Raw genomic sequence first — 107,723 nt, 5'->3', positions numbered from 1 at the left:
AGTTCGGTCCCTATCTGCCGTGGGCGTTTGAGATTTGAGAAGAGTTGCTCCTAGTACGAGAGGACCGGAGTGAACGAACCTCTGGTGTTCCGGTTGTCACGCCAGTGGCATTGCCGGGTAGCTACGTTCGGACGGGATAACCGCTGAAAGCATCTAAGCGGGAAGCCCCCTTCAAGATGAGATCTCGCTGGGAACTTGATTCCCCTAAAGAGCCGTTTAAGACTAAGACGTTGATAGGCTGGGTGTGGAAGCGCTGCGAGGCGTTGAGCTAACCAGTACTAATTGCTCGTGAGGCTTGACCATATAACGCCAAAGGCGTGTGGGAAGCATGTTGTGATGCTGAATGAAGTAGGCATCACCGTAAGAGATAAAGTTACAGACTAGCGCTTGTTAACACAGACAAAGACAAAAGATACCAACAGAAAACATTCATCAAATCCTCGTTGTGACAGTTTACGCTTGGCGACCATAGCGAAATGGAACCACCTGATCCCATCCCGAACTCAGCAGTGAAACGTTTTAGCGCCGATGGTAGTGTGGGGTTTCCCCATGTGAGAGTAGGTCATTGCCAAGTACCTATTAGAGAAACCCCGATCACGCTGTGATCGGGGTTTTTTTATGCCTGTAAAACGCCCGCGAGAAATGAAATTCTTTGTATTCATATTTGATGTATCCGTTAGGATTTCATTTTAGGGTTTCTGATTATTTTTCCTGTATTATTTACCCGCAACTCATTATTAATAGATAGGTCATGAAATGTCGGAGTCAACGGTTTTTGTTCTCATCGGTTTAGGCGTGTTGATTATTTTTTTTCTCTCGTTCTTTATTTATAAGAAATACATATCGTTAGTAAATATTAAGAGGCAAAAAGAAGAGCAGGCTGAGCGTTTACGTGCTGCACAAGAAGAAAAGTATAAGCATATTATTGATAGCCTTAAGATTTTATCTCAGGCTTTAATGACAGAGCAGGTGGGTGTGGTTGAAGGAGCGATTCGAATAAAAGTACTGATTGATCATCATGACCCTGATCTACATAAAAATCAGTCTTATGCGGTATTCTCCGATATTTTTGCTGAAACGGAGCATATCCCATTTTTAAAGGCCTGGAAGGAGCTTGATAAACGCTCTAAGCGTAAATATGAACTCTTTATGTCTGATATTGAGATGAAGAGAGGCGAAGAGGTAAAAGCTGCGGCTGTGAAGCTAAATGCCGAATTGAGCCGGACCCTTCACTAACGTGGATTTTATTGTTGTTTTTCTTGTCACATTATTTCTTTTGCTCTTACTCGTAGTGTCAATGCTATTTGGGCGAGCCCCTACATATCGCCCGGATAAGAAGAGTGCTTGTTTATTGATTTCAGCATTATGTGATGGGAAATCTGAGGATGACAGGTGGCTTCTGTTCATTAGCATTCCTATCGTGCATGACCCTGACTTAGAGAAAATCAGGCTGCAATGCTATGAACTTGAGCTGCAAGCTGAAGATAACCAGGATGTGTGCTTTGGTTCGGGAATATTTCGCTACAACCCTGCAGGCATGAAACAATTAGAACAGATTAGGCAAAAGTTAAAGATATTGATAGATAATGAGCCGACTTACCGCTCTTTTTGATTTTCGGTTTGGTTTTGCATTTTTAATAAACGAGTAAGGCGCCATACGTACTTCCAGATGGTGCGCCAAGCTGGTATTTGACTTTCAAGCAATACTTGGATTTCTGCAACGCAACATTCGATCTCGGGTAATTCATATAATCCTGAGATTCCCGCCAGTTGATGATTGATCTCTTTTAAAGCAGTAATGTTCTGTAATTCGTAAGCTTGCTTGAGTTTGTGTATTAGAGATTGTAGTTCTTTGTGTACTTTGTCATGCCCTACACCATATTCGAGAATATCAGTTGTATGAGGAGGATATGGGGGGCATTGTGCTGTCGCATTCACGTCTTCCGGAATGAGTCGCTTGATGGTGTCTAAGAGTTCTTTATCATTGATTGGCTTAAGCAGAACCTTAGAAATACCTGCATCATACAGGGCGGTGTGTTCTCTCGGGATAATGTTGGCGGTTAATGCAATAACGGGTAGGTCTGGCCACTGCGTCTTAATCTGCCGAGTCGCCTCAAAGCCATCCATCACGGGCATGTGTGCATCCATTAAAACAATGTCAGGCTTGTGCTCTTGAACAAGTTTAATGGCTTCCAGCCCGGTGCTGGCTGAGTAGGTCTGGATATTATAAGTATCAAGAATTTTCTTAATCAGTATGCTATTAAATTCATTATCTTCAGCCACCACAACTCTTATTTGTTGTTCAGATTTTCTTTCTTCGCGGATGATTTTTTCGAGTTTCGCTGCTTTGTTTAACACCTGATAAATACGATGCGGTCTGACTGGTTTGTTTAATATAGATATATTGGACGACATTATGGGGAGATTCAAACAATTGGGCGATAGTACGATAACCTCTGTGCCGTTAGATTCTATTAGTGGTAATGCTGCCAGAACGGATTCCTGAAGCTCATGGTTAGCAGGTATACCAAAGATGATAGTGTCGTAAGTCCGCGTTAACTGTAGGAGTTTTGTTAAGTCGTTTGTCGTTACGAGCGTAGCAATCTGTTTTTCTAATTCGATTTTCAGAGCGTTGCTCAGGCTCGTATTGGCTTCATAATAAAGTACTGATTTTTGTAATTTTTCTACCTTTGTATTGATCTGTTCTTCTTGTGGTATCACTTTCAGTGCGAGAACAAGTGTAAGCGTCGTCCCTTTGCCTTGTTCGCTGCTCATGGATAATGTTCCCCCCATAAGCTCTGTCAGTCTTTTGGCAATCACTAAGCCAAGACCGGACCCGCCAAAGCGTCGTGTGATCGATGTATCTGCTTGAATAAAGGCCTTAAATAGTTGATTGAGCTGTGCCTGCGGAATACCAATGCCGCTATCGATAATTCGGATTGTGAATACACTTTGCTGTGTATTCATTGGTTTTGTTTCAAGATGAACTTCAACGTAGCCACTGTCTGTGAATTTGACCGCATTGGATACGATATTGGAAATAATTTGTCGCAGCCTTGTTGGGTCTCCTTCTACTTCAAGGAAGGTTGTGTCAGGAATATTAGCTATCAGTTCTAGCCCTTTTTCATGCGCTTGAGGTGCTTGCATTTCCAGGACGTCGTAGATGACCTCTACTAAGTTAAACGGAATATTTTCTATAGAAATAGCATCTTGCTGGAGTTTAGAAAAGTCCAGAATGTCATCAATAATAGATAGTAGCATCTGTGATGTTCGGTTGATGATTCGGATGTTTTCTAATTGTTCATCTGAGCAGGGGCTTTGTTGGAGTAGTTTGGCGAAACCGACAACAGATGTTAAGGGAGTACGTAGCTCATGGCTCATGCGGGCCAAAAAGTCATCTTTAGCTTTGTTTGCCTCATCTGCGCGTCTCCGTGCTTTTCCTAAGGCACTATTTTGTTGCTCTAAATGGTCTAAAGTTGATTGTAAACGCCGCGTCGCTAGTTCAACTCTTGATTCTTGATTTTTGATTGACGTGTGGATCGTATCCGCGAGGTTGTTAAGCCCAAAAGCGAGCGAGTTGAACTCTCCGGTATAGGTCTTGGTTATTCGTGCCTCATAATCACCTGCCTGAATCTTTTCCATTACTTGTGTGAGTTCGAGTATGGGTAAGCTGATACGTTTGCCAAAACGTCGAGCAAGAAAAAAGGTAAAAATGAAACCTACTAATAGCAGCATGGAGTTTGCAAAAAAGATTTGCTCCTCCTTTTTTATTTTTCTTGATTCCGATAGTATGACAACTACCCAACCTACCGTGTCAACTATCTGTTCTGATTCCTGAAATTCGGCATTGTCTAAAAAAGGAATACCCGTGGTCACTATAGGTTGTGTGAAATACCAATATTCACCCTCTTGATATGTTTGTGCAGCAGATACTTTTAAATCTACATTAAATTGATCAGAGCGTAAGATTAATTCATATTTGCCGTTAAGAAATAAAATATCAGCAACATCCTGCTCTAAGAGAGGGCCTTTACTGAGCGATTTAAGTAATTCGTTATTGTTAGTAATAAAGCCAAATTCTGACGATGATGCAATTAACCGAGCCAGTAACTGCCCTCTTTCTATAAGTGACTGCTCGGCATCATGCAAGCGCGTATAGGTGAAATATCCACCTAACAGTAATGAGATAAAGAGAAGCGGTAAGAGGGTCAGTAGTAAAATACGTTGTCTGATTCCGAGTTTATCTAACAAGCCTGTACTCATGTTAATTGATCCCTTCCAAATGATGTTGCAAGGTGTCAGTGTTTGGAAGCTGGATCTGTATGGTGTGTGCAGATTGATAATTTAATTTTACGCTAAAGTATTTCGGGTGCTCAGGCTTTGGCCAGGAACCTGTTGTTATAAAAGCATCTAGTGCTTCAGCCGTATGTGTGCCAATTTGTTCCGGTGATGAAAATACTGCAGCGAGCGCACCGGCATCTACGTATTTTTCAGAAAAGCCGATAAGTGGTTTTCTCCCTCGCAGTGTCATAAATAAAGACCACTTGGCGCTGGCGCGATTGAAGGCTGATTTATCGGGAATCGCTAAAAAGATATCCGTTTCCTGAATAACGGGTCGCAAGGTGTTAACAGGATTATCATCAGGGTTAAGCTGCACTGATTTTATCCTGAATCCGGTTTCTTCCGCTGCTTTATGGAGGCGCTGACTTTCCTTTATCGATGAGGCTCCAAAAACAGTGCCGATGCTTGTTCCATTTGGAGCAATTAAGCGCGCTAAGGTTAATTGTCGAAGCATTGATTGGTCAATAAAGATAGCAGTTGTGTTTTGCAGACTTCTTGGCGAGTTGCTTAGTAATTGCTCAAAGACTCTACGAGGCAAAAAGCTGGCAATAACCGGCGCTTCCGGAAATTTCTCTAAGGCTAGTTTAAATGCGGCAGATCCTACTGTTAAGAGCAGTTGTGGAGGCGCAGGAATAGTGTCAATGGTTGCTGGTGTGTATTCCTCAATTTGAATATCTGACTGGAGTGTCCTATGAATAGTTCGAACCACGACCTTGTAAGCTGGACTTTCAGAGCTAACTAGTATCGTTAGCTTACTGGCAGCAAAAGCCTGACAAAAAATGGATGTAAATAAGAGGATGGCAACTATTGTTACCAGTCTTATTTTTGTTATATCCCACTTTCTGTTGTTCATATTTTAGGGCAGTCCTTGCCAGAGGTGTTAAAAATCTAACGTCATTGTTAAGTATAGACGTCGGTCATACAGGTTTTTAATCTGAAATTCTGAGTACTGCTGATCAAACATGTTTTTGACTAAGAGGCTGGTCGTTAATTGCCTGTTGTGGCTTAAGTGAAAAGATTTAGACACTTTGAGGTCAGTTGTCTTATAGCTTTCTTTTACATTTGAACCTAACCACGTCACATCTGACATATAATTAAAAATAAGACTGGTATCCAGCGAGGGTGTAAAGCGGTGATTGAGTAATAGCGTTGCTGTATGGCGAGGTGATGCATCATCATACCGTTGGTCGGACTTCCCAGGATAAGAGCCACGTCTGTAAATGCCGCTGAGCTTGTTTAAGCTGTAAGCGAAGTGGATCAGGTCTTTATCGGTAGGCTTTAGGCTGGCTTGAATTTCAACGCCGCGCGACTTTCGATTAGATGCATTACGTAATTCTCTGACCTCGTCATTAAGCGTGGCACCGGCAAATTTTTGCTGAGCCGATTTGATGTCAATCGGCCCTTCGTAAAACCAGTTATCCAGTCCCTGTGAAATACGTTCGTTAAAAAACTTCAGATCGAGAAAACCGCTTTGTTGTGGAAATAGCCAGAAGATACCTAGTTCTGCAGCGTTTAGCTTTTCAGCTTCAATATTGTCATTAGCAAAAGAAACATAGTCGTAAGGTACGCCTTCAGGGAATATGTAAGCGGTTTGCCCGTTTTCTTCCAGTAAAGAGGGTGTGCGGAACGCTTGGGTTATGGCTCCGCGTAACGTTAAAGAATTGGTGAGTTTGTAGTTTGATGCAAATCTTATTGAGTTAGAAGGTTTAGTGATTGAGGATAATTCCGACATGAACCCTGCATTCCAGCTGAGTTTTTCTGTTTGTTTCCATTCAGCATTGCTGAAAATAAAATAAACCTCTTCATCGACTGTTTTATCATGGCCTAAAAGTACAATGCTGGATGCTTTTTCATAACGTAATCCTAATCCAGACGCTAGTGTGAAAGTGTTGCTTGGAGAAAAGGTATGCTGGATTTCAGCACCGTAGGTTTCTGTTTTGCCATTTTCTGCGCTGGTGTTAACGTTAAAGTCACTCACGTGAGTACTTGCGAATGGGTAAGTGTTTCCCATGACTGATGCAAGGAATGCTAATTGGCCATTGAGCTGGATTAACCCAGGATCATTTAAAAGTTCGGACGTAGGAAATGATTGGGTTTTTAATTCCAAATAGTTATGGTAAAGCTGAGTATTCAGCTCATTTTTTTCATCAATGATGCGGCTCCAGTGTAAATGCTGGAAGTGGGAAAAGTGCTCCCTGTCTTGAAACTCCCTTAATTCACCTTGATTACCCCCATCACCTATGACAATCGCGCCATTATTAAACCCGGCAGTAAAATCAATGCTGTCATAAAGTGAAGGGGTAAAAACAAGATGGATATTGCCTAAATTGAGATTTTCTCCATCCTGTTGAAAGTCAAAACCGTTATTTTGTTCATGCCCCAGACTGACTCGATAATACAGATCATTTACTTTTCCATTAAACGCTGTCGTTATGTCTCTCTTACCTTGAGCACCGACAGTTGTCGTGATCTGAGATGATGGCTGATCTATCGGAGTTTTTGTGATGATATTGATTGCACCCATCAGCGCATTTGACCCATAAGAGGGTACATTGGAGCCTCGCACCACTTCTATACGTTGAATATCATGGATAGATACTCCTAGTGTGTTCCAGGCAACAGTCGAGAGTAAGGGTATATAGACGGGGCGTCCGTTAATACGGACATCCAGATTTCTTGGGAACTCACCAGACGCTCCATGATAGGTAACGGCGTATTTATTCGCATTGGGTGTATATACCTGAAAGCCAGGAACCAGCTTAAATAAGTCCGCAATATCAAGGGCCCCGGATGCTTGTATTAGTTCCTGGGTAATGACAGTGGTTGATACCGGCACTTCCGAAATATCCTGAGAGATACGTGTAGCGGAGACTATTTCGGGTATATCACTGAACAAGTCGGTTTCACTATAAGCGTGGCAGGCGATACTCGGGATGGATAAAGCGATAGATAATAGAAGTTGCTGAACACGATCCAAGCGCGGATAAATCATATGACACCTGATATTTAAGTATTACTAGATGCGTGTGCCAACATAAATAATGATGGCCAGCATAATCACTGCTTCAATAATAAATCCATTGTTTGTCAGAGCCCAATCTAGCATGCTGAATAATCACTAAAGAATTCCTAGAAGAATAACGAATTTAGACTAGAGGTAGTAGGTTTAAATCTAATAGATGACAGAAAATCTGTATGAAGTCACCCATTTGGCCGTCAAATAAGTGCGGATGAAAGCGCGTTTATCAAGAGCCCTTTTTTGCGGTTTGCTTTGCAGCCGTTGTGTTGCGCAGGACGCTTGGGTAAATACCTGATCAAGCAAAAATTTTTTGTGCGCTAGCGGCTAATTTATTGGTTATGTTGCGCAAATCATGGCAGTCTTATCAGCTCATATTACTCACAGGTTTTTGACATATGTCAGACGATATAGGCCCTCTGGTAGACCTCATTGTTAACTCAGAAGAGTCTGGCACAGACTTTGATAAAGAAGCACTACAGGATCAGCTAGAAGATCTTGAGTATGATCAATGGGCATTGTTATTAGAAGCCTTGCCGACTGAAGAGCGGTTGTCGCAGTGGCAGTTGGTTCCTGTTGAGATGCAGGCCGAAGTGCTTGTTGATATGCGTTCGGATGCACGTCTGTCGATTATCAATACATTGCCTTCCGATATGCTTGAACAGCTTTTCGGGCGGTTGTCGCCGGAAGACCTGATAGAGCTGTCTGATTCTCTACCAGAGCATCTGATCGATCTTGCTTTGCAGCAGATGAATCAAAAGCAGCGGCAGTTTTTCGAGCACAGTAGCCAATATAACGACAATCAAATAGGTCGTTATGCCGATCATAATCTATTGATTCTGCCTCAAAATGCGAAGGTTTATGACGCCTTACGTTTGTTGCGTCGTGATATTCCGGAATGTACGGATGCATTATTTCTGACGGATCGGGCTGGGCGTTATGCAGGAACAGTCCCTTTGCACAGTACGTTTGGCTCGCCGGGGCATATTCCACTCGTAGAGTTGTTGGATGAGGATGCAGAGCCATTAGCCGCAGAAACCAGTTTAGAAGAAAGTGCCGAAATTCAGGAAAAATCAGATTATGTGCTTCTTCCTATTGTTGATGCAAAAGGTATGCTTATTGGTCGTATGACCATCAAGGATGGTTTTCAGATCCTGCGGGAAACTCATGATGCTGAGCAAATGGCCAGAGCTGGTTTGTCCGAAGATGAAGACCTGTTTTCACCTGTCTGGAAAAGTTCGATGCGCCGGGCAACATGGCTCGGGATCAATCTATTGACGGCATTTCTTGCTTCATGGGCTATTGGTTTATTTGAAGCTACGCTGCAGCAAGTGGTCGCACTGGCTGTATTAATGCCGATAGTTGCTTCAATGGGCGGGATCGCTGGTAGCCAAACGCTGACACTGATTATTCGTGGTATTGCTTTGGGGCAGATATCCAGAGGTAACCTCTCACCTTTGCTTATTAAAGAGTTAAGTGTAGGTGGTTTTAACGGCATTTTATGGGCGTTTGCCATCGGTGGGATTGTCGCGTATTGGTTCTCGGATATGATGATCGGCATCGTGATTGCTGCGGCGATTGCTATCAATATCGTTGCGGCGGCTTTCTCTGGCGTCCTGATTCCTGTGTTACTGGATAAAATGAAGATTGATCCGGCTTTGTCGGGTTCAGTGATACTGACAACCGTTACCGATGTGGTGGGATTCGTTACGTTTCTTGGCTTAGGTACACTATTTTTGCTTTAAAATTCAGGGATTAAATATAAGTAAAGGTGCTCTGCCCCTCATTAAGAGGGATTTGTGCACTGCAGTAATTATGTTAATCTTGTGTATTGCAAAGCTGTGTTAATGTTGTGCTTTGCATCAAGTTGGCTGGCAGTTTTGCTGTTGGACTCAGGCTTTGAATAATGACTTTTATAAGGAATGGATAATGCTGACAGGTAAAAATGCGGTTGTGACGGGTTCTACTTCTGGAATTGGTTTGGCAATAGCACGCGGGCTGGCTCAGCAGGGTGCTAATGTCATGATTAATGGCTTAGGAAACCCGCAAGAGAACGAAGCGATCAGAGCATCTATCCAGGCTGATTTTGATGTTCAGGTTCTATTCTCTGCAGCAAACATGCTGAAGTCAGATGAAATAGCCGGCATGATCGCTAAAGCAGAGCAGGCTTTCGGTTCTGTCGATATTCTGGTTAACAATGCGGGTATCCAGTTCGTCTCGCCTGTTGAAGATTTTCCCGAAGATAAGTGGGATGCCATTATCGCGATTAACCTGACGGCTGCCTTCCATTCGACAAAGGCTGTTATTCCTGGCATGAAGCAGCGTGGCTGGGGACGTATTATTAATACCGCCTCTGCGCATGCCTTGGTTGCTTCTCCCTTTAAATCGGCTTATGTAGCGGCTAAGCACGGCATCGCTGGCCTGACTAAAACGGTTGCATTGGAATTGGCTGAGTTTGGCACTACGGTTAATGCGATTGCGCCGGGTTATGTCTGGACGCCATTGGTAGAAAAGCAAGTGGCCGATACAGCTAAAGCACGTGGGATTACAGAAGAGCAGGTTAAACAGGATGTGATGCTTAAAGCACAACCGACGAAAAAGTTTGTCACAGTTGATGAGGTTGCAGCGGTTGCCGTGTTCCTTTGCAGCGACGGAGCGGCATCTATCACCGGAACGACGCTTCCTGTTGAAGGCGGCTGGACTGCACAGTAGGAAATTGAATTTGAAATTCTCTACTATCAGCGAATAAAGCACTTAAGCTCAACAACCTTTACAAGGAAGACTACACGGATGCGTAAAAAATCGGTCAATCTGGCACTGCAGGGTGGTGGCTCACATGGGGCGTTTACCTGGGGAGTGCTGGATTATTTTATGGAAGATGGGCGTGTCAGTGTAGAGGGCATTTCGGGTACTAGCGCGGGTGCAATGAATGCTGTTGTGTTGGCTCAAGGGTATATGGACGGTGGCGCGGATGGTGCTCGCGCCGCACTTGAGCAATTCTGGCAGCAGGTGTCGCATATGGGAAGGTTTAGCCCCATTAAGCGAAGTCCTTTGGGTATTCTGACAGGTAGCTGGAGCATGGATGACTCTCCCGCTTATATGATGCTTGATCTGTTCAGCCGGGTTGCTTCTCCCTATGATACTAATCCGCTGAATATTAATCCGTTACGTGAATTGGTTGAGTCCAGTATCGACTTCGAAAAGGTTAGAGCATGTAGCGTGTTAAAACTGTTTATTGCGGCGACCAACGTCCATTCGGGCAAGATAAAAGTTTTTGAGCGTAAAGACCTGACGGCGGATATGATCTTAGCTTCTGCGTGTTTACCCTTCCTCTACCAAGCCGTTGAAATTGATGGCGTCCCTTATTGGGACGGTGGTTATGTTGGAAATCCACCTCTGTATCCTTTGTTTCATACGACTAAGTCCAGAGATGTATTAATCGTGCAGGTGAATCCGATTGAGCGTAACGAAACGCCGAAAACCGCGCGGGATATACTTAATCGGGTTAATGAAATATCGTTCAACTCATCGTTGTTAAGAGAGTTGCGTAGCGTTGAGTTTGTGCATCGATTGTTACAAGAGAACAAACTGGATAAAGAACATTACGCTGACATATTAGTGCATAGGATCGAAGCTACCGAGCAGCTAAACCCATTGTCAGCTTCCAGTAAAATGAATTCTGAGTGGGAATTTTTGACACATCTGCGTGATATTGGCCGTGAATCAGCCAAGGCTTTTCTTGATGAACATTATGAGAGTTTGGGTGTGCGATCCACGCTTGATTTGAAGCATGAGTTTTCATAAAACTATTTTATAAAGTGAAGTTAATATAAGCGCACTACATATCAGTAAGACGTCGGAGTAAAACTCATACCCAAGTTCGAAACAAGGAGCCCGGCGGGCTCCTTTTGCATATCGGCTTTTATGTAAGACTATTTCAATTGTGCAAGTAAAGCTTCAGCCACTGCTGCAGATGATGCTGGATTCTGGCCGGTTATCAGCAAGCCATCCTGAACGATATAAGGGCCCCAGTCCGGTCCTTTACTATACTGGCCACCGCGACTGTCTAATTCGTCTTCCAGTAAGAAAGGTACTATTTCAGTCAGTCCAACCGCGGCTTCTTCCGTGTTGCTGAAACCTGTGACTTTTTTGCCTTTGAATAAGGCTTCGCCCTGAGCATTTTTAGTATTCAGCAATACACTCGGCGCATGGCAAACGGCAGAAACAGGCTTGCCTTGCTGGTAAAACGTCTCAATCAGTTTAATAGAAGCAGTATTGTTGGTCAGATCCCACATCGGGCCATGCCCGCCCGGATAGAATATCGCATCGAAATTATCTGCTGATAGCTCGGCTAGCTTGCTTGTGTTGGCTAATTTTTGCTGTAACTCGCTATCCTTATCAAAGCGATGCGTAGCTTCTGTCTGGAAATCTTCCAGTTCGCTTTTAGGGTCGATAGGAGGCTGCCCACCGGCAGGAGAAGCGAGAGTTATGTTAACGCCGGCATCGGCCAAGGTGTAATAAGGTGCAGCAAACTCTTCAATCCAAAAGCCGGTTTTCTCGCCACTATCGCCCAAGGTATCATGTGATGTGAGTACAAAAAGAACGTTCATGTTGATAATTCCTGTAACTAAGCCCTGTCATAGGGCTTTTAATTAATATCGATCATCCGTTAGATCAGGCAAGCTTTACCAGCATTTTACCGGTATTTTTTCCCGTAAACAGGCCGATAAAGGCTTCAGGCGCTTGCTCTATGCCTTGGTAGACGGTTTCTTTAGCACTGATTTTTCCTTGTTGAATCCACTGCGTCATCTGTTCAACAAAGGCGGGATAGCCATCCCAGTGATCAAACACAATAAAGCCCTGCATTGTCAGTTTTTTAATAATCAGTTGTGACAGGTTTGATGGGCCAGCACTGGGTGATGTCGCGTTGTATTGGTCAATCATGCCGCATACGGCAATCCTGCCATAGTCGTTCATCAGGTTCAGAACGGCTTCAAGGTGTGCGCCTCCGACATTCTCAAAATAGACATCAATACCCTCAGGGCAGGCTTTCGCTATACTCTCTTGCAGGTTATCTGTGGTTTTGTAATTAACCACTGCATCGACTCCGAGCTCTTCAAGCAGGTAGCGGGCCTTTTCATCGGAACCGACACTACCGGCAACATAGCAGCCTTTTAGTTTAGCAATCTGACAGACAATGGCGCCTACAGCACCGGAAGCTGCTGAAACAAATACGCTGTCACCCTCTTTGAGCTGGGCTATTTTGCTGAGCCCGGTGTAAGCCGTCATTCCTGGCATGCCGAGTACACCGAGAAAAGCCTGATCGGGGATGTCTGTTTTCGGTAAAAGTTGCAGATCTGCACCAGAGGTACTGAAGTACTCGCGCCAGCCACTCATGTTGGCGACCTTGCTACCAACAGGAAAAGCAGGATTATTTGTTTCAACAACCTCACCGATCGCGCCACCGCTCAATACTTCACCAAGTTCGAAGGGTGCAATATAACTTTTGCGTTCAAGCATGCGACCGCGCATGTAGGGATCAACAGACATCCATAGATTTTTAACCAGCACTTCGCCCTCTTTGAGCACACCCACTGGGACTGAAACCAGGCTGAAGTCTTCGCTGCCTGGGATACCTGAAGGGCGATGTTTAAGATGAATTTCCCGACTTGATTCGATATACATATTTCGGCCTGACAATTATTTGTAAATGATAGGTTCTAATGTAAACTTGCTTGCAATATGCATCCAATGCATTATTAAAATATCCGTAATAACTTTCAGTAATGATGAATGAGTATTGATGAATGAGTATTGCTCGCTTGTCGGCAGCTGATCTGAACCTTCTTCCTGTATTTCAAGTATTGCTGGAGGAGCGCAATGTTACCCGGGCGGCCGGACGTTTGAATTTAACGCAGCCCGCTATTAGCCGAAATCTGGCGCGTCTGCGACAGCTATTTAACGATCCGTTGTTTACTCGCACGCCGAAAGGGTTGTCTCCTACACCTCGGGCAGAAGCTTTGGCGTCAAAGTTGTACCATTCGTTACAAGAACTCAGTTTATTGATTGAGCCTCCTCTGTTTATTCCGTCACAAGCACAAAATACATTTAGATTAGCTACCACGGATTATGGCACGCAGGTGTTATTACCGGCAGTGATAAGTCGCCTCAGAAGAGAGGCTCCCCAGGTGGATCTGGAAATTATTCCCTGGCAAGAAAATTTGCTGCATCAACTTGATCAGGAAAGTATTGATTTAGCTATCTGCACGGTAACCGATGCACCGGCAGCCGTGCATGGCCGGGGAGTGGGGGATGATAAATTTGTCTGCGTTGTTAGCGCCGCCAATCCGCTTTCTGAGAGCGGTATTGATTTGCAAGCGTATGCCCGCCAACCACATGCGTTAATCACTATGGGAGGTGCGCGTAAAGGCGCGATTGATTATTTACTGGAGGAGCAAGGGTTGGCAAGACGTATTGCTCTGCGAGTTCCTCATTTTGTTGCAGCACTATCGCTGGTGGCACAAAGTGATCTGATATTAACCATCCCTTTTGGCTTAGCCCAAAGTTGCGCTCAGCATTACCAGTTGAAAATTTTACCTTTTCCTATGGAGCAGAGCGGCTTTACTTACTCGATTGTTTGGCATGAGCGCTATATGAAAGACGCCGCTCATATCTGGCTTCGTCAGTTAGTATTTGAGGAGTTAACACAGACACTGCATAAGTTGAAGACAGATTTCACAGCGTAAATTCATACCGCCTTTAGAGTTGCGCAGCATGCGTATCGTCACGTTCTTCAGGCTCAGGCTGCTCGGTGATAAAGCGTTGCATTAACGTATTAAGACCGCTGGCCTGATCATGCATTGCTTCAGCGGCGGCGGATATCTCTTCGACTAACGCTGCATTTTGCTGAGTGATGTCATCGATAGATTCGATGGCAAGTGTGATTGGATAAATACCATTGGCTTGTTCCTGGCTGGAGTCGCTGATCTCTTGAGACAACCGGTTTACTTCCTCGATACTGATGGTGATCTGTTGCAGAGCATCGGCAGACAACTGCACTTTTTCAGTACCCTCGGTGATACGCTCGTTGGTATCCTGGATAAGTGATTTTATCTCCTTAGCGGCTTGCGCAGATTTTTGTGATAATGCGCGTACTTCACTGGCTACAACGGCAAATCCGCGTCCTTGTTCACCGGCTCTGGCGGCTTCTACGGCGGCATTGAGTGCGAGTAAATTTGTCTGGAAGGCAATGCTGTCAATTAAACCTGTAATTTCACTAATATGTTTACTGGAAGTTTGGATAGCTGCCATGGCATGGATCGCACCCGCCATGACAGTAGCACTTTGCGCGGTAATATCTTTAGTTTGGTTGACGACGATATGTGTCTGATTGGCATTTTCTGCGGTTGCCTGGATCGCTTCACTTATCTGCTTAATGCTGACACTGGTTCTTTCGATGGAGAGTGCTTGCTCTTGCGTCCGGCTGGAGAGGTCATTATTCCCCAGGTATATCTCTTTAGTTGAATTGGCGACATCAGAGGCGGAGGCTCGTACTTCATTGACTAACATAGCAATAGCCTGCTGGCCGTGATTGATCGCGAGTTTTAACTCGTCAAATTGTCCCTGATATTGGCCGTTGATTCGTGATACTAAATTCCCCTGGGATTGAAGACCCGCTACCAGTACGGCTTCTGATGTGGCTTCACTGACGGCATCCAGCGAGTCATTCAGGTTCTCTTTCAAAAAATGTAATTGGCCAGGGAGTGGGCTTTCAATCCGCAGATTAAATTCACCCTTTTTCATGGCTCCCGTAATGCTGTTGACTTCCCGTATGGCGACTCCAATATTCAGCATAGCCGTTTGTGCTGACTCAATCATGCTCTGGTAGTCGCCGGTTAGTGTCGTGTCTATTTCAACATTAAATTCACCTTCGGATAAAGACTGCATCAAATGTTTTAGGGTAAGAATACTGGTTTGGGTGTGTTCGGCATGGTGATTAATGGCTTGCTTCAGATCGTTCAGATCACCGCGTAATTCACGCGATACTCTACCACTGAAGTCGCCCATTGCCATCTTGCTCATCACTAATTTTGTATCAGAGAGGGCATCTTGAGTGGCTTGTAACAATTGATTGACGGCTGTGCTGGCTTGTCCGATTTCATCCTCGCTGGATATAATCAACCGGGATGAAAAGTCACCACTTTCTTCAACCTGGTGTATGGTGTGTGCCAGTTGAGTAATGGGCGTGGTTATTCTTTGCGAAATTCGCCATGCAGCAAAAATAATGATTAAGGTACCGGATAAACCAATAAAAAGTATCCACAACTTCAGCGTAGTGACGGCGGCGAACGCTTCAGCTTCATCAATCTCGACCAATAACCCCCAACGATTACCTCCTACCTCTACAGGTGAGTAAGAAGAGAGCACCTGCCTGCCATTATAATCCATAATTAATTGGCTACCTGTTTCGCCTGAGATGGCTGCTTTTGCAGCTACGGTTGTTACTTTCCCTGTAGAAGGGTTGGCAAAAGAGTTCGCAACTGAGTGATTTTCCGGATCAAGAAACGAATCAGAACGCATCAGAAAATCAGAACCAATCAGGTAGGACTCACCGCTTTCTCCCATGCCTTCACGAATTCCCATAATGTCATTAATAGGATCGATAGGGATTTCTAATACGACGACTAAAGCGAGCGTTCCGTTTGCATTATAGACAGGGGCTCCTATAAAGCGTTCGGGGGCTCCGGAGCTTGCCTCGTAAGGTGCGAAATCCACTTCCGCGTACTGCCCTGTTTGCATGATATTGCGGAAAAGATCCCCCAAATGAGATTCTCGATACGGCCCTGTCATCACGTTGGTCTGATAGTCGGCTTCTTTAGCAACGGTATAAGAGATCAGTCCATCAGGTTCAATTAAAAGTAGGTCAACATAGTCATGATTATCCAGATAGGTTGCAAATAGATTTTTGCCCGCTGTGGTCTGCTCGTTTATGACTTGTTGAAGTGTATCGGTATTTAGGAGCGTACTGAGTATAGACGCGAGGCTGATCGTATCTCGGCGGCTGACCGCCATGAAGTGCTCAATCTGTCGGGTTTTAATGCTGCGAACGGCGTCAAGCTGCTGGTAGCTTTGTTTTGATAGAGAGTCGCTGGCTTTATAGATGGATATCATTGCTAGAATCGTAAAGGGTACTATACCTATCAACAGAAAACTGATGAGTAGTTTTACGTTTATGTTTAGATTATTAAAAGATTTCAATCTTGCCTCCATGCGACGGTCACGAACGGCCCTATCATTTGATCATCTATGCAGTATAGATGATATGTAAGCAAATGTGCGGCAGCAGATAGTCTTTTGGAGGAGCCCTTTATACAAATGTTCTAAACAAGCATTCTAAACAAGTGTTCTAAACGGATTGGTTGCATGCTTATATATCTGTAAGTGCTGTATCCTAAATGGCTGCTTAGGTAATATCTATGCTCTAGCGATGTTGTTTGTCAGTAGCCGTCACTCAAATGATAGGGAAATTACTTGATCTACTCTCCGGGGATAATGGCATTCTTTGCCCTGACGATTACCGGTGTTGCTGTCGCTGATAGCGGTATAGCTTCCGGTTGGCGTGAAAATACGCGTTGGGCAGTGGATCTTTCGACTCGCTTTTCGCGTGATTTACGACAAAATCATCAATCCAGTCAGCAGGTTGTAGGTTTTGACTTACATAAAGTGTTCACAGGAGAACAAGGTGATTTCGCTACCTTGGTCTTTCAGCCTTATTGGGTGCGTTTGCATGATGTAAAAAATCCAGGGTTTTACTTTGATGGCGGCGATGATGCAGAGCTCACATGGCGCATAGCGAATATTAACTATACCGGCTTATCACATGGCAGCTTTAACCTACGTGTGGGTCATTTCGAAGTGCCCTTCGGGCTTGAGCAAAATATCGATACAAACGGAACATTAAGACAATACTCATTTCGTGATAGAGGTATTAAAGCCGATTGGGGCGTTTCCGTTAACGGCGTGCTGTCTGAATTTGATTATGAGATCGCATTGACGCGAGGGTCGGGTAACAATATTTCTGAACGTGATGATCCTTATGTATTTGCCGGACGACTAGGCACACCCTCTACAGGGAATATGATTGTTGGTTTTTCCTGGTTTGATGGTAAGGTGCTGGCGGCGAATGGGGCTGTTGAGCGCCAACGCTTGGCTATTGATATGGCTTATTATTACCGCCAATGGGAAACGTTGTTAGAAGTTTCCGCAGGTAACAATGCCGGTGCTAACAGATCGAATGTTCTGGCTGAGCTATCGTGGCGTAACCCTATGGAAACATTTCATAGCTATTCACAGTTTCGATATGTCAGAGAAGAAGGTAATAATCATTGGTTGGATAAGAGCAGTGTTACCTTGGGGCTTGAGTGGAAAGTTAATCGGTTTGTTGATGTCAGTACCCAGTGGTTCAAAGAGCTGGACGTTCTGCAGGAGCAGAAAACAGCCTCCATTGTCGCGGTGCAGCTACGCGTGAGGATTTAGCCGTGAGAGTAGTTAGTCAGTATTTTTTAAATGCTAGCCAGACAATGATATTAACCGTCATTGTTTTTCTTTTCATGAGTATAGCTGACCCTGTTTCTGCAGCCTTCTGTTCGTTACGTGATCCGGTGCTTGCTATTCAGCGTCTTTATCCGGGCGTGACCCGGCACCGTTCTATTGTTCGCCCGATTGATCAGGAGATACGTAATCAGGTGGCGGCGCGCTTACCCTTTACGCTTCATCATAATGAAATCGGTAAACATACACTGTATCAGGTGATGGACGATGATCACTTAATAGGTTTTGTGCAGGCTCGTTCCGAATTATCGGATTGGGGCATGGTGGAAATAGCCTGGGCGATTAGCCCTGATATGAGAATAGTCGGGCTGATTTTTCAGCGTTGTCGTAGCTCCGATTGTAATGAAACATTAAAAAATAAAGTGCTGGTTGCTTTTAGAGGTAGGTCTTTTACCCGGTTACTTGGGTTGATGAGTGCTGATGGTGAGTCATTAAGCGAGGAGGGCAAAGCTTTTTTTTCTCCGGATTCGGCTATGCCTCTGTTAATGCTAAGCTCGGCTTTGAAAACCTTGGCCGTCACAGAGCTCGCTTGGGGGGATGTTATTTCTGCGCAGCAAAAGTGACAGTTTATTCAGGTCACCCGGATTAGGGTGCAATAACGATGAGAATTAAAAGTTATCTGGCGACAGTGATACTGGCGTGTCTTGCTGGCGGGTATCTGATTGAGTTGGTGTTATCGCATCAATTTCGTTTGGCAAACCGCGCATCTGAAACCTACACACAAAGTGTCTTGTGGGAGAAAGATCTTAATTCGTTGCGGTTAGACGTCTCCCAGTATTTGATTACGGTAGATTTAGTGCTCGGTTCGGGGCAAACCTATCTGGTAAGAGGTGCCTTGAATAAAGGCCGGTTTATTTTACAAAGTATTGATCTCCTGAAGAAGCAACAATCACCATTGCCGTCAGTGACTGAATTATCGGATATTGCGTTAAGTGTGACTCGTATCAGCCTCTATTTAGATGAAGCGGCTATTTTGCCGGATAATAACCGAGACCAGCATCTATCAAATCTGTTGGCTCACTCGGATAATCTCAGTGAGGTTCTTGTTGAGCGCTTAGACGCTTTGCAAAAGCGGATCAGTGGCGTCGTTGATAACAACTTACAGCAACAGGTAGAAGCGCGAAGTTATATTACTCTAGTGCAGTATTTATGCTGGGGCGGATTTTCTTTAATGGTGTTATTGCTGTGGTACTGGGCGAATCGGCAGATATCAATTCCGTTAAGACAGCTGACTCAGATGGCAAAAAATGCAGAAGAGGGCGGGCTTTTTACCGGAGTGACCCGCGGGCCGAAAGAGATTGTTGAACTGAGTGATCATACCCAGCGCCTGACTAACTCTCTGAAGTATCAGGCTGCCCATGATGCATTGACGAACTTGAGTAATCGTCGAGAATTCAGTCGTACACTGTCACGCTACGCGCATGTGACGGACGAATCGGTATCGCATGTCTTATGCTTTGTTGATTTGGATCATTTTAAAGCAGTGAATGATACCTGTGGTCATGCTGCGGGCGATGAATTATTAGCACAAGTTGCGCAAGTCCTGCAGTCGGGGGTGCGCTTAACAGATGCCGTTGCCCGTTTGGGGGGCGATGAGTTCGCCATTTTACTGACATCCTGCAATTTGCAACAGGGGCGCGAAATTTGTGATGATATTCGCAAGGCTATTTTAGATGTGCGTTATCAATGGGGTGAAGATATTTATCGCATCAGCGCCAGCATTGGTTTGACCCTTATCGACGTTAATACTCCCTCGGTTGAAGATATTCTGAATGCGGCTGATACCGCTTGTAAAGTAGCGAAGGATTCCGGACGGAATCGCCTACATATATTTGAAGTCGGCGATCAGACTCTGGCGGATAAACGCCATGATATGTTATTGATAAACCAGATTAATAATGCGCTTGATACAAAGCATATTGTGTTGCATCGCCAGCCTATAATTCCTCTGCATCAAAAACACAGTGTGAAGAAACATTATGAAATCTTACTGCGTCTGAAGTCATCAGATGGGACGCTAATTTACCCTAACCAGTTTTTGCCCTTAGTGGAGCGCTTTCATTTGGGGCCTCGTCTTGACCGTGAGGTGGTTGGTGCGGCACTGGATTGGCTTTCGGAGCACCCAGCAGAGTTGGAGGCGCTGGAAACCTGTGCGATCAATTTATCCGGACAGTCTATCGCCAGTCATGACTCGTTAAACTTTATTGTCGACAAGCTGCAGCAAACGGGATTACCTGCTGAGAAATTTTGTTTCGAAATTACCGAGACTGCCGCCATCACCGATCTTGCAAATGCGCGACAATTTATTGCCGGGTTAAAGGCGTTGGGTTGTCGGTTTGCGCTGGATGATTTTGGCAGTGGTTTGTCATCATTTGCATACTTGAAAACGCTGGATGTGGATATTATTAAAATTGACGGAATGTTCGTCAAAGATATGATGGCTGATGCCGTTAATCTGGCAACGGTGAAGTCCATCAACGAAGTGGCAAATGCGTTGGGCAAGCAAACGGTCGCAGAGTTTGTTGAAAGTGAAGTGATCGCAAAAGAGTTAAGGTCTATCGGCGTTAATTACGCACAGGGATATTATTACAATAAACCTTCGTTGCTGGTGGACTTGTCTCCCTGAGTTGGTGATGTTTTTCGTTAGCAGGGCCGGTTGTGAAGTATGGCCCTTAACGTAATCATTGAGATATTGAGACGTCACAGCGTTATTTTTTTTCCAGCGCCAAATAATTATCAATGCCTTTAATCTGATCTTCCGGGTGATGGTTTACATACAGCACAGAGGTTTCGCTGCCCGCGCAGATCTTCTCGATTAGCGCCAAAACCAGCTGGCGGTTCATATCATCCAGACCTAGACAAGGCTCGTCGAGAATCAAAAGTGGCGGATGTTTCACCATTGCCCGGGCAATTAACAACAGCCGTTGGTCTCCGTATGAGAGCTTATTGAATGGCACATCAGCACGATTGCTCATGCCAAGTAATGCCAGCCACTCATCCGCTATTTTCTTTTGACGATCAGTCGCTTTGGTGTACAGGCCGATGCTGTCGTAGAAGCCTGAAATAATGACATTACGCAGGCCTGTACCGACCTTGTATTCCCACTGCAGGGCGGTGGAAACGTAACCGATAAATTGCTTTATCTGCCAAATACTTTCGCCGTTACCCCGTTGGAAACCAAAGACGAAAATATCGTTAACATAACACTGTGGATGATCGCCGGTAATCAATGAAAGTAAACAGGTCTTTCCGCTACCGTTGGGGCCACTGAGTTGCCAATGCTGATTGCGTTCGATGGTCCAATTCAGTGAATCAATAATTTTATGATCATCATATTTAATGTCGATATTGTTGAGATGCACCAGTGGCTGAGCGGGATCCAAGCGTGGAATTGCCGTTTCAGGGTCGGCCGCAGGTACTTGTAAATCAGTGGTTTTTAAATGTAGTAACTGATACAGCTCGTTGTATGCTTTGCTGTCATTTCGATCAATCTGGTGTTGCAGTCGGCCATCATCGATATAGGCGATATGCGTGATAAATTCAGGAAACTCATCAAAGCGGTTAAGAACCAGTACCATGGGCACCGTTTCTACCAGTGATGTTAAATATTCCTGCAGCATTTCAAGTGTATATGCATCCAGCCCATCGAATGGCTCGTCCAGAACCAACAAGTCGGGCTCGCTGGCTAACGCGCGTATCAGCATGACTTTGCGTGATTCACCCGTAGAGAGTTTACGAAAAGCCCGGTTAACCAACGACTGCATAGAAAATTTTTCTACTAACTCATCGATGAGCTGTTGATTGCTATTGCCGGGATTTAGTATTTCGTAAACCGGCGTGCCTGCGGAGATCACATCCATGATGTCTGCGTCATCTTTTTTCAGCTCGGCTTCTATCAGTTCAGCCTGGGCTTCAAAAGAGACAATGCCTACTTTTGCCGGCACACCGCTCAGTGTTCCTGATATGTGTTCGCCTATACCCGCAAGTACGGCAGCCAGTGCCGATTTGCCTGAACCGTTTGCGCCTGTGATAACCCAGTGCTGGCTATCATCGAGTTGCCAATTGATCTCATCTAATTGAAAACGGTCGTCAAAATTAACGGTCAGATTATCGAGGCAAATATTCATAGGCGTCCGGAGTCCACTTGTCGTCGCAGGGGAGAGGATTAACATTCAAAAAAAAGGCCAGGAGATGAGTCCCGGCCTTCATTTACCTGTAAGGGGTTACAGGTGAGATCGTGATTATACGATCTTCTTCATATCAGCCATGTGGCCACGTAGCACAGTACCGATCGCTTCAACAGGGTGAGCGCGCAAAGCCGTGTTCACTTCGATCAAACGCGCGTTATCAACGCCATTGTCGTCGACAGCCAGGCCTCTACCGATTACATCAGTTTTGATGCCTTTCATGAAATCAGCCAAGAGTGGCAGACAAGCATGGTTATACAGGTAGCAACCGTATTCAGCTGTATCAGAGATAGTAGCGTTCATCTCGTAGAGTTTCTTACGTGCGATCGTGTTGGCGATCAGCGGAGTTTCATGCAGTGACTCGTAGTATGCAGAGTCAGCAACGATGCCGGCCGCTGTCATTGTTTCAAAAGCCAGCTCAACACCCGCTTTAACCATGGCAACCATCAGGATGCCGTGGTCGAAGTATTCTTGCTCAGAAATTTCTACATCGCCCGCTGGTGTTTTTTCGAATGCTGTTTCAGCTGTTTCTGCGCGCCATCCAAGCAGATTAACGTCGTCGTTAGCCCAATCTTCCATCATAGTGCGGGAGAAAGTACCGTCGATGATGTCATCCTGATGTTTGTTGTATAGCGGACGCATGATCTGTTTAAGCTCTTCTGACAGATCAAATGCTTTAATTTTAGCTGGGTTAGACAAACGATCCAGCATGTTGGTTACGCCGCCGTACTTCAGGGCTTCGGTAACAGTTTCCCAACCAAACTGAATCAGCTTAGATGCGTAACCAGGGTCGATACCTTCTTCAACCATTTTGTCGAAGCACAACAGAGAACCGGTCTGTAACATACCGCACAGAATAGTCTGTTCGCCCATCAGGTCAGATTTAACTTCCGCGATGAAAGAAGACATCAATACGCCTGCTTTATGGCCGCCAGTACCTACCGCGTAAGCTTTAGCCAGCGCCAGACCTTCGCCTTTAGGGTCGTTGTCTTCGTGAACAGCGATCAGTGTAGGTACACCGAATCCGCGCACGTATTCGTTACGTACTTCAGAACCCGGGCACTTAGGAGCAACCATGATAACGGTTAAGTCTTCACGGATTTTCATACCTTCTTCAACGATGTTGAAACCGTGAGAGTAAGACAGGCAAGCGCCTTGCTTCATCAACGGCATGATGGCATTAACAACAGCGGTATGCTGCTTATCAGGTGTCAGGTTAAGAACAACATCGGCAGTCGGGATGAGTTCTTCATAGGTACCAACAACGAAACCGTTCTCTGTAGCACTTTTCCAGGATTGACGTTTTTCAGCAATCGCTGCAGCACGCAATGTGTAAGATACATCGCAGCCGCTATCACGTAGGTTCATACCCTGAGCTAAGCCCTGGGCACCACAACCGATAACAACGATTTTTTTGCCTTTGAGTGCTTCTACACCGTCTGGAAACTCAGAAATGTCCATAAAACGGCATTTCGCCAGTTGCGCTAGCTGCTCACGCAGAGGCAGGGTATTGAAGTAATTATTTGGCATATCTGGTAGTTCCCTGATAATTTCGTTGTTGCCACATCGGCAAAAACAATAATTCATAGATTGGTCATGCACCGCTTTGTGGTGCATAGCTTTGTCATGCTAAGTTTGCTTAGCAGCACATTATATACGGTGCTAGTGCAAACTTTAATAGCGCTACTTTAACGAAAGTTGAGTCTTGCGTATATTGATATATATTCATTACTACGTTGCGTTATTTGCATCGACGGATGTGATGCCAGGCTTGATGTTGGGAAATCGCCCGTCAGGTCCGTATAGATTACCTCCTGGTTTGTTTTGTTTTAGCTTGATACACAGACACGCCTGCAACGATTGTCTCCAGCACTTCTAGCTGTCTTATATTTCTGGGACTCTCTAATGGGTCACCCGACAGAATAACCAGATCTGCAAATTTCCCGACCTCTATCGAGCCGCGATTCTTTTCCTGAAAAACTTGCCATGCCGCATCAATAGTCATCGCCCGGATTGCCTGCATCACGCTAATGCGTTGGTCTGAGCCAATCATCGCACCGCTCATCGATTCGCGGTTAACCGTACTCCAGAGCAATTGCAAAGGGTTGATGGGGGTGACGGGTGCATCGGTGTGCACGCTGAATCTAAGCCCTAGTTTAGTGGCTGACCCGGTCGGGCTCATCATGGCGGCCCTTTGCGGGCCCATCAATTTAGCTAGATGTTGATCGCCCCAAAAGAAGGTATGTGTAGGAAAAAAGCTCGGTGTAATCCCGAGTGATTGCATACGTTCAAGCTGATCCTGGCGCGCCATCTGGGCATGAATAAGAATAAAGCGGGGATCACTCACAGGAAAATCGCTTTGTGCATCAGCAAATGCTGTCAGAATATTATCAATAGCGGCATCGCCGTTACCGTGGATGGCGAGCTGGAATCCTGCTTTGTGGTAGCGGTTTACCAGGTCAGTCAGTATGGGCTGTTCGAATGCCGGAAAACCACGGTAGGACAGAGCTGTCGAAGGATTTGTGTAAAAAGCTTTTGTAAGAAAAGCCGTTCGTCCCTGCACGCTACCATCAGCGACAATTTTGACAGGCCCGAGGTGAAACTGCTCTGTGTTGAAATCGGCTTGAGTGTATTCGCCTTTCAATAGTTGCTGCCCAAGGCCTTCATGGCGGGGAAAAACCACTATTCTAAAAGGCAGAAGCCGCAACTCGCTGGCCCAATAAAGCGCTTGAGTAAGCTTTAGACCAACCCCTCCACTCTGGGCCGTGGTTATTCCATTTTGTACATATTCATCGCGGGCCTGCTGGAAAATTTTATAGTAGTCCAGCAGTGAAAAATCATTCAGTAAGGTAGAGAGTGAAAGCGCGGACTTTTCCTGCAATAAACCATTAAGCTTGCCGGTGTTAGGGTCCTTACCGATGATGCCGCCAACCGGCGCTGTAGAGTTTTGCCTGATACCTACTTTGTCTAAAGCCATGCTATTCGCAATGCCCATATGGCCAGAACTGTGCCACAAATAGATAGGGTGCTGGTTGGATATGCTGTCTAACTCCTGACGCGTCGGGTGGCGCTGCTCCTCAAGTGATGAGTCATCATAGCCAAAGCCAACCACCCATTTACCGGCGGGGGTGATATCAGCCTGTTGACGCAATCTTGCTAATAGTTGAGTGATATTGTCTACATTGCCCATAGGCGGTGGGCTGATGTCTGCAGAAATAGCGGTGAGGCCTGATGTTGGGAAGTGACTATGCGCATCGATAAAGCCGGGTAGAAGTGTTTTGCCTTGCAAGTCTGTTATCTGAGTATCTGCGCTAATCAACCGGCTAATCTGCTGATTATTGCCCACGGCTTCTATTATTTCTCCTCTTATCGAAACAGCCTCAGCAATCTGATTTTCTGCATCGGCGGTGATAATGTTCGCGTTGATAAACACCCGATGGGCAGGAGGGGAGGTGAAGGCCGCCAAGCTTGCCAGAATAATCAACAGAGCGAGGGTTAATGAAATGAGCGTAAGCCGTTTCTTCATGAATCTAATGACGGCGCAAGGCGTTGTTTATGTTTCCTGTAGATGACCCAGCCAAGCAGGCTGGAGAGTAATAACAGAAAAATACTGAGTGATATCTGACCGGTAGAGTTGATGTTCAGCCCGTTTCCACCGAGGACAAAAAGTGTGCTTTGTGGTAAAAAACCCAAAAATGAAGCGCTAAAAAATAGCTTTGCAGGGAGTTGGGTTGTTCCCGCAGCAAGGTTTGTCAGCATATTGGTACCCAAGGGTAAAAAGCGAATGGTCAGGATCTTTAAAAATGGCTGATCCACTATGAGGCTGTCGAGTTTTACAATGGCTTCGGGAAAACGTTGTCGCACCCAGGGACGAGCTACAAAACGAGCGAACCAGAACGTTAGCAGTGCGCCGAAGCTAATACTGCTGATCGCCAATAGCACGCCTTCAATTAAGCCAAAGCTATAACCGGCAATCAGTGCAATCAGTTGCCTTGGTAAACCAACCGCGGCGGTGCAGGTAGCGAATATAACGAAGACAAGCATGCCAAAAAAGCCTTGCTGATCTACCCAGACGCCGAGTGCTTTTGCGTCAATGTATGGCTCGATATATTTCAGCGGAGGAAAAGCATAAACCAGATATCCAACAGCAAGCATAAATAGCAAAAGCAGTATGAGTGGCGTCTTACTGCGGTTGAAAATGCTATTTATTAAAAAGCGATTATTAGAAATGGCGATGCCTGCGCTAAATGAATTATCTGTATTATTGAGAAAATAGTTTATGCCGTTAGTTCAACTATTTATCTCCAGGAAAAGCGAGTTATCTCCAGGAAAAGCGAGTCTTGATGTATAACTGAAACTCCTTTCGGTGTTTTTCTAGCAAGTAGGTAATGCCGGTAGCGCTGCAGCCACCGTCGGATATCGCTCACTTGAGGGTGGCTGATTATCAATATTTTACTGAAACTCATTCATTATATTGATGGATTATCAATAAAAGTCATAGGTGTTAACTTTCATCAGCATTCAACTGACCTGTGAGCGGAGCAACCATGCGTAAATTACCTGAAAGTTCAGGATTTCAGCCAATCAATAAGGGTTATAACTCAGTATTTCGTCCTGATAAATTGAGCCTTGGTGTTGTGGTTCCGTTGGAAACCTATGACAGCGGCCCGGTCGCAACGATGAAGCATCATCTTGAGCGAATCCAACTGGTAGAAAAGCTCGGCTTTTCGGCCATCTGGTTACGGGATGTTCCCTTTAATGTACCTTCGTTTGGCGATGCCGGGCAGCTCTTCGATCCTTTCGTCTATCTGGGGTTTCTGGCTGGGCAGACAGACAGGATCGCATTGGGGGTTGCCAGTATAGTGTTGCCCTTACGCCATCCTGCTCATGTGGCTAAGGCTGCAGCCAGTATCGATCAGCTGTCCGGCGGTCGACTCATTTTAGGCGTGGCTTCGGGCGACCGGCCCGAAGAATACCCAGCACACAACTTATCCTTTGATGATCGGGGTAAGCGGTTTCGTGAAAGCTTCGGTTACATAAAACATATGTGGAAAAATAGCCCTGTATTCGAGAATGGTTACGGACGCTTATCTGGTGATATGGATATGTTACCTAAACCCGTATCCAGTCGATTGCCGCTGTTGATTACCGGTGGTAGTCAACAGGATCCGGCATGGATCGCGGAGAATGCTGATGGCTGGATAATGTATCCAAGAAGCCAGATGTTGCAGTCGCAGATTATCCAGGATTGGCGAGCCAGGCTCGATATGGCTGGCAGACCCGCTCAACCCGTCATGCAACCACTCTATGTTGATCTGGCAGACGATCCTGATGCCAGAGCAAAACCTATTCATCTGGGGTTTCGGTTGGGTAGCAAGCAACTTAAGCGCTACCTTAAATCACAGGAAGAGATCGGCGTAAACCATGTAGCAATTAACCTGCGCTTTAATCAGGCAGATACAGAATCAACACTGAAGCGACTGGCTGAAGAGGTTTTGCCAGACTTTCTGAATCACGGGGAATAATCTATGCAAAAAACAATTCTTATAACCGGCTCCACCGATGGTATCGGATTGGAAACGGCCAAAATGCTGGTTTTACTGGGGCACCATGTTCTTCTGCATGGACGTAACCCGGAAAAGTTGAAAGCGGTTGAAAAGATGCTCTCCGAGCTGCCAGGGAAGGGGCGGGTTGAAAGCTATGTCGCCGACCTTTCACGTATGGCGGATGTTGAGCTACTGGCAAATGCAGTGGCACAACAGCATTCAAAACTTGATGTGTTGATTAATAATGCCGGAATATACAGTGCATCAGTTAGCATCACTGAGGATGGGCTTGATCCGCGCTTTGCCGTGAATACTATTGCCCCCTACCTGCTCACTAAGCAGCTTATGTCATTGTTAGGTACTTCAGGGCGGGTTGTTAATCTCTCCTCTGCTGCGCAGGAATGCGTGGATCTGCAGGCGCTGATCGGTCAGAAACAAATCTCAGATGATTTCACTGGATATGCTCAGAGCAAGCTTGCGCTAACCATGTGGTCTCGGAGTATGGCGCTTTCTTTGGGTGCAAACGGCCCGATTATTATTGCGCTGAACCCTGGTTCGATGCTCGGCAGCAAGATGGTGAAGGATGCCTTTGGGGTGGTTGGAGGAGATCTCAGTAAGGGTGCAAAAATACTGGCTCGCGCAGCCCTTGATGATGAGTTTGCATCAGCTTCGGGTCAATATTTCGATAATGACTCAGGCCGGTTCGCGCCACCCCATTGTGATGCGCTCGATCAGTTGAAATCGGATGCTGTCGTACACGCTATTGAAACGAAGCTGACAGAACTGAAATAACGGGACGAACTGGTGAAAAAGAGAGGGGAGTAGCATTAACCCGCTTATTTCAGGAAGCCGTCAGCAGGTTTTCTGCTAACGGGTTAACCACCGTTGGATATTGTGAGTGAAGTAGTGTTAATCGCTTCTTATAAAGTTGCCAGCTCAGGTAACCGGCGATTAAATTCCCTGTCATCGCGCCGATAAACAAGCCGGTCAACCCGGCTATTTCAGATCCTAACCAGAGCAGCGGTAGGTAGCAGCTGAATAAGCGTAACGCTGAAATGAGCAGCGCCAGAGCAGGCATCCCCATCGCGCTGCATGCCGATACGATGAGCATGCTGATGCCCAGTCCGCCATAGCTTAAGGGCACAAGCCACAGGTACTCGTGCAAAATGTCCGCAATACTGCTCTCAGTCGTTAACGCACGACTGAGAGGGCTGGAAAATAATACGGTAATGACAGTAAGCGCGAGTTGAGAAAGCATGACAAAACTGACAGCGATACGCACAAGCTGATCAATCTGCGTAAGTTGATTGCTACCCCTTAGCTTCCCGATCATCGGAGGCATCGCCATGGTTAAGGACAGCACGATGATGATGGAGAAAAACTCTATTCGGCTGGCAAGCCCCCAGGCAGCGACAGCATCGTTGCCGTAAAAGGCAACGACGCCTGTGGCAATCAGTCCCGATAGCGGAGGAATAAATTGGCTAAGCATGGAAGCTGCCATAAACGATAGCAAGCGTTTTACGCCTGCTGTAATCGTTACCATTGTGTCGGGTAACCGGATCAGGTCTTTGCGATGAATACCGGCGAAAATGATGATGCATCCGGCACTAAAAGCACATACGGTTGCCCAGGCTGCACCTGCTAAACCCATATCAAGAACAAATATAAACAGCGGATCAAGCACCATGTTAATAATGCTTACCAGTACCAGCACGATACCAGGGAAGCGGGTTTCTCCATGTGCCCGAAAAATACTGAAACCGAAGTAAAGCATGGCGCCCAGCCAACAGCTGATCAGCCAGGGAAACCAGTACTCGCGTACAAAAGGGAATAGCGCTGTATCCCCACCTAAATTAACAACGATGAATTGTTGAGCCGACCAGAGTATCAGGCACAGCATTGAGATCAGGATAAAACCGGTAACGATTATCAGGGCACCCAGCTGTTTGGCATAGGTGTTTTTGTTTGCGCCCAGGGCGGTTGATATGATGGCGGTGGTTGCGATACCAAGTCCAACCTGTATGCCAATAATCAATTGATAAATGGGAATAGAGAAACCCACAACGGCGAGGGGTTGAGCACCCAACTGGCCTATGAACGCACTGTCGACCAACTGGCAACTACTGACCGCCAGCATGCCGATCAGCATGGGTAATGTCATATGGAAAAGCTGTTGTCTTAGTGATTGGCTTTGCTGGGTCATGATCTGTCCGGTTCTGAGAATACAGACGCGTAGATGGCGTTATTGGCCAATCCCTGGCCTCAGTCATTCCTGCTATTTGTTAAATATCTATCACAACCTTGCCCATCGCCTGACCACTGCTCAGACGTGCATGCGCCAGGCCGGCTTCAGTCAGAGTGAAGCGCTGCTCATCAAGAACCGGTCGAAGATTGCCCGCTTCAGCGATCTTAGCGATCTCACTCAGAATATGACCATGTGCTTTGCGACCATGATCGTGAATCATCGGGATAAGCATGAATACCACGTGTAGGGATAAGCCCTTAAAGTGAGCAACTGAAAGATCCAGCTCAACCATTGCAACCGTAGTCGCTACCTGGCCGTTCAGAGCGGCAGCTTCAAACGAGTTAGCTATATTTGCTCCGCCAACAGAATCGAAGACAACATCAAAGCCTGCACCAGCGGTATATTCAGTAACATAATCGGCAACGCTTTCTGTTTTGTAGTTGATCCCCTTAGCGCCTAGTTCTTCGATCAGTGCCAGTTGTTTATCCCCACCGCCTGTTGCATAAACATCAGCACCGAAGTGACGCGCCAGCTGCAATGCAACATGGCCTACACCGCCGGAGCCGCCATGAACCAGCACACGATGTCCTTTGGATATTCCGGCACGGATCAGTCCCTCATAAGCTGTGATACCTACCAGCGGTAGCGCCGCGGCTTCACGCATGGACAGGTTTTTTGGCTTGAGGGCAATCAGTCGGGCATCGGCCGCCATATATTCTGCCATCGCACCCTGTAGTTCCCCAAGACCACCGGCACAGCCGTAGACTTCATCGCCAACAGAAAACCCGCTAACGCCTTCGCCAACGGCTTCTACAGTACCTGCGAAATCCATACCCAGTACTGCTGGTGGATTGGGTGATATTGGCAACTCCTTACCCATCAGGCGAATCATGGTATCGACGGTGTTAACACTGGTGGCGGCGATACGTACCAGGACCTGACCGGGTTTTACTTCGGGTGTCGGAATATCAGATAGCTCGAATACTTCAGGACCACCAAACTCACGGATAATCATTGCTTTCATGGGGTAAACCTCTGTTTAGTTGATGGGTAATACTTTAATAGTTCTTGCTTATGATGATAATCTGCATAAATAGCTAATCTGTTTATATTTTATGTTGATAATCTAAAATGAATGTCGAACACCTGAAACTCTTTATACGGGTAGCCGCTACCCATAACATCAGTCAGGCAGGCGCTGAGCTGGGCTTATCTCCTGCCGTGGCCAGTGCACATATCAATAAACTGGAAGAGGGTCTTGGGGTGCGTTTGATTCACCGCACCACCCGCAAAGTTTCATTGACTGAAGAAGGTAAGGGCTTTCTGCCGCATGCCGAAGAGGTGCTTTCCAGTGTGGAAGCGGCTCGTGCTTCGGTGGGAGTGGGTAAAGGTTTACCTTCCGGTACACTGAGGGTTTCTGCCTCTGCATCCTTTGGCCGTATGCATCTGGTGCCCGCGATGAAGGGGTTCCTGTCGAGTTATCCGGACCTTAATGTCGACCTGCGCTTATCCGATTCAATCATCGATATGGTAGAGGGGGGCTTTGATATCGCTATTCGTATCGCAGAGTTGAAGGATTCAACATTAATCGCGCGTAAATTAGCCTCTGACAACCGTATTGTCTGCGCCTCTCCCGGATATCTGGCAAAGTACGGTGAGCCCGAATCTCCTGATGATCTGGTTAATCACTGCTGCCTGTCTTTAATGGGATTGGATCACTGGAGCTTTGATGCCCCCGACGGTCAGTTAACGATTAAAGCGAAAGGTAATTTTCGCACCGATAATGGCGAGGCGGTCCGGGATGCCTGTGTGGAGGGGCTGGGAGTTGCGATTGCTTCAACATGGAGTGTCTATCAACAGCTTAGAAAAGGGGAGCTGGTTCAGGTGTTGCAGGACTATCCGCTAATGTCAGATACAGCGGTCTGGGCGGTGTATCCCAGTTCGCGTCTGCTAGCACCCAAAGTCAGAGCATTTATCGATTATTACACTCAATGTTTTAGCAGTCCTGCGTACTGGGATTGAGAAATCTGAGGTGACCTTTTACAGGACATAACACCTTCATGTCCCTGTAGCTAAGCAACAAAACTTAATCGCAGCTTCCTTAAACAGCTACCTTGATTTGCTGGCTGCATCTCTCAATCTGAGGTACTTACTCCATTAACATTGATACGCATAGAATATCTATCCCGCACTTTGTGAGGCGGTTATACTAACGGCTATGAAGGATATGGTCGGTTTATTGAGTTTTTAGGGTTGGCTTCAATATTTTTACTGTCACTGCATATTATTTTATAAAAAATGAAACATTGGGATAATCCATGACCGGACTTGAGATTTATAGTTTGCTTTTTGAGCATAAGTTGCTTTCTTCGCTTATGTTTATTGTTTTAGCTTATTTCTTGAAGTTGATGTTGGTAAAAGTCATAAGAAAACGAAGTAAGGCCAAAGGGGAAGATCGGCGCTATGTAATTAATTTAATTAAAAACTTAATTAATCTGACCGTTGTTGTTTTATTGTTTGTCTTATGGACGGAAGAATTACAAAAATTTGCATTGTCCGTCGCTGCGTTTGTTGTCGCGATTGTTATCGCTACACGCGAGTTTATTCAATGTATTATTGGATATATTTATATCATTGTATCCAGACCATTTCAGGTCGGTGACTGGATTCAGGTAGGTAGTTCCTATGGTGAAGTAACAGAGACTAACTGGGCAAAATTAACCTTATTAGAAGTTGATATCGATTCATACAGTCATACAGGAAAAACGCTTTATTTACCCAATAGCATGTTGATTTTAAATACTATAAAAAACCTCAACTTCATGAAACGATATGCGACTCACACTTTCACACTTACCCGGAGTCAGCGCGTCAACCTATTTTCATTTAGGGATGAGTTACTGGAACGAGCAGCAGTGCACTGCCAGGATTTCTATGAAGTTGCACATAGGTATAATTATTTAATAGAGAAACGCTTAGATGTGACGATCGCAGGCCCAGCGCCTACCGTTACTATTTCGACATCCGATATTGGTAAAAATACAGCGAGTGTGACGATTTTTTGTCCTTCAGATCAAGCCCTGGATATAGAACAAAAAATAACTCAGGATTTTATGGAGTTATGGTATTTAGAGCTAAGAAACCTGTAGGAAGTTGCTCCCTGAAGTCGCTGCATAAATAAGGCTCAGCCGTTCTGTTTTTTATGACTCGGCTACGAACGCTATGTATCGATTGTGCATCTTGCTGTTCAGCCTTTTTTATAGGTACCAAGTTCATAAATGGGCTCCTTTCGGCTTTTGCTATCGCCCCTGCATCATTCGTATTTCGTTAACTTTAGCGTCACAAGCGTAAGAAAAATTTTTTTTAAAAAACGCTTGAAAAAGAGTGTGGCGACCCTATTTAAGATTTGTGGCAAGGTTGTCCACTCTGGAAACTTTTCCGACATGATTGTTTATTATTTTAATTCGCTTCTTATGGAGGTCTTATTATGAACTCAATTGATTTAACCCCTCTTTACCGTAGTAGTGTTGGTTTCGATCGCTTAGCGTCTTTGATAGACCATGCATTAGCAAGTGAAACAAATACTAACGGGTATCCCCCATACAATATCGAAATGCTGGATGAAAAGCGCTATGCAATCACACTTGCTGTTGCTGGTTTTTCACAAGAAGAGATCGATATTCAGGTTGAAAAAGGCGTGCTGACAGTACGTGGCAATAAGCCAGAGAAAAATGAAGCTAAGTTTTTGCATCGGGGTATAGCAAATCGGACGTTTGAGCGTAAGTTTAATTTGGCCGATTATGTTGAGGTTACCGGGGCAGATCTTATCAATGGCTTGCTGACCATTAGCCTGGTCAAAGAAATTCCGGAAGCAATGAAGCCTAAGACTATCGCCATTAACACGAATGAGCCAGTATTAGAGCACAATGCAAAGGAGCAAATAGAGGCCAAGGGTACTAAAGCCGCGTAAACGGATTGCGGTGAGCACAAAGCGGTGCTCACCGCTTCTTGCGCTATTTAATCTAAATCTTATTCGAAGAACATTCGGCTAGCTGTATTTCGCAGTCAAAGAGTGATGCTGGCAGGCTGGGCTGGGGCGCAGTCGGTCAATGTTAAGTTCAACAGTCTGCTAGGCAGGGTATCTCGTCAGTAACAATGAAAATTGGTGATCGAGGTAAATTAACGATGAAAGATAAGACTAAGATTCGCATTTTAGCCGCTCTTGTCGGCGTCTGTTTTATGTGTATCGCCGGCTTGAGCTACTACACATGGCATATGAAAAGTAATGCTACTGCTTCGGCGATCAGAATGGATCAGTATGACCCATCAAACTCTCTAACTTTACCTGCTCTACCCGACGCGGGACTTAAAGACTGGAATCCCTGGTTTGACGAGTGGGGTAATGCAGATCAATTTATGGATCTGCAAAAAAGGATGGATGAGATGATGGGGCAAATGCTGCCGGGGGGCTCAATTTTTAGCCAGAGAGGGTTTGGTCTTTCAAGTGCATCACCCGAGGTTAAGTTAAAAGAGTTGAAGGATGCATATGAAGTAGAAGTGATCCTGCCTCAGGGACAAGAGGTCGAGCTTAATACCCATTTAGAAAAAGGCGTTTTAACGATATCAGGAAAAGTAAAAAGTACTGATGAGAGCGTCAATGGTAATACGCTTGGACGGCAAACTTCTATCAGTCAATTCTCCCAGTCGATCACGCTGGTGGAACCTGTGAGAGAAAGCGGTATTAGCATCAATCGAGGGGACGAGATAATCACCGTTAGAGTGCCAAAAAAACACACTTAAAAGTAATGTATGGCAGCACGCCAGCGTGGCGCGTGCTGCCTTTAGCCAGCCTGCAATTTAACGTCAACTTGACGTATATTGTCTTCGCGCTGAATCTGCAACGTGACAACATCACCTACCTTATAATCATCTAGTGCTGATAATAGTTGCGCTACGCTACTGATCTCCCTGCCATTTAAATTTATGATGATATCTCTGGGGAGAATAGCACTGTTCCTTGCCATGACTGCTCCTTTAAGACCCGCTTTATCAGCGGAAGAACCCGGTATAACGTTTAATACGACCACTCCTCGTACGTCCAGTATTTTTGACAAGCGACTATTCAGATTTTCATCTACAGTGATCCCCAAAGAAGGCCTGATGTAACGGCCATTGCGGATCAGCTGCGGAACAATACGCATAATGGTATCGACAGGAACCGAGAAACCAATCCCGGCAGATGCACCCGACGGACTGTATATCATAGTATTAATACCAATGAGCCTTCCAGCTGAATCCAGCAAAGGTCCACCGGAGTTACCAGGATTAATCGCTGCGTCTGTCTGTATAAGGTTGTCAATTGTGACACCGCCAGCCCCTGCATCTAAGCTGCGATCAAGCGCGGATACTATGCCTGTCGTCAATGTCCAGTCGAGGCCAAAAGGGTTGCCAATGGCAAAGACCTTTTGTCCGACTTTCAGGTCGTGACTGGTACCAATAGGAACCGGTGGAGGTCGCTGGAAAGCAACGCCTATTTTGAGAACAGCAATATCATGTTCGGCACTAGCACCTACTAGAGCTGCCTGATAGCTCCTGCCATCAGCCAGCTTTACATTGGCCTGAGATGCACCTTGAATAACGTGATAGTTAGTAATTACATGACCTGCGTCGTTCCAGATAAAGCCAGAACCGCTACCGCGAGGTACTTGAAATATATTACGGGACCATGTGTCTCGTACTAACTGAGCCGTTGTAATAAATACAACAGAATTTCGCGATGATTCAAATAACTCTATGGTGGTCTGCTCATCGGCCGCCATATCTCCACGTGGAGTGATGACTCTTGGAGTACCCTCTTGCGCGCTGAACCACGATTCGACAGCGGGCATGAATTGCCAAAAAAGCATCAAAAACGCAATGCAACTGGTGACAATCAACCATCGGCGGAAAAATCGATCAGGTGAGTTATGCGGATAATTCATAGCAGCTCATGCCTTATAAATTATAGAAAAAATGTATATATCCATGTCAAAACACGACGTATGGTCATTAATGGATAGCGTATTCAATGATATCCGCTATAGCCGGAATTTTCTGCACGCCTGCTAAAAAGTATCCGAAATGACTATCAAGACACCAGCGACGGTTTCCCCTATGGGTGAAAAACTTCTTCACTGACTGACCGATATCAGAACGAGAGGTTGTGACAGGCCACAGAAAGAGGCGTTCATCTCATGTTTCTGCGTCCAACCATCTCTACTGAGGAGGCGTTGGTGTAATAGAGCGTGGTCCTTCAATGCTTGGTTGCTGAACCGTATTGCTTGAACAGGCTGTCAGCCTTTTATAAAAAACTGATCGAGGCCTATCTTACTATCCAAGCGTTCTTTGTAGGTTGAGGAAGCCGAGAACAATGTCACGGCTTGGCCATGCGCCCATACAGCCCGACAGACACGGGGTCGTCTTAGTGATGGATGTTCACCATCTCGTCGTAGACGGTACTCGTTTCCAGGTCGATCGGAACCTCGCAGGAAGACAGCGCCCGTTTCGCTTCTATATAGCTGTGAAAGACCCAGGGTTTGCCGGACTCATCTTGGTTGAGGGTGTGCAGTTCGTTGCCGACAACCGCCTGAGCTGTATAGATATCACCCTCGTTGGACATGATTTTTATGGAAGCGATTTTTCCGTTGTTGAGCTGATTTCTTAACGCGCTTACGTTCATTGCCGTTCTCCACACTGTGAATTGGGTTACATTCATAATTACGTGTGGGCATCGGGATTGGATCATGGGTGGGTAAACATTTTCTCAGCAAGCGCCGACCAGGCTAGAGCTTGAACCAGGTGATCAGCGGTACTGACGACTTAAACATGCTCTGGGTATATGAAACAGGAAGGCGGTGTGGAGCTTACAGGAAGGGGCCGTGGTTAATATCCTGTGCGGGTTAAAAACAACCCGGATGCTGATTCAGCAACCCAACTGCGTTCAAACATCTATATCTATGAAAAATATTCCAATTCTATAACAGATATAGTGTGTTTTTTTCATGTTCCGGGTGGATTTTGCCCCGGTCTCCAACGTGGTTTTTATCTTAAATATTGATAATCAATTAGTTATGCTTTTGGCATTTTTATTGTATGTTTTAAGTAATATTGCCGTATCAGAATCAATAATAAAGGCAGAACACAATGGAGTTACTCGAATCAGCCATGGCATTTGCCGTAGTCATGATGATCTTTTCTACGATTGTCACCGGTATAGTCGAGGCTATCCTCAAAGCTTTTGGCACCAGAGAAGAAGTCCTGAAGAAAACCATTGAAGCGCTTTATGAGAAGGTCGTGTGGCCACGTTTGAGCGCCGGACTTGAACGGGTGAGCCCTCAACAACTGGCGAGCTCTGTTGATGCCGGTATTCTTGCAAAGAGTAAGGCGTGGTTAACCCGTAGCAGCACAAATCACCCTACTCACAAAGAAAAATTTGTTGAGGCTCTGACTGAAAACCCGGTATTCGAGCCTAGCAAAAACCGTTTCAGCGCTGAGCGAAAATCCAAGATCGACTCGCTAAGCTTGTTGGCGTTTGCTGAGCGGCTGGGCAGAACTGACGTGGGTAAAGCGATTGTTGCTGAAGGCGAAGCTCAGGTTGAACTTCTTGTGCAAGACATGGTGCGTAGTTTCGACCGTTTCGGGCGTGCCGCAAGTGAAGTGTTTCGCAAGAAGGCACAACTCACCGCTATCTGCGTGGCTATCCCTTTTGCCTGGTTTGCCAACATTGATGCGTCGCGTTTATTCGTGCAGCTCATCGAAAATCCGTCAATTCGCTCTAGCCTTATTGAGCACGCGGACGAGGAGTATAAACAAAATCAGGCCGCCGTCGTAAGGCTTGATCAGTTGAAAAACGATATAGCAAAATTACAAGCAGAGCCCAGCACATCAGCTCCAACGGGGCCCGCACCTACCTCCGATACGCTCCAGCAACAATTAGACGACATAGCGAAACAGGTAAAAGAAAGTGTGCAAAAGATGGAGTCCCAGGGCCTTGCCATTGGCTGGCAGTATTATCCAATGTGTACCAAGGGCCACAAGGACGATGCCTGCGATGGTCGAGTGGGCTGGATGGGCACCGATGGAAAGGAGCAAGGTTTTTTCGACATAGCATTAACGAGTGAGTTCGGTATTTGGTTGCTCATGTCGAGCTTAGCGGGTGTGCTGATCGGGTTTGGCGGGCCTTTTTGGTTCAAAGTATTTAGCGGTCTTTCCCAGATATTTCAGGTCATGCGCGCACTCAGCTTTGGCGGACGAAAACCTGCGAAAGAGGACCTGCCGCCGCCGGATACTATCGCCGAAAACTCAGCCAAACCTAAGGATGTGCTCGACGCGTTTAAGGTAGCCGTGGCGGTTAACATGAAATCCTAACGGTACTAATATCCATAACAATCTTCCCACTCACCTGAGATGTGGGGAGGCTTCATTACCTGAGTAGCGGTTATATTTCACTCTTGAGTTCTTTTAGTAATTTCAAACCTTTTTTTCGCTGCGCTTTAAGAACTCTAATCTTTTCTTCCAGCCTTTTTTTACATTTTTTATTAGTCTCGTTCTTAACTGTATCTTTTAGCAGATTTTGTTTTATCTTAAGTTTTTTCATAAGACGTTTTAGCGACTCATACCTTGTAATTCGCTCACGCTTGTTCGTATCGACAAAATTTTCTATGGCTTTTAACAGGTCGTTAGTATTCATTTAGTTGCTTCCTCGACATACTCATCTACAACTTCTTTAATTTCGGCCTCATCCAGAGCGACACTATTTTCAGCTGCCTCGTCACTCTTATCTGAAGAGATAAATAATATCCCTCCCATATGAATAAGATTTCGGCAGATATCCTGATAGTAGGCGCTATCATTCATAAGAGAGATCGCCATGGGTGCGCTGATACGGTGCTCGCGAATCAGGCGATCCAGTCGCCCCGTTTTAATAATATCTTTCTCATTGATTTCTACTTTAAGCTGATCAAGCGATAAAATTGTAGCTGACTCATCCTCTCCGGCCCGAATAACTTCCAACTCCTGCAACACGCGACATATTTGTATGCGCATATTGTTATATTCCTGACGAATATCCGAGTTAGCCGAAAGCGTATAGATGTTCAGGTTTTTTTGCAGATGTTTGATACCTTTAATTGTCTCGACCAGATCGCGGCCTACTTCTCTAAGCAGCAAAAGTCTATCCAGATGACCAGGCGCTCCCATTGAGCTCTGAGACTGGCTGATAAATTCGACGATGTCTGCATAAATAGACTTGATGCGTCTGACGTATATATCATCAATATTTTGCTGCAAAATGATATTACTAGAGTTATTAATGATATCGTCAATTTTACTATCTGCAGCAAGCACACTTCTGTTTAAGCTTAACCCGCGAATAATGGTATCAACCGATAAATCATAAAGGCGTACTGTCTCTTTTCTAACAGCTTCTATGGCGGCGGCAGGAATCTCTGCTGATGCAGAAGATAGATAGCGGGCTTTTTCGACCTGAGGGGCCTTCGTCGGCATGACACGCACAAGAAAAGAAACCAACTTCCCTGTGAGTGGCACCATAATAATAACACCAGTGACATTAAAAATAGTGTGAAACACGGCAAGTTTGAGAGTGTAGTCATCTTCAGCTATCCCTATCGTAGTGGACACCATATCCACCAACCCGATAACCGGATTCATCGCCAGCATGAAAACAATACCCGCCGTTACCTTGAAGAGCACATCTGATAGCGCGAGTCGTTTACCGTCAGTATTGGATGTCAGCGAGCCCAACACGGCAGTGATGGTGGTACCGACATTGGCACCGATGACCAAGGCGAGTGCATTGCCATAGGTTACCTGATGGACGGAAAGTGCGGTAATCACCAGTACCAAGGTGGCATGACTAGACTGCATGACAATAGTCGCCAGGATACCTATCAGCGTAAATACCAGCACTCCGGCAAAACCTTCGAGGGCATAATCAGTCAGGCTGATTTGATTCTGAAAGGCCTCAAAGCCCTCAAAGCCCTCTTTCATATAATGGATGCCGAGGAAAAGAAAGCCAAGTCCGGCCAGGATGTAGCCAAAGCCTTTAAGAAATTTTGATTTTTGGAAGATAAAAATGACACCAAATACCAGCATCGGCATTGCATAAGCAGAAATTTTTACCTTCAGACCAAAACCTGCAATCAGCCAAGCACCTGTGGTACTCCCCACATTGGCGCCAAAAATAATACCCATCCCCTCAACCAACCCGATAAGGCCGGCGCTGAGAAAAGAGATAGTAATCACAGACACCAATGAACTGGACTGCATTACGGTTGCCGCGGTAAAACCAAACGTCAGGCTTTTCCACATTTTATTAGTACTTTTACGCAGAGTCCTTTCAAGGGCGCCACCGGCGAATGCATTAAAGCCCTGTTCAAGTGCCAACATTCCAAACAGAAAAATGGCTACACCCGCCGTAATTACCTTAAAGTCTGGGCTAACCCAAAACCCGTAAGTTAATACTAAAAAAATAGTAGGTAAAAATATTTTTTTAATCATGCAAACCTATTAAGTAAAATTATCTGCCTTACATACAACATGGCTTGTTATTAACACAGGTTCTAGAAAGCTATATCTATGGCAGCATCATGCCTCTGATAGTAAAGTAAATAATTGCCGCCATCGCGGCAGATGCCGGTACCGTAATGACCCAGGCGGCTGCAATTTTTAGCAGTGCTGAGCGCTTTACTAATTCATTTTTGTAGACTTTACGTAGTTTTTTTCGTTCGGGTTTAGATAAATGTTCTTTATTGGAGCTTTTCTTTAGCTGCTTTAACATCTCTCCTTTTGTCTTAATGGATGCTTTTCCAAATTCAGACAAATAAGCTTGCACTTCTATGGGGTTATTATTTTCATGATGATGCATAATTTCTAAAGTCATTTCAGTGTAGCTGGCTTTTAAAAATTCACGTAAAAAACCAACACCAAAGATACCGCCTACGGCAATATGAGTAGAGCTAACGGGTAACCCAAGTTGCGAAGCAATAATCACCGTAATGGCTGCTGCCATGGCAATACAAAAAGCGCGCATTTTATCCAATTCAGTGATTTCACTACCCACAGTACGAATGAGTTTTGGCCCATATAGCGCCAAGCCGATCGCAATGCCTACAGCACCAATCAACATAACCCAGAGTGGAATAGAAGCTTTTGATGTATGCCCGCCACTCAAAACAGCATCATTAATTGCCGCCAATGGTCCGACTGCATTGGCAACATCATTTCCGCCATGGGCGAAACTGAGTAGAGCAGCAGCAAAGATTAAGGGCACTGTAAACAAGCTGTTAACACTATCCTTGTCATTGTTGAGACTATTTGCAGCGCGATGAACAAGTGGACGTACCAGGAAATAAACTGCCGCAGCTACAACAGCCCCTACCAATAAAGCGGTTATCAAGTCCACCTTCCAGATATTTTTAAACCCTTTCATCAACAAGTAAGTACTAAATGCCCAGGCCATAAACAGAATCAATAATGGCACCATGCGCTTGGCTGCCAAAATCATATCGTCTTGATAGGTAATAGTGCGCTTAATTAAGAAGAGAAATGAGGCAGCAATTATCCCGCCAAGAACGGGTGATATAACCCAGCTCGCAGCAATACTGCCAAGCTGTGGCCAATTGGCGATCCCCCATCCGCCAGCAGCAATACCTGCCCCTAATATACCACCCACGATAGAGTGAGTGGTTGAAACCGGAGCACCTGCAACGGTTGCTAAGTTTAACCAAATAGCACCTGCTAACAGCGCAGCCATCATTAACCAGATAAAAGTTTGACTGCTGGGTATCAGAGAAGGATCAATGATGCCTTTCTTGATTGTGCTTACCACATCACCACCGGCAATCAAGGCGCCACTGGCTTCAAATATAATGGCAATTATAATGGCGCCCGTCATTGTTAATGCGTTTGACCCTACCGCAGGCCCGACATTGTTAGCCACATCATTGGCGCCAATATTCATCGCCATATATCCGCCGATCATAGCGGCAACCACCAGCATTATATGGTCTGGACTATCCATTCCCACACGGCTTGTGTACAGCATGATACCGACAATAAAAAGCAACGCCGTACCACTGCGAAAAAGCTCTTTACGCCCATGAGCAGAGGCCGCTTCTAAATGATGAAGATTATTAATATCCATAAAATCGTTACCTGTTTAAGAGTTACCGTTGCAACAAGTCAATACAGCTCGTTCTTGTTCATTATTAATGCCTGAACGATTTTTATTACTCAGATCTTATCGATTCAAACACGCTTATATACACACTGACATTGCCTTTTGGGCTTACTTGAGACGTTAGCGGTCTTAGCGCCTTCTATCAATGATTTGGGTCGCTGTTTTGTCGAAATTAGTACCAATATAAATGAGCCATAGGTTGTTGGCCTGCAGTTTCTTACTTTTCTCCCTGATGGGCGGTGAGATATACCTCCAATTCCCCGTATATGAGAAGAAAAACTCCTCATCTCTTTTGGGATCCTTCACGTGAATAGGGTGCAAATTCATATCGCCAGCAATAGCTGATCTGTTTTTGATCCGTGATTAGCGAGGGGTGTGGATATTTCCCAGAGAATCAGTGACGTTTGCGTGATTCAGGTGCGGACATTTCCCTTTAAAGGAATATAGGTGGCCTCATGTTGGTGCGATTTTGGCTTGCGCGCAGTCGACAGAGTCAGCCTTTATCTATCGTCATTAGTTGATGAACTTCCTGAAAAATATTTTTTTGAATGAGTATTAAAAAATATTAATTATTAATTTTTATATTAAAATCAATTGGTTAGTATCGTTATTTTTGTTTTTTAGTAACCTTGGGTTATATTTTTACATATAAAAAACACCATTTATTAACACTAAAGTCAGGATTTGGCAGACAATTTGCTTATCTGCTATCAAAGGCAATTAATCATAATTATTTACATTAAATATCGATCATTTTGCCAATGTGTTTTTTTGGAGCTGAAATGTTATCTGAATTCAAGAATAAAACTAAGCGCAAGCTATCGGACCTGATTGTTGACGAAGTAAAGCGCCTGATTATGTCTGAAGAGCTCAAACCCGGAGATCGCTTACCCAGTGAAAAAGATTTAATTGAGCAGTACGGGGTATCAAAAGGCACTGTTCGCGAAGCGTTCAAAGCTTTGGAAGTTGAAGGGTTAATAAAAACCAGACCAGGCCCCGGTGGGGGAGCGTGGCTTACAGAAGTAGGAACAGAGCCCGCCAGCAAGGCTTTGCGAAATTACTTATATTTTCGGCATATTAGTGCCGAACAACTGTACCAGACGCGCAAGCTGATTGAAGTTGAGTTAGCAGTATCTGTAGTAGGGCATTTAACTGAAGAAGAACTTTTACTTCTGAGGAAGTACACCGATCAGTGCAGCGAAAAACCTACCACAGAAGAGGAGCAACGGCTGCAGAAAATAGCTGAATTAGAGTTTCATAATGTGCTGGCTGATGCCTCACCTAATCCTATTCTGAGTTTTTTTGGTCGCTTCCTAAATGAATCATTAAGAGATCTGGTTGTACTAAAAAAAGCTTATTTAATTGATTACTACGCTTTCACTAAATCAAATGTCGATTATCACTACGCACTCATTAACGCTTATGAAAAACAAGATAAAGAACAGGTGCGAACTCTGATGGCGGAGCACATGTGTGAAGCGGAGGTGCACTTTGTTGCACTTGACGGAGAAATTTCGAAAAAAATGTAGGGTACCTCAAATATAACTTATCACTCACAAAGTGAAGCCTGATGGCGAGCATTAAAATCTCAAAAGGAAGCAAAAAAATGATTAATAAATATTTGAAACATACTGCGTTAGCATTCTCGATAACAGCTGCATCTTGCGTTGCAATGGCGCAAGAGGACGCGGTGACTATTTATGGCGTTAAATCCCTTTCGGGAAGCTTCGCTAGTTACGGTAAGTATGCTGATATGGGGTCGAAATTAGCGGTTGAGCAGTATGGACAGGTACTTGGAAAAACACCAAGTTATAAAGCTATAGATACAGAAGGTAATGCAGGCAAAGCGCTCCGCAAGGTACAGGAGGCGATTAGTCAAAATTCTGCGAAGTTTTTCGATGGAGGCACGCTATCATCAACTTCTTTAGCTATAGGTAAAGAGGTTCATAAATCAGGTGGTGTCTTTATTACCCCAGCAGGCGCTGATGAACTAACCGGTGTAGATTGTAATGCATCTACATTCCGTTGGTCGGTGCCGACATATGGCGCAATCAGAGAGACGGTAATTCCTTTATTAAAAGAGCATCCAGAAAAGAAACGCTGGTATACGATTACCCCTCAATATGTTTTTGGCGAAGCATTGCTGTCAAATGCTAAAACTGTGTTTGACGAACTTGGTATAGAACACGTAGGTAATAGCTATCACTCTCTGCAAGAGCAAGAGTTTTCAGGCTACGTTACGAATGCGATGGCAGCACAACCCGACGTTCTTTTACTACTGAATTTCGGTTCTCAATCCTCTAATGCCTTACGACAGGCGATTAACTTTGGGTTGAAAAATCAAATGACCATCCTACTCACATGGTCGTCTGGTTTAGATCAGTTCCAAGAATTAGGGGCAGATATAACAGAGAATGTTTACTTTGGCGCACAGTATTGGCATAGCGTTGATACACCACTGAATAACAAGCTTGTCAAAGAAGTAAAAGAAGCATATGGCATTACCCCTAATTACCCACTAGCTGCGGATTATATCAGCACTAAACTGCTCCTCGATGCGATCGTTGAAGCCGGAACAACGACCCCTGGTGACGTTATTAAAGCGTTGGAAGGTAAGTCTTATGAAGGTCCAACGGGCACCGAGACTGTTCGGGCGGCCGATCACCAGGTCCTGAAAAATTATTACTTATTAAAAGGTAAGTCCGCTTCAGAAATGAAGAATGCAGACGATTTTGCAGAAATCGTGAGCTACGGTAAATCCTTCCCGGATGAATCATCTCTTGAATGTAAAGGCATGTAAAAACAATTTGCGCCACTCGCGTTAATAGTGATGTGGCGCTTCATTCTTGTCAGAGGTGAATTATGAATCTGTATCTATTTCAGGTAGTGAATGGGATAGGGCTTGGAATGATTTATTTCCTCATATCTGTGGGGCTTTCAATCATTTTTGGGCTACTTAACTTTGTGAATTTTGCTCATGGAGCGTTTTATCTTCTAGGGGCATATCTAAGTTATACGGCAGTCAGCATTACGGGAAACTATTGGCTGGCTCTTATCGTTGCGCCTCTATGTATCGCCTTTTTTGCATGGGTATGCGAAAGAACATTGATAAAAAGGGTCTACCACCTGCCTCATACGTACCAAATTTTAGTGACATTAGGTGTTGCCTTAATCATTCAAGAAGTTTGTATTTCTATTTGGGGGCCTATCGGGAAAAGCATTTCTCCACCTGATTCACTTAAAGGCGTTTTACAAATAGGTGATTTTTACTACCCGCAATATCGGCTATTTGTGATTGCTTTTGCGGCCGTGGTTGCTCTTCTTGTTTGGTTGCTACTGGATAAAACTAAATTTGGTGCGCTTGTTCGTGCCGGTAGTGAAGACGCCGAGACAGTTTCCTTACTCGGAACACATACTCATCGCCTGTTTTCTATCACGTTTGCATTGGGTGTGGGTCTTGCCGGCCTTGCGGGTGTTCTCGCCGCGCCCATAAAAGGCATTCACCCATTTGTTGGCCCGGAAGTACTTGGGATTGCGTTTGTTGTTGTTGTGATAGGAGGCATGGGGTCTTTTACGGGGGCGTTGGTCGGCGGTCTGATCGTGGGGATCGTTCAAAGTGTAATGAGCACACTGTGGCCACAGGGTGCCAGTTTGATGATTTATGGAGCGATGGCGTTTGTCATTCTATTGCGACCATACGGATTATTCGGGAGAGCATAAGATGAATAAATCAACTTCTATATTCGGAGGAGTAACAATAATTGCCTTGGCACTTATTGTGTTGATGCCGATATTGCTACCTTCCGTTACCCTTGCAACGGAAATACTTATATTTGCTTTGGCTGCATTGGCTTGTAACTTACTTTTGGGTTACACAGGCCTCTTATCATTCGGACAGGGTATCTTTTTTGGTGGTGGGGCCTATAGCGCATCATTAGTCATGCTTCATCTTGATTTTGGGCTGATTAGTGCGTTAATCACAGCCATCCTGGTGGGCGCCTCACTCGCTTTAATCGTCGGCGCGTTAGCTATACGAAGAACGGGTATTTACTTTGTAATGCTGACGCTTTCTTTTTCTCAAATGGCATACTTCCTCGCTTACACCTTTAGTGACTGGACAGGTGGAGACAACGGTTTATTGGATGTTCCTCGACCTGCCTTAACACTTTTCGGAATAACCATCAGCGATCTACAAAGCAGTGAAGCATTCTATATTTTTGTGGCAGCAGTCTTTGCAATTGTCTTCGTGTTTGCGCGAAGAGTTATCCATTCTCCTTTTGGAACAACACTGGTCGCTATCAGAGAAAACGAGGGGCGGTCATCGGCTGTAGGGTTTTCCACAAACCATTTTAAGCTGGTCGCTTTCGTTATTTCCGGTGCGATAACGGGCCTTGCCGGAGCGCTCTACGCGATGCTTTTAAACTTCGCGCCTCTCTCAAATGTTGAGCTACTGATGTCAGAAAACATCTTGATTATGACAATTATTGGGGGGACTGGCTCGTTAATTGGTTCAATTTTTGGCGCTGGAGCAATCGTGATGATGGGTGATCTTCTCTCATCTATCTGGCCTAGATGGATGATGATTTTAGGTGCTGCACTTATCGCTGTTGTCCTATTTCTTCCGGGCGGATTATGGGGGGGAATTATCTCCTTAACGTCCAAATTGTCGTCGATAAAAGTTAAGAAAAATCTCACCTCCGAGGTGACAAAATGAGCTCAAATTATCTATTAGAAACGTCTGGTTTAGGCTTGGATTATGGCGCATTCTCCGCTGTTGGGCATGTCGACTTAAAAATAAAAAAAGGCTCCATTCATACCGTGATTGGTCCAAACGGCGCAGGGAAAACCTCTTTATTTCACTGCTTAACCGGTGAAAGAAAACCGACCCGCGGAAGTATCCACTTTAACGGTGAGAACCTGACATATTTAGCGGCGCATAAGCGAGTTTCTAAGGGCATGTCTCGTTCGTTTCAGGTCACGAGCCTCTTTCAGACTTTAAGCGTACGCGAGAATCTAAGAATAGCGGCGCAAGGTCGGGGCGGTCTGAATGCATTAAAGTTTTGGGTGCCCGAAACAGCTGACAAAACGAATATTGCGAAGGCGAATGAAGTTTTAGAAAAAATTCAACTAGCGGCGTTTGCTGACAAACAAGCTGGTGAACTATCACACGGACAACAGCGAGTGCTTGAAGTGGGTATGGCATTGTGCGGGTCTCCATCACTGCTTTTACTTGATGAGCCTACCTCAGGGATGGGAGTAGATGATATTCCGATAATGACGAACTTGATTTCGGAACTTGGAAAAGACCATACCGTGATGCTCATTGAGCACAATATGAGACTGGTCATGTCAATCTCCGATCGAATCACCGTGATGCACCAAGGAAACATATTAATCGAAGGCTCTCCTGAAGAAGTGAAAGGTGATGAGCAGGTTAAGAAAGCATACTTAGGAGAAAGTGGCAGTGAGTAGATTAGTTATCAATAACCTGCATTCTTATTATGGTAAAAGCCATATTTTGCACGGAATTAACCTGGCTGTTGAATCCGGAGAAATTGTAACTTTATTGGGGCGCAACGGAGCGGGTAAAACGACGACGCTTAAGACGATTGTCAGCATCGTCAAAGCGCAACAAGGGTCCGTCTTATTAGACGACGAAAATCTTGTAGGAAAGGAAATATTCGAGATAGCTCGTCGGGGTATCGCTTTAGTACCAGAACATCGTGGCATCTTCGGCATTCTTTCGGTTGAAGAAAATCTGATGATTGCCATCAACAAAAAAAGCCCTTGGGCTCTTGAAGATATTTATCAAATGTTCCCACGTTTAAAGGAGCGAAGAAAGAACGGTGGCAACGCCCTGTCTGGTGGTGAACAACAAATGCTCGCAATCGCGCGAGCACTGGTAAATAACCCGAAGTTTCTTCTCCTTGATGAGCCAACAGAAGGTCTGGCACCCGTCATCGTTGATGAGATTGTACGAATTTTGGATCGGATTCGTGCAGCTGGAGTGGGTGTGCTACTCGTCGAACAAAACCTATCGGTATGCGAGAAGCTTGCAGACAAACATTATGTGATTGAGCTTGGTGAAATCGTTTACCAGGGCACTCAAACCGAATTTAGCAAACAAGACGACATCAAGAACCGGTATCTTGCTGTTTAGTAGAGGGAACCTATCATGAAAACAACTGAGTTATTACCGAGTATCGGACAGATCACAGTAAATACCGAACGTCTTTGGGACTGCCTGATGACCCATGGTCAAATCGGACATACTTCTAAAGGTGGTTTAAACCGTTTGGCGTTAACCGAGTTAGATAAACAAGGGCGTGACCTATTTAAAACCTGGTGTGAAGAAGCTGGTTGCAACGTATCTGTCGATGAAATAGGTAATATTTTTGCCAGAAGACCCGGGTTAAATAATGATTTGCCTCCCATCATGACCGGGTCCCATATAGACACTCAGCCAACCGGCGGCAAATTTGATGGATGCTTTGGGGTTATGGCGGGTTTAGAAGCGATCCGCACGCTAAATGACCTTAAGATTCAGACGCTGGCTCCAATCGAAATCGTGGCATGGACGAATGAAGAAGGTTCGCGGTTTCCGCCCTGTATGATGGGTTCTGGTGTATTCACTGGTAAGTTCTCACTAAAAGAAGCACTGACGACAAAAGATGATGCGGGCATCTCAGTACAAGAAGCGTTGAATGCAATTGGTTACACCGGAAATAAAAGTCATATTGGTCATAAAGCTGCCGCGTACTATGAAGCTCACATTGAGCAAGGCCCTGTATTAGAAGATGAGTGCAAGCAAGTTGGCGTTGTTATTGGTGCTCTTGGCCAAAAGTGGTTTGATATTGAGATCACAGGTGTAGAAGCCCACGCTGGACCAACGCCGATGCATCTTCGAAAAGATGCCTCTCTTGCGGGCGCAGAAATAATTCAGTTTATAAATGAACTAGCGGTAAAAAACACACCTCATGGGCGCGGAACCGTTGGCTGTTTCGACGTTTTCCCGGGTTCGCGAAATGTTATACCTGGTCGAGTTAAAATGACCGCAGATCTTCGCCACCTGGAGTCCGATGTTCTTGAAACCATGGTTAAAGACTTGCACAGTAAAATCAATTCTCTTGATCAAAAGTACGGCGTTCAAACAATCATCACCCCTACAGCAGATTTCCCTCCGATAGCGTTTGATTCCAGCTGCGTTAACAACGTCAGAGAGGCCGCTTCCAGATTAGGGTATCCGAATATGGATGTTGTTAGTGGCGCGGGGCACGATGCAATCTTTATGGCAGACGTTACTTCTGCGGGAATGATTTTTGTCCCTTGCGAGGGAGGGATTAGTCACAATGAGCTAGAAAGGGCTAACGCTGAAGACCTTGGAGCAGGGGCATCTGTTCTACTTAACGTTTTACTCTTGTCTGCGGGGGTAGCAGAACATGATTAAAGCGCATAAAACTAACATCGCAGATATGACAGCCGTCGAACTTTGCCAACTCTTTAAAACCAAAGAGCTTTCTCCTGTAGAAGCGACCCAAGCTTCGCTGCAGCGAATTGCCAAATACAACCCATCAATCAATGCATACTGCTTTGTTGCTGAGGAGGATGCGATTAAAGCGGCAAAAGAGTCGGAAGCGCGTTGGTTCAAAGGCGAACCCCTGAGTAAAATTGATGGCGTGGCAAGCTCGATCAAGGATTTAACGCTGGTGGCGGGGTGGCCTCACCGCAGCGGCTCACTTACCAGTTCAGAAGACTTAGCTAATGTTGATGCTCCATTTTCACAAAAGATGCGGCAAGCAGGGGCTGTAATACTGGGTAAAACGACAACACCAGAGTTCGGTTGGAAGGGCGTTACCGATAGCCCTCTCACCGGTGTTACAAGAAACCCGTGGAATACAACACTTACATCCGGAGGCTCTTCCGGCGGAGCTGCAGCTGCCGCCGCGTTAAATATGGGAGTATTGCATCAAGCCAGTGATGCCGGAGGATCTATTAGAATCCCCGCTTCTTTTTGCGGTGTGTTTGGTATAAAACCCACTTTTGGTTTTATACCTCAGTGGCCGGCAAGTGCAATGACGACTCTTTCTCATCTCGGGCCAATTAGCAGGACGGTGCAAGATAGTTTGTTGATGATGGATGTTATAGCAAAGCCAGATTTGCGGGATTGGTACTCAACTCGTATTTTCAACGCTAGTTGGAGTGATCAAAAAAGCCTCCCTCTTAAGGGCCTGAAAATAGCCTACAGCCCGACCCTTGGATATGTCGATGTAGATGCTGGCGTTCTCAAGCTTGTAGACTGTGCCGTGAATGCTCTTAAAGAGATGGGTGCAGAAGTTGATCTTATCGATCCTGGCTTTAATGACCCTATCGATACGTTTTCAACCCTTTGGTTTGCGGGGGCAGCGAAAGTTGTTTCGAATTTCAACGAACAACAACGTGGCCTTCTTGACCCAGGCTTTCTCCAAATAGGAATCGAAGGAAGCAAAATTGATATTGTGGATTATATGAAGGCGGCTGATCAAAGAGCAGAGTTAGGGCGCACTATGCAGGAGTTTCATTCGACATACGATATTTTAATTACACCTACACTGCCGCGGACTGCCTTTAACGCGGGTCAAAATACAGAGACGGCTGATCAAGAGCATTGGACGGATTGGACGCCTTTCTCTTACCCGTTTAATCTTACTCAGCAACCGGCATTGTCTATATCTTGTGGGCTGCTGGACGGTTTGCCTGTTGGGCTTCAAGTCGTAGCTGATAGGGGGGATGATTTACTGGCTATTAGTATTGCAAAGTACATTGAGGATTTGATTCCAGTTGGGTTTTTGGATGCCCCTCGACATGGTACGGATGATTTAACTCGCGCTGCGCTGGATTAGCATGTGCACAAAAAATTAATTTCTATATATTCCTTATTTTTTAGATGGTTATGATAAATACAGCGATCAGTAAAAAAATAATTGTTGCGTTGCAGCATTGGGCGATATACCATCGCTTTATCAACTACTCTTCTATAAGGATATAAATGATGTTTAATAATATGCCTACTACTGACTTCTCTGCTTTTGGCGCTCCAGTACAGAAGCTGATCGAACTAAACACAGCCACCTTTACTAAGGCATTCGAGCTGCAGAAAGCGACTGCTGAGAAGCAAGTTGCTCAAGCACAAGCTGATTTTAAAGCCCTTTCAGAAATTAAAGACGTTGAAGCACTCACTTCCTTCTTTACTGCTAAAACTGAAGAAGCTAAAGCCAACTTTGAAGCGCTACAGACTGAAGCTAAAGCATCTGTAGAAAGCACTCAGGCTTACTTTGCTGAAGTTCAGGCTATCCTGACTGAAAGCAAAGACGCTGTAGCTCCAGCTGTTAAAGCGCTTGCCAAAAAAACTGCTTAATTTAAGCTGGTTTTAAAAAAAACTCCCATCAGAAATGATGGGGGTTTTTTTGTGTCTGTATGAAACCCAGATAGAGTCAAAGACGTAAAATCGTGTGTATATTCGTCAGCCAGAAATGCCAATTACCAGAGGTGTGGGGATGGTTCACACTACGACTGATCTGATCTTGCAATTTTGGCGCTGCAGCAACACAATGTTGCAATGCAATAAGAAAAGCTGAATTACCGCGACAGCAAGCCGTTTTTTCCAGTGGTTTAGCGGCTGGGCGGTATCGGCCGTTAGTTTGCGGATTTTGTATTTTATGTGACAAACTCTCACGATTATAACTGTCAACAAAGGAAGACAACCCACAATGTCCATCGAATTTAGTTTGATACCCGTAGCCTTTGACGCGCTGCACCTGCTTTTGCTGGTACTCGCTCTGTTATTATTTGTTAGTCTGATGAGAAAGCCTGCCGATGTTAATGCCAAGCCAGCAGAGCAGCCTTCAGCCCCCGTCGAGCCAGCGGCCACTCCCTCCGTTTTAAAAGACACCACACCTGAATCTGCCCTGCAACTGCTGTCTCTACTGCAGCAGGACGCGCGCTTTCTAGATTTCGTCCACGAAGACCTCAGCAGTTACTCGGATGCGGATATCGGCGCCGCCGCGCGGGTGGTGCATGAAGGCAGCAAAAAAACAATCGCGGGCTACTTTACCCTGTCACCGATTCGAACCGAGGAAGAAGAGTCCCGACTCACACTGGAGTCTGGATTTGATGCTTCCCAGGTCCGACTGACGGGCAATGTCGTCGGTTCAGCACCGTTCACCGGTACTCTGGTGCATCGCGGTTGGAAAGCCACACAGGTGCGATTGCCACAACTGGCAAAAGGCCATGACGTACGAATCTTAGCACCGGCAGAGGTCGAGTTATGAGTGATACAGAGCAGAACGCGCGTTATGCGGTAGGTATCGACTTGGGCACCACCCATTGTGTGTTGTCTTACGTTGAACTCGGCGCCGAAGAGGGCACGCCTCCTGAGATTGTAACTATTCCTCAGTTGACTCAACCCGGTGCCGTAGAAGCACAAACTCAGCTTCCGTCATTTATCTATCAGCCCCACGATCAGGAGCTCAATAGCGCGGATTTGGCGCTTCCCTGGAGCGAGAATCCGGCGTCCCTCGTTGGTGAACTGGCGCGCAATCTGGGCAGTAAAACGCCGATGCGACTTGTCTCCAGTGCCAAGAGCTGGCTATGCAACGCCGGGATCGACCGGCATGAAGCATTTTTGCCGCTCAATAGTCCGGAAGAGGTCGTTAAAGTGTCACCTCTGGGCGCTTCAATCACATTTTTGGAGCACCTGCGGGAGGCATGGAATCACCGCTTTCCCGATGCCCCTCTGAAGGATCAGGAGGTTATCCTCACGGTACCTGCGTCTTTTGATCCAGGGGCGCGCGAGTTAACCGCCGAAGCGGCTCGGGTCGCGGGAATTCAACATCTTACTTTGCTTGAAGAACCACAAGCGGCAGTCTATAGCTGGCTGCAAACCTGCGGTGACGACTGGCGTCAACAGGTCACTGTTGGCGATATCATTCTGGTAGTGGATATTGGCGGCGGTACCACGGATCTGTCGCTCATCGCGGTCAGCGAGAGTGACGGTAATCTCGTGTTGGACCGAATTGCTGTCGGTGAGCATATTCTGCTCGGTGGCGACAACATGGATCTGGCCCTGGCCTATCGGATAAAAGCAAAGCTTGCCCAAGAGGGTAAGAGTCTGCAGCCTTGGCAAATATTGGGGATTACACATGGTTGTCGCGAAGCAAAGGAACAGCTGTTGGCTGATCCAACGTTAGACGCAGTACCGGTTGTTGTTCCCAGCCGCGGTTCTAAGTTGATCGGCGGAACCCTGAGTACCGAACTGACTCGCAGCGAAGTGACGGAAACGTTGATTGAAGGTTTCTTTCCACTGGTAGATATCGACGCACACCCGGCGCATCAATCCCGCGGTGCACTCAACCAACTAGGTCTGCCTTATGCGAAGGACCCGGCTATGTCGCGTCATCTGGCGGCCTTCCTGAGCCGACAGAAAGGTGCAGCCGACGAGCTCTTGGGGCCGTCCGAAGGGAGTTTTATCCAGCCCTCTGCGATTCTGTTGAACGGTGGTGTATTTAAGGCGCCGCAGCTATCCGAGCGAACACTGGCATTGATCAACCATTGGCTGAACGCTGCCGGGGCCGAAAATGCCCGCTTGTTGCAGGGAATTGACCTGGATCTCGCCGTCGCGCGCGGCGCGGCTTACTACGGTCAGGTGCGTCAAGGTCAGGGCGTACGTATTCGTGGCGGTACTGCGAGTGCTTATTACATTGGTATCGAAAGCTCCATGCCAGCCATTCCGGGAATAGAAGCCCCTCTTGAAGCACTCTGTATCGCACCGTTTGGCATGGAAGAGGGTACAGAAGTGGCGTTGCAGGACAGTGAGTTCGGGCTTGTTGTCGGTGAGACAGTACGCTTTAATTTCTTTGCTTCGACCACCCGACGCGATGACGAGGCAGGCAGCCAGTTAGATTATTGGGAGCCGGAGGAGTTGGATGAGCTACCGGAAATTCAGACCCACTTGTCCACCGAAGGCCGTAAATCGGGGGACGTTGTGCCGGTACGCTTAGTGAGCCGGATAACGGAAGTGGGCACCCTGTGCCTGGAAGCCGTGACTCTGGATGGCAGCCAGCGCTGGCAAGTGGAATTGAATGTTCGCGAGGCCTAGAGATATTGTAGCTTGTACCTTCCGATTCCGGCTCTCTGGTAGAATGGCCCGATGAAGTCATCCCGCCCCCGGTTTATCGTCGGAATCGATCTCGGCACCACTCATACCGTGGTTGCTTACAGTGGTTTGGATAAGCAAGGCCAGTCCAGCGCGGCACCGCAAGTTTATGCGATTCCCCAGTTGGTCGCTGCCGGTGAAGTAGCGCGATTGCCGCTGCTGCCTTCGTTCCGTTATCATCCCGGCGTCGATGAAGTGCCACAGGGAGATATGCAACTTCCCTGGGGTACCACTCCACTGGAGGGCGAATTGCCCGGTGTGATCATCGGTGAATGGGCACGTGGACTCAGCGGTAAAGTCGAAGGCCGTTCAGTAATCAGCGCCAAGAGTTGGTTGTCCCACGATCAGGCCGACCCAACGGCACCTATTTTGCCCTGGGCAGGCGCCGAAGGCGTCGATAAAGTCTCTCCGGTGCTGGCCACCGCTTCCTATCTGGCCCACATCCGCGCGGCGTGGAATACAGACCATCCGAGCCAACCGCTGGAAGATCAGGAAGTGATTGTGACGGTGCCGGCTTCTTTTGGAGATCTGGCGCGGACCTTAACGGTCGAGGCGGCCAGGCTCGCCGGATTAGCAAAAATTTTATTATTGGAAGAACCTACCGCCGCTTGTTACGACTGGCTTTCGCTCCACGGGGCGCAGGCCGAAGATTTCCTGAAATCGCATCGGTTATTGCTGATTTGCGATGTGGGCGGTGGTACCTCGGATTTCAGCCTGGTGCGCCTGGGCTTTGAAGGTGGCCAGCCCAGGCTCGATCGTATCGGCGTCGGTGATCACCTGATGCTGGGCGGCGACAACCTCGACCTTGCCTTGGCGCATCAGGTCGAGAGCGGGGTGCTTGAACCGGGCAAGCGGTTGCGTGCCTCGAGTCTTTCTCAGCTCATTCAGCAGACGCGTTTAGCCAAGGAAAAATTACTCGCCACGGACGCGCCTGAGACAGCCAAGGTTACCGTTCTCGGTTCGGGGGCACGCCTGATTGGTGGCGCGCGTAGTTACGACTTGAGCCGGGAGCAAACCCAGACCTTGGCTCTGGAGGGCTTCGTTCCGCTGACTGAGCTTAGCGACATGCCGCAGCAGCGTCAGCGCGCGGTGAAGGAGTTTGGTTTACCCTACGCCACAGACCCCTCGATCAGCCGTCAATTGGCGGCGTTCCTGCACCACCACGAACGGGTCAGTCGAGAGGCCTTCGCGGATCAGGCCGATAGTACCTCCTACATGCCCGACGCACTATTACTCAACGGCGGTTTTTTTAAAGGCGGGGTGCTTGCACAGCGCCTCTGCGACCTGCTGTGCAGTTGGCGTGGGGAGCCGGTGAGCACGCTTGAAAATAGCCGTCCGGATCTGGCGGTTGCCTGCGGTGCGGTGGCCCACGGATTGGCGCGCCGAGGCAAGGGCGTACGTATCGGTGGCGGCTCGGCGCGTAGTTACTTCCTCAAACTCGATCAAGATCAGCCCGCCCGGAACACCTCGCTTCAAGGTATCTGCTTGTTGCCCAGAGGCACTGAGACCGGGGTCGAGATACCCTTGCCGGAGCGCCGCTTTGTGCTCAGTCTCGGCCAACCGGTACAATTTCAGTTGATGTCTTCGGCGGCCGATGATTCACCCATCCCCGGAACACTGACACCATTGGGCGATCCGCAATTTCAGCCTTTACCCCCCCTGATGGCCGCGATCCCTGCCGCTGAGGGAGGGGAGACCGCTGTCGAGGTGGAGTTGGTGGCGACCCTGACCGAAGTCGGGACCCTGGGGCTGGAATGTGTCGCCGCTGCGGATGCGGCACGTCGCTGGCGGTTGGAATTTCCCGTGCGCAAAGCCCCGCAAGCCGAGGCTCTGAACACTGACGTAGGCGGATTACCGGCAGAGTTCGATAGCGCCCGTCAATTGGTGGAGACTATTTATGGTAAGTCGCGGCAAACAATCGATGCCAAGTCGGTGAAGCTGCTGCGTGTCAATCTCGAGCGCCTGTTGGGTCCTCGTGAGGGGTGGGAAGTACCCCTGCTGCGCGCCCTGGCTGACCTGTTTATCAAGCACCGAGGTCGCCGCCGTCGCTCCCAACAGCATGAGCAGACGTGGTTTAACCTGACTGGTTTTTGCCTGCGCCCCGGTTTGGGCTACCCACTGGACGACTGGCGTCTGGAGCAGATCTGGCCGTTATTTCAGCAGGGGCTGCAGTTCGACAAGAGCAATCCGGACTGGAACCAATGGTGGACTTTCTGGCGCCGGGTGGCGGGTGGATTGAATGTCGATCAGCAATTGCTGTTGCACAAACAGGTGGCCAAATACATCAACCCTGTCGCCGAGCGTAATCGTAAACTTCAGGCCGAGCTAAAATATAAAGCCTATGAAGGCATGGTGTTGTTGGCGGCTGCGCTGGAAGGGTTGCCGTCGGATAAGAAGCAGGAACTGGGTCGCTGGTTATTAAAAAGGCTGGAAAACTCCCGTGAAATCCAAAGCAGCTGGGTGGCTCTGGGCCGGATAGGCAGCCGGATTCCGCTGCACGGTAGCGCGCATAATCTGATCGATCAGGACACCCTGGCTAAGTGGATACCGGCGTTACTGAAAAAAGACTGGAACAAGCAACCCCAGGCGGCCTTTGCTACGGTGGTGATGGCACGCGTCAGTGGTGATCGCAGCCGCGATCTTGAGCCTGAATTACGTCAATCCATCGTCTCCGCTCTGCAAGCCAGTAAAGCGCCGCCAAAATGGATTGCGATGGTCACCGAGGTCACCGAATTGGATGACGCCGACAGCTACAAAATCTACGGCGAAAGCCTGCCACCGGGATTGAAACTACTCGATTGAGGCGTTTGAACGGATTGTGTTGAGTGGCGTGTATTGAGAGGCCTGTGTTTAGAGGCTCGTGTTGAATGAAAAGTCCTCTGCACGCGACTCTTGATTTATCGATTGCACTAAATCATAGTTAAGAAACAATTGGTGTTGATTTGGAGGGTGCAATCATGTCCAAAACCATTACCGTGTCTAACGATGTTTACGCCGCTATTGTGGCTAGACGACAAGACAAAGATGAGTCCGAAAATACCATTTTGAGCCGTATTCTATTAACTGCCGGAAATGCTGAAGTAACTCATGCGCATGCGCATAAGGATGGCGACAATGCCCATCTCATTCTGGACAGCGAGATGGACCATACCATCGAGACCGACTGATCGGTTATGGCCAGGCAGGCAGCAGATGGTCGCTTTATTATGTTAGATGGCAACAAGTTCGAACGGGTGCCTGAATGAGGTGATGGCTAGTCTGCCGAGCGCATTCGTCCCCGAGTCAGAGAAAAATAGCCGCCTGATAAAGCATACAGTACGCCAAGTAACAGGGTGATTCTTACCACCGTCAGTAGCTGTGGATAATGCTCCGGTTGTAATATCTGATCGGCAAAATAATAGTTAAAGATTACCACCATAATCGCCGTACTAAACATATTACCGCCTGTGCGTGCCAGATTAAGTAACCCTGAAGCAATACCTAAGCGCGATGGGTCTACCGAACTTATCGCCGCATTCGTATTCGGTGATGAAAATAAACCAAAGCCGACTCCGAGCAAGCATAAGCCGGTTTTAACTTGCCACAGTGGCGTTTGCATTCCCACAAAAAATAGCAGTACAAATCCCAGTATATAAAGGCCACAACCCGTAGTAGCCAGTATCCGTGGATCATATTTATCCGACAATCGGCCAGCGACAGGTGCAATACAGGCTGTCAACAACGCCTGTAAAAGTACCACTTTTCCCGCGTCGCCCGGAGAGAGTCCCTGGATGTATTGCAGATACAAACTAACGATAAACAGGACGGGAAAGCTGGCCCCATACATGAAAAGACTGGCCAGCATCGAGCGGTTGAAAATTCGATTCTGACTTAATGCATCTATTCTTATCAGCGGTACACTGGCACGGCGTTGTTGATAAACAAACCCTCCACTTAAACCAAGCCCCGCGACCAACAAAACAACAAAACCTGCATCAGGTAGGCCTGTGACACCAAAGAATAAGCAGCTGACGCTCAAAGAAAACAGTAAGCTGCCGGTTACATCGAAGCGTTGTCGCATGGAGTATTGCCGGGACTCTTCTGACCCGACCAGTTTCGGTTCATTCGGCATAAACCAGGCAATCAGGCTGAACGCCATAAATATGCCGGGAACCGGCAACCAGAACACACTGCGCCAACCTAACCATTCCGTTAACAATCCTCCCGCAGCAGGGCCCATTGTCAGCCCAAGATAAACAGACGTAGAAACGATGCCAAGGAACATGCCCCGTCGCTTGGTACCCGCCAAGATCGCCACCATAGCCATCGCGGTAGCAAAAATAAAAGAGCTGGCTAAACCTTGTATCACGCGGAAAACTAACAGCCATTCAATGCTATCTATCCACACAACCGCTAGCGAAGACAGGGCATACAAACACAATCCCAATAAATGAACGCGCTTGCGTCCCCAGATATCGGCTAGCCGGGAAATCGGCAGCATCAGCACAACGCTTCCCCAGAGCGGCGCACTGGGAATCCAACTGAGTAATACGGCATCGACCTGTAAGTCTTTAGCGATCGCAGGCAAAGCAAGATTGACAGCAGACATCGCCATAGGTACCAGAAATGCTGCCAGGCAAATACTATAAAGTGCCAGCCAGGGGGTTTCCTGATGGCTTGTAACCGTAGATGTGTTCATCCTTTAACCTGAAAGGTTTTTCCTTATGTTTGAGGTGGGGCTTCGTTTTTGGATCAATCAGCAAGTGCCTTGGCTATCGCCTCAAAGGCGCGGTTGCTGTTCAGTGACCACTCGGGGTTGAGGAAATCAGGCCAGGTAGAAAATTTGACGATCGACACGTCAGACTGCGGATCAACATAGATAAACTGGCCAAACACGCCGCGGGCCGAATAGATCCCCTTATCACTATCGTGCACCCAGCACTGGTTGCTATAGGCCGCCTTGGGGTAATGCTCGGCAAAGGCGCCGTACAGTACCCTGAAATGTTCACCCGATCCCTGCCGGGACGCCTTGATGAACGCTTCGGGAACGATCTGCTGACCATTAAACATACCACCTTGCAGATGCATCTGGGCAAACCGGGCCAGGTCACGCAGGCTAGCGCTGATGCCCCCGTCGGCTAGTGCGGTACCGACCCGATCCAGAGTGATATTGGCGTCTTGTTCCGCGCCTAACTTGGCCCAGATCTCCCGGCTCAACAGTACCGGCAGACGCTCGTTGCACACTTGCTCGCAGACCCAACCCAGCACATCGGTTTCAACCGAGCGGTATTCAAAGTGACCGCCGTGCTCGCGACCCTTCTTGAGCGATTTCAACAGCCCGTAGATCGTATCTGGCGAGGTTCGGGTACCACGCTCGCGCCAGCCCGAGGCGATGTCGAGCTGAATGAACTCGGCGTCGGGGTTGGTGTAATCCTCGCAAAACTGGATGCCGGTGCGCATATCCAACACATCCTGCAGCCGCGCATCGCCATAATCACAACCGGATAGATCGCTCACATAGTCACTGACCCTGGCATCGGGATCGATCTTGCCCTGGCCAATCAAAATGCCGACCAAGCTGGCAACCAGTGTCTTGGAAACCGACTGCAGCAGATGCAGCGTATGTGGCTGCATCCCATTAAAGTACTGCTCCGACACCACCTTGCCTTGGTGCAGCACAATAAATCCATCGGTGTAACTGTCGGTCAGAAAAGTTGCCAGATCGGTTTGCTGGCCATCGACCCGTTCAAAACGCACCCTGTCGAGCGAGCGTGTCGCCTGCGGCAGTTCACTCACCGGCGCCTTGCCACGACGAATCGGCGCCACCGGAAACAGCTCGGACATATGTTGGAACGACCAGCGATTGTAGGGCGGGCTGTCCCAGTTGCGCAGGTCGATCAGCTTGTCCTGAGGCGGCGGGCAGCCCTGCATCAACTTCAGATCAAGGTAGCCAACACCCGGCGGAGCCATATCTTTTTTATCGTACATAATCAGTTCTCATCGCTTAGCGGAGGGTGACAGGCGAATCAATGCCCCTGTTCGGTACCGTCAAATTAACTCGTGCTAAGGGATAATTCAAAGATAAATTCATCCCTGGGTAAGTACAAAGGTTGGCGTTTCGCGTCGTTCATAGCATCTATCACTGTTGCCAACTGTTTCAGATTATTTTGACGTTCTGGTTTGCCCCACCCCGGAAGCTCAGCGTTAAGCTTTTTTGCAGCCAATGGATACACAAATCGCCTATCCATGTTGATCTATTTATCAAGATGCTTCGTAAAGATATCCAGCAAGACAAAACCAAACAAACTTTAATAGGAAAATATCATGTTTAAAAAATTAACAGCTATTTTATCTGTTGTGGTTGCAAGCTTAGCATTTACCTCATTTTCTTATGCAGACGGCCATGGTATGAAAAAAGACATTGTGGATGTTGCTGCAGAAAACGGTTCGTTTAATACGCTTGTCGTCGCTATTGAGGCAGCAGGACTCGTCGAAACCTTGAAAGGGGAAGGGCCGTTTACTGTATTTGCGCCAACAGACGAGGCTTTTGCGAAATTGCCTGATGGCACCGTGGAAATGTTACTGATGCCTGAAAACAAGGACCAACTTGTTTCTGTGCTTACCTACCATGTAGTCCCCGGCAAAGTTAACGCTGCTGATGTCGTGAAATTAGACAGTGCAGATACTGTGCAGGGTGAACAGCTAATGGTTAAGGCCGCTGATGGTGTTGTAATGATCAACAACGCCAAGGTGGTAATGACTGATGTAGAAGCGAGTAACGGTGTTATACATGTTATTGACACGGTGCTTTTACCGGAATAAATAACCAGATAATGGGACGTGGTTTTTCTAAGCTACGTCCTTTTTTATTTCAAACGTTAATAGGCGCTAGATTGCTGGGACGATAAACATCTTTAGTGAAGCTTCGTTTCTTGGCAGCAGTCCTGATAACACGGGAGGGCTGAGTAAAGGCCTGATGATAGTCTCTGTGGGAACTTAAAAATATCGAAGATACTTTTATTCGAGCACGATAGCTCATTATTATTGAAGGAAAGAAAAATGAAAAAAAGTACGATTGATCTAAAACGTAGAAATATTCTAAAGAAAAGCCTTGTTGGTTTAACGGCTGTTGCAGCGGGTTCCATCATTGCAACCAGCGCTTCCGCTGACGAGCTACCTGAATTAACCGAAGATGACCCAATGGCAATTGGCTTAGGTTACAAAAAAGATACCGCCACCGTAGATGCAGCAACACAGCCAAAGCACACAGCTGATCAACGATGTGATGGTTGTGCTTTATATACCAGTAAATCAGCTACAGCAGGAGCCTGTGCTATCTTTCCAGGAAAGCAAGTTAGCGCGTCAGGATGGTGTTCAGCTTATGCTAAAAAATCTTAATTTTATAACAAGCTGTAGTAGCTCAGATTACGTCTGAGCTATTACGGGTTATGGAACATGCACATTTCACCTTTATAACTAACCTTTAAAATGACACTTTTAAAATGAAACCTCTGAAATGAAAAAGCTACATTAACTTGACAGTACCCTGTCAGGTTATACAGGTGAGTGTTGCACTTGGAAGTTGAATTAGCGGTTCATGGTTTTACTGCCCAATTTTTTCCTAGCAATCTATTTTTCCTAGCAATTCATTTTCAATATCATCAAGCGCTTTACGAACTTCGTTTATAATTAACGTGTTTGTCAGGCTCTCATCTATTTCCGGCACATCCCATTCAAAAATAGTGCGATATTTTTCAATTAAATCATTTACGTCTTTAATAATGTCGCTGCGATGTGCCGATAATTCTAATTCTTCAATGTGGGCCATACTCATTCACCTCGGTCAGCTCTTATGTATAGAAACATACTATAAGCGATTATTTACTTCCACTTAGTCCGACAACGCACAGAATAAATGCAAAGTCGCATAAGCTCATTCCGAATTTTGCAACACACTATTGATATGATCAGGCTATAAATATCGATATATTCCGATATATCATATTGTGACTCGCAGGATGGAATTGATTATGACTGATGAAAACCTGGATCAGATTATTAAAGCACTGGCAAATCCGGTACGTCGTGAGATTTTGCAGTGGCTGAAACAGCCTGAACAGGAGTTTACGCTGCAGCCCAATGGCTTTGAACAGTGCGTTTGTGTGAGCCAGATTTTTGCAAAGTCCGGATTGTCGCAGTCTACGGTTTCTTCTCATCTGGCTTTGATGCAGCGTACCGGTTTACTGAGCTCTCAGCGCCGTGGGCAGTGGGTCTATTATCAGCGAAATGAAGCGGTTATCCGCGAGTTTACTGAGCAAATTCAACAAACACTATAGAGCGTTTCAGGAGTCGTTATGAGTCCCTTGTTTAGCCCCGTTCAGATGGGTGATTTCTTATTGCCAAACCGTATCGTGATGTCACCTTTGACACGTTGCCGTGCCAGCGAAGGACGCGTGCCCAATGAGCTGATGGCCGAGTATTACGCACAGCGAGCCGATGCGGGTCTCATTGTTACTGAAGCGACGTCGGTAACACCGATGGGGGTCGGGTATCCGGATACACCGGGCATCTGGTCCGATGCTCAGGTTGAGGGCTGGAAAAAGGTAACAAACGCCGTGCACAAGGCCGGTGGCCGAATCGTACTGCAATTATGGCATGTGGGGCGTATCTCCGATTCGGTTTATCTGAATGGTGAACTGCCGGTTGCTCCCAGTGCGTTGGCGGCACAAGGGCATGTCAGCCTGGTGCGCCCGGAGAAGGCTTATGAGGTGCCGCGTGCGCTTAGTATTGATGAGATTCACGAGATCATTCAGGCATTTAAAAAGGGTGCGGAAAATGCCAAAGCCGCTGGTTTTGATGGCGTAGAGGTCCATGGTGCGAATGGTTATTTGCCGGATCAGTTTCTGCAGGATTCGACTAATCATCGTACCGATAGTTACGGTGGTAGCATTGAAAATCGTGCCCGCTTCTTGCTTGAAGCTACGGATGCAGCCATCGGCGTTTGGGGGGCTGGTCGTGTAGGTGTGCATTTGTCGCCTCGTGGTGATGCGCATTCGATGGGAGATAGTGATGCTGAAACGACGTTTGGATATGTGGCGCAGGCCCTGGCTCAACGTAACATCGCTTTTATCTTTATTCGTGAGCATTTCAATGCGCCAGGACTAACGCGGATGCTTAAACAGCGCTTCGCTGGTGCTGTGATCATCAATGAACAGTTGGTTAAGTCTCAGGCGGAGCAGTTGCTTGAAGAGAGTGTTGCAGATGCCGTCGCGTTTGGTAAAGCCTTTATAGCCAATCCGGATTTGGTAGCGCGGTTGCGTCAGGATGCGCCTCTTAACAAGCCAGACTCATCGACCTTCTATGCATCCGGTGCGGTGGGTTATACTGATTATCCGCTACTGATAAGCTAACTCATGTTACCTTCATTATTAGTATTTAAGTAAATTCAAGGTGAGATTTATGTCTATCGAGGAAACAAGAGGCCGTTTAACGACGCGCACCATCGCTATGCCTGCCGATACCAATCCTTCAGGTGATATCTTTGGTGGTTGGGTGTTGTCACAAATGGATATGGCAGCGGGTATCTGTGCCGGGCAGCGTGCGCAGAGTCGTGTTGTTACGGTGGCGCTGGATAGTATGAGCTTTATTCGTCCTGTTAAAGTGGGTGATATTTTAGGTGTCTATACGGATATTATTTCGGTGGGGCGTTCGTCTATGAATATACACGTTGAAGCATGGGCGAGACGGGGAAGAATTGGTACACGCGAAAAAGTTACAGAAGCGACCTTTAAGTTTGTGGCTATTGATGAAGCTGGAAGTCCGATTGCAGTGCCAAAGGAAAAAGACCTCCCCGCCTATGCGATGGAAGGTTATTCTCACTAAGTAACTGTGTTCCGCGTCTTTTCGACTTAGTATTGATCGAGGAAATAAGCAATGGCCGTTTCTACTGCGGCCATATGTGGATTTTTGTTTTTATCGGGCAGTGTCGTTGGTGATTTCGGGGACAGTTTACTTAATTCCACCTATCTTTATGCACTAATTGTTATTGATATAATTAATCATATCATTCAGGGTTAATACTTTTGGGTAGTCTACTTCAGGAATGTTGACCTTGGTTTGTTGGGATACTGCGATCACTAAACTAAGAAAGTCCATCGAATCCAGTTCCAGGGCTTCGCGGAAATCCTGATCATCAGGCACCTCATCTTTTTCAATTTCAGGAGCGATATTACACAACTCAGTAAGGATCAATTCTCTTAGTTGCTTCGTATCCATAAACCCTCCATATGCCTATTTTTATAAGTTTAACCTGGCGTTTGCCATAAACTTTCCGGATTTTGTAATAGTTGATTAAGTTGATATAAAAAACGTGCCCCACTATGGCCATCACTGACTCTATGGTCGGCGGCTAGACTGGCATTAATAACCCAACGTATGTGCATTGCGTCATCAATGACCAGCATTTCCTGATGTGGACTTCCCAGGGCAATAATTGCCACCTGAGGAGGGTAGATAACAGCAAACATTTGCTCAGCCCCTCGCTCGCCAATACTGGTTACCGTGCAAGTGCCGCCACTTAATTGCGAATAAACTAAACTCCCGTTACGTGCCCGAGAAACTTGCTGTTTAAGCGCTTCCATCATCAATTCTACGCTAAGGTTTTGCGCATCATGAATCACCGGCATGACTAAACCGCCACCGCGTAAGTTGATCGCGTTTGCTAGATTAACAGTTTCACCAGGCTGGAATTTTCCTTCAAGATATTCACCATTAAATTGTTTGTTGGTCATTAGTAAACGTGCAATGGCACATAATAAGGGAGCCGCTAATAACAGGCGTTGCGAGACAGGCACGCTATTATTATAACGCTGTAGGTGATTCTGTAATGCGCTTATATCTAAACGCTGATTTAAGTAATAATGCGGTATTTCTCGTTTTGAACGGGTCACCGTATCACTGATCGCTTGGCGCATGGCATCCTTATCAAAGCCTGTTTTTACCTGTGTTTGTTTATGCTGATGGCTGTCTAGGTCACTATTTTTCTCGACTGGCATGATTTGCTTAGGTGGCGTTTCAGTCATGACGAAGGAGGGGCTGTTCGGATCCTGATCCTGGCTTGCTTGCTCGACCATTGCTAAGGTGACGATTCTATTGTTGTTATTAACACATATTGCAGCGAGGGATAACTGCTGTTGTTGAGCTAACTGGCGTGCTGCTGGCGTTGCCAGGACAAAGTTTTTGTGTGGCGCTTGTTGGCTTGATGGTGCTTCAATCGTTGTTAAATCAAGCGCTTTTGCTGGTGTTGCCAGGGTGCTTTCTTTGTTAGTTGTTGCTGGTTTACTAGTAGTCGTAGCTGAACTTAAACGCGCAATCGGCTCGCCTACTGCAACTTTGTCACCCTCTTTAACCAACAACTGTAACACCTGCGCATCTTCAAATATGTCTAACTCGATGGCACCTTTGCTTGTTTCAATGACCGCTACCACATCACCCCGTTTAATATGATCACCTTCCTTAACTAACCACTCGGTCAAGCTGCCTTGATGCATATCTGAGCCAAAAGAGGGCATTTTTAAATCATGCTCGTTGGTGGTCATTCTTTGTCCCCCATCGCAATCTGAGATTCTGCGATCATCTGCTGTGCAACCGCTATTATTTCGGCTACTTGCGGTAAGCTAGCTTGCTCTAAATGTGTGGCGTAGGGAATCGGTACTTCTGTAGAACAGACGCGGCGAATTGGCGCATCCAAATACCATAGCCCTTGTTCGGCGATAGTGGCACTTATTTCGGCGGACATACCAGCCGTTTTCCATGACTCATCAACAATCAAAGCCTTGTGAGTGCGCTGTACTGAATCTAAAATCGTTGTCCTGTCTAATGGTCGTAAACAGCGAAGATCAACAACTTCTGCGTTAATGCCTAAATTTAACAGTTGCTCCGCGGCGTCCAGTGCTTTAAACAAGCAACCTCCCCAAGTGATAATGCTTAAATCGGTTCCGGTTTTACGGATAACAGCTTTCTCCATGGGGGCAACGGTATGTTTTTCTGGCAAGCTAGCCTGTTGATTATAGAGCATCACATGTTCAAAAATGATCACTGGGTCGGGATCAGCTAAAGCCATCTCTAACATGTAACGGGCATCGCCGATAGTCCCGGGATAAAGTACCTTAAGACCCGGTATATGGGCATATAACCCTTCAAAACTATGCGAGTGTTGAGCGGCAAGTTGTTTGCCCGCACCGCAGGCCATACGAATCACCAGCGGAACTGAAACCTGCCCACCCGACATGTGCCTTAAGGTTGCGGCATTATTAATGATTTGGTCTAAAGCGAGCAGACTGAAGTTAACGGTCATCACTTCAACAATAGGACGCATTCCCGCTATTGCAGCACCAATGCCGGCACCAACAAACCCTGATTCCGATAGAGGTGTATCAATGATCCTTTGCGCACCAAAGTCATCAATCAAACCTTTGGAAACCGCATAACAGCCTCCATAATTTCCTACATCTTCCCCCATTAAAAAGACGCGCGGGTCGTTGTTTAATGCTTCCACTATGGCCGCTTTAAATGCTTCTCTGAAGGTTATTTCATTCATCAGAAATCTCCCCATAAACATGCTGCAATAGAGTCTCTAGCGGTTCAATTTCAGCCGCTTCCGCAAAATCGACAGCGGCAGTGATCTCCTCATCGACTGCCAACTCCATGGCTTGAATCTCTTCCTCTTGTATTTGGTGATTGTTTTTCAGCCACTGACTTAGCTGTACGACAGGGCCTTTTTTTTTCCATTCATTTACTTCTGCACTGTCACGATATAGCTGGGTATCGAACATTGAATGACCACGAAAGCGATAGGTTTGGCACTCTATAAATTGTGGTCCTGCGCCGTTACGTATTGCTGAACAAGCAAGTTTTGCAGCACGTTCAACTTCAACTACGTTCATACCATCAATAACCTGTGCGGAGAGGCCATAACTCGCTGCTTTTAAATGAATTTGTTGATTGGACTCTTCTATTTCCAGGGCTGTGCCCATGGCATAACGATTGTTTTCACAGATAAATAAGACAGGCAGTTGCCACAATTTAGCGAGATTTAAGCTTTCATGAAATTCGCCTTCAGCAACGGCTCCTTCACCGAAAAAACAACAGGTGACAGTGTGTTTCTGCTGCATCTTATCGCCTAATGCGATGCCAACGGCTAATGGTAAAGCGCCGGCAACGATAGCATTGCCACCATAAAAACGCTGTTCATTAGCAAACAGGTGCATCGAACCGCCGCGTCCGCCACTACAACCACTCTTTTTACCAAACATTTCTGCCATGATACTATTCATGGGCACCCCGCGTGCCAAAGCATGGCCATGTTCGCGATAGGTGGCAAGTATCGCATCTTCAGCCGTTAGCGCTTGCATGACACCCACAGCAATGGCTTCTTCACCATTGTATAGGTGCAAAAAACCACGAATTTTTTCTTCGCTATACAGGCTGACACAACGTTCTTCAAAACGCCTGATACGTATCATTTGTTTGAGTAATAAATGTAGATGGCTACGATTGATATGCAATTTTTCATTGCTCATGATCTCATCTCCCTGGCAAACTTACTGTCCATGAATTTGCCGATTATGAGGGTCTGTTTATCGTTGCTCACCATTCACTGAGAACAACAAAACCTCATGTGTCGCGCCCTCATTGAGAAACTTTCAGACTCAACAGGGGCAAATTTCAAAAATAAACTGACCCTAGGCTTCATCACTTTCCAAAGTGGAAATATCACCCTCGGGTAAACCTAATTCCCGTGCTTTTAATAAACGACGCATGATTTTGCCACTACGGGTTTTCGGCAAATTTTGCCGGAACACTATCTGCCTTGGGGCGACTGCCGGCCCTAAACGTTTACGTGCATGGCCTAATAATTTTTTAGCTAAAGCCTGATCAGCTTGATGTCCTGGCTTTAAAGCGACAAAGGCTTTGACAACCTCTCCGGCGATCTCATCGGGTAAGCCAATGACCGCAACCTCCGCAACGGCAGGATCTTCCATCAAGACACTTTCCACTTCAAAAGGGCCGATTAAATGTCCTGAACTTTTGATCACATCATCGGCGCGGCCGACAAACCAATAATAGCCATCGTTATCACACATCGCTAAATCGCCAGTGAGATACCAATCGCCAATAAAACATTTTTGATAGCGTAGCTCTTCATTCAGGTAACCGCGGAACATAGATGGCCACCCTTTTTTCAAGGCTAACTCGCCAATTTCATTCGCTGCTGTTGCGGGTTTAATTGAGCCGTCTTTTTGCTTTTGCATGATGGCGACTTCAATACCCGGTAAGGGCTTACCCATAGATCCCGGGCGAACTGCGGTGCTGGCAAAGTTCGCGATCATGATGCCGCCAGTTTCGCTTTGCCACCAGTTATCGTGAAAGGGAATGCCAAATGCTTTTTGACCCCATACAACGGCTTCCGGGTTTAAGGGTTCTCCGACACTGGCGATAAAACGTAATGCACTAAGATCATATTTTTTGGCCACCTCCTCACCGGCTTTCATTAACATGCGGATTGCGGTGGGAGCGGTATACCAGACATTAATTTTCTGTTCACTGAGTAGCTGATACCAATGCTCTACATCAAACTCAGCCTCATCAATAATCATGCATACACGGTTACAAAGCGGGGCAATAATTCCGTAGGACGTGCCCGTGACCCAACCGGGATCGGCTGTACACCAATAACGGTCTCCGGGTTTTAAATCGAGCGCATAAAAGCCAGAAATACTATGATAAAGCACGGCTTGATGGACATGCATGGCTCCTTTCGGTTTGCCCGTCGTACCGGAAGTGAAGTGCACTAAGGCCAACTGTTCCGGGGGGCATAAACGCGCTGGAAAATCAGCACTACTGCGGGATAATAGCGCATCAATATCGTAACAATTTTCAGGTAGATTATCTGAGGCATTATAGAGTAGTACTAATTCCAAACTACTCAATTGATCTCGCCAAGGCATTACCTTTTTACGATAAAGTGCCTCACTCGTAATTAATACGCGAGCCTGTCCTATCTCCATTCTTGAACGAATGGGTTCGGGCCCGAATGCAGAAAATAACGGTGAAAATACCGCACCAAACTTGAGGGTACCCAGCAGGGCGATATAAAGTTGTGGAACTCGATTACACAGGCCAAAGACGGTATCACTGCTTTTTATCGCAAAGCGCTCGAGGATGTTAGCGAAACGGCTAGTCTGGTCCTTTAGCTCAGCATAACTGATATCTTTTTGCTGGCTCTGTTTGCTTAACCAACGAATCGCAATTTGCTCACCAAAACCTTCATCTACATGCCTGTCCACAGCTTCATAGGTAATATTGAGTTGCTTGTCATTGCCCGCGAGGTGGTGTTGTGCGACCTGCCAATTGAAATCTTTACAGGTGTTTTGGTAGTCGTTTAAATTGTGTTCGTTTGCTGTTAAGGGGGATTTTTTTATCTCAGGAAAACTCATTATTGTCTCCTTAGCTATAAATCATCTATTCAAGATTACTCCTAAACTAGCAATGTGGCTTGTTAATGGCAGATGCAGATCCAGCTTGCGATGAATATACGGTGCTGTCAAATTAACCCGAGGTACGGGATTATTTAGAACTGAATTTATCCCCTGTGTAACTACAAACGTCATCGGTTTTCGTGAGAAAACATCCTGCATGCGGTTTGGCTATATTATCGCATCAGCCAACCAGGGTTTGGTGCGAGGAGTGAAACCATTATTGGCCGTTGCTCCGACGTAAGATGGAACAACGGTCAATCATCTATCTGCGCAAGATTATTTAATCAATGCTCTATAGCTGTACCAGGTAGCATACCCAAGAACAGGAAAGATGATGGCTAAACCGATGAACGCCGTAGCTATTCCAATGGCTGTCAAAACAACGATTGTCGCTGCCCAGATGAACATGGCTGCAGGATTAGCCGTTACAGTGTGGTAGCTCGTCGTCATCGCGCTGATGAAGTTGACCTTTTTATCCAGGATATAAGGGATAGCCACTGCACTGAAGATAAACACGACAGTTGTCAGCAATAGACCGATACCGACAAAAAAGGCCAAAGTTGTCAAACCATCTGAACTGGACAGCAAACTCATGTATGCATTGACTGATGGGTTAAGGGTGCTGGTTGTAACCGCAAGCAGCAGAGCTGAAAAGCGGATCCAGGCTGCAAATACTAGCGTCAGCAGCAGTGAAAAGAGTGCCAGATCGGTCTTGCGTTTGATTACCAGGCGCAAGCTGCCGGCAATACTGGGCGATATTCCCCGCTCGATGTCCCGGCTCGCGGCATACAATCCCGCAGCAACAAACGGGCCGATAAATACAAGGCCGGTTAAGAAAGCCAGAGTAAACCACGGCGCGTTGAGGGTGGCAAAAAACAACCCGGCGCATAGCCCGGCGAACAAGGCGCCATAGAGCACACTTAAAAAAGGTGCACTGAGAAAATCCTGAACACCTTTTTGAATCCAGCTAAAGGACGCAGTTGTCTCTACCTTGGCAGGAGTGGGAGTAGCATCTGCTGGTAAATCTATATGTAGTTCTGAGGATAATGATGACATGGTATTCTCCAGTCCGTTGTTCGGAAATAGTTTCTTATTTGTAAAAATGTACGCCGCGGGTTATTTTTTGGATCACATAGGCGATCGGGCTATACAACTCTGGAGAAGTATTGAATAACCTCATTAGCCATCCTGGCCATTGCTTTACCCCTTGTATTTGACTCATGCTTGTCGACAGCGACCAGACTAGCAAGGTGCGTGTTATTCACGCCTGTCTGCGCGCGTTGTGATCTGAATGTAAACACAAGGAATTGAATATGATCCCGTCTCGAATACTGACTTTCGCGGATGATTTCAAAAAATTATTCTCGGCATTTCTGCGTAAGCATGCTTCTATGACCTTAGCAGAGTGCCAACCCCTGGCCGAGCAAGGGCATGCGGATGCTCAATGTAATCTCGGCCTGATCTACTCCAGCGGTCAAGGAGGGGTCCCACAGGATTATGCAGCTGCAATTACGTGGTTTACCGCCGCTGCTGAGCAAGAATTTGCAGCTGCTCAAAATAACCTCGGGGCGATGTACGACAACGGCCAAGGGGTAACGCAGGATTATGAAACCGCCATTAAGTGGTATAGCGCCGCTGCCGAGCAAGAATTTGCGGTAGCTCAAAATAACCTCGGGGCGATGTACCATAAGGGGCACGGTGTTCCGCAGGATTATGAAGCCGCCATTAAGTGGTACACCGCCGCGGCTGAGCAAGGCGTTGCTGATGCTCAAATTAATCTGGGTCTCATGTACGTTCAGGGCCAAGGCGTGCCTAAGGATTGTGTGAGAGCGCATATGTGGTGGAATCTTGCTGCCGCACACAAGCATAAAGACGCTGCACATAACCTAAAAATTGTTACCAAGATGATGACAGCCCCGCAGATCCGGGAAGCACAAAAACTGGCTCGGCAGTGGGCAGAAAAGCACTGACAGAATCTTGATCAGCCTGCCAGTATTCACGGGGCTTTCAGAGCAATGCCAAGCCTATCCTTAGACGTCTGCTTATAAAACTATGAGAAGGTTTTGATTAATTCTTATGATCGTGATCATTTAAGTCTTCCTGAGTGTGCGTTATAAAAAACTGAAGGACAAAATTAACGGGAGGTTTGCCAGAATTTTTTTTTCACACAGGAGTGGTTCCTATGCTAATAAATATAAAAAGATTCAATACGAAATCAACTGTTCGATCGGCTTCCTTTATGGGGCTGGCTCTGGCAATCACTGGTTGTGCATCGAAGGATGTCGGCACCGTTGTAACTCAGATGGCTCCCAAAGATCAGATGTTTACCTTTTATGGAGGTAACGCGGTGTCTTATGTCCCGACCACCTTTCGCGAAGGTTCGAAACCCTTCCCTCAAAGAAAGCAGGACTGGCACTTTAAATATCTTGGCAGCTGGGAGAAAAGCGTGCCTGATCCGAGTGGCTGGAGCATGTTTGTACCGCTTGGACCACAGCAACAGCCGCAGCCGGGTGAGGTCAAAACAGTCGTCAACGGTAAGCCAGTGGTCTGCGGCAACAAGGCAAACGATAAACTCCATCCCATGCACGATTACTACTTGGTGCTGTCATCGAATCGCATAATCATACGCAATGCGAATCCGACGGATTACTTCTGCGACAAAAACAAGACATACCAGGATATCTGGAACTACCTCGATACTAAGACCCCCGGGATGCCCGCCGGGCAAACCGTTCTGCACACCTATTGCACGGTCGAATACCTGGGTAACCTATCCAGATTAGGTTTCACGGACAAGGGGCCGTACAAATGCCGGTTTATTCTGAAGAACTACAAAAAGGGAACGGAAGACAAGGCGGATATCCAGGTGACGGTTTATACCGAGACTGGCGCACCGTTCAGCAATATGGATGATACTCACCTGAACATCTACATGAAGGAAGCCGGTGTCAAACACATGTAGCAGCGTCCGACTCGTTGCGCCGAGCGATCAGGAATATTAATGGGGATCAGTTTCTAAGCTTCCCCTGTCGCTTGGTGTAACATCGCACTCAATAGCGGCTTATTTTTATCTAAAATCCGTAAAACCTTCTGCCTTAGTGAGTTTCGGATCCGAAACTGTTGAAAGTGACCCGCACTAACAAGGTTCGTATCACTCACGCCCATCTCCCTAACTCTGGTAAACATATCGCACCGGTTATTGAACTGGTTGGAAAGCCAGTGGGCGATGGCTCGATTGGCCCTATATGGGAAAAGGCCAGCGATTTACAATGAAAGACGCTTCGATTTCGATTCAAAATTACTGGTCGAGTAGGATCAAAAAGATGATTTTTCAGCCTCTACCGGGGGTGCTAATATTAGCGTCATTACGATCAGCCTCAGCCGAAATCCAATCGGTAACTCGGTGATAAAATTGCCGACGGTGATTCAACTAACAAGTCTGTCGGAAAAGTTACCGAGCGCAGTAGTTTTCTGGTAGCCTCAATACACTACTAATGTCTGCATGTGCCATGAGCTTCACGCCTAAAAACCATTAGGGGTTAAGCGGATTCCGAGCATTTCCTACGGGGCAGACTCTGTGTTTATCCAATAACAAAAATAAGAGAATGTTATGAATACGGACACAAAAGACCGCACTATCTATAAGCCCCAGTTTATCCGTGGCGACGCCCTTAAGATCCCCACCTACAGGGTGTTAAAACAGGATGGCAGCCTTTACAAAAATGCCCAGGCACCCGAGGTCGATCAGCCATTGGCGCTACGTATTTATTCCAGTATGGTGCGAACCCGCATGCTCGATGAGCGCGGCCTTGCCTCGCAACGCCAGGGTCGCCTTAGCTTCTATATGCAATCGACCGGCGAAGAAGCGACCACGGTTGGTTTTGCCGCCGCACTTGATGATCAGGACATGATCATGACTCAGTACCGCGAGCAGGGCGCGCTGGTGTATCGCGGTTTTACCCTGGATGAATTCATGAACCAGCTGTTCAGCAATGCGCTGGATTACGGCAAGGGCCGGCAGATGCCGATCCACTACGGTTCTGAAAAACTCCATTTTATGACTATCTCCTCGACGCTGGCGACTCAGCTGCCGCAGGCGACCGGTTATGCCTATGGCCAGAAGTTGGCGGGTGAAGGCCACTGCACCGTGGCGGTGTTTGGTGAAGGCGCTGCCTCGGAAGGCGATTTTCACGCGGCTCTGAATATGGCAGCGGTGCTTAAAGTCCCCGCAATTTTCCTGTGCCGCAACAACGGTTATGCGATCTCTACACCTGCCAGCGAGCAGTTTGCTGGCGACGGTATCGCCCCGCGTGGGATCGGCTACGGCATGCATACCATCAGGGTCGACGGCAACGATATTCTGGCGGTGCTCGAAGCGACCCGCCAGGCGCGTAAGATCGCGGTCGAACAGAACGAACCGGTATTGATCGAGGCGATGAGCTACCGCCTGGCGGCACACTCCTCTTCGGACGATCCCTCGGGTTATCGCAGCAATGCCGAAGAGGCCAAGTGGCGCGATCTGGATCCCTTGCTGCGGATGAAAAACTGGCTGCTGCAGCAAGGCTGGTGGAGCGAAGAAGAAGATAAAGCGCTGTTTGAAGCCGATCGTCAGGCCGTCATGGCGGCGATGAAGAAAGCCGAGAAGGTGGGCCGGCCGCATATCGACGAGATGATCACCGATGTTTACGACATCCCACCAGCCCATCTGCAGCAGCAGTTGCAGGATCTAAAAGCGCATATCCGGCTTTACCCTGAGGTATACCCCAAATCTGCTCTGCAACTTGATGCACCTGAGGGGGTGAACCGTGGCTAAAATGAATCTGTTACAGGCGGTTAACAACGCGCTGGATATCGCCATGGCCGCCAATGAGCGGGTGGTCTGTTTTGGTGAAGACGTGGGTGTGTTTGGCGGTGTGTTCCGTGCCACCAGTCATCTACAGGAAAAATATGGCCGCGCGCGCTGCTTTAACACCCCGCTGGTCGAACAGGGCATTATCGGTTTTGCCAACGGTCTTGCATCTCAGGGATCGGTGGCTGTCGCCGAGATCCAGTTCGCCGATTATATCTTTCCCGCATTTGATCAGATAGTTAACGAAGCGGCCAAGTTTCGCTACCGTTCCGGTAATTTATTTAACGTCGGTGGGCTGACTATTCGGACCCCTTACGGCGGCGGTATAGCCGGGGGGCATTATCACTCCCAGTCGCCCGAAGCTTATTTTGCTCACACTCCGGGTCTGAAGGTGGTGGTGCCGCGTAACCCGCACCAGGCCAAAGGACTGTTGCTGGCATCAATTCGTGATGCCAATCCGGTGATCTTCTTTGAACCCAAACGGATCTATCGTGCTTCGGTGGGCGAGGTACCGGAGGAGGATTATGAACTGCCGTTGGGCAAGGCCGAGGTGGTGCGTGAAGGCAGCGATATCACCCTGCTGGCTTGGGGCGCGCAGATGGAATATCTCGAGCTAGCCGCTGAGTTAGCGGATAAGGAGGGCATCTCCTGCGAACTGATCGATCTGCGTACCATTTTGCCCTGGGATGTTGAAACCGTGGCTGCGTCAGTAAAGAAAACCGGCCGCTTGCTGATCAGCCATGAAGCACCTATCACCGGTGGCTTTGCCGGCGAGATCGCAACGACCATTCAGGAGCAGTGTTTCCTTCACCTCGAATCGCCGATCGCGCGCGTGGCAGGGCTCGATGTGCCCTATCCGCTGGCGCTGGAAAAGGAGTATATCCCGGACCAGTGGAAGATCTTTGAGGCGATTAAAAGTAGCGTTAATTTTTAGGGGGACGGGACGATGATTAAGGATTTTATTCTGCCGGATATCGGCGAAGGGATAGTTGAGTGCGAGCTGGTCGAGTGGCTAATCAAAGAAGGTGATCGGATCGAAGAGGATCAGCCTGTCGCCGATGTGATGACCGATAAGGCGCTGGTGCAGATTCCGGCACCGCACGCGGGTCTGGTCACCAAGCTATACTACAAACAGGGCGACACCGCCAAGGTACATTCGCCGCTGTTTGCGGTGGATCTGGATGAGGAGGAGGGCGATTCTGTAGCGAGTGCCCCTGTCAGCCCAGCTATGGATCCAGTCGCTGTTGCCGCGGTTCAGTCTCAGACAGCTGCTGCCGATACGCAGGCAAGCACAGCAGCCGCCACCATTGATTTTATCTTGCCGGATATCGGCGAGGGGATCATCGAGTGTGAGGTGGTCGAGTGGATGGTGGCCGTAGGCGATCGGCTTGAAGAGGATCAGCCGGTGGTTGATGTGATGACCGACAAGGCACTGGTGCAGATCCCTGCACCCCGAGCCGGTGTGGTGACCAAACTCTATTTTGCCCAAGGCGAGGTGGCGAAGGTGCACGGGCCGCTATTCGCGTTGCTGCCCGATGATGCTGCAGTTGCGACCGCACCGGTTACCTCGGTTTCCACACCTATTGCTACACCAGCGGCACCAGCGGCAGCCGTTGCTGCGTCTATCAACTCTGCTACAGACAGTTTTAAGGGTAAGGCAATGGCGAGCCCTGCGGTACGGCGTATTGCCCGTGAGTTCGATATAGATATCCGTCAGGTTCCCGGCAGCGGAAAGAATGGCCGGATTTTCAAAGAGGATATTCTGCGCTTTCAGCGAAGTGCTGAACAAGCCGCGGGCTCAGTTGAAGCTACGACAGCAACGCTTGCTACAGTTGCTCCTGCGACAGCGGCGCCTGCAGAGATCAGGGTCGAAAAGATTCGTGGTATAAAAGCGGCAATGGCGCGACAGATGACCCTGTCATCTTCGACTATTCCTCACTTTACCTACGGTGATGAGGTCGATGTCACGGCGCTGCTGGCGCTGCGGACTCAGCTGAAGATCAAGGCGGAGCAACAGGGGATTCGGCTGACGTTGATGCCCTTTATCATGAAGGCGATGGCGCTGGCGATTCAGAAGTTTCCGATCCTCAACAGCCAGGTTAACGCCGACTGTACCGAGATCCACTACCAGCCACACTGCAATATCGGGATGGCGGTGGATTCCAAGCTGGGCCTGATGGTACCCAATATCAAGAAGGTAGAGACGCTGAGTATTCTCCAGATCGCTCAGGAAGTCACCCGTCTGGCCGAGGCGGCACGTGCGGGACGGGTCTCTCCGGCGGATCTACAGGGGGGCACCATCAGTATCTCCAACATCGGAGCGCTGGGCGGGACCTACGCCTCGCCGGTGGTCAACCCGCCGGAAGTGGCGATCGTGGCCTTGGGTAAGACCCAGACCCTGCCACGATTTAATGCCAGCGGCGATGTGGTGGCGCGCTCGCTGATGAATATCAGCTGGTCCGGCGATCACCGGATTATCGACGGCGGTACCATTGCACGCTTCAGCCTGCTGTGGCAGTCGTATCTTGAAGATCCTTCCTTAATGTTGCTCGATCTGTCATAGCGGCCTGGCCTCGCCTAATGGGGTGTGTAGTGGGTTAGTGAAAAGGGGAGTTTGCTCTCCTTGCGTTTATTGGAGTACATAGTCGCTATGAATAAACCGAATCTCCAGAAGTTTTACATCCCCGAAGAGCAGTCGATCTACCTGCTCAGTCATAATGATGCGCGCAAGCTCAAAGGCTGGTTCCGGCTCTGTCAGGAACAGCTGGAACAGCTGGGCTATCGCGATACCGAGATGATCGGCAAGGGCGCCTTCGGCTTTGTGTTTGGCGGAGTCGACCGCGAGGGACGGCAGCTGGTGTTTAAGTTTTCTCGCATTACTCTGCCGCAACATGTGCAGGACCGGTTGGAGGAAGAGGCTTTCCTACTGTCTCAGGTGGATCATCCCCGGGTGCCCAAGCTGATCGAGTTTCAGCGCATTGGTCGTCAGGCGATCATGGTGATGGAGCGGGTGCCGGGGCTGGATCTGGAAAAGTTTGTGCTTCAGCGAGGCCCTCTTTCGCCACGGTTGCTGGTGCATATCGCCGCGCAGCTGGCCGATATCCTGCGCGCCCTGCGCGGTGCCTCGGTACGATCCCAGCGGCCACTGGTACACGGAGATATCAAACCTTCGAATATCGTCTTCGACCCGCTCACCGAACAGATCGGCCTGATTGATTGGGGCTCATCGGTGTTCGCCCAGCTCGATGAAAATAATCAGCACGTCAGTGTCAATGTAATGGAGTTGATGTCGGACGACCTGCAGCACAGCAACGCCCGTCTCGGTGACGTCTACTTTATCGGCGATGAACAGCTCAATGGTGGCCTTTCTACTCCCCGGTTTGACGAGCAGGGGGCGGCAGGAACCCTCTATGCGCTGGCTTCGGGACAGTCGAGCCGCTTCGGCCACCATGCCATACCCCCCACTTCGCTGGGGCTGCCGCAGGAGTTGGCACGGATCATGGACCGGCTTCTCGATACAGATCCTGCGGTACGAAATCAAGCGGGTGATTATTGGTTGCGGAATATGCCATCGATCAGTCGATTGATGCTGATCGAGCTGCCTAAGGTCCCGTTGCAGCCGCTGGTGCCTGTCTGGGTGCAGCCGCAGACAAGGGTCATGGACTCGGTGGTGTACAGCTCACGTAAAGCGTTCTTGAAGGAGGGGGGCGTAGATAACCAGAATATGGATATCGATGATGTCCAGTTCGATCGCTACTACAAGAACTTCCTTCATGGGATGGGGGATACCGAAAAGGCCTTTCTGGCAGCGGTGAGCCGGTTGGGTAAGTTCCCCGTGGTCGGTGGCCTGGCGGTGCGCTGGGAAGCCGAAGGGGTATATATCGATTCCAGTCTTAATCTGTACAACCCTGAGCAGCAGGAAGCCTTTGTGGCGACCGTCAATAATCTGGTCAACCTGGCGCGCGCTGTCTACCGTAAGGGGATATTCAAGAGTTGCCTGTTCGACGCCCGCTGCACTCTGCATGTGGAGCGCGAAAACAGCGAGCAGGAGTTTATCCCAGCGCCCGAGCAGCGGATCCCCTACGAGGTGGCGGCGGTACCGGACCTGGAGGAAAAGAGCCGGCTGCACTCCTATTTCGAGGATGGCCGTGATCCGGAAGAGAACCTGGAATTACCGGCCACGATTATTGCTGCCATCAAGCAGCTGAACCGGCTTCACCACACGGGCTTGATCATCTTCGAAAGCATGGAGCTGCATCTTAAGATCCACAGCCATTTCAAGCTGCTCAACTTCGAGCAGGAGGCTGAGTTTTCAATCTGTTTGCAGCAGATCATGTCGGCGATACCGCAGATACGGGGGTTGGGGGTAGCTGGCTTTATGAAGATGCCTTATAAGGACACCCGTTTTTTTAGCCATATCGACCGGCAGCCCGAGCGGTACTACCCGCGAAACCCCAAGCAGGGGTAGACAGGGAAAACGGAAAATATCCTACGCTAAGCTCGTAGCCAGCGGTATTCTCCAGTTTCTGCCTAATACGGGGTTTGAAGTCCAACGGTACAAACGATTTAAACTCCGCCATGCTCAGTTCATTTAGGCTCTAGCCAAATAGAACCGCACACCAGCCATGACAATCGCCTGTAATTAAAATACGAAACCACGTTAAATGAACCTCTAAAAGGTGAACCACTCAAAACAGACGGGTGCTGGTGTGTTTTTTTGAATAAATAAATCTGTCCCCTTTATCAGCAGAATGCCATCATGTTGCAATAGCGGGGAAGCAGCCGTTCTACCCGCGTCATAAGGAGCCCGTATGATTAATCGACTGCCAGAGGAAACTTCGCCAACCGTGGCGACGCTCGACGATCTCGCCACGTTGGCAAACTACTCGCTTATGGATACGCTCAACGCCGATCCTGACGCGAAAGCTAACGGCACCGACCACGCGCCGCGTCAGGTCTTCTCGGGGCACTATGTCCCCGTCAATCCCACGCCAATTCAAGACCCCGAGTACGTCGCGCACAGTAAAGATTTTTTTCGCGAACTGGGTTTTGCCGACAGCCTTGCACAGTCGGAGAAGTTCGTCCGGATGTTCTCTGGCGATCTCTCGCAGGTTCCTGCGCCGATGCGTGAGGTCGGTTGGGCGACTGGCTACGCACTTTCCATCTTCGGCACCGAATACTACCAGCAGTGCCCGTTCCGTACCGGCAACGGATACGGCGACGGTCGTGCCGTTTCGATACTTGAAGCCGTCATCAAGGGGCGACGCTGGGAAATGCAGCTCAAAGGTGGCGGCCGGACGCCATACTGTCGCGGCGCGGATGGTCGCGCTGTCCTGCGGTCAAGTGTCCGGGAGTTTCTGGCACAGGAGCATATGCACGCGCTCGGCGTGCCAACCTCACGGTCGCTGAGTTTGTACGTTTCTAAAACGGAGAGGGTCAAGCGGCCGTGGTACTCAGAGGGCTCGCGCTTGCAGGATCCTGACATAATGATATCTGAGGCCGTCGCCATCTCGACGCGCGTCGCACCGTCGTTTATCCGGGTCGGCCAACTCGAGCTCTTCGCTCGCCGTGCCCGTAAGCAGGAACATCCCGAAGCGATGCAAGAACTCGAGATGCTTGTGTTGCACTTGATTGATCGTGAGTACGCTGATGTCATCGACACTACACTCACCACCGCCGAAAAAGTGGTGTTGCTGGCACGTGAGTTCCGCAGCCGCCTTACGTCGCTTGTGGCAAACTGGATCCGCGTCGGCTACTGCCAGGGCAATTTTAACAGCGATAACTGCGCGGCTGGTGGTTTCACGCTCGACTACGGTCCGTTCGGCTTTTGCGATGTGTTCGACCCGCAATATCAACCATGGACGGGGGGCGGACAGCACTTCTCGTTCCTCAACCAACCTGTGGCAGCGGAACGTAACTTTCACATGTTTTGGGCGGCGTTACGGCCGTTGCTGGCGTCGCATCAGGACTCTCTGGAACAGCTCGACGAGATTCGAAGCGGCTTTGCAGAAGTGATGCAAACGAAAATGGAAGAGATGTGGGCTGCCAAACTCGGACTGGACACTTTTGACGCGGCGTTGTTCAGTGAACTCGGAACACTCATGCTGCAAGCGCCCGTTGATTACACCATCTTCTTCCGCGAGCTTTCGGGAATACCGGATGACATTGGCCCACTCCAAAAAAGCTTCTACAAGCAATCGTCGTATGCAGCAGACTCCGAAGAGATGGACAAACGCTGGTCAGCGTGGCTGACACAATGGAAATCACTCATCAGCGCCAATGCTGCTGAGCCGCGTTCCCGAGAAGAGCTCTCTCGGCAGATGAAACTCGTCAATCCAAAATACAGTTGGCGAGAGTGGTGCGTTGTGCCTGCGTATCAGCAAGCGGCGGCGGGGGACTACTCTCTGGTTCGGGAGCTGCAGGACGTCATGACGCAGCCATACGCTGAGCAATCGAAAGAGGTGGAGGAGAAATACTATAGGCTGCAGCCGCCTGAGTTCAGCGAGGTTGGTGGCTTGTCGTATTACAGCTGCTCGTCGTGAATTTTCGCAACTGATAGGCAGCAGCGACACTCGTTGGCGGACTGCCCGCTGCTTTAAATCAATGGATCAGACGCAGAGATTTTTAAGTGTTCGATGGCACAGCTCATCCTGGAGCTGTGCTTTTATGCAGAATGAAACATCTCTATCAGCCGGCAAAGTCTTCCTTTGCGCGGGCGGCCAGCTCATCTTTAGACACATTTTCAATCTTGGATGCTATGCTTCAATGATGGCCAAACGGGTCCGATATGATTCCGTACCGTTCAGCACTACCCTATCAGGGTTGCATTTGTTTATTAAGATTTAATTCTGATTTGGCTATGTCTGCATCATTGTGGTTCTGTCATAGTAAATCGATGTTTATATTTTATCATAGGTAGTCGAAATGAATTTCACCTTAAAACAGCTTCGTTATTTTGTCAGAGCTGGTGAATTTGGTAGTGTTACAAGAGCTGCTGAAGCATTGCATGTGTCGCAGCCTTCGATATCTTCCGCAGTATTACACCTTGAAGATGTGACTGGACTACAGTTATTTGTGCGTCATCATGCCCAAGGGTTATCACTGACTCCTGCGGGCCGCCAGTTTATCCTTAAAGCAAAGCAGCTGCTGACTGATGCTGAAGGGTTGGGGCATTATGCCAATACGCTCGGAGAAGATATCGCCGGAACTTTGCGTATTGTCGGATTCCCTACCTTTACGCCTATGCTGCTTCCATCCTTGATGAAAAAGTTCACAGAAACCTACCCTGATGCCAGCATTCAGTGTGATGAGAGTCATCAGAAGGGTATCATTCAGAGCCTGGTGGATGGGCGTTATGAGCTAGCGCTGACTTATGATCTGCAGATACCTTCGGGCATCGATTTTGAGCCGATAATGGAGTTTCCTGCATATGCGGTGTTGGCTCAAAATCATCCGCTGGCACAGCGTGATGAGCTTGAATTAAAAGAGTTGGCAGATTATCCCATGGTGTTACTGGACTGGCCGATGACCCGGGAGTATTTTTTCTCTCTGTTCCTGAGTCAGGGCCTTGAGCCAAATTTCGCTTATCGGGCGCAATCCCTCGGCATGGTGCGCGGCTTGGTGAGTAACGGCTTAGGATATACCTTGTTTAATGTGCCATTGGCCAATAATAAAGCGTTGGATGGCTCTGAGCTGAAAGCGATTCCATTGACGGATAACCTGCGCCCACTGCGCCTAGGCGTGGCTAAGATCTCTCAATTTCGGCTTACACCTATTGCTGATGCGTTTATTAAATTGTTGAAAGCGCGCGCAGCAGAATTGGCCGATACCGTATTCCCCGACAAACGCTTTTATCGTCACCTAAAGTAGTCGAGTAGCTTCTGTTAAATATTTCAACAGCACCCGCCGTTCAGGTGGGTTCTGATTATATATTATGGTTTTTATCCTGCATGTGAAAAACTAATCCAATAGAGAAGATTATAATATTTTACATATGCAGCGGCTCTTTTTATTCTGGATGAATAAAAGTTCGTACATCTTGTTCGAACGATTCAAAAAAAATTACCTCGGCATTGTGGGCGGGGCACCAGAGTAAATAATGAACGCAAATAATAAAAAGCTAATCAAAACAGTTTTGCAGTGCGATAGCCTGGAAGCTCCGCAGTTTAGTGGATTGCTGAAACTATGCTCCGTTAGGGAAATTAAAAAAGGTGAGTCGATCGTTACGGAAAACTGTGCTGAACGACTGTTGATTTTATTGGCGGGAATCTGCCAGCATACCGAATCTGGTTCTCAGGTTCAGTTAACCGGCCCGGTGCTCTGTAATCCTTTGATTCTGCCAGATAACAGTGCCTGGCTTGGTGATTTTATGGCAATAACCGATGCCACAGTAGTATTTGTCGATCGAAATCGGTTATTGAGTTGGTGCGAAGGTTCTCCGGTAACTGTCGAGATTGGAGCAGTGCTGTTGCAGCTGGAAAAACAACGTCAGGAATTTGCTGACCAGAGGGTTTGCACTAAGCTGGTACGCCGTGAAAAAGATCTGTTGGGTGAACGGGATGTTCCTCAGTCGGCATTGTTTGGCGTACAAACTTTGCGTGCACAAGAGAACTTTGAAATCACTGGCATTAAACTAATGCATTTTCCTAAGCTGGTTAACGCTTTGGCGATGGTAAAGAAAGCCGCGGCTAAAGCGAATAATAAGCTAGGTCTGCTGGACGACATTAAAACTCGGGCAATAGGTCAGGCTTGTGATGAAATCATTGATGGTCAATGGCACGAGCATTTTGTGGTCGATGTTATTCAGGGCGGAGCCGGTACGTCAACCAATATGAATGCCAATGAGGTGATTGCCAATCGAGGTCTTGAAATTCTGGGCCATAGTCGAGGTGATTATCAACACTTGCATCCGAACAATCACGTTAACCTCTCGCAGTCTACCAATGATGCCTACCCTACAGCAATCCGGTTGGGAATTTTGCTGAGCCATGAAGAGTATGTAACAGCTCTGTCAGAGCTGTGCTATGAGCTGAAGCAGAAAGCGGTAGAGTTTTCTGGAGTGATTAAAATGGGTAGAACTCAACTGCAGGACGCAGTGCCCATCACTTTGGGGCAAGAGTTTGATGCCTGGTATTTCACCATTAAGGAAGACATCGAGGAAGCCAAGGACGTAGTGGAGTATTTCCGGGAAATAAACCTGGGTGCAACTGCGATAGGTACAGGTATTAATACCGATCCGGAATATTCCAGTTTGGCGATTGAAGAGCTTTGCAGGATTTCTGGAAAGGAGATGGTGAGGGCTAGAAACCTGATCGAAGCAACGTCTGATATGGGGGCTTTCGTAACCTTCTCCAGCGTACTAAAGCGAAACGCGGTAAAGCTATCTAAGATATGTAATGACCTGCGTTTACTTTCCAGCGGCCCACGGGCAGGTTTTCAGGAAATTAATCTACCGCCAATGCAGCCGGGCAGTTCGATTATGCCTGGAAAGGTAAACCCAGTGATTCCTGAGATGGTAAATCAGGTTGCGTTTCAGATTATTGGCAATGATATTACCGTAACAATGGCAGCCGAAGCGGGTCAGTTGCAGCTTAATGTGATGGAGCCGGTAATCGCCTTCAATGTTTTGCAGTCTCTTCGTTTGCAGATTAGGGCAGTAAAAACTCTGGCATCCAAATGCATTAAAGGTATCACTGCCAATGAAGAGCATTGTCTCAATACGGTGAATAATAGTATTGGCATAATTACCGCACTTAACCCTTATATTGGCTATGAGAACGCGACTAGAATTGCGAAACAGGCTATTCAGCAGAACAGCAGTGTTCGCGATCTGGTACTTGCAGAAGGCTTGCTGTCACTAGCTGACCTGGATGACATTTTAAGTGTTGAAAATATGACGGCACCTCGTCGAGTGCGCAAGAGCGCAGTGAACAATAATGCTGTCTGAATCAGTGACAGTGACGGAGTAAACAGATGACTACACAGAATAAAGAATACTGGCTGGCGAAACAGCAGAGTTTGAGTCTACAAAATAAAGCCTTTATCAACGGTGAGTTTGTTGAGGCTGAAAATGGTGCTACTTATGACACGATCAATCCAGCGACCGGAGAGTTACTGACCGCCACTGCTGCATGCTCAGAATCTGATGTAGATGCAGCCGTAGCCGCTGCACGCCGAACCTTTGACAGCGGTGTTTGGGCTGATAAAGCACCGGCTGAGCGTAAGGCCGTGATGAAAAAACTGGCGGCACTGATCATGGATAATCATGAAGAACTGGCTTTGCTGGAAAGCCTCAATGTCGGCAAGCCGGTTCAGGATGCGATGAATATCGATATACCAGGTTCCGCCGGGTGTTTTGAATGGTATGCCGAAGCGGTCGATAAAATGTATGGCGAAGTAGCGCCGACCGATGGGAACAATATAGCCACAATTACCCGAGAGCCTGTGGGTGTGGTTGCGGCTGTAGTGCCATGGAACTTTCCATTGGATATTGCTGCTTGGAAATTGGCACCCGCTTTGATTGCCGGTAACTCGGTGATTCTGAAACCTGCTGAACAATCGCCGCTAACGGCTTTGAAATTGGCTGAATTGGCGCAGCAGGCAGGTATTCCCAATGGCGTGTTAAATGTTGTTACCGGCCACGGTCATATTGTCGGCAAGGCACTGGGGTTGCATCAGGATGTTGACTGTCTGGCGTTTACCGGATCAACCCGGGTCGGTAAGATGTTTATGGCCTACTCTGCCGAATCAAATATGAAACAAGTATGGCCTGAAACCGGTGGTAAGAGTCCTAACCTTATCTTTGCAGATTGTGATCTTGATGCGGCGGTTGAACACGCTGCGATGGGTATATTCTTTAATCAAGGTGAGGTTTGTTCGGCTAACTCGCGGATTCTGATTGAGCGTAGTATCAAAGACCAATTTGTTGAAAAGTTTCTGGCGAAGGCTAAATCAATGAAGGTGGGTGACCCGCTGGATAGCGATACTCAGGTTGGCGCGCTGATTGATATCAACCATGCTAGCAACGTTCGAAACTGCATCAGTAAAGCAAATGATGAAGGGGCAATAATGCTTACCGGCGGTGCGGGTGATATAGCGACTGCAGTAGTTGAACCGACTATCTTTGATGGCGTGTCACCGCAAATGTCGATTGCAAAAGATGAAGTATTTGGTCCGGTAGCGGCGCTGATTACCTTCGACTCAGAAGCTGAAGCGATAGCTATTGCTAATGATTCTGTTTACGGGCTTGCGGCGTCTTTATGGACCACTAATCTCAATCGTGCTCACCGGGTGGCGAAGAAGCTTAAAGCAGGTACGGTCTCTGTTAATACGATGGATGCGTTGGATTTCAGTACGCCATTCGGCGGCTACAAACAATCGGGATTCGGTCGTGATCTTTCTTTGCACGCCTTTGATAAGTTTACTCAGCTGAAAACCACCTGGATTAAATTGGGTTGATAGTTTCGGGCTGGTGACTGCTGTTTCCAGCCTGAGATGACTATTCGCTAGCAGCTTTTATCAACTATTTGGCGATGGTAGGTTTTTTACCTCTGTATCTTTGCAACATGCTTACCGTGAACAGTTTCTTTGAATAAGTGCATTGAATGCGGGATGAAAATGGATAAAAAAATCAGTTATTGGGAGTTAGATAAGCTGACTCCGCAACAGCAGCAAAGTCTGCTACAAAGGACAGAGTCGGACTTGAGTGAATATATCACTCAGGTGGGGCCGATTATTGCTCAGGTGCGGGAACAGGGTGATCAGGCATTAGTTGATTGTGCTGCCCGCTTTGATGGGGCCAGCATTACTATTGATCAACTTCGGGTGACGGGTGATGAGTTTCACGCTGCTGCCCAGCAGGTAGATCTGGAAACGGCCAATGCGATTCGCTTCGCTGCTGATAACATTCGCAAGTATCACCAGGCCCAGAAACCCGGTGAGATGACCATGCAGGAAGTGCGAAGCGGAAGCTTTGTTGGTGAGCGTTACCTGCCGATCCCTTCAGTGGCCTGCTATGTACCAAGGGGTAAAGGCTCATTTCCATCAGTGTTGCTGATGAATGCGATACCGGCAATAGTGGCAGGAGTTGAACGTACTATTGTGATTACTCCGCCAGCCTCAGACGGCACTGTCGACGCAGCAACGTTGCTGGCGGCACGAGAAATAGGAATTACTGAGGTCTATAAATGTGGTGGTGCACAAGCCGTAGCGGCGGTCGCCTTTGGAACAGCAACCTTACCCCGTTGCAGCAAAATAGTCGGCCCGGGTAGTCCTTGGATGGTGGCTGCTAAGCAAGTTTTAGCAAACCGTATTGATCCGGGTATCCCCGCTGGCCCATCAGAATCGATTGTATTCGCTGATGCTAGCGTCGATGGTAGTCTTGCGGCACTGGATCTGTTGATCGAAGCCGAACATGGCCCAGACTCTTCGGCCTATCTTGTGACGACATCCCCGGAAGTGGCGGAGGCGGCGATCAGAGCGCTGCCTGATCACTGGGCTCATATGAGTGAGTTGCGAGTAGACTACTCAAGCACAGTACTTTGTGGGTCGATGGGAGGCGTTATTTTAGCCCCGGATAACGAAAGTGCCTTTGAGTTTATTAATGCTTATGCGCCGGAACACCTGCAGATTCTTAGTCAGGATCCTTGGCAATATTTGGGTAGGATACAGAACGCAGGTGAGGTTCTGTTAGGGCAGCACTCCCCAAGCACCTTAGGTAATTATGTGTTGGGCTGTAATGCAGTACTGCCGACATCGGGAGCGGCGGCTACTGTTTCACCGCTTGGCGTAATGGATTTCATGAAGTTTATGTCCGTCGCCTATGTCACTGAAAGTGGTTATCCAGAAATGGCAAAACAAGCCAAGGTGATGGCAACCTATGAAGGCTTTGATGGCCACGCTAATGCGGTATCTGACGTTCGCCAGCGGTATATCAGGTAGCAGCTATATCAGGAGACTACTAAGCTACCTGTTAATTTCGTGTATTAAAAAAGCCAGTCAATTGACTGGCTTTGTTCGTCTAGCCCTGAAGGGGGAGGGATTAAAACGAACGTGATACCGTGAATAGGATAGTATCGTCATCCAGGTTATCAGTTTTCGGGCCTTTGACATTATTGGTCAGATAGGCCACTGAAAGATCAAGACCAGCAGCGCTGCCTGACAGGCCAATGGAGTAGTCAGTATATTCAGCATCTTCGTATGCATCACCGAAGGTGTAGCCTGCATGCAGGTCGATATTAACTTGTGCAGTGATCGCAGTGCTGTAATCAGCAGCTAGATAATGGTAGTTATCGCCGCTGTTTACGTAGTCGTCGGCATAGGCATATAGTACGGTTAAGTCTTTATAGAAGGCCTGCAGATCGATTTCGGCAAAGTCGATATCGGTGCCGTCGGTATATCCATGATACTGGAAGTAATACAAGGTTGCGGCATAGCTGATTTCTTTGGTCAGATCACCGGCGTAGCCAACGTAGTAGTCAACCTCAAGGTTGGCATTATCGGAATCACCGAAGTTTACGTTACTACCCCAGATTCCAGCGTAGATACCGTTATCGTAACCTACATCGATGCTGCCTTGAATAGCAGGGTCGCCGGAGGTCTGTGATACGCCATGGAAACGGTAGTCGTTAGTGAAAGTGATAGTGCTTGATACTTCTGCGGCTTGTACAGCAGATGCAGCAAGCAGAACAGCTGGTGCTAACCAGGTTAGTTTCATAGGGATCCCTTATTGTCTTCTTGATGTATTAAGTTCCAGAAATAATATACCGCCGGTCATATAATATTTTCCGTCAGCATACTATGGAATCATTAATATAAAGATTAATGTATATGGAGGTAAAATATTTAATATTTATGAGGAGTATTGGTTTTCCTGATACAATTCTGTGCAATGTTATTTTTGTTTTTTATTTTTTTATAAAGTCATTATTAATTTTAAAAAAAATAAGCTGATTGAATTTTCTGTAATGATTAACTTGGATTTATTTATTGTTATGCTGGGGGCTTTATCTGATTCCCGTTATATTATTAATTTCCATGAATGAAAAGTTTAAAGTTCTTTTCTTTAAAATCATTAATGCAAAATATTCTCTGTGCATATGGTGTGAACACAAAATAATATTAATTATATGTCTGTATAATAAATTTAACTCTACTGTGTTTTTTAATATTTTACTAGAAAGGATGCACTAGGAAAAAAAGGAGAGCGAAAGCTCTCCTAAAACACTGTAACTAGATTTATTGTGCAAAAAATCTCAGTGTTGGAGACTAACAACGGAAATATCCACCGGCAGTTGCCGGTGGTAAGTCATAGAAAGGTGTAGGGGTAATTATCAAATTAGATAAAATCTTCCTGTTTCAAGTCGGCCATAGTCGCTTCAATGCTTTCACGCAACGTTGCTACAAGGAAGTCGATGTGTTCCTTAGTCAAGGTTAGTGGCGGCGATAGTACATTCATATGTGCCAACGGACGCACGATCAGGCCTCTGGCCTGGCAATGGTCGGCAATACGGTTACCAACTTTGGCGTCGGGGTTGATTAACTCTTTGGTTTCTTTGTTGGCAACGTTCTCAATGCACATCATGAATTTACGACCACGGACGTCGCCAACGATCGGAAGATCGATGAGTGACTTAACCTGCTCTTCGAAATATGCACCCATATCTTTCACATGGCCGCATATATTTTCACGCTCCATGATCTCGATGTTTTTAATACCTGCAGCACAACTTACCGGATGGCCAGAATAAGTGTAGCCGTGTGTGAACAGGGCTCCGTCAGCCTGTGGCTTGCTGATGACGTCGTAGATCTTTTCGGAGATGATAGTTGCGCCCAGAGGCAGATAGCCTGACGTTAGGCCTTTAGCGCAGGTAATCATGTCCGGTACGATGCCGAATTCATCTTCTGAGGCGAACATGTGACCGAGACGACCGAAAGCGGTAACTACTTCGTCGGATACATAGAGCACGTCATACTTATGGCATACATCAAGAGTACGCTTATGGTAACCCTTTGGTGGCACGATCACACCGCCGGCACCCATAATAGGTTCGGCAAAGAAAACGGCTACGTTATCCGGGCCAAGTTCCAGGATTTTATCTTCAAGTTCCTGAACTTTTTCGTCACAGAACTCTTCAAGGCTTTGCTCTGCCGGACGGCGGTATGGGTTAGGGCAAGAAATATGGTGTACCAGTTCCTCTTCAATATCGAAGCCGATATGGTCAAACTTAACGCCGGTAATCGACATCGCCATATAGGTGCTGCCGTGATAACCATCGATACGCGAGATGATTTTCTTTTTGCTCTTCTTACCCAGTTGGTTAAAGTAAAAATGAATCATCCGGACTGCGGTATCGTTAGCTACGGAACCGCCACAACCATAGAAGACATGATTCAGGTTGCCGGGAGCTAGCTCTGCCAGTTTAGCGGCCAGTTGGGCTGCTGGTATTGTTGTATGATGGCCGAAAGAGGAGTAATACGGAATCTTCATGATCTGCTCGGCAATTGCTTCAGCCATTTCTTTACGGGCATAGCCGATATTTACACACCAGAGTCCGCCGATGCCATCAAGATATTTCCGACCCTCACCGTCTGTTACATGAACGTTATCGCTATCTGTCAGGATCATCGATCCTGTTTCTTTGAAGGTCGAGAAGTCAGTCCAGGGATGAATGTAGTGGTCTTTATCCTGTTGCCACACGTCTTGCATGTTGATGTTTTTATTATCGGTCATTTTCGAGATTGCTCCACATTGTAATTTAGTCTGCCGAATACTTACCTCTAGAGTATTATTATCATTGGCATAGATAAAATATTATTTATTGTTTTTCAGTATTAAAAAAACAAATGCAAGAAGGCTTCACCTAGAAAACCTACTCCCGTGCCTAGTATAGCCTTTAGTATATATAGCTATAAACCTGCGACTAGCAGAATCTGAGGTTGTTTGAAGTGAGCAATTACCATTGAAGCAGCGAAGATATCGAGAATGGCGATGGCATCATTCAGATGGCTCTGCATTTGTTTCTGGCCACAGGTCATACCTATGGTTGGAGTATCTTAGAGGGGGGGCGAAGCTTGAAAAATAAAAAGGGCGGTAGCTCATGCTTACCGCCCATTTTATTTAGTGGTGCTTAGTCCAGAAGTAAAATTCTGATAAGGGACTACTTAGCGACTGATAGTTATTCAGCGTCCAGTGCTTTTTCGATTGGCTCTGGTTTAAACAAGTCTTTCTTCATAACAACTTTGACCCAGAATACGCCGATCACAGAAACGACAGCCAGGACTATACCGGTAGCCGTGAAGATCTGATTGCTTAACTCCGGAGCTGGAGAGGCGTAGATCACCGCATAGATCATACCTGCGATACCTACGACCTGCGGCAGAGGATAGAAGGGTGTCTTATATGGGCGGTGAATGTTTGGGTAACGTCTGCGCAGGGCGATAACATTAATGTGTGTAATGATATAGGCCAGCAACCAAGCGATAGCGGCAGAAATCAGCAGTAGGCCGACTGCATCTGGATTGTCGCGCATAATGAGCATCGGCAGCCCGGTGATTGCTGACACAAACAATACTGCAACCCAAGGGGTCTTGTTTTTAGTCAGCTTTTTTAGCTGCGGAAAAGCCTGGCCGTTTTGTGCCATACCGTAGAGCATACGGGGAATAGCTGCTAGAGAAGTGTTAACCGTACTGCAAGTTGCTGTTACTGCTGCAACAGCCAGAAAGCTTAGACCTATATCACCGAATACAGCCTTAGCGAAATCGTAGTGGGGCAGTGCAGAACCAGCCAGATCATCAGCCGGGATATATAATAGTGCGCCGAAGCAGTAAATCGCGATGGTAACAAAGATGATAGTGACGCCGAGCAGCATAGAGCGTGGAATGTTGCGGTTAGGATCCTTTACTTCTTCAACCAGCGGGCAGACGAACTCAGCACCGACATAACCCCAAATTGCCAGGGCAACCAGTGTGATTACTTCTGGACCCATCGGGTTCCAAGTGCCTGTTAGATCGATACCTTCAGGATACGGGTTAGCAACGCCACTCACCGCACTCAGGCCTAGGACTAGCAGTACTACAACCATGATGAAAGCTAGTGCCGATTGCAGCTTAGCGAATAGGTCGATACCCATCAGGTTAAGCGCGGTGAATATGCCCAGCAAGCCAAAGCCAACTGCATATTGCGGAAACGCTCCCGGATAGATTTTCTCAATAATAAAATCGACCAGCAGCAGCTCAGCAGATAGAGCAAACATGGCAACTACAACGTAGCCGGAAAATACGGCTAAAATAGCCGGGAAGTGGCCCAGAGCAACCTCGGTGTAGCTACTCAGGCTACCGGCACGTGGAATCATCAGAGACAGCTCAGAAAAAGAAAAGATATAGGTCAAGGCTAAGATGTAACCGATTGCCAGCGGGATAATAAACCCTAGGCCAGCGATACCAGCACCTTGTAGCATGATAACCATAACACCCTGGGAAACAACCAAACCAACGGCGACAGCTAACAGTGAGCCGAGGCCCAGTACTCTGCGAAAGCCCGATTTTTGACTGTGGTTCGCGCTGTTGTCAGCGCTGACGTCAGCACTGGTGGCATATGTGGAATTGTCAGACATTTTTTACTCCTGAAATAGAATTCTTATCTTTTTGATATCAGGTTAGTGTGAGTTTAAGCCATTTAAAGGGCACAGGTAAGTTGCCGGTATTTATCCTCCTTCGGATTATTAAGCGCTAAGCTCATTGATCAAGCGCGCCATAAAGGCTTCGCACTGTTGCAGCTGAGAAATGTGAATGAATTCGTCCGGCTTATGTCCCTGGTCCATGCTGCCGGGACCACAAACAACGGTAGGAATACCCAGCACACTGCTAAATAAGCCTCCCTCGGTGCCGAAGTTGATGTTGGCGCTGGCAACAGATTGTGCCAACTTACGGACAAAAGCAGCGACTTCAGCGTCGGATGGGGTGCTGAGACCGGGGTACTCAGTAATAATCTCGATGTTAATATCGCAAGAGGAATCGACCTGTTGCATCTCGGCTATCAGCTCATCAGCATAAGATTGCAATAGCGCTAATAGATCTCGGGGATCCTCTGTGGCGATATTTCGGATTTCAAATAGAAAATTACATTTTTTTGGCACGATATTGAGTGCTGTACCACCCTGGACGGTGCCAGTGTGTACGGTGCTGTGAGGTATATCGTAGCTATTCTCAAATGGGCCGTTGAGCTTTTTTTCCTGCGCTAGCTGTTCCAGCCAGGTAATCATGCGGGCCGCGTAGTTGATGGCATTTACTCCGAGAGGTGCCATTCCTGAGTGGCACTCTTTCCCGGTTACGGTCACTCTTGCAGCTAGTTTTCCTTTATGTGCTGTCACCACCTGCATGGAGGTGGGCTCGCCTATAATGCAAACCGCAGGCTGCAGAGGAAAGCTTTGCATGGTGTCGATCAGACGCCGTACGCCGACACAGCCGATTTCTTCATCGTAGGAGAAAGCTAAATGGATAGGTGTATGCAATTTCTGCTTCACCATCTCAGGTACAGCCGCCAGAACCACCGAAATAAAGCCTTTCATGTCGCTGGTGCCGCGACCGAAGTAACGGCCGTCCTGTTCGCTTAATTGGTAAGGATCGGTAGTCCAGTTCTGGCCGGTAACCGGAACTGTGTCAGTGTGCCCTGACAGCATCACACCGGCTTTATCCTGAGGTCCGATAGTGGCGTAAAGGTTAGCCTTGCTCTCCAGACCATCATAAACAAGATTGCTGGTCACACCATGATCTTCCAAAAAGCGTTGCACGTAACTCATCAGCTCCAGATTGGAGTTACAGCTAGTGGTATCAAAACTGATTAGTTGATCAAGAATTTCGAGAGTAAGTGCCTTTGCCATATCTGCTCCTGTTGCTAAGAGTGCCGAATTAATTCGGTGTATGAGTTGTGAAACTAGTCATCCATGGCCTGTACTAGTAAACAGATAATTACTTGAGAACTAACCCAAATGAGTCGTGATCACACTGGGTAAGTTGAGGAGTAAGTATTGATATTTATCAATACCTCATCTGTCATTTGAGAATAGGGCTTATCTCTTCATCATTAAAATATTATTAATCTTTTAAGTGTATTAAAAAATATTATGCAGGGGGTGAAGATAGGAGTAGTAGGTGCTGAAGAGCCTAATGCTTAGGACTCAGCTACCTGGCAGTATATAGAACAGGCTATCAACTTAGCGTTCTGGCTTCAGGGTAGCTTTGTAACCTTTACGCAGGAAGCAGCGTTTTGATGGTGGCGGCTAATGTAGTGGTTGGTAGGGAAGTGATGCTGAAGTAGATCGGCACAATGGGATATATAAGTTTAGTAGTGATTAAGCGGTCTCACGATGTTACAGGCCTGAGAGCCGGTTCCTGAAAGAGCGCTGAGAATACTATCTGAATATAACGAAGAAAAATCCCGCGTCATTAGCGCGGGATCTATATTTTCACGAGGGCTGAGGGCTCAGTTATTCATCACCGGGCACGCCATAAGATTCTGCATTAGCAGGGTCTTTGGCGCGAGTGATATAAGCATCCATCTGTGGTTGGTAATTACGCCATACCATGCGCAGTTCATTGATTGGCTCAATGTGCCAGTCGACCCGAAGATCAACCGTTGGCCACTCTGGTTCGCTACAAACCTGCAAACCTGCTGACTGTACCGGGCCTAGTTCACCTCCGGCCGCCAATCCGGCTTCCAGAGCACTGAGAAGGCGCTCAGCCAGATGTCCGGTGCTATTTTCAAAGCTCTCTATCATCGCCTGGGGAACACCGGTATTCTCCAGCAGGTTGCCCATTGCAATACAGTTTTTACCCTCGGCATTTGCGAACAACCCCAGCGCTTCAGTGCCACTGAAGGTTATCCCTTCTCCAGCCAGGTTAAGTACACCGAGTTGCCGCCACTGGATATTGCTATCAGCTTCGGCTAATGCGGCCATGATCGCCGTGGGGTTGAGGCCTTCCGCCATTAGATCCAGCGCTAACGGTCCCAAATCCGGATTGGTAATGTTTTGCGTCAGAGCAACGCCGGTACCGCTACGTGTGAAGGCACAGCGGCTGGCGACGCAAATACTGGATGAGGTGATAGCACATCCGACCATGCCGGTGTCAGGGCAAACGCCCGCAATAGAAAATGTCATAAATTAGGTCTCGTCCTTATCAGGAATCACTGCGATGATATCGATCTCCATCAGCCATTCAGGTTGAGCTAGCCCTTGTACTACTAAGCCGGTAGAGATCGGGAAGACGCCTTTGAACCACTTACCTGTTTCTTTATACACAGCTTCGCGATAGCGGGGGTCGGTGATATAGGTTGTGGTTTTGACAACATGACTCATGTCAGAGCCCGCTTCTTCGAGTAGCTGTTTTACGTTTTTCATGGCCTGCTCGGTTTGGGCTGCAGGATCGCCAAGACCAACCAGATTACCATCAAAATCGGTCCCGACCTGACCACGGACATAGACAGTGTTACCGGCCCGTACTGCCTGACAAAGGTCATTATCCAAAGCTTGATTCGGATAAGTTTCTTTTGTGTTAAACATGCGGATTCGAGTATGTGTAGGCATCGACTTACTCCAGTTATGTATGTTGACGTTAATTCATTCTTGAGTGGGGACAGCATATTTACCTGACCTCACTCTTACTTTAGATTGTCGTTAGCGTTGCGAGGAATCACGATATTCAAGATATTTGCGTTGTGTCGCGATATGGCCAGCAATATGTTTCGCATCGTGCCAGACGCCCCAGATGAAGCTGGAGCCTCGACGTGACAGCCAAGGCAGGCCTACGAAATAGACACCAGGCTCAGTAGAGACGCCGCGTTGATGCGCTGGTTTGCCGTTTTCGTCGAAGGCGTTGACATTCAGCCAGCTGTAATCAGTGGAAAAGCCTGTAGCCCATATAATGGTAGTGATGCCTTCCTCGGCCAAATTTAGTTCAGAAATAGGGTTGGTCATGCATTCTGGATCCGGGAGTATATTGCGGGCCTTCGGTTCTTCTGGAAGGTCTAGATCATTGCGTTCAATGTACGCGTCAGCTGCATCTAATAGATCCAGGTAGTTCTTATCACCGTTAGCAATGTTCTCTGCAAGGTTCGATTGGAAGCTTACAACGTTACCATTAAACGACTTAGTCAAACCGGCCAGTGTGACACCCTGGTGGGCAAGTGCTCGAAAATCAACAGTGCCGTTATTGCCGTGTGCGCCTGTAACGGCAATAGTCACATGTTCTTTCCCGGGCTTCATTGCCTCGGCATCCCACTCACCAAGAACGCCTAACCACCAGCAGAAGTCACGGTTGCGATAAGAGCGGGGCGGACGATCATGGGCGCCAACAGAGAGATATACTTTTTTGCCTGAACGTTGTAATTCATCTGCGATCTGGACACCTGAAGAACCTGCTCCTACTACCAAAACACCACCCTCTGGCAGTTGTCCGGGATTGCGGTAGTCTGCAGAATGTATCTGGGTGAGATTGTCATTTTTTGGTGCAATCGGCGGAATGACTGGCGTTTGAAAAGGCCCGGTAGCAGACACTATTCGGTGTGCCTCGATCAGGCCCTCAGAGGTTTCAATAGTGAAGCCTGGTCGATTAGCATTGCGCTCAACTTTTTTCACCTCTACGCCCGTGTGGATGGGGGCGTTAAACTTTTCTGCATATGCTACGAAATAATCCGCAACCTGCTCTTTTGGCACAAATGCGTCGGGGTCATGGCCTTCAAATTCCAGACCCGGAAAACGATCGTGCCATGCTGGGCCGTTCGCAACCAATGAATCCCAGCGCCCTGTTCGCCATTTTTCGGCGATACGATTACGCTCCAAAACAAGGTGGGGTATTCCGAGGTTACTCAGGTGCTCACTCATGGCAACACCGGCCTGGCCGGCACCTATAACAAGCGTATCTATTTCTATTTTGTCACCTTTGCGTATTGCCATTCTTATTATCTCCCGTAATTAGCATCAGCTGGTTAGGTCAGCGTTAGTACAATTTCAGCAAGGCCTGTTGTGATTATTACAACAGGCCGGATAAGGTCAGTTTTCCAAGCGCCAGGTCAGCCGGTGAAAGCGGTATGCGCGCCTTATTGAATCTGATTAACAACGTATTCAGTTGGTTTGTTTACGTTGATTACTGCGGTGATCTTCTGTTGTTTCTGTTCCGTTGTGCAGCACTTAGCTGGATACCCAGGCTGTTTCAGAAATAATTGATAGATAGCAAGCATCTCGGCCACCTCAGATTGCCCATTCAGGTTATGAGAACTTCTTGTATTGTTAAAATATTATTAACTTTACTTCTGTATTAAAAAAAATAATGCAGAATGATTTCATTCTTTTTTAGAATCCGAGGCAGTTTAATAAAAAGCAGCACTACCTTTGGTGAGTAGATCTGTGCGGAGATGTGAATGATGTTATTTTACATCTGATCAAGATAGGCCACGGAAGATTGGTAACGATAAGCTGGGTAGTTATCGTGTTGCTCCTTGTATTGGGTACATCCTTGTCGACAGTGACGACACTATCAAGGTTCGTATCATTCAGACCGGTCTGCGTAAGGGTTCTTCCATGACCTTGCCGCTCTTATCTGAGATGTTCAGCCTGTAAAATTGCTTCGGCCCGGTTGGTGTTCAATGAAAATGGCCTCCTGCATAAGTACGTTTCCTTCAATAGTCATTATTCCCTTTTTTCTAAATAAAATTTGTTAAAGAAACAAATCCCTAAGTTAGTGCGGTAATAATAATTCCGCACAGATTTGGGGCGAATTTTTTTTGTTTTTGGGTTTATTTTAAAATATTTAGTCTTTTTGAAGTTATTCATAATAATTATTATTTGGCTTGCTTAGTTTTTTGCCCTTCTATAGAGCATATTATTTTTTTATATAGTGTATTAAAAAAATGTTATTTGTTACGTCTTTCGTTGAGTTTAGTCTGTGGGGATGCAGATATCTTGAGTTTTATTTATTCGTAGCATTGCAGTAATAACACTAATTGGAAATCAAAGATGACTAAAGCAGTTCAAATTAAGGGTGTGTCAAAAAAGTACGGCTCTTATCAGGCAATTAAAAAAGTCTCATTTGATATACATGATAATGAGTTTTTTACTCTTCTTGGGCCTAGTGGCTGTGGAAAAACAACCTTATTGAGAATGATAGCCGGATTTGAAACGCCGACAACAGGAAATATAATACTGCATGGTCAGAATATAGAAAACCTTCCCGCTAATAAGCGTCGTGTTAATACGGTATTTCAAAACTACGCGCTGTTTCCGCATATGAATCTAGAGGAAAATATCGGATTTGGTCTTGAAATGCTCGGCTGGAAAAAAGATAAACGAGAGTGTCGTGTCAATGAGATGCTTAAGTTAGTACATATGGAACAGTTTGCTAAACGTTTTCCTTCTGAATTGTCGGGCGGCCAACAACAACGTATTGCTTTAGCCCGAGCTCTAGCGCCGGAACCCGAAGTACTTCTATTAGATGAGCCATTGTCAGCACTGGATCTTAAGTTGCGCCAGGCGATGCGTGAAGAGTTACAAGATCTGCAAAGACAGACCGGTATTACCTTTATTTTTGTCACCCATGATCAGGAAGAAGCATTAGCAATGTCTGATCGTATCTGTGTATTAGCTCACGGTGAGATACAGCATCTGGACTCTCCAATCAATATTTATGAAAACCCTACTAATCGCTTTGTAGCCGATTTTATTGGCGATACGAACTTCTTAGATGTGAATGTCACCGGTAGTAATGTGCATGCAACATCTATTGAAACACCGTTAGGAATTAATATTGATGTTCCTGCTTCCGGTGTAAAAGTAGGGCAGGACGCAGTCATGTCGTTACGCCCGGAGAAGATTTCGATTAATAAATCAGTGGATGGTGTTTCTTTGCCAGGAAGGGTGATGCATCGGACTTATATGGGGGGGTATACACATTATACTATCCAGTTGTCCAGTGGCGCCGATCTTCGAGTGTCAATGCGAAATAATATTAGTAATAACATTAACTATGATCTTAATGAGGCAGTGACCCTGGGCTTCTCACCTGCGTCTGTAAGGGTGCTGGGCGAATGAGTAAATTAACTATGCGCTTTTGGGGGGTGCTACCTGCATATACAGTGATGATCCTTCTTATGATTATTCCACTGGGAATAATCTTTTATGTCTCACTGATGACTTCCGATCCTTATGGAGGTTATAAACCTCTCTTTTCACTCGAATCGTATACACAGATTCTTTATAACTACGATTGGGATAATAATCTAGAATTGAATTTTCAGTATTTGTTGATTATTGGCCGGACAATACTTCTCTCATTGTCGACTGCTATTTTATGTTTATTGATTGGCTTTCCCGTCGCTTATTATATTTCACGTCAGAGAAAAGAAGTTAAACCGGTTTTACTCTACTTAGTAACATTACCTTTTTGGGTCAGTATGGTAGTTAGGGTATACGCTTGGGTGCTGATTTTGAGTAACGACGGTGTACTTGAATCGGGCTTGCGGCTATTCGGATTCGTCGATGATATTGATAGCCTGCTATACAACAATGGGGCGATGTTGACAGGGATGATTTATAGCTATATTCCCCTGATGATACTGCCTATTTATGCCAGTATTGAGAAGCTTGATCCTCGTCTTTTAGAGGCTGCAGGTGACCTCTATTCCACGCGTATTCAGACGCTGTACAGAGTCATTATCCCGTTATGCAAAGCTGGTATTGTTTCAGGCTTTATATTGGTCTTTGTGCCATGCCTTGGAACAGTTTTGGAGCCAATACTGCTGGGCGGCGGCAAAACGATGATGATGGGGAACCTGATTCAAAATCAGTTTGGAGTGTCACGCAACTGGTCGTTTGGGGCAAGTTTGACCATCTTATTGCTTTGTATTGTCTTGATATTCTTATTCTTGCAGGCGCGTCGCGCTGCAAAGTTGAACCAAGGGGCTAACTAATGGGTCGTTTGTTGAGTTTTTTCATTAATAAAAATGATGTTAGCCGGTACCCAGGTTTTGGCATTATTACCTTATTGTTCTTTTTATTCCTTTATCTGCCAATAATGGTAATCATCGCTTTTTCATTCAATGAAAACAAAATTGTCTCAGTATGGAATGGCTTTTCAACAAAGTGGTATACCAGTGCCATAAATAACCAAACATTGGTAGATTCTCTACAGGTGTCCCTGACAGTGGCTTTTATTTCAACCTTTATTGCCACCGTTATTGCAGTTTCAGCAGCGCTAGCACTGACCAGAGGGGATGATATTAAGAATAAAAACTTTTCTATCATGGTTGTAAACTTGCCATTGATGCTGCCTGAGATTGTTTTTGCGGTAGCAATTCTTATTCTATTCTCCCTTTTGGGTGTTCAAAATGGAATGTTGAAGTTGATTCTTGCTCATACGTGTTTCTGTATTCCATTCGCTTTTTTGCCCATCAGAGCAAGGTTACAAGGAATGAATAATAACTTGGAGCATGCTTCGCAGGATCTATATGCCACGCCTTGGGTTACATTTCGCCGTATAACGTTACCTCTGATTATGCCAGGTGTTTTTGCTGGCGGGATGCTTAGCTTTGTTATCTCAATGGATGACTTTATCACCAGTAATATTGTCTCTGGTGGTGGGGCAACGACATTACCTGTTTATATTTTTTCCTTGGTTAAGCAAGGGGTATCGCCTGAGCTTAACGCAATCTCTACTCTGATTATGGTGGCTTCGTTATTGATAGCTACACCTGCTTTGTATTTCGCAACTAAAAAATAAATTAAAACAACATAGGATAAATACTAATGAAAAAAGTGATCAAGCTTGCTGCTTCAGCGGTCTGTGCAACTACGTTTTCCTTGTCTGTAGCTGCAGAAGGAACGCTTAATATTTATGCATGGGCTGAGTCTATAGACCCGGTGTTGATTGAGACTTTCGAAAAAGAAATGGATATTGATGTTATTTCAGATAGTTATACATCGAATGAAGATCTGTTAGCTAAGTTAAAGTCTGGTGCCAGTAATTATGACCTTGTTTTTCCAAGTCAGCATTTCGTTAAGATTATGATCCAGGAAGATCTTCTTGAGAATTTTGGCGCCAAGAGTATGTATGCTTTCCAGCAGGTGGATCCTCAATGGAAAAATCAGTGGTGGGATGAAACTTCTGAGTACTCAATCCCCTTTGCTTATGGCAGTGCAGGCTTCACTGTGAATCGTGATTTGTACAAAGGTCCAGCCAACTCATGGAAAGAGTTTTTCGAGCCAGCTGAAGAATTAAGAGGAAAAATTGCAGTTTTCAGTACGCCTGATGAAGTTATTCCCGCTGCTCAATTATATTTAGGCATTCCTTTCTGTACTGAAGATAGCCAGCAAATGAAAAAGGTTTTTGAGTTATTGAAAGCTCAGAAAGAGTATGTTGCTGTTTATAGCTCAGACAACATTGGCTCCCGAATTGCTGGTGGTGAAGTGACATTGCATAACTGGTGGGATGGCAACTCAATGAAAGCCCGCAAGAATGATGGCGCTGCCATTGAGTATGCTCAACCAAAAGAGGGTTTAGTAGGCTGGATGGATTCTATGGTTATACCTAAAGGCTCTAATAATGTTGAGAATGCCAAAATTTTCATGGACTGGATTAGTAAACCGTCTAACGCAACAGCTCAGGCAAACTATTATGGCCATTCACCTACCGTTGCAATAAATGCCGAAGATGCTATTCATGCACCTAAAAGTTCGCCTGAGTTATTCCCAACCGTACCTGTTGAGATGACACGTGCTTGCTCACCAGCTGCTCAAAAGCTAGTAGATAAAGTATGGACTCAGTTATTGCAGTAATGTCTATAGAATAATCATATAAAAAGTCAGTCAGTTTGACTGACTTTTTACTTTTCTATTTCTCTATTTCTCTATATTTAAAAATCATCTTCTTAGGGGGGTTCTGATGACCACTATGCACCAAGAAACCTATGATTACATTATCGTTGGCGCGGGCTCATCAGGAAGCGTTCTTGCTAATAGATTAAGTGAAAATCCAAAAGAAAAAGTGTGCTTAATTGAATCTGGTGGCTCGGATGCTAGCCTTAGGGTGCAGGTTCCTGCTGGCACAATTACTTTGTATAAAAGCCAAACATACAGTTGGAATTATTTTTCTGTACCTCAAGAAAATATGAACAACCGTCCATTACATATTCCTAGAGGCAAGGCGCTGGGCGGTTCATCATCTATGAATAGTATGATTTATATTCGTGGCGACAAGAGTGATTATGATCGTTGGGCAACTCTTGGTTGCGATGGCTGGGGTTGGAAAGATGTATTACCTTATTTTAAACGTTCAGAAAGAAACGAACTGAATCAGAGTGGCGATTATCATGGCTTTGATGGTGAGCTGGCGGTAAATAAAGCTAACGATCCAAATCCATTCTCATATAAGTTTATCGATGCCGCTCAAAAAGCCATAAACTTACCACGTAACGAAGATTTTAATGGTGCATCGTTACAGGGATGTGGCATCTATAATTTGACACAAAAAAATGGTCAGCGATTATCCAGCTACCGGGCTTTTGTTGCACCAGTCTTATCTCAACGAGATAATCTTGACGTAATAACAAAGTGCTCAGTCGATCATTTAATAATGGAAGGAAATCGAGTCACTGGGATTAAGTTGGTGAGTGAAAGCAGCTCGCGAACTATTATGGCGAGTAAGGAAGTCATTTTGAGTGCAGGCTCGTTAGGAAGCCCGCATATTTTACTGAGGTCGGGTATTGGTCCAGAAGAAGAACTACGTAAAGCAGGTATAAAACCAATACATAACCTACCGGGTGTGGGTAAAAATTTACAAGACCATCTAGATGGATTAGTAACGGTACGCTCGAAAAATACGAAAACCTTGGGCTTCTCTCTGGGGGCTTTACCTTCTATATTAGCATCGCCTTTTAAATATATTTTCAATAGAAAAGGTTGGCTTTCTACAAATTATGTTGAAGCCGGTGGCTTTGCTTTCACGTCAGACACTGAAACTATACCCGATGTTCAATTCCATTTTGTACCGGGATATCGCAGTCACCGAGGGCGTTTATTTGAGTGGGGGCATGGCTATGCCATTCATACATGCGTATTGAGGCCAAAAAGTATCGGTGAGGTAAAAATTAATACAAGTAAAGAACTTGATATTGATTTTAACTTTTTAGCTGACGATAAGGACGCAAAAGTCTTAATAGAAGGTATACGACTCGCTAGGAAAATCCTTGCAGCATCACCATTTAATGATGTACGAGGAAAAGAGATGCTGCCAGGTGAGCATGTGCAAACGGACGAAGAGCTTCTTGAGTATATTCGGGAGTATGGCGCAACAGTATTTCATCCAGTCGGTACCTGTAAAATGGGCACTGACTCTATGGCGGTTGTTGATACTGAGCTCAAAGTGCATGGTTTGCAAGGTATCCGAGTTGTTGATGCGTCCATTATGCCGACTTTGGTTAGCGGTAATACGAATGCGCCTTGCATTATGATTGCTGAGAAAGCATCTGATGCGATAATGGCTGTGTAAACATGTCTCTATTAATTTTCATTTATAGTCGAGTTTATTCACCAGAAATAAAATCGATATGGACGTGATTATTGTCCGGATCACGGAGGTGTATCTGGGTCTGATTAATGGAGTCGATATTTTCCTGATAAAAGCGTATGCCCATCGTCCGTAGTCTATCTTGAAACATCTCGGCGCCAGTCGCCTTAAACGCGAAGTGTTCAAGTTTTAGGTCAGCCCCAATGGACGGTAAGCGATCGACGCCAACTAAGTGGATGACTGCTGCTTCACCCGTATAGAGCCAGACACCTGGAAATGAAAAATCTGGGCGTGGGCCGATGCTCAGACCCAGAACCTCGGTGTACCATTGCGTCATCGCATCAATTTGAGTGGTGCGGATGTTTACGTGATCGAGTTTGGTGATATGCACTGTCCGGTATTCCTGTTGCCAGAGTCATGGGTGAGTGCGCCCGAAGTACCGGACGCACATAAGGAGGGATGATATTTAGAAGTCTGGAATACGTACTATTCTTGTATCAAGGCTTCAACGTCAGGATAAAGTATTCTTTATCACTGGAATCTACTCCGCCGTTTAATGCTGGGTGAGTGTTGAGCTGGTTTGCGGTGATATACAGGGTGCCATCAGGGCCGAAAGCAAAGCCATCAGGCCAACGTAGACGTTTATCGTCCTGAGCGAGGATCTCAAGTCCTTTAGGGCCTGATCTGGTGATAGCCGATGTTTCAATATCACCAGAGACCACGCGGCTTTCAGCATCCACGATGAAACCATCATTAGGGCGCTTATCCGCATAGCGTTCGATTTGCGTAGTTAAAGCTGCATCGTCCAGCGCCTCGTCAGCCAACGCCGCCGTAGCGATTCGAAAAACATCGGTACTGTTCATTGAGCCAAAGTACACATACTCGAAAGCAGGGTCGATAGCGATTGCATTCATCGCTAGATGCCAAGGCTGGGTCGTACCATCCTCTGCTTTAAAGCCCATCAATGCACCATTGATCATCACGTCATGTTCGACCGGCATCAAGTGACTATCAGCTTCAAGCACACGACGAGCCTGCCCCGTTTCAATATCCACGACGACAAAAGCGGGCTTCATGGCAGAAGCTGGTGCGGTAAAGGTCATATCAGCAATGTAGATCTTGCCATGTTTCTCATCAAGCACGAAGTCTTGCAGGAAAGAGATAGGCTGTTTTACGCTCGCAGGGATCTCAATAACTTTGTGCAGTCTGTCAGCCTTGCTATCCCACGCTACCAATTGTGCAGGGGTGTTCGTTCCCCCCATATCCAGGATCCAGACCACGTCATTGCTGGCGGTGGTAATACCAATGGTAGCGGTGATGCCGACCTTGCCTTTTTCTGGACCATCAGCCCAATCCAACGTCGGAAAAGGCACCTTGCTGCCATCCGGTTTTACTTCAACTACTCGTAAGGAAGGGCCATCAAGTGGTTGTTGAGTGATAATCACACGGTTATCTGACGTAATCGTAATATTGCCAGGTCGGGTATCGGAAATTTTGGCATAGGTCGACAGCTCTTGGGCAGCCACCGAGACTGAAATGGTATTCAGTACTAGTGCAGCTAAAGTTGCCGCAATTTTAAGTTTTGAAAAAGGCATGATATTTTCCTTGTAAACGTTTTGTTAGTTGAAGTGCCTGTCTGCAGTAACGACACAGTTGGAATCGTTTGGCATTTCAAGCAGTGGCGCGCTGACATTAATTTGGATCGCGTTTGCATAGATATTTGCGACGATGCTAATTATGCCCATCATTAAAGTCTCTGGTGTTGATGATGAATTCATCTTATTGATTTGTTCTTGTCGGATAAACAGCCATAATACAAAATATAAATCCGGGAAATCCGTACAATGCTGCTCGCTAATATTGATCTTTTTATTAAAATTGTAGAATCCGGTAGCCTCACAGCCGCGGGTCGTGAGGTTGGGTTATCCTCTACAACCGTGTCAGAACGGCTAGCGGCGCTAGAAGCACATTACGGTGTGGTGCTCTTGAACCGTACAACCCGGGCCATTAGTCTGACTGAAGAAGGTCGAACTTTACTCGAAGGGGCTAAAGAGGTTCTCGATGGTGTCGTTGATCTCGAAACCCGTATCCGATTTGGTGCACAGACATTAACTGGTCCTATCAGAATCAGCGCGCCTAGTGATCTGGGTAGAACACTTGTTTGTGATGCAATACAGATATTTCTCGAGGATCATCCAAAGATCAGAATTGAACTCTTATTATCTGACGGGTATGTCGATATCGTTGGTGAGGGGATCGACATTGCGATGCGGTTTGGCGCCATCGAAGACAGTACCCTGCGAGTGAAAAGTCTAGGCGTAAAACGCAGGGTAGTTTGCGCTGCGCCAAGTTATGTCGACGCTCTAGGTACTCCTAAAGTGCCTGCCGATCTGAAAAACCATAACTGTTTGCTGATGCGGTTTGGTCATAAACTAGACAACTCTTGGCGTTTTGGATCAGGCGTCAGCAAACAAGTAGTCACTGTCAGTGGGGACCGGGTTGCCAATGACGGTGCATTAGTCCACCAATGGTGCCTTGCAGGTTTCGGAATAATGCTGAAATCAGAATTAGACATTGGGGCTGATATTCGTGCTGGCCGACTAATAGAGTTGCTACCTGATTTCGCATCGCCCGCAGTGCCTCTGCAGATTATGTTTCCACCTGCGCGGGCGCAGCCAAGGCGTGTGCGTGCTTTTGCTGACTATCTGATCGAGACGTTTGAACGAGTGGGTGGTCTTACTGAGCAGACATAGACCTCTGTGGGCTTGCTAGATAAACGACTTTCATTGGGCATATTACTCGGGATCAACCTCAGAAAAAATCCATTGTTCGAAACGCTGTAAAGAGATTTGCTCACTCGTCGCTTCCGGGTAGGTGAGGAAGTAGCCGTCGTCTCCGGACAGCACATGCTCGCTTGCTAACACCAGACGACCTGCATCAAGGTCGTTACCCACAAAGCTCAGGTCTACCAGACCAATCGCATCGCCAGAGCTTATTGCTTCCAGTACCTGAGCCGTTCCCTGTACTTCAATGCCCGATAGTTCATTAGGTGGCACCACACCAGCAGAGCTCATCCATTCTAACCATAAGCCTTTCATCGAAGAATTGTGGATTAACGGTTGCTTCGTTAATTCTTCTATAGCAAATGTCCCACTGTTCTTTTCAAATAAGTCAGGGTGGCAAGCAGCCACAATACGTTTAGTAAATAGCCGTTTTGATATGGTATTTGGCCAGTGCCCATGTCCCATCCTAATGGCTACATCGAACGGGTCGCTCCGGAAATTGACCAAGTCGGGAGTGGCAATCACCGACAGGTTAATTTCGGGATTTTGTGCATAAAAATTTTTTAATCGAGGCAGCAACCAGCGGGTGGCAAACACCGGTGCTACTGATAATGCCAAGAAATTTTTTTCTGACTCACGCAGCGCCATCTGACTTGCTTAGTGTATCTGTTTCAGCGGTTCGCAAATATTGAAAAATCGCCAATTTGGTCTTCTGGCGATCCGCTTTTGACACATGATGGCCTAAACCAACTCGACGAGTTTCGATACTTTTAAAAAATACATGGTGAGGCTCAGAAGCATAAAAATCAGATATAACTAAAAACTTTTAAAAAAAGTTTTCTTATTTCAGTTTCGTTTCAGCTAGGGGTTTTAAAGTAGCACCATCAAGTAGCGAAACACGCTAACGAATTTAAGGAAACGACCATGAAAACTTTACTGACTACAGCTCTTCTTTCTTCAGCTCTTTTGGCTTCACAGGCATTTGCCGGTGGTTTAACTGATTTCTCTGCACCGTCTGTTGAGGCTAACCTGGCAGTTGGCCAAGTAGCCACCGCTCAGGGGTTTGCATCCGTTAACAGTCCCCTGTCTGACTTGGGTGTATCGGCTCAAGCGCATTTGGGTGATGCTAACCACAATCTTGTTAGTACTTATAACCATACGGTTGCGTTGACAGGGTTAGAAGTACCCGCTCAATCAACAGAAGCACACCTTTAATCGTTGTATGGGAGGCTTTGCCTCCTATTACAGGTATTCGCATTTATTTAAGCTCTCATCATGAAGTAGATATAGACCTTTGCCGCTAACTTAATAGTTCAGCGGCTTAATGAGATGGTTCCCCTCGCTTTTAACCAGCTATGCTGGAAAGGTGACGAAACCAACAAGGAGAACCATCTCATGTATATCAAAGTCCTTGGAATCGATTTAGGCAAGTCTTCTTTTCATTTAATCGGTTGTGACTCCCACGATCAACAAGTCTGTAAAAAGAAACTTTCTCGTCAAAAACTCATAACTTTTATCGCTCAACTACCGCCGTGTCTGATTGCATTTGAAGCCTGTGGTGGTGCGCATTGGTTAGGCCGCCTCTGTATGGAGCACGGTCATGACGTTCGATTAATCCCACCTCAATATGTTAAACCTTTCGTTAAAG

The 107,723-nt window shown here is 46.9% G+C and carries 90 protein-coding genes, 2 rRNA genes and 1 pseudogene; 56 read left to right on the top strand and 37 right to left on the bottom strand.

From position 1 onward, the window contains the following. From BM099_RS17455 to BM099_RS17440, 4 genes are all read left to right on the top strand, one after another. Positions 1-303 (top strand): 23S ribosomal RNA (locus BM099_RS17455); the annotation flags it as partial. A gap of 155 nt (positions 304-458) precedes the next feature. Continuing rightward, positions 459-574, top strand: a 5S ribosomal RNA gene (rrf, locus tag BM099_RS17450). A gap of 182 nt (positions 575-756) precedes the next feature. After that, complete coding sequence (locus BM099_RS17445; protein ID WP_090729950.1) at positions 757-1,236, top strand: DUF2489 domain-containing protein; 480 nt, start codon at positions 757-759, stop codon at positions 1,234-1,236. A gap of 1 nt (position 1,237) precedes the next feature. Beyond that, complete coding sequence (locus BM099_RS17440; protein WP_090729945.1) at positions 1,238-1,612, top strand: hypothetical protein; 375 nt, start codon at positions 1,238-1,240, stop codon at positions 1,610-1,612. Here BM099_RS17440 and BM099_RS17435 read toward each other — a convergent pair. The 3 genes from BM099_RS17435 to BM099_RS17425 are packed head-to-tail and all read right to left on the bottom strand — an operon-like array spanning position 1,597 to position 7,333. Beyond that, positions 1,597-4,263, bottom strand: a complete 2,667-nt coding sequence (locus BM099_RS17435) for an ATP-binding protein (RefSeq protein WP_090729942.1) — start codon at positions 4,261-4,263, stop codon at positions 1,597-1,599. The two genes, BM099_RS17440 and BM099_RS17435, sit on opposite strands and share 16 nt — an antisense overlap. A 1-nt stretch (position 4,264) precedes the next feature. Beyond that, positions 4,265-5,194, bottom strand: coding sequence for an ABC transporter substrate-binding protein (locus BM099_RS17430; RefSeq protein ID WP_090729938.1), 930 nt, complete (start codon positions 5,192-5,194; stop codon positions 4,265-4,267). Between the two features lie 27 nt (positions 5,195-5,221). Further along, the gene (locus BM099_RS17425; protein ID WP_090729935.1) at positions 5,222-7,333 is read right to left on the bottom strand and encodes a TonB-dependent receptor plug domain-containing protein; all 2,112 of its coding nucleotides are present in this window, start codon (positions 7,331-7,333) and stop codon (positions 5,222-5,224) included. 422 nt (positions 7,334-7,755) lie between these two features. Here BM099_RS17425 and BM099_RS17420 point away from each other — a divergent pair, with 422 nt between their 5' ends. The 3 genes from BM099_RS17420 (at position 7,756) to BM099_RS17410 (ending at position 11,161) form a co-directional block, all read left to right on the top strand. Beyond that, positions 7,756-9,102, top strand: coding sequence for a magnesium transporter (locus tag BM099_RS17420; RefSeq protein ID WP_090729932.1), 1,347 nt, complete (start codon positions 7,756-7,758; stop codon positions 9,100-9,102). Between the two features lie 184 nt (positions 9,103-9,286). Beyond that, on the top strand, positions 9,287-10,069 hold the full coding sequence (locus BM099_RS17415; RefSeq protein ID WP_090729929.1) for a 3-hydroxybutyrate dehydrogenase: 783 nt from the start codon (positions 9,287-9,289) through the stop codon (positions 10,067-10,069). Positions 10,070-10,147: 78 nt separating this feature from the next. Next, positions 10,148-11,161, top strand: coding sequence for a patatin-like phospholipase family protein (locus tag BM099_RS17410; RefSeq protein ID WP_090729927.1), 1,014 nt, complete (start codon positions 10,148-10,150; stop codon positions 11,159-11,161). A 128-nt stretch (positions 11,162-11,289) separates the two neighbouring features. Here the strand turns inward: BM099_RS17410 and BM099_RS17405 are convergent, their stop codons facing one another. Then, positions 11,290-11,967, bottom strand: a complete 678-nt coding sequence (locus BM099_RS17405; protein WP_090729924.1) for a type 1 glutamine amidotransferase domain-containing protein — start codon at positions 11,965-11,967, stop codon at positions 11,290-11,292. Positions 11,968-12,031: 64 nt separating this feature from the next. Beyond that, positions 12,032-13,042, bottom strand: coding sequence for an NADP-dependent oxidoreductase (locus BM099_RS17400; RefSeq protein ID WP_090729921.1), 1,011 nt, complete (start codon positions 13,040-13,042; stop codon positions 12,032-12,034). A gap of 122 nt (positions 13,043-13,164) precedes the next feature. Here BM099_RS17400 and BM099_RS17395 point away from each other — a divergent pair, with 122 nt between their 5' ends. Then, positions 13,165-14,103, top strand: a complete 939-nt coding sequence (locus tag BM099_RS17395) for a LysR family transcriptional regulator (RefSeq protein ID WP_090729919.1) — start codon at positions 13,165-13,167, stop codon at positions 14,101-14,103. A 13-nt stretch (positions 14,104-14,116) separates the two neighbouring features. On the opposite strand, the gene BM099_RS17390 is transcribed toward BM099_RS17395, so the two are convergent. Next, on the bottom strand, positions 14,117-16,615 hold the full coding sequence (locus tag BM099_RS17390; protein ID WP_177201221.1) for a methyl-accepting chemotaxis protein: 2,499 nt from the start codon (positions 16,613-16,615) through the stop codon (positions 14,117-14,119). A 273-nt stretch (positions 16,616-16,888) separates the two neighbouring features. On the opposite strand from BM099_RS17390, the gene BM099_RS17385 reads away from it, so the two are divergent. From BM099_RS17385 to BM099_RS17375, 3 genes are read left to right on the top strand one after another with little or no spacing between them, the layout of a single operon-like run. Beyond that, positions 16,889-17,893: a hypothetical protein gene (locus tag BM099_RS17385; protein WP_143083798.1), complete on the top strand. Its 1,005-nt coding sequence runs from the start codon at positions 16,889-16,891 to the stop codon at positions 17,891-17,893. Between the two features lie 2 nt (positions 17,894-17,895). Next, positions 17,896-18,531, top strand: a complete 636-nt coding sequence (locus BM099_RS17380) for a hypothetical protein (protein WP_090729904.1) — start codon at positions 17,896-17,898, stop codon at positions 18,529-18,531. A 38-nt stretch (positions 18,532-18,569) separates the two neighbouring features. Next, positions 18,570-20,594 carry a putative bifunctional diguanylate cyclase/phosphodiesterase gene (locus tag BM099_RS17375; RefSeq protein ID WP_090729901.1) on the top strand — a complete coding sequence of 675 codons (2,025 nt, stop codon included), beginning with the start codon at positions 18,570-18,572 and terminating at the stop codon, positions 20,592-20,594. Positions 20,595-20,676: 82 nt separating this feature from the next. Here BM099_RS17375 and modF read toward each other — a convergent pair whose 3' ends face one another. The 4 genes from modF to BM099_RS17355 all read right to left on the bottom strand — a co-directional run bounded on the left by modF (position 20,677) and on the right by BM099_RS17355 (position 26,310). Then, positions 20,677-22,095 (bottom strand): molybdate ABC transporter ATP-binding protein ModF, encoded by a 1,419-nt coding sequence (gene modF, locus BM099_RS17370; protein ID WP_090729898.1) that lies wholly within the window; start codon positions 22,093-22,095, stop codon positions 20,677-20,679. 114 nt (positions 22,096-22,209) lie between these two features. Then, positions 22,210-23,685 (bottom strand): ketol-acid reductoisomerase, encoded by a 1,476-nt coding sequence (ilvC, locus tag BM099_RS17365; RefSeq protein WP_090729895.1) that lies wholly within the window; start codon positions 23,683-23,685, stop codon positions 22,210-22,212. 277 nt (positions 23,686-23,962) lie between these two features. Continuing rightward, positions 23,963-25,681: an amidohydrolase gene (locus BM099_RS17360; RefSeq protein ID WP_090729892.1), complete on the bottom strand. Its 1,719-nt coding sequence runs from the start codon at positions 25,679-25,681 to the stop codon at positions 23,963-23,965. Further along, on the bottom strand, positions 25,678-26,310 hold the full coding sequence (locus BM099_RS17355; protein WP_090729889.1) for a TVP38/TMEM64 family protein: 633 nt from the start codon (positions 26,308-26,310) through the stop codon (positions 25,678-25,680). Before BM099_RS17355 ends, BM099_RS17360 begins: the two co-directional genes overlap by 4 nt. Positions 26,311-26,702: 392 nt before the next feature. Between BM099_RS17355 and BM099_RS17350 the strand changes: the two genes are divergently transcribed. Further along, the gene (locus tag BM099_RS17350) at positions 26,703-27,680 is read left to right on the top strand and encodes an LLM class oxidoreductase (protein ID WP_090729885.1); all 978 of its coding nucleotides are present in this window, start codon (positions 26,703-26,705) and stop codon (positions 27,678-27,680) included. 3 nt (positions 27,681-27,683) lie between these two features. After that, entirely contained in the window at positions 27,684-28,493 is an 810-nt protein-coding gene (locus BM099_RS17345) for an SDR family NAD(P)-dependent oxidoreductase (RefSeq protein ID WP_090729880.1), read from the top strand. Between the two features lie 49 nt (positions 28,494-28,542). On the opposite strand, the gene BM099_RS17340 is transcribed toward BM099_RS17345, so the two are convergent. Next, positions 28,543-29,904: an MATE family efflux transporter gene (locus BM099_RS17340; RefSeq protein ID WP_090729877.1), complete on the bottom strand. Its 1,362-nt coding sequence runs from the start codon at positions 29,902-29,904 to the stop codon at positions 28,543-28,545. 79 nt (positions 29,905-29,983) lie between these two features. Beyond that, entirely contained in the window at positions 29,984-30,970 is a 987-nt protein-coding gene (locus BM099_RS17335; protein WP_090729874.1) for a zinc-dependent alcohol dehydrogenase family protein, read from the bottom strand. Between the two features lie 107 nt (positions 30,971-31,077). Here BM099_RS17335 and BM099_RS17330 point away from each other — a divergent pair, with 107 nt between their 5' ends. The 4 genes from BM099_RS17330 to BM099_RS17315 all read left to right on the top strand — a co-directional run bounded on the left by BM099_RS17330 (position 31,078) and on the right by BM099_RS17315 (position 34,746). Next, on the top strand, positions 31,078-31,968 hold the full coding sequence (locus tag BM099_RS17330; RefSeq protein ID WP_090729872.1) for a LysR family transcriptional regulator: 891 nt from the start codon (positions 31,078-31,080) through the stop codon (positions 31,966-31,968). A 296-nt stretch (positions 31,969-32,264) separates the two neighbouring features. Continuing rightward, entirely contained in the window at positions 32,265-33,095 is an 831-nt protein-coding gene (locus BM099_RS17325; RefSeq protein ID WP_090729869.1) for a mechanosensitive ion channel family protein, read from the top strand. 338 nt (positions 33,096-33,433) lie between these two features. Further along, positions 33,434-33,916: an Hsp20 family protein gene (locus tag BM099_RS17320; RefSeq protein WP_090729866.1), complete on the top strand. Its 483-nt coding sequence runs from the start codon at positions 33,434-33,436 to the stop codon at positions 33,914-33,916. Between the two features lie 215 nt (positions 33,917-34,131). Continuing rightward, positions 34,132-34,746 (top strand): Hsp20/alpha crystallin family protein, encoded by a 615-nt coding sequence (locus BM099_RS17315; RefSeq protein ID WP_177201220.1) that lies wholly within the window; start codon positions 34,132-34,134, stop codon positions 34,744-34,746. Positions 34,747-34,787: 41 nt separating this feature from the next. Here BM099_RS17315 and BM099_RS17310 read toward each other — a convergent pair whose 3' ends face one another. Together BM099_RS17310 and BM099_RS17305 are read right to left on the bottom strand one after the other, a co-directional pair. After that, on the bottom strand, positions 34,788-35,927 hold the full coding sequence (locus BM099_RS17310; protein WP_090729858.1) for a S1C family serine protease: 1,140 nt from the start codon (positions 35,925-35,927) through the stop codon (positions 34,788-34,790). Positions 35,928-36,406: 479 nt separating this feature from the next. Beyond that, a complete protein-coding gene (locus tag BM099_RS17305; protein WP_090729848.1) occupies positions 36,407-36,664 on the bottom strand; it encodes a DUF6482 family protein in 258 nt (85 codons plus the stop codon). A 464-nt stretch (positions 36,665-37,128) separates the two neighbouring features. On the opposite strand from BM099_RS17305, the gene BM099_RS17300 reads away from it, so the two are divergent. Beyond that, a complete protein-coding gene (locus BM099_RS17300) occupies positions 37,129-38,352 on the top strand; it encodes a hypothetical protein (RefSeq protein WP_090729847.1) in 1,224 nt (407 codons plus the stop codon). A 70-nt stretch (positions 38,353-38,422) separates the two neighbouring features. Here the strand turns inward: BM099_RS17300 and BM099_RS17295 are convergent, their stop codons facing one another. The 3 genes from BM099_RS17295 to BM099_RS17285 form a co-directional block, all read right to left on the bottom strand. Further along, positions 38,423-38,674: a hypothetical protein gene (locus tag BM099_RS17295; RefSeq protein WP_090729843.1), complete on the bottom strand. Its 252-nt coding sequence runs from the start codon at positions 38,672-38,674 to the stop codon at positions 38,423-38,425. Further along, on the bottom strand, positions 38,671-40,503 hold the full coding sequence (locus BM099_RS17290) for a Na/Pi cotransporter family protein (RefSeq protein WP_090729841.1): 1,833 nt from the start codon (positions 40,501-40,503) through the stop codon (positions 38,671-38,673). Before BM099_RS17290 ends, BM099_RS17295 begins: the two co-directional genes overlap by 4 nt. A gap of 76 nt (positions 40,504-40,579) precedes the next feature. Continuing rightward, on the bottom strand, positions 40,580-42,148 hold the full coding sequence (locus BM099_RS17285) for an inorganic phosphate transporter (protein ID WP_090729839.1): 1,569 nt from the start codon (positions 42,146-42,148) through the stop codon (positions 40,580-40,582). 818 nt (positions 42,149-42,966) lie between these two features. Between BM099_RS17285 and BM099_RS17275 the strand changes: the two genes are divergently transcribed. The 13 genes from BM099_RS17275 to BM099_RS17215 all read left to right on the top strand — a co-directional run bounded on the left by BM099_RS17275 (position 42,967) and on the right by BM099_RS17215 (position 57,541). Further along, positions 42,967-43,713 carry a FadR/GntR family transcriptional regulator gene (locus BM099_RS17275; protein ID WP_090729836.1) on the top strand — a complete coding sequence of 249 codons (747 nt, stop codon included), beginning with the start codon at positions 42,967-42,969 and terminating at the stop codon, positions 43,711-43,713. A gap of 41 nt (positions 43,714-43,754) precedes the next feature. Beyond that, a complete protein-coding gene (locus tag BM099_RS17270) occupies positions 43,755-44,984 on the top strand; it encodes an ABC transporter substrate-binding protein (RefSeq protein ID WP_232348826.1) in 1,230 nt (409 codons plus the stop codon). A gap of 62 nt (positions 44,985-45,046) precedes the next feature. Continuing rightward, positions 45,047-45,904, top strand: a complete 858-nt coding sequence (locus tag BM099_RS17265; protein WP_198064033.1) for a branched-chain amino acid ABC transporter permease — start codon at positions 45,047-45,049, stop codon at positions 45,902-45,904. 1 nt (position 45,905) lies between these two features. Beyond that, positions 45,906-46,898 (top strand): branched-chain amino acid ABC transporter permease, encoded by a 993-nt coding sequence (locus BM099_RS17260; protein ID WP_090729831.1) that lies wholly within the window; start codon positions 45,906-45,908, stop codon positions 46,896-46,898. Then, the gene (locus BM099_RS17255; RefSeq protein ID WP_090729829.1) at positions 46,895-47,656 is read left to right on the top strand and encodes an ABC transporter ATP-binding protein; all 762 of its coding nucleotides are present in this window, start codon (positions 46,895-46,897) and stop codon (positions 47,654-47,656) included. Before BM099_RS17260 ends, BM099_RS17255 begins: the two co-directional genes overlap by 4 nt. Next, positions 47,649-48,344: an ABC transporter ATP-binding protein gene (locus BM099_RS17250; protein WP_090729827.1), complete on the top strand. Its 696-nt coding sequence runs from the start codon at positions 47,649-47,651 to the stop codon at positions 48,342-48,344. The genes BM099_RS17255 and BM099_RS17250 overlap by 8 nt, the downstream gene beginning before the upstream one ends. A 15-nt stretch (positions 48,345-48,359) precedes the next feature. After that, complete coding sequence (locus BM099_RS17245; protein ID WP_090729825.1) at positions 48,360-49,631, top strand: Zn-dependent hydrolase; 1,272 nt, start codon at positions 48,360-48,362, stop codon at positions 49,629-49,631. After that, positions 49,624-51,063 carry an amidase gene (locus BM099_RS17240; protein ID WP_090729822.1) on the top strand — a complete coding sequence of 480 codons (1,440 nt, stop codon included), beginning with the start codon at positions 49,624-49,626 and terminating at the stop codon, positions 51,061-51,063. The genes BM099_RS17245 and BM099_RS17240 overlap by 8 nt, the downstream gene beginning before the upstream one ends. Positions 51,064-51,209: 146 nt before the next feature. Then, positions 51,210-51,578, top strand: coding sequence for a hypothetical protein (locus tag BM099_RS17235; RefSeq protein WP_143083797.1), 369 nt, complete (start codon positions 51,210-51,212; stop codon positions 51,576-51,578). A 370-nt stretch (positions 51,579-51,948) separates the two neighbouring features. Further along, on the top strand, positions 51,949-52,491 hold the full coding sequence (locus BM099_RS17230; protein WP_232348825.1) for a DUF2760 domain-containing protein: 543 nt from the start codon (positions 51,949-51,951) through the stop codon (positions 52,489-52,491). Continuing rightward, positions 52,488-54,317, top strand: coding sequence for an Hsp70 family protein (locus BM099_RS17225; protein ID WP_090729816.1), 1,830 nt, complete (start codon positions 52,488-52,490; stop codon positions 54,315-54,317). Before BM099_RS17230 ends, BM099_RS17225 begins: the two co-directional genes overlap by 4 nt. Positions 54,318-54,368: 51 nt before the next feature. Beyond that, entirely contained in the window at positions 54,369-57,176 is a 2,808-nt protein-coding gene (locus tag BM099_RS17220) for an Hsp70 family protein (RefSeq protein WP_090729814.1), read from the top strand. A gap of 155 nt (positions 57,177-57,331) precedes the next feature. Then, positions 57,332-57,541, top strand: a complete 210-nt coding sequence (locus BM099_RS17215) for a hypothetical protein (protein WP_090729812.1) — start codon at positions 57,332-57,334, stop codon at positions 57,539-57,541. An 86-nt stretch (positions 57,542-57,627) separates the two neighbouring features. Here the strand turns inward: BM099_RS17215 and BM099_RS17210 are convergent, their stop codons facing one another. Together BM099_RS17210 and BM099_RS17205 are read right to left on the bottom strand one after the other, a co-directional pair. Next, complete coding sequence (locus tag BM099_RS17210; RefSeq protein WP_090729810.1) at positions 57,628-59,052, bottom strand: MFS transporter; 1,425 nt, start codon at positions 59,050-59,052, stop codon at positions 57,628-57,630. A gap of 53 nt (positions 59,053-59,105) precedes the next feature. After that, the gene (locus tag BM099_RS17205) at positions 59,106-60,341 is read right to left on the bottom strand and encodes a serine hydrolase domain-containing protein (protein ID WP_090729808.1); all 1,236 of its coding nucleotides are present in this window, start codon (positions 60,339-60,341) and stop codon (positions 59,106-59,108) included. A 336-nt stretch (positions 60,342-60,677) separates the two neighbouring features. Here BM099_RS17205 and BM099_RS17195 point away from each other — a divergent pair, with 336 nt between their 5' ends. Both BM099_RS17195 and BM099_RS17190 read left to right on the top strand, forming a co-directional pair. After that, entirely contained in the window at positions 60,678-61,175 is a 498-nt protein-coding gene (locus BM099_RS17195) for a fasciclin domain-containing protein (RefSeq protein ID WP_090729803.1), read from the top strand. 237 nt (positions 61,176-61,412) lie between these two features. Then, entirely contained in the window at positions 61,413-61,751 is a 339-nt protein-coding gene (locus tag BM099_RS17190) for a high-potential iron-sulfur protein (protein ID WP_090729801.1), read from the top strand. A 223-nt stretch (positions 61,752-61,974) separates the two neighbouring features. On the opposite strand, the gene BM099_RS17185 is transcribed toward BM099_RS17190, so the two are convergent. Further along, on the bottom strand, positions 61,975-62,181 hold the full coding sequence (locus BM099_RS17185; RefSeq protein ID WP_198064032.1) for a hypothetical protein: 207 nt from the start codon (positions 62,179-62,181) through the stop codon (positions 61,975-61,977). A gap of 202 nt (positions 62,182-62,383) precedes the next feature. Here BM099_RS17185 and BM099_RS17180 point away from each other — a divergent pair, with 202 nt between their 5' ends. The 3 genes from BM099_RS17180 to BM099_RS17170 are packed head-to-tail and all read left to right on the top strand — an operon-like array spanning position 62,384 to position 64,235. Beyond that, positions 62,384-62,689 carry an ArsR/SmtB family transcription factor gene (locus BM099_RS17180; protein WP_090729796.1) on the top strand — a complete coding sequence of 102 codons (306 nt, stop codon included), beginning with the start codon at positions 62,384-62,386 and terminating at the stop codon, positions 62,687-62,689. A gap of 18 nt (positions 62,690-62,707) precedes the next feature. Continuing rightward, positions 62,708-63,763 (top strand): alkene reductase, encoded by a 1,056-nt coding sequence (locus tag BM099_RS17175; RefSeq protein WP_090729793.1) that lies wholly within the window; start codon positions 62,708-62,710, stop codon positions 63,761-63,763. Positions 63,764-63,812: 49 nt separating this feature from the next. Then, entirely contained in the window at positions 63,813-64,235 is a 423-nt protein-coding gene (locus BM099_RS17170) for an acyl-CoA thioesterase (protein WP_090729790.1), read from the top strand. A 153-nt stretch (positions 64,236-64,388) separates the two neighbouring features. Here BM099_RS17170 and BM099_RS17165 read toward each other — a convergent pair whose 3' ends face one another. The 6 genes from BM099_RS17165 to BM099_RS17140 all read right to left on the bottom strand — a co-directional run bounded on the left by BM099_RS17165 (position 64,389) and on the right by BM099_RS17140 (position 70,948). Beyond that, positions 64,389-64,628 carry an acyl carrier protein gene (locus tag BM099_RS17165; RefSeq protein ID WP_090729788.1) on the bottom strand — a complete coding sequence of 80 codons (240 nt, stop codon included), beginning with the start codon at positions 64,626-64,628 and terminating at the stop codon, positions 64,389-64,391. Between the two features lie 29 nt (positions 64,629-64,657). After that, positions 64,658-65,950: a dihydrolipoamide acetyltransferase family protein gene (locus BM099_RS17160; protein WP_090729785.1), complete on the bottom strand. Its 1,293-nt coding sequence runs from the start codon at positions 65,948-65,950 to the stop codon at positions 64,658-64,660. Next, a complete protein-coding gene (locus BM099_RS17155) occupies positions 65,947-66,951 on the bottom strand; it encodes an alpha-ketoacid dehydrogenase subunit beta (RefSeq protein WP_090729783.1) in 1,005 nt (334 codons plus the stop codon). The genes BM099_RS17160 and BM099_RS17155 overlap by 4 nt, the downstream gene beginning before the upstream one ends. Next, on the bottom strand, positions 66,944-67,933 hold the full coding sequence (pdhA, locus tag BM099_RS17150; protein ID WP_090729781.1) for a pyruvate dehydrogenase (acetyl-transferring) E1 component subunit alpha: 990 nt from the start codon (positions 67,931-67,933) through the stop codon (positions 66,944-66,946). Before pdhA ends, BM099_RS17155 begins: the two co-directional genes overlap by 8 nt. Positions 67,934-68,095: 162 nt before the next feature. Further along, on the bottom strand, positions 68,096-69,850 hold the full coding sequence (gene acsA / locus BM099_RS17145; protein ID WP_090729779.1) for an acetate--CoA ligase: 1,755 nt from the start codon (positions 69,848-69,850) through the stop codon (positions 68,096-68,098). A 318-nt stretch (positions 69,851-70,168) separates the two neighbouring features. Beyond that, positions 70,169-70,948, bottom strand: coding sequence for a DUF2189 domain-containing protein (locus tag BM099_RS17140; RefSeq protein ID WP_090729777.1), 780 nt, complete (start codon positions 70,946-70,948; stop codon positions 70,169-70,171). Between the two features lie 257 nt (positions 70,949-71,205). Here BM099_RS17140 and BM099_RS17135 point away from each other — a divergent pair, with 257 nt between their 5' ends. The 12 genes from BM099_RS17135 to hisD all read left to right on the top strand — a co-directional run bounded on the left by BM099_RS17135 (position 71,206) and on the right by hisD (position 87,680). Then, the gene (locus BM099_RS17135) at positions 71,206-71,862 is read left to right on the top strand and encodes a tetratricopeptide repeat protein (RefSeq protein ID WP_090729775.1); all 657 of its coding nucleotides are present in this window, start codon (positions 71,206-71,208) and stop codon (positions 71,860-71,862) included. 212 nt (positions 71,863-72,074) lie between these two features. Continuing rightward, complete coding sequence (locus BM099_RS17130) at positions 72,075-72,854, top strand: hypothetical protein (RefSeq protein ID WP_090729773.1); 780 nt, start codon at positions 72,075-72,077, stop codon at positions 72,852-72,854. A 158-nt stretch (positions 72,855-73,012) separates the two neighbouring features. After that, positions 73,013-73,165, top strand: coding sequence for a hypothetical protein (locus tag BM099_RS20500; RefSeq protein WP_177201219.1), 153 nt, complete (start codon positions 73,013-73,015; stop codon positions 73,163-73,165). A 337-nt stretch (positions 73,166-73,502) separates the two neighbouring features. Then, on the top strand, positions 73,503-74,705 hold the full coding sequence (locus BM099_RS17125) for a thiamine pyrophosphate-dependent dehydrogenase E1 component subunit alpha (RefSeq protein WP_090729771.1): 1,203 nt from the start codon (positions 73,503-73,505) through the stop codon (positions 74,703-74,705). Then, positions 74,698-75,675: an alpha-ketoacid dehydrogenase subunit beta gene (locus BM099_RS17120; protein ID WP_090729769.1), complete on the top strand. Its 978-nt coding sequence runs from the start codon at positions 74,698-74,700 to the stop codon at positions 75,673-75,675. Before BM099_RS17125 ends, BM099_RS17120 begins: the two co-directional genes overlap by 8 nt. Before the next feature lie 12 nt (positions 75,676-75,687). Further along, a complete protein-coding gene (locus tag BM099_RS17115; RefSeq protein ID WP_090729767.1) occupies positions 75,688-77,304 on the top strand; it encodes a dihydrolipoyllysine-residue acetyltransferase in 1,617 nt (538 codons plus the stop codon). Positions 77,305-77,391: 87 nt separating this feature from the next. Further along, complete coding sequence (locus BM099_RS17110; protein ID WP_090729765.1) at positions 77,392-79,209, top strand: protein kinase domain-containing protein; 1,818 nt, start codon at positions 77,392-77,394, stop codon at positions 79,207-79,209. Positions 79,210-79,552: 343 nt separating this feature from the next. Further along, positions 79,553-81,283, top strand: a complete 1,731-nt coding sequence (locus BM099_RS17105) for a protein adenylyltransferase SelO (RefSeq protein WP_090729763.1) — start codon at positions 79,553-79,555, stop codon at positions 81,281-81,283. A gap of 382 nt (positions 81,284-81,665) precedes the next feature. After that, positions 81,666-82,610, top strand: coding sequence for a LysR family transcriptional regulator (locus BM099_RS17100; RefSeq protein ID WP_090729761.1), 945 nt, complete (start codon positions 81,666-81,668; stop codon positions 82,608-82,610). 229 nt (positions 82,611-82,839) lie between these two features. Further along, on the top strand, positions 82,840-84,687 hold the full coding sequence (gene aspA / locus BM099_RS17095; RefSeq protein WP_090729758.1) for an aspartate ammonia-lyase: 1,848 nt from the start codon (positions 82,840-82,842) through the stop codon (positions 84,685-84,687). A gap of 26 nt (positions 84,688-84,713) precedes the next feature. Further along, a complete protein-coding gene (locus tag BM099_RS17090) occupies positions 84,714-86,198 on the top strand; it encodes an aldehyde dehydrogenase (RefSeq protein ID WP_090729756.1) in 1,485 nt (494 codons plus the stop codon). A 159-nt stretch (positions 86,199-86,357) separates the two neighbouring features. Then, entirely contained in the window at positions 86,358-87,680 is a 1,323-nt protein-coding gene (gene hisD, locus BM099_RS17085; RefSeq protein ID WP_090729959.1) for a histidinol dehydrogenase, read from the top strand. Between the two features lie 100 nt (positions 87,681-87,780). On the opposite strand, the gene BM099_RS17080 is transcribed toward hisD, so the two are convergent. The 7 genes from BM099_RS17080 to BM099_RS17050 all read right to left on the bottom strand — a co-directional run bounded on the left by BM099_RS17080 (position 87,781) and on the right by BM099_RS17050 (position 96,691). Further along, the gene (locus tag BM099_RS17080; protein ID WP_090729754.1) at positions 87,781-88,455 is read right to left on the bottom strand and encodes a TorF family putative porin; all 675 of its coding nucleotides are present in this window, start codon (positions 88,453-88,455) and stop codon (positions 87,781-87,783) included. Positions 88,456-89,076: 621 nt separating this feature from the next. After that, the gene (locus tag BM099_RS17075) at positions 89,077-90,471 is read right to left on the bottom strand and encodes an aminotransferase (RefSeq protein ID WP_090729752.1); all 1,395 of its coding nucleotides are present in this window, start codon (positions 90,469-90,471) and stop codon (positions 89,077-89,079) included. Positions 90,472-90,916: 445 nt separating this feature from the next. Continuing rightward, the gene (locus BM099_RS17070) at positions 90,917-92,353 is read right to left on the bottom strand and encodes an APC family permease (protein ID WP_090729750.1); all 1,437 of its coding nucleotides are present in this window, start codon (positions 92,351-92,353) and stop codon (positions 90,917-90,919) included. 108 nt (positions 92,354-92,461) lie between these two features. Next, a complete protein-coding gene (argE, locus tag BM099_RS17065) occupies positions 92,462-93,619 on the bottom strand; it encodes an acetylornithine deacetylase (protein ID WP_090729748.1) in 1,158 nt (385 codons plus the stop codon). Positions 93,620-94,225: 606 nt separating this feature from the next. After that, positions 94,226-94,897, bottom strand: a complete 672-nt coding sequence (locus BM099_RS17060; protein ID WP_090729746.1) for a DUF1028 domain-containing protein — start codon at positions 94,895-94,897, stop codon at positions 94,226-94,228. 3 nt (positions 94,898-94,900) lie between these two features. Next, the gene (locus BM099_RS17055; RefSeq protein ID WP_090729745.1) at positions 94,901-95,323 is read right to left on the bottom strand and encodes a RidA family protein; all 423 of its coding nucleotides are present in this window, start codon (positions 95,321-95,323) and stop codon (positions 94,901-94,903) included. A gap of 90 nt (positions 95,324-95,413) precedes the next feature. Continuing rightward, a complete protein-coding gene (locus BM099_RS17050; protein ID WP_090729744.1) occupies positions 95,414-96,691 on the bottom strand; it encodes a flavin-containing monooxygenase in 1,278 nt (425 codons plus the stop codon). Between the two features lie 1,059 nt (positions 96,692-97,750). Between BM099_RS17050 and BM099_RS17045 the strand changes: the two genes are divergently transcribed. The 5 genes from BM099_RS17045 (at position 97,751) to BM099_RS17025 (ending at position 103,274) form a co-directional block, all read left to right on the top strand. Further along, entirely contained in the window at positions 97,751-98,821 is a 1,071-nt protein-coding gene (locus tag BM099_RS17045) for an ABC transporter ATP-binding protein (RefSeq protein WP_090729742.1), read from the top strand. Next, positions 98,818-99,699 (top strand): ABC transporter permease, encoded by an 882-nt coding sequence (locus BM099_RS17040; RefSeq protein ID WP_090729740.1) that lies wholly within the window; start codon positions 98,818-98,820, stop codon positions 99,697-99,699. The genes BM099_RS17045 and BM099_RS17040 overlap by 4 nt, the downstream gene beginning before the upstream one ends. Next, positions 99,699-100,508 carry an ABC transporter permease gene (locus tag BM099_RS17035; RefSeq protein ID WP_090729737.1) on the top strand — a complete coding sequence of 270 codons (810 nt, stop codon included), beginning with the start codon at positions 99,699-99,701 and terminating at the stop codon, positions 100,506-100,508. The genes BM099_RS17040 and BM099_RS17035 overlap by 1 nt, the downstream gene beginning before the upstream one ends. 26 nt (positions 100,509-100,534) lie before the next feature. Next, entirely contained in the window at positions 100,535-101,563 is a 1,029-nt protein-coding gene (locus BM099_RS17030) for an extracellular solute-binding protein (RefSeq protein WP_090729735.1), read from the top strand. A 106-nt stretch (positions 101,564-101,669) separates the two neighbouring features. Further along, positions 101,670-103,274, top strand: a complete 1,605-nt coding sequence (locus BM099_RS17025) for a GMC family oxidoreductase (RefSeq protein ID WP_232348824.1) — start codon at positions 101,670-101,672, stop codon at positions 103,272-103,274. Positions 103,275-103,308: 34 nt separating this feature from the next. Here the strand turns inward: BM099_RS17025 and BM099_RS17020 are convergent, their stop codons facing one another. The 3 genes from BM099_RS17020 to BM099_RS20845 all read right to left on the bottom strand — a co-directional run bounded on the left by BM099_RS17020 (position 103,309) and on the right by BM099_RS20845 (position 105,040). Further along, positions 103,309-103,683, bottom strand: coding sequence for a VOC family protein (locus tag BM099_RS17020; RefSeq protein WP_090729732.1), 375 nt, complete (start codon positions 103,681-103,683; stop codon positions 103,309-103,311). A gap of 106 nt (positions 103,684-103,789) precedes the next feature. After that, positions 103,790-104,887, bottom strand: coding sequence for an L-dopachrome tautomerase-related protein (locus BM099_RS17015; protein ID WP_090729731.1), 1,098 nt, complete (start codon positions 104,885-104,887; stop codon positions 103,790-103,792). A gap of 24 nt (positions 104,888-104,911) precedes the next feature. Further along, positions 104,912-105,040: a hypothetical protein gene (locus BM099_RS20845; protein WP_269750452.1), complete on the bottom strand. Its 129-nt coding sequence runs from the start codon at positions 105,038-105,040 to the stop codon at positions 104,912-104,914. A 96-nt stretch (positions 105,041-105,136) separates the two neighbouring features. On the opposite strand from BM099_RS20845, the gene BM099_RS17010 reads away from it, so the two are divergent. Continuing rightward, on the top strand, positions 105,137-106,045 hold the full coding sequence (locus tag BM099_RS17010) for a LysR family transcriptional regulator (protein ID WP_090729729.1): 909 nt from the start codon (positions 105,137-105,139) through the stop codon (positions 106,043-106,045). A gap of 42 nt (positions 106,046-106,087) precedes the next feature. Here the strand turns inward: BM099_RS17010 and BM099_RS17005 are convergent, their stop codons facing one another. Further along, positions 106,088-106,723: a LysR substrate-binding domain-containing protein gene (locus tag BM099_RS17005; protein ID WP_090729725.1), complete on the bottom strand. Its 636-nt coding sequence runs from the start codon at positions 106,721-106,723 to the stop codon at positions 106,088-106,090. A 276-nt stretch (positions 106,724-106,999) separates the two neighbouring features. Here BM099_RS17005 and BM099_RS17000 point away from each other — a divergent pair, with 276 nt between their 5' ends. Both BM099_RS17000 and BM099_RS16995 read left to right on the top strand, forming a co-directional pair. Next, positions 107,000-107,290, top strand: coding sequence for a hypothetical protein (locus tag BM099_RS17000; RefSeq protein WP_090729722.1), 291 nt, complete (start codon positions 107,000-107,002; stop codon positions 107,288-107,290). A gap of 180 nt (positions 107,291-107,470) precedes the next feature. After that, positions 107,471-107,723: pseudogene (locus tag BM099_RS16995) on the top strand (hypothetical protein); the annotation flags it as partial.

The organism is Neptunomonas qingdaonensis, assembly GCF_900113275.1.
In the GTDB taxonomy this organism is placed as follows: Bacteria; Pseudomonadota; Gammaproteobacteria; order Pseudomonadales; family Balneatricaceae; genus Neptunomonas; species Neptunomonas qingdaonensis.
The sequence above is the reverse complement of the archived record's forward strand: the minus strand, read 5'-3'. Positions and strand labels throughout refer to the sequence as shown.

Coding starts and splice junctions, on each gene's coding strand:
- BM099_RS17445 (WP_090729950.1), top strand. CDS start 757: ATGTCGGAGTCAACGGTTTTTGTTCTCATCGGTTTAGGCGTGTTGATT.
- BM099_RS17435 (WP_090729942.1), bottom strand. CDS start 4,263: ATGAGTACAGGCTTGTTAGATAAACTCGGAATCAGACAACGTATTTTA.
- BM099_RS17430 (WP_090729938.1), bottom strand. CDS start 5,194: ATGAACAACAGAAAGTGGGATATAACAAAAATAAGACTGGTAACAATA.
- BM099_RS17425 (WP_090729935.1), bottom strand. CDS start 7,333: ATGATTTATCCGCGCTTGGATCGTGTTCAGCAACTTCTATTATCTATC.
- BM099_RS17420 (WP_090729932.1), top strand. CDS start 7,756: ATGTCAGACGATATAGGCCCTCTGGTAGACCTCATTGTTAACTCAGAA.
- BM099_RS17415 (WP_090729929.1), top strand. CDS start 9,287: ATGCTGACAGGTAAAAATGCGGTTGTGACGGGTTCTACTTCTGGAATT.
- BM099_RS17410 (WP_090729927.1), top strand. CDS start 10,148: ATGCGTAAAAAATCGGTCAATCTGGCACTGCAGGGTGGTGGCTCACAT.
- BM099_RS17405 (WP_090729924.1), bottom strand. CDS start 11,967: ATGAACGTTCTTTTTGTACTCACATCACATGATACCTTGGGCGATAGT.
- BM099_RS17400 (WP_090729921.1), bottom strand. CDS start 13,042: ATGTATATCGAATCAAGTCGGGAAATTCATCTTAAACATCGCCCTTCA.
- BM099_RS17395 (WP_090729919.1), top strand. CDS start 13,165: ATGAGTATTGCTCGCTTGTCGGCAGCTGATCTGAACCTTCTTCCTGTA.
- BM099_RS17375 (WP_090729901.1), top strand. CDS start 18,570: ATGAGAATTAAAAGTTATCTGGCGACAGTGATACTGGCGTGTCTTGCT.
- modF (WP_090729898.1), bottom strand. CDS start 22,095: ATGAATATTTGCCTCGATAATCTGACCGTTAATTTTGACGACCGTTTT.
- ilvC (WP_090729895.1), bottom strand. CDS start 23,685: ATGCCAAATAATTACTTCAATACCCTGCCTCTGCGTGAGCAGCTAGCG.
- BM099_RS17360 (WP_090729892.1), bottom strand. CDS start 25,681: ATGAAGAAACGGCTTACGCTCATTTCATTAACCCTCGCTCTGTTGATT.
- BM099_RS17355 (WP_090729889.1), bottom strand. CDS start 26,310: ATGCTTGCTGTTGGATATCTGGTTTATGCTTTTCCTCCGCTGAAATAT.
- BM099_RS17350 (WP_090729885.1), top strand. CDS start 26,703: ATGCGTAAATTACCTGAAAGTTCAGGATTTCAGCCAATCAATAAGGGT.
- BM099_RS17345 (WP_090729880.1), top strand. CDS start 27,684: ATGCAAAAAACAATTCTTATAACCGGCTCCACCGATGGTATCGGATTG.
- BM099_RS17340 (WP_090729877.1), bottom strand. CDS start 29,904: ATGACCCAGCAAAGCCAATCACTAAGACAACAGCTTTTCCATATGACA.
- BM099_RS17335 (WP_090729874.1), bottom strand. CDS start 30,970: ATGAAAGCAATGATTATCCGTGAGTTTGGTGGTCCTGAAGTATTCGAG.
- BM099_RS17330 (WP_090729872.1), top strand. CDS start 31,078: ATGAATGTCGAACACCTGAAACTCTTTATACGGGTAGCCGCTACCCAT.
- BM099_RS17325 (WP_090729869.1), top strand. CDS start 32,265: ATGACCGGACTTGAGATTTATAGTTTGCTTTTTGAGCATAAGTTGCTT.
- BM099_RS17320 (WP_090729866.1), top strand. CDS start 33,434: ATGAACTCAATTGATTTAACCCCTCTTTACCGTAGTAGTGTTGGTTTC.
- BM099_RS17315 (WP_177201220.1), top strand. CDS start 34,132: ATGAAAGATAAGACTAAGATTCGCATTTTAGCCGCTCTTGTCGGCGTC.
- BM099_RS17310 (WP_090729858.1), bottom strand. CDS start 35,927: ATGAATTATCCGCATAACTCACCTGATCGATTTTTCCGCCGATGGTTG.
- BM099_RS17305 (WP_090729848.1), bottom strand. CDS start 36,664: ATGAACGTAAGCGCGTTAAGAAATCAGCTCAACAACGGAAAAATCGCT.
- BM099_RS17300 (WP_090729847.1), top strand. CDS start 37,129: ATGGAGTTACTCGAATCAGCCATGGCATTTGCCGTAGTCATGATGATC.
- BM099_RS17295 (WP_090729843.1), bottom strand. CDS start 38,674: ATGAATACTAACGACCTGTTAAAAGCCATAGAAAATTTTGTCGATACG.
- BM099_RS17290 (WP_090729841.1), bottom strand. CDS start 40,503: ATGATTAAAAAAATATTTTTACCTACTATTTTTTTAGTATTAACTTAC.
- BM099_RS17285 (WP_090729839.1), bottom strand. CDS start 42,148: ATGGATATTAATAATCTTCATCATTTAGAAGCGGCCTCTGCTCATGGG.
- BM099_RS17275 (WP_090729836.1), top strand. CDS start 42,967: ATGTTATCTGAATTCAAGAATAAAACTAAGCGCAAGCTATCGGACCTG.
- BM099_RS17270 (WP_232348826.1), top strand. CDS start 43,755: ATGGCGAGCATTAAAATCTCAAAAGGAAGCAAAAAAATGATTAATAAA.
- BM099_RS17265 (WP_198064033.1), top strand. CDS start 45,047: ATGAATCTGTATCTATTTCAGGTAGTGAATGGGATAGGGCTTGGAATG.
- BM099_RS17260 (WP_090729831.1), top strand. CDS start 45,906: ATGAATAAATCAACTTCTATATTCGGAGGAGTAACAATAATTGCCTTG.
- BM099_RS17255 (WP_090729829.1), top strand. CDS start 46,895: ATGAGCTCAAATTATCTATTAGAAACGTCTGGTTTAGGCTTGGATTAT.
- BM099_RS17245 (WP_090729825.1), top strand. CDS start 48,360: ATGAAAACAACTGAGTTATTACCGAGTATCGGACAGATCACAGTAAAT.
- BM099_RS17240 (WP_090729822.1), top strand. CDS start 49,624: ATGATTAAAGCGCATAAAACTAACATCGCAGATATGACAGCCGTCGAA.
- BM099_RS17235 (WP_143083797.1), top strand. CDS start 51,210: ATGATGTTTAATAATATGCCTACTACTGACTTCTCTGCTTTTGGCGCT.
- BM099_RS17225 (WP_090729816.1), top strand. CDS start 52,488: ATGAGTGATACAGAGCAGAACGCGCGTTATGCGGTAGGTATCGACTTG.
- BM099_RS17220 (WP_090729814.1), top strand. CDS start 54,369: ATGAAGTCATCCCGCCCCCGGTTTATCGTCGGAATCGATCTCGGCACC.
- BM099_RS17215 (WP_090729812.1), top strand. CDS start 57,332: ATGTCCAAAACCATTACCGTGTCTAACGATGTTTACGCCGCTATTGTG.
- BM099_RS17210 (WP_090729810.1), bottom strand. CDS start 59,052: ATGAACACATCTACGGTTACAAGCCATCAGGAAACCCCCTGGCTGGCA.
- BM099_RS17205 (WP_090729808.1), bottom strand. CDS start 60,341: ATGTACGATAAAAAAGATATGGCTCCGCCGGGTGTTGGCTACCTTGAT.
- BM099_RS17195 (WP_090729803.1), top strand. CDS start 60,678: ATGTTTAAAAAATTAACAGCTATTTTATCTGTTGTGGTTGCAAGCTTA.
- BM099_RS17190 (WP_090729801.1), top strand. CDS start 61,413: ATGAAAAAAAGTACGATTGATCTAAAACGTAGAAATATTCTAAAGAAA.
- BM099_RS17185 (WP_198064032.1), bottom strand. CDS start 62,181: ATGGCCCACATTGAAGAATTAGAATTATCGGCACATCGCAGCGACATT.
- BM099_RS17180 (WP_090729796.1), top strand. CDS start 62,384: ATGACTGATGAAAACCTGGATCAGATTATTAAAGCACTGGCAAATCCG.
- BM099_RS17175 (WP_090729793.1), top strand. CDS start 62,708: ATGAGTCCCTTGTTTAGCCCCGTTCAGATGGGTGATTTCTTATTGCCA.
- BM099_RS17170 (WP_090729790.1), top strand. CDS start 63,813: ATGTCTATCGAGGAAACAAGAGGCCGTTTAACGACGCGCACCATCGCT.
- BM099_RS17165 (WP_090729788.1), bottom strand. CDS start 64,628: ATGGATACGAAGCAACTAAGAGAATTGATCCTTACTGAGTTGTGTAAT.
- BM099_RS17160 (WP_090729785.1), bottom strand. CDS start 65,950: ATGACCACCAACGAGCATGATTTAAAAATGCCCTCTTTTGGCTCAGAT.
- BM099_RS17155 (WP_090729783.1), bottom strand. CDS start 66,951: ATGAATGAAATAACCTTCAGAGAAGCATTTAAAGCGGCCATAGTGGAA.
- pdhA (WP_090729781.1), bottom strand. CDS start 67,933: ATGAGCAATGAAAAATTGCATATCAATCGTAGCCATCTACATTTATTA.
- acsA (WP_090729779.1), bottom strand. CDS start 69,850: ATGAGTTTTCCTGAGATAAAAAAATCCCCCTTAACAGCAAACGAACAC.
- BM099_RS17140 (WP_090729777.1), bottom strand. CDS start 70,948: ATGTCATCATTATCCTCAGAACTACATATAGATTTACCAGCAGATGCT.
- BM099_RS17135 (WP_090729775.1), top strand. CDS start 71,206: ATGATCCCGTCTCGAATACTGACTTTCGCGGATGATTTCAAAAAATTA.
- BM099_RS17130 (WP_090729773.1), top strand. CDS start 72,075: ATGCTAATAAATATAAAAAGATTCAATACGAAATCAACTGTTCGATCG.
- BM099_RS17125 (WP_090729771.1), top strand. CDS start 73,503: ATGAATACGGACACAAAAGACCGCACTATCTATAAGCCCCAGTTTATC.
- BM099_RS17115 (WP_090729767.1), top strand. CDS start 75,688: ATGATTAAGGATTTTATTCTGCCGGATATCGGCGAAGGGATAGTTGAG.
- BM099_RS17110 (WP_090729765.1), top strand. CDS start 77,392: ATGAATAAACCGAATCTCCAGAAGTTTTACATCCCCGAAGAGCAGTCG.
- BM099_RS17105 (WP_090729763.1), top strand. CDS start 79,553: ATGATTAATCGACTGCCAGAGGAAACTTCGCCAACCGTGGCGACGCTC.
- BM099_RS17100 (WP_090729761.1), top strand. CDS start 81,666: ATGAATTTCACCTTAAAACAGCTTCGTTATTTTGTCAGAGCTGGTGAA.
- aspA (WP_090729758.1), top strand. CDS start 82,840: ATGAACGCAAATAATAAAAAGCTAATCAAAACAGTTTTGCAGTGCGAT.
- BM099_RS17090 (WP_090729756.1), top strand. CDS start 84,714: ATGACTACACAGAATAAAGAATACTGGCTGGCGAAACAGCAGAGTTTG.
- hisD (WP_090729959.1), top strand. CDS start 86,358: ATGGATAAAAAAATCAGTTATTGGGAGTTAGATAAGCTGACTCCGCAA.
- BM099_RS17080 (WP_090729754.1), bottom strand. CDS start 88,455: ATGAAACTAACCTGGTTAGCACCAGCTGTTCTGCTTGCTGCATCTGCT.
- BM099_RS17075 (WP_090729752.1), bottom strand. CDS start 90,471: ATGACCGATAATAAAAACATCAACATGCAAGACGTGTGGCAACAGGAT.
- BM099_RS17070 (WP_090729750.1), bottom strand. CDS start 92,353: ATGTCTGACAATTCCACATATGCCACCAGTGCTGACGTCAGCGCTGAC.
- argE (WP_090729748.1), bottom strand. CDS start 93,619: ATGGCAAAGGCACTTACTCTCGAAATTCTTGATCAACTAATCAGTTTT.
- BM099_RS17060 (WP_090729746.1), bottom strand. CDS start 94,897: ATGACATTTTCTATTGCGGGCGTTTGCCCTGACACCGGCATGGTCGGA.
- BM099_RS17055 (WP_090729745.1), bottom strand. CDS start 95,323: ATGCCTACACATACTCGAATCCGCATGTTTAACACAAAAGAAACTTAT.
- BM099_RS17050 (WP_090729744.1), bottom strand. CDS start 96,691: ATGGCAATACGCAAAGGTGACAAAATAGAAATAGATACGCTTGTTATA.
- BM099_RS17045 (WP_090729742.1), top strand. CDS start 97,751: ATGACTAAAGCAGTTCAAATTAAGGGTGTGTCAAAAAAGTACGGCTCT.
- BM099_RS17040 (WP_090729740.1), top strand. CDS start 98,818: ATGAGTAAATTAACTATGCGCTTTTGGGGGGTGCTACCTGCATATACA.
- BM099_RS17035 (WP_090729737.1), top strand. CDS start 99,699: ATGGGTCGTTTGTTGAGTTTTTTCATTAATAAAAATGATGTTAGCCGG.
- BM099_RS17030 (WP_090729735.1), top strand. CDS start 100,535: ATGAAAAAAGTGATCAAGCTTGCTGCTTCAGCGGTCTGTGCAACTACG.
- BM099_RS17025 (WP_232348824.1), top strand. CDS start 101,670: ATGACCACTATGCACCAAGAAACCTATGATTACATTATCGTTGGCGCG.
- BM099_RS17015 (WP_090729731.1), bottom strand. CDS start 104,887: ATGCCTTTTTCAAAACTTAAAATTGCGGCAACTTTAGCTGCACTAGTA.
- BM099_RS20845 (WP_269750452.1), bottom strand. CDS start 105,040: ATGATGGGCATAATTAGCATCGTCGCAAATATCTATGCAAACGCGATC.
- BM099_RS17010 (WP_090729729.1), top strand. CDS start 105,137: ATGCTGCTCGCTAATATTGATCTTTTTATTAAAATTGTAGAATCCGGT.
- BM099_RS17005 (WP_090729725.1), bottom strand. CDS start 106,723: ATGGCGCTGCGTGAGTCAGAAAAAAATTTCTTGGCATTATCAGTAGCA.
- BM099_RS17000 (WP_090729722.1), top strand. CDS start 107,000: ATGAAAACTTTACTGACTACAGCTCTTCTTTCTTCAGCTCTTTTGGCT.